This is a genomic window from Aureimonas ureilytica (assembly GCF_001475935.1).
GTDB lineage: Bacteria > Pseudomonadota > Alphaproteobacteria > Rhizobiales > Rhizobiaceae > Aureimonas > Aureimonas ureilytica_A.
The window spans coordinates 1-115,343 of sequence record NZ_LDQA01000001.1; the positions used below are offsets into that span (position 1 = coordinate 1).

At 61.6% G+C, this 115,343-nt stretch carries 98 protein-coding genes and 5 tRNA genes (1 of these 103 running past the window's edge); 73 read left to right on the forward strand and 30 right to left on the reverse strand.

Going from position 1 to position 115,343, the window contains the following annotated elements:
- Both NS365_RS00005 and NS365_RS00010 read right to left on the reverse strand, forming a co-directional pair.
- Nucleotides 1–876: cysteine synthase A (locus tag NS365_RS00005; RefSeq protein ID WP_058598230.1), on the reverse strand; the 876-nt coding region annotated here is incomplete at its 3' end.
- Nucleotides 877–1,158: 282 nt separating this feature from the next.
- Nucleotides 1,159–1,233: transfer RNA gene (locus NS365_RS00010), tRNA-Asn, on the reverse strand.
- A gap of 230 nt (nt 1,234–1,463) precedes the next feature.
- Between NS365_RS00010 and NS365_RS00015 the strand changes: the two genes are divergently transcribed.
- The 8 genes from NS365_RS00015 (at nt 1,464) to NS365_RS00050 (ending at nt 11,441) form a co-directional block, all read left to right on the forward strand.
- Nucleotides 1,464–1,814 (forward strand): hypothetical protein, encoded by a 351-nt coding sequence (locus tag NS365_RS00015; RefSeq protein ID WP_058598231.1) that lies wholly within the window; start codon nt 1,464–1,466, stop codon nt 1,812–1,814.
- 74 nt (nt 1,815–1,888) lie between these two features.
- Nucleotides 1,889–1,962 (forward strand) — tRNA-Cys (locus NS365_RS00020).
- 121 nt (nt 1,963–2,083) lie between these two features.
- Nucleotides 2,084–2,734, forward strand: coding sequence for a protein-L-isoaspartate O-methyltransferase family protein (locus tag NS365_RS00025; RefSeq protein WP_058598232.1), 651 nt, complete (start codon nt 2,084–2,086; stop codon nt 2,732–2,734).
- A 341-nt stretch (nt 2,735–3,075) separates the two neighbouring features.
- Nucleotides 3,076–4,536: a TolC family outer membrane protein gene (locus NS365_RS00030; RefSeq protein WP_058598233.1), complete on the forward strand. Its 1,461-nt coding sequence runs from the start codon at nt 3,076–3,078 to the stop codon at nt 4,534–4,536.
- A 142-nt stretch (nt 4,537–4,678) separates the two neighbouring features.
- On the forward strand, nt 4,679–5,521 hold the full coding sequence (locus NS365_RS00035) for a PopZ family protein (protein WP_058598234.1): 843 nt from the start codon (nt 4,679–4,681) through the stop codon (nt 5,519–5,521).
- 152 nt (nt 5,522–5,673) lie between these two features.
- Complete coding sequence (locus NS365_RS00040; RefSeq protein WP_058598235.1) at nt 5,674–8,451, forward strand: valine--tRNA ligase; 2,778 nt, start codon at nt 5,674–5,676, stop codon at nt 8,449–8,451.
- Nucleotides 8,452–8,772: 321 nt separating this feature from the next.
- A complete protein-coding gene (locus tag NS365_RS00045; RefSeq protein WP_058598236.1) occupies nt 8,773–10,122 on the forward strand; it encodes a long-chain fatty acid transporter in 1,350 nt (449 codons plus the stop codon).
- 497 nt (nt 10,123–10,619) lie between these two features.
- A complete protein-coding gene (locus NS365_RS00050; RefSeq protein ID WP_244498319.1) occupies nt 10,620–11,441 on the forward strand; it encodes a tetratricopeptide repeat protein in 822 nt (273 codons plus the stop codon).
- A 38-nt stretch (nt 11,442–11,479) separates the two neighbouring features.
- Here the strand turns inward: NS365_RS00050 and xth are convergent, their stop codons facing one another.
- Together xth and erpA are read right to left on the reverse strand one after the other, a co-directional pair.
- Nucleotides 11,480–12,262, reverse strand: a complete 783-nt coding sequence (xth, locus tag NS365_RS00055) for an exodeoxyribonuclease III (RefSeq protein ID WP_058598238.1) — start codon at nt 12,260–12,262, stop codon at nt 11,480–11,482.
- A gap of 134 nt (nt 12,263–12,396) precedes the next feature.
- Nucleotides 12,397–12,744: an iron-sulfur cluster insertion protein ErpA gene (erpA, locus tag NS365_RS00060; RefSeq protein ID WP_058598239.1), complete on the reverse strand. Its 348-nt coding sequence runs from the start codon at nt 12,742–12,744 to the stop codon at nt 12,397–12,399.
- Nucleotides 12,745–12,879: 135 nt separating this feature from the next.
- Here erpA and NS365_RS00065 point away from each other — a divergent pair, with 135 nt between their 5' ends.
- The 12 genes from NS365_RS00065 (at nt 12,880) to NS365_RS24850 (ending at nt 25,591) form a co-directional block, all read left to right on the forward strand.
- Complete coding sequence (locus NS365_RS00065; protein WP_058598240.1) at nt 12,880–14,097, forward strand: deoxyguanosinetriphosphate triphosphohydrolase; 1,218 nt, start codon at nt 12,880–12,882, stop codon at nt 14,095–14,097.
- A gap of 78 nt (nt 14,098–14,175) precedes the next feature.
- Nucleotides 14,176–15,927, forward strand: a complete 1,752-nt coding sequence (argS, locus tag NS365_RS00070; RefSeq protein ID WP_058598241.1) for an arginine--tRNA ligase — start codon at nt 14,176–14,178, stop codon at nt 15,925–15,927.
- A gap of 103 nt (nt 15,928–16,030) precedes the next feature.
- Complete coding sequence (locus tag NS365_RS00075; RefSeq protein WP_058598242.1) at nt 16,031–17,449, forward strand: SPOR domain-containing protein; 1,419 nt, start codon at nt 16,031–16,033, stop codon at nt 17,447–17,449.
- 95 nt (nt 17,450–17,544) lie between these two features.
- Nucleotides 17,545–18,570 (forward strand): glycoside hydrolase family 3 N-terminal domain-containing protein, encoded by a 1,026-nt coding sequence (locus tag NS365_RS00080; RefSeq protein WP_058598448.1) that lies wholly within the window; start codon nt 17,545–17,547, stop codon nt 18,568–18,570.
- Between the two features lie 79 nt (nt 18,571–18,649).
- Nucleotides 18,650–19,762 carry an ABC transporter ATP-binding protein gene (locus NS365_RS00085; protein WP_244498315.1) on the forward strand — a complete coding sequence of 371 codons (1,113 nt, stop codon included), beginning with the start codon at nt 18,650–18,652 and terminating at the stop codon, nt 19,760–19,762.
- A 38-nt stretch (nt 19,763–19,800) separates the two neighbouring features.
- Nucleotides 19,801–20,031, forward strand: coding sequence for a twin-arginine translocase TatA/TatE family subunit (locus NS365_RS00090; RefSeq protein ID WP_058598243.1), 231 nt, complete (start codon nt 19,801–19,803; stop codon nt 20,029–20,031).
- A 48-nt stretch (nt 20,032–20,079) separates the two neighbouring features.
- Nucleotides 20,080–20,583, forward strand: a complete 504-nt coding sequence (gene tatB / locus NS365_RS25255) for a Sec-independent protein translocase protein TatB (protein WP_082684322.1) — start codon at nt 20,080–20,082, stop codon at nt 20,581–20,583.
- A complete protein-coding gene (tatC, locus tag NS365_RS00100) occupies nt 20,580–21,395 on the forward strand; it encodes a twin-arginine translocase subunit TatC (protein ID WP_058598244.1) in 816 nt (271 codons plus the stop codon). The genes tatB and tatC overlap by 4 nt, the downstream gene beginning before the upstream one ends.
- 39 nt (nt 21,396–21,434) lie before the next feature.
- Nucleotides 21,435–22,718: a serine--tRNA ligase gene (serS, locus tag NS365_RS00105; protein WP_058598245.1), complete on the forward strand. Its 1,284-nt coding sequence runs from the start codon at nt 21,435–21,437 to the stop codon at nt 22,716–22,718.
- Nucleotides 22,719–22,722: 4 nt separating this feature from the next.
- Complete coding sequence (gene surE, locus NS365_RS00110; RefSeq protein WP_058598246.1) at nt 22,723–23,478, forward strand: 5'/3'-nucleotidase SurE; 756 nt, start codon at nt 22,723–22,725, stop codon at nt 23,476–23,478.
- A gap of 18 nt (nt 23,479–23,496) precedes the next feature.
- Complete coding sequence (locus NS365_RS00115; RefSeq protein ID WP_193753348.1) at nt 23,497–24,135, forward strand: methyltransferase domain-containing protein; 639 nt, start codon at nt 23,497–23,499, stop codon at nt 24,133–24,135.
- 106 nt (nt 24,136–24,241) lie between these two features.
- Nucleotides 24,242–25,591 (forward strand): M23 family metallopeptidase, encoded by a 1,350-nt coding sequence (locus NS365_RS24850; protein ID WP_193753349.1) that lies wholly within the window; start codon nt 24,242–24,244, stop codon nt 25,589–25,591.
- Nucleotides 25,592–25,657: 66 nt separating this feature from the next.
- Here the strand turns inward: NS365_RS24850 and NS365_RS00125 are convergent, their stop codons facing one another.
- The gene (locus tag NS365_RS00125; RefSeq protein WP_058598450.1) at nt 25,658–26,524 is read right to left on the reverse strand and encodes an ATP-binding protein; all 867 of its coding nucleotides are present in this window, start codon (nt 26,522–26,524) and stop codon (nt 25,658–25,660) included.
- A 135-nt stretch (nt 26,525–26,659) separates the two neighbouring features.
- Between NS365_RS00125 and yajC the strand changes: the two genes are divergently transcribed.
- From yajC to NS365_RS00150, 5 genes are all read left to right on the forward strand, one after another.
- Nucleotides 26,660–27,001, forward strand: a complete 342-nt coding sequence (gene yajC / locus NS365_RS00130; protein WP_058598249.1) for a preprotein translocase subunit YajC — start codon at nt 26,660–26,662, stop codon at nt 26,999–27,001.
- A 123-nt stretch (nt 27,002–27,124) separates the two neighbouring features.
- A complete protein-coding gene (secD, locus tag NS365_RS00135) occupies nt 27,125–29,710 on the forward strand; it encodes a protein translocase subunit SecD (RefSeq protein WP_058598250.1) in 2,586 nt (861 codons plus the stop codon).
- Between the two features lie 3 nt (nt 29,711–29,713).
- Nucleotides 29,714–30,109 carry an Mth938-like domain-containing protein gene (locus tag NS365_RS00140; protein ID WP_058598251.1) on the forward strand — a complete coding sequence of 132 codons (396 nt, stop codon included), beginning with the start codon at nt 29,714–29,716 and terminating at the stop codon, nt 30,107–30,109.
- Complete coding sequence (locus tag NS365_RS00145) at nt 30,102–30,935, forward strand: phytoene/squalene synthase family protein (protein ID WP_275477542.1); 834 nt, start codon at nt 30,102–30,104, stop codon at nt 30,933–30,935. The genes NS365_RS00140 and NS365_RS00145 overlap by 8 nt, the downstream gene beginning before the upstream one ends.
- Before the next feature lie 107 nt (nt 30,936–31,042).
- The gene (locus NS365_RS00150; protein WP_058598253.1) at nt 31,043–32,785 is read left to right on the forward strand and encodes a DUF4153 domain-containing protein; all 1,743 of its coding nucleotides are present in this window, start codon (nt 31,043–31,045) and stop codon (nt 32,783–32,785) included.
- 54 nt (nt 32,786–32,839) lie between these two features.
- Here NS365_RS00150 and trmFO read toward each other — a convergent pair whose 3' ends face one another.
- Nucleotides 32,840–34,264, reverse strand: a complete 1,425-nt coding sequence (gene trmFO, locus NS365_RS00155; protein WP_058598254.1) for a methylenetetrahydrofolate--tRNA-(uracil(54)-C(5))-methyltransferase (FADH(2)-oxidizing) TrmFO — start codon at nt 34,262–34,264, stop codon at nt 32,840–32,842.
- Between the two features lie 205 nt (nt 34,265–34,469).
- A complete protein-coding gene (locus tag NS365_RS23390) occupies nt 34,470–34,613 on the reverse strand; it encodes a DUF1127 domain-containing protein (RefSeq protein ID WP_082640465.1) in 144 nt (47 codons plus the stop codon).
- Between the two features lie 300 nt (nt 34,614–34,913).
- Between NS365_RS23390 and NS365_RS00160 the strand changes: the two genes are divergently transcribed.
- From NS365_RS00160 to NS365_RS00185, 6 genes are all read left to right on the forward strand, one after another.
- Nucleotides 34,914–34,997 (forward strand) — tRNA-Leu (locus NS365_RS00160).
- A 77-nt stretch (nt 34,998–35,074) separates the two neighbouring features.
- Nucleotides 35,075–36,430, forward strand: a complete 1,356-nt coding sequence (tig, locus tag NS365_RS00165; RefSeq protein ID WP_058598451.1) for a trigger factor — start codon at nt 35,075–35,077, stop codon at nt 36,428–36,430.
- A 193-nt stretch (nt 36,431–36,623) separates the two neighbouring features.
- Nucleotides 36,624–37,256, forward strand: coding sequence for an ATP-dependent Clp protease proteolytic subunit (locus NS365_RS00170; RefSeq protein WP_058598255.1), 633 nt, complete (start codon nt 36,624–36,626; stop codon nt 37,254–37,256).
- A gap of 242 nt (nt 37,257–37,498) precedes the next feature.
- On the forward strand, nt 37,499–38,767 hold the full coding sequence (gene clpX / locus NS365_RS00175) for an ATP-dependent Clp protease ATP-binding subunit ClpX (RefSeq protein WP_058598256.1): 1,269 nt from the start codon (nt 37,499–37,501) through the stop codon (nt 38,765–38,767).
- A gap of 239 nt (nt 38,768–39,006) precedes the next feature.
- The gene (lon, locus tag NS365_RS00180) at nt 39,007–41,433 is read left to right on the forward strand and encodes an endopeptidase La (RefSeq protein ID WP_058598257.1); all 2,427 of its coding nucleotides are present in this window, start codon (nt 39,007–39,009) and stop codon (nt 41,431–41,433) included.
- 165 nt (nt 41,434–41,598) lie between these two features.
- Complete coding sequence (locus NS365_RS00185) at nt 41,599–41,877, forward strand: HU family DNA-binding protein (RefSeq protein ID WP_058598258.1); 279 nt, start codon at nt 41,599–41,601, stop codon at nt 41,875–41,877.
- A gap of 297 nt (nt 41,878–42,174) precedes the next feature.
- Here the strand turns inward: NS365_RS00185 and NS365_RS00190 are convergent.
- Nucleotides 42,175–42,250 (reverse strand) — tRNA-Val (locus NS365_RS00190).
- Between the two features lie 260 nt (nt 42,251–42,510).
- Here NS365_RS00190 and NS365_RS00195 point away from each other — a divergent pair.
- The 25 genes from NS365_RS00195 to dnaE all read left to right on the forward strand — a co-directional run bounded on the left by NS365_RS00195 (nt 42,511) and on the right by dnaE (nt 71,320).
- Nucleotides 42,511–42,587 (forward strand) — tRNA-Asp (locus NS365_RS00195).
- Between the two features lie 263 nt (nt 42,588–42,850).
- Nucleotides 42,851–43,216 (forward strand): NADH-quinone oxidoreductase subunit A, encoded by a 366-nt coding sequence (locus NS365_RS00200; protein WP_058598259.1) that lies wholly within the window; start codon nt 42,851–42,853, stop codon nt 43,214–43,216.
- Nucleotides 43,207–43,764: a NuoB/complex I 20 kDa subunit family protein gene (locus tag NS365_RS00205; RefSeq protein WP_058598260.1), complete on the forward strand. Its 558-nt coding sequence runs from the start codon at nt 43,207–43,209 to the stop codon at nt 43,762–43,764. The genes NS365_RS00200 and NS365_RS00205 overlap by 10 nt, the downstream gene beginning before the upstream one ends.
- Before the next feature lies 1 nt (nt 43,765).
- Nucleotides 43,766–44,365 carry an NADH-quinone oxidoreductase subunit C gene (locus NS365_RS00210; RefSeq protein WP_058598261.1) on the forward strand — a complete coding sequence of 200 codons (600 nt, stop codon included), beginning with the start codon at nt 43,766–43,768 and terminating at the stop codon, nt 44,363–44,365.
- A 115-nt stretch (nt 44,366–44,480) separates the two neighbouring features.
- Entirely contained in the window at nt 44,481–44,801 is a 321-nt protein-coding gene (locus NS365_RS00215; RefSeq protein ID WP_058598262.1) for a hypothetical protein, read from the forward strand.
- Between the two features lie 2 nt (nt 44,802–44,803).
- A complete protein-coding gene (locus NS365_RS00220; protein WP_058598263.1) occupies nt 44,804–45,994 on the forward strand; it encodes an NADH-quinone oxidoreductase subunit D in 1,191 nt (396 codons plus the stop codon).
- Between the two features lie 151 nt (nt 45,995–46,145).
- Nucleotides 46,146–47,327, forward strand: a complete 1,182-nt coding sequence (gene nuoE, locus NS365_RS23395; protein ID WP_082684325.1) for an NADH-quinone oxidoreductase subunit NuoE — start codon at nt 46,146–46,148, stop codon at nt 47,325–47,327.
- Nucleotides 47,328–47,344: 17 nt separating this feature from the next.
- Nucleotides 47,345–48,652, forward strand: coding sequence for an NADH-quinone oxidoreductase subunit NuoF (gene nuoF / locus NS365_RS00230; protein WP_058598265.1), 1,308 nt, complete (start codon nt 47,345–47,347; stop codon nt 48,650–48,652).
- A 69-nt stretch (nt 48,653–48,721) separates the two neighbouring features.
- Entirely contained in the window at nt 48,722–50,797 is a 2,076-nt protein-coding gene (gene nuoG, locus NS365_RS00235) for an NADH-quinone oxidoreductase subunit NuoG (RefSeq protein WP_058598266.1), read from the forward strand.
- A gap of 14 nt (nt 50,798–50,811) precedes the next feature.
- Nucleotides 50,812–51,858 (forward strand): NADH-quinone oxidoreductase subunit NuoH, encoded by a 1,047-nt coding sequence (nuoH, locus tag NS365_RS00240; protein WP_058598267.1) that lies wholly within the window; start codon nt 50,812–50,814, stop codon nt 51,856–51,858.
- 109 nt (nt 51,859–51,967) lie between these two features.
- Entirely contained in the window at nt 51,968–52,459 is a 492-nt protein-coding gene (gene nuoI / locus NS365_RS00245; RefSeq protein WP_058598268.1) for an NADH-quinone oxidoreductase subunit NuoI, read from the forward strand.
- A 109-nt stretch (nt 52,460–52,568) separates the two neighbouring features.
- Nucleotides 52,569–53,183, forward strand: coding sequence for an NADH-quinone oxidoreductase subunit J (locus tag NS365_RS00250; protein ID WP_058598269.1), 615 nt, complete (start codon nt 52,569–52,571; stop codon nt 53,181–53,183).
- 23 nt (nt 53,184–53,206) lie between these two features.
- Nucleotides 53,207–53,515: an NADH-quinone oxidoreductase subunit NuoK gene (gene nuoK / locus NS365_RS00255; protein WP_058598270.1), complete on the forward strand. Its 309-nt coding sequence runs from the start codon at nt 53,207–53,209 to the stop codon at nt 53,513–53,515.
- A gap of 8 nt (nt 53,516–53,523) precedes the next feature.
- Complete coding sequence (gene nuoL / locus NS365_RS00260; RefSeq protein WP_058598271.1) at nt 53,524–55,500, forward strand: NADH-quinone oxidoreductase subunit L; 1,977 nt, start codon at nt 53,524–53,526, stop codon at nt 55,498–55,500.
- Nucleotides 55,500–57,008, forward strand: a complete 1,509-nt coding sequence (locus tag NS365_RS00265; RefSeq protein ID WP_058598272.1) for an NADH-quinone oxidoreductase subunit M — start codon at nt 55,500–55,502, stop codon at nt 57,006–57,008. Before nuoL ends, NS365_RS00265 begins: the two co-directional genes overlap by 1 nt.
- A gap of 21 nt (nt 57,009–57,029) precedes the next feature.
- Nucleotides 57,030–58,478, forward strand: coding sequence for an NADH-quinone oxidoreductase subunit NuoN (nuoN, locus tag NS365_RS00270; protein ID WP_058598273.1), 1,449 nt, complete (start codon nt 57,030–57,032; stop codon nt 58,476–58,478).
- 3 nt (nt 58,479–58,481) lie between these two features.
- Nucleotides 58,482–59,258: a biotin--[acetyl-CoA-carboxylase] ligase gene (locus NS365_RS00275; RefSeq protein WP_058598274.1), complete on the forward strand. Its 777-nt coding sequence runs from the start codon at nt 58,482–58,484 to the stop codon at nt 59,256–59,258.
- 117 nt (nt 59,259–59,375) lie between these two features.
- Nucleotides 59,376–60,986, forward strand: coding sequence for a ribonuclease J (locus NS365_RS00280; protein ID WP_244498320.1), 1,611 nt, complete (start codon nt 59,376–59,378; stop codon nt 60,984–60,986).
- 38 nt (nt 60,987–61,024) lie between these two features.
- A complete protein-coding gene (locus NS365_RS00285) occupies nt 61,025–61,291 on the forward strand; it encodes a DUF1467 family protein (RefSeq protein WP_058598276.1) in 267 nt (88 codons plus the stop codon).
- Between the two features lie 448 nt (nt 61,292–61,739).
- Nucleotides 61,740–63,062: a proline--tRNA ligase gene (gene proS, locus NS365_RS00290; RefSeq protein ID WP_058598277.1), complete on the forward strand. Its 1,323-nt coding sequence runs from the start codon at nt 61,740–61,742 to the stop codon at nt 63,060–63,062.
- A 55-nt stretch (nt 63,063–63,117) separates the two neighbouring features.
- Complete coding sequence (locus NS365_RS00295; protein ID WP_244498316.1) at nt 63,118–64,377, forward strand: lipoprotein-releasing ABC transporter permease subunit; 1,260 nt, start codon at nt 63,118–63,120, stop codon at nt 64,375–64,377.
- On the forward strand, nt 64,374–65,063 hold the full coding sequence (locus tag NS365_RS00300; protein ID WP_058598279.1) for an ABC transporter ATP-binding protein: 690 nt from the start codon (nt 64,374–64,376) through the stop codon (nt 65,061–65,063). The genes NS365_RS00295 and NS365_RS00300 overlap by 4 nt, the downstream gene beginning before the upstream one ends.
- Before the next feature lie 302 nt (nt 65,064–65,365).
- Nucleotides 65,366–65,884: a gluconate 2-dehydrogenase subunit 3 family protein gene (locus NS365_RS00305; protein ID WP_275477543.1), complete on the forward strand. Its 519-nt coding sequence runs from the start codon at nt 65,366–65,368 to the stop codon at nt 65,882–65,884.
- Nucleotides 65,881–67,434, forward strand: coding sequence for a GMC family oxidoreductase (locus tag NS365_RS00310; protein WP_058598281.1), 1,554 nt, complete (start codon nt 65,881–65,883; stop codon nt 67,432–67,434). Before NS365_RS00305 ends, NS365_RS00310 begins: the two co-directional genes overlap by 4 nt.
- Before the next feature lie 415 nt (nt 67,435–67,849).
- Complete coding sequence (gene dnaE / locus NS365_RS00315; RefSeq protein ID WP_058598452.1) at nt 67,850–71,320, forward strand: DNA polymerase III subunit alpha; 3,471 nt, start codon at nt 67,850–67,852, stop codon at nt 71,318–71,320.
- A gap of 57 nt (nt 71,321–71,377) precedes the next feature.
- Here the strand turns inward: dnaE and NS365_RS00320 are convergent, their stop codons facing one another.
- Together NS365_RS00320 and NS365_RS00325 are read right to left on the reverse strand one after the other, a co-directional pair.
- Entirely contained in the window at nt 71,378–72,022 is a 645-nt protein-coding gene (locus tag NS365_RS00320) for a hypothetical protein (RefSeq protein WP_058598282.1), read from the reverse strand.
- A complete protein-coding gene (locus tag NS365_RS00325; RefSeq protein WP_058598283.1) occupies nt 72,022–72,333 on the reverse strand; it encodes a DUF3572 domain-containing protein in 312 nt (103 codons plus the stop codon). Before NS365_RS00325 ends, NS365_RS00320 begins: the two co-directional genes overlap by 1 nt.
- A gap of 118 nt (nt 72,334–72,451) precedes the next feature.
- Between NS365_RS00325 and NS365_RS00330 the strand changes: the two genes are divergently transcribed.
- On the forward strand, nt 72,452–72,823 hold the full coding sequence (locus tag NS365_RS00330) for a response regulator (protein ID WP_058598284.1): 372 nt from the start codon (nt 72,452–72,454) through the stop codon (nt 72,821–72,823).
- 3 nt (nt 72,824–72,826) lie between these two features.
- The gene (locus NS365_RS00335; RefSeq protein WP_058598285.1) at nt 72,827–74,197 is read left to right on the forward strand and encodes a PleD family two-component system response regulator; all 1,371 of its coding nucleotides are present in this window, start codon (nt 72,827–72,829) and stop codon (nt 74,195–74,197) included.
- A 376-nt stretch (nt 74,198–74,573) separates the two neighbouring features.
- Here the strand turns inward: NS365_RS00335 and rpmG are convergent, their stop codons facing one another.
- From rpmG to NS365_RS00375, 8 genes are all read right to left on the reverse strand, one after another.
- Complete coding sequence (gene rpmG, locus NS365_RS00340) at nt 74,574–74,741, reverse strand: 50S ribosomal protein L33 (RefSeq protein ID WP_019995293.1); 168 nt, start codon at nt 74,739–74,741, stop codon at nt 74,574–74,576.
- A 211-nt stretch (nt 74,742–74,952) separates the two neighbouring features.
- Entirely contained in the window at nt 74,953–75,396 is a 444-nt protein-coding gene (locus NS365_RS00345) for a DUF983 domain-containing protein (protein ID WP_058598286.1), read from the reverse strand.
- Nucleotides 75,393–77,672, reverse strand: coding sequence for a ribonuclease R (gene rnr, locus NS365_RS00350; protein WP_058598287.1), 2,280 nt, complete (start codon nt 77,670–77,672; stop codon nt 75,393–75,395). The genes NS365_RS00345 and rnr overlap by 4 nt, the downstream gene beginning before the upstream one ends.
- 8 nt (nt 77,673–77,680) lie before the next feature.
- On the reverse strand, nt 77,681–80,413 hold the full coding sequence (gene topA, locus NS365_RS00355; protein ID WP_058598288.1) for a type I DNA topoisomerase: 2,733 nt from the start codon (nt 80,411–80,413) through the stop codon (nt 77,681–77,683).
- A gap of 127 nt (nt 80,414–80,540) precedes the next feature.
- On the reverse strand, nt 80,541–81,662 hold the full coding sequence (gene dprA, locus NS365_RS00360; protein WP_058598289.1) for a DNA-processing protein DprA: 1,122 nt from the start codon (nt 81,660–81,662) through the stop codon (nt 80,541–80,543).
- Complete coding sequence (plsY, locus tag NS365_RS00365) at nt 81,662–82,267, reverse strand: glycerol-3-phosphate 1-O-acyltransferase PlsY (protein ID WP_058598290.1); 606 nt, start codon at nt 82,265–82,267, stop codon at nt 81,662–81,664. The genes dprA and plsY overlap by 1 nt, the downstream gene beginning before the upstream one ends.
- An 8-nt stretch (nt 82,268–82,275) precedes the next feature.
- Nucleotides 82,276–83,592, reverse strand: a complete 1,317-nt coding sequence (locus NS365_RS00370; RefSeq protein WP_058598291.1) for a dihydroorotase — start codon at nt 83,590–83,592, stop codon at nt 82,276–82,278.
- A complete protein-coding gene (locus NS365_RS00375; protein WP_058598292.1) occupies nt 83,589–84,542 on the reverse strand; it encodes an aspartate carbamoyltransferase catalytic subunit in 954 nt (317 codons plus the stop codon). Before NS365_RS00375 ends, NS365_RS00370 begins: the two co-directional genes overlap by 4 nt.
- Nucleotides 84,543–84,696: 154 nt before the next feature.
- Here NS365_RS00375 and NS365_RS00380 point away from each other — a divergent pair, with 154 nt between their 5' ends.
- Together NS365_RS00380 and NS365_RS00385 are read left to right on the forward strand one after the other, a co-directional pair.
- Nucleotides 84,697–85,215: a hypothetical protein gene (locus NS365_RS00380; protein WP_058598293.1), complete on the forward strand. Its 519-nt coding sequence runs from the start codon at nt 84,697–84,699 to the stop codon at nt 85,213–85,215.
- The gene (locus NS365_RS00385; protein WP_058598294.1) at nt 85,215–85,547 is read left to right on the forward strand and encodes a DUF6105 family protein; all 333 of its coding nucleotides are present in this window, start codon (nt 85,215–85,217) and stop codon (nt 85,545–85,547) included. Before NS365_RS00380 ends, NS365_RS00385 begins: the two co-directional genes overlap by 1 nt.
- Here NS365_RS00385 and ruvX read toward each other — a convergent pair.
- A complete protein-coding gene (ruvX, locus tag NS365_RS00390) occupies nt 85,484–85,978 on the reverse strand; it encodes a Holliday junction resolvase RuvX (protein WP_058598295.1) in 495 nt (164 codons plus the stop codon). The two genes, NS365_RS00385 and ruvX, sit on opposite strands and share 64 nt — an antisense overlap.
- A 97-nt stretch (nt 85,979–86,075) precedes the next feature.
- Here ruvX and NS365_RS00395 point away from each other — a divergent pair, with 97 nt between their 5' ends.
- The 7 genes from NS365_RS00395 to NS365_RS00425 all read left to right on the forward strand — a co-directional run bounded on the left by NS365_RS00395 (nt 86,076) and on the right by NS365_RS00425 (nt 91,595).
- A complete protein-coding gene (locus tag NS365_RS00395; RefSeq protein WP_058598296.1) occupies nt 86,076–86,777 on the forward strand; it encodes a metal-dependent hydrolase in 702 nt (233 codons plus the stop codon).
- A 98-nt stretch (nt 86,778–86,875) separates the two neighbouring features.
- Entirely contained in the window at nt 86,876–87,163 is a 288-nt protein-coding gene (gene gatC / locus NS365_RS00400; RefSeq protein WP_058598297.1) for an Asp-tRNA(Asn)/Glu-tRNA(Gln) amidotransferase subunit GatC, read from the forward strand.
- A 2-nt stretch (nt 87,164–87,165) separates the two neighbouring features.
- On the forward strand, nt 87,166–87,645 hold the full coding sequence (locus NS365_RS00405) for a GNAT family N-acetyltransferase (RefSeq protein ID WP_058598298.1): 480 nt from the start codon (nt 87,166–87,168) through the stop codon (nt 87,643–87,645).
- Nucleotides 87,646–87,672: 27 nt separating this feature from the next.
- Nucleotides 87,673–89,154 carry an Asp-tRNA(Asn)/Glu-tRNA(Gln) amidotransferase subunit GatA gene (gene gatA / locus NS365_RS00410; RefSeq protein WP_058598299.1) on the forward strand — a complete coding sequence of 494 codons (1,482 nt, stop codon included), beginning with the start codon at nt 87,673–87,675 and terminating at the stop codon, nt 89,152–89,154.
- 55 nt (nt 89,155–89,209) lie between these two features.
- A complete protein-coding gene (gene gatB, locus NS365_RS00415) occupies nt 89,210–90,709 on the forward strand; it encodes an Asp-tRNA(Asn)/Glu-tRNA(Gln) amidotransferase subunit GatB (RefSeq protein ID WP_058598300.1) in 1,500 nt (499 codons plus the stop codon).
- A gap of 77 nt (nt 90,710–90,786) precedes the next feature.
- The gene (locus NS365_RS00420; RefSeq protein WP_244493523.1) at nt 90,787–91,167 is read left to right on the forward strand and encodes an NADH:ubiquinone oxidoreductase subunit NDUFA12; all 381 of its coding nucleotides are present in this window, start codon (nt 90,787–90,789) and stop codon (nt 91,165–91,167) included.
- 17 nt (nt 91,168–91,184) lie between these two features.
- A complete protein-coding gene (locus tag NS365_RS00425; RefSeq protein WP_058598453.1) occupies nt 91,185–91,595 on the forward strand; it encodes a DUF2155 domain-containing protein in 411 nt (136 codons plus the stop codon).
- Here NS365_RS00425 and aat read toward each other — a convergent pair.
- The 5 genes from aat to NS365_RS00450 all read right to left on the reverse strand — a co-directional run bounded on the left by aat (nt 91,535) and on the right by NS365_RS00450 (nt 96,504).
- On the reverse strand, nt 91,535–92,206 hold the full coding sequence (gene aat, locus NS365_RS00430) for a leucyl/phenylalanyl-tRNA--protein transferase (RefSeq protein ID WP_244498317.1): 672 nt from the start codon (nt 92,204–92,206) through the stop codon (nt 91,535–91,537). The two genes, NS365_RS00425 and aat, sit on opposite strands and share 61 nt — an antisense overlap.
- Before the next feature lie 7 nt (nt 92,207–92,213).
- The gene (gene accC, locus NS365_RS00435; RefSeq protein ID WP_058598302.1) at nt 92,214–93,566 is read right to left on the reverse strand and encodes an acetyl-CoA carboxylase biotin carboxylase subunit; all 1,353 of its coding nucleotides are present in this window, start codon (nt 93,564–93,566) and stop codon (nt 92,214–92,216) included.
- Between the two features lie 52 nt (nt 93,567–93,618).
- The gene (accB, locus tag NS365_RS00440; protein ID WP_058598303.1) at nt 93,619–94,098 is read right to left on the reverse strand and encodes an acetyl-CoA carboxylase biotin carboxyl carrier protein; all 480 of its coding nucleotides are present in this window, start codon (nt 94,096–94,098) and stop codon (nt 93,619–93,621) included.
- A gap of 238 nt (nt 94,099–94,336) precedes the next feature.
- Nucleotides 94,337–95,116, reverse strand: coding sequence for a DsbA family protein (locus tag NS365_RS00445; RefSeq protein ID WP_058598304.1), 780 nt, complete (start codon nt 95,114–95,116; stop codon nt 94,337–94,339).
- Entirely contained in the window at nt 95,113–96,504 is a 1,392-nt protein-coding gene (locus tag NS365_RS00450) for a M48 family metalloprotease (RefSeq protein ID WP_193753350.1), read from the reverse strand. The genes NS365_RS00445 and NS365_RS00450 overlap by 4 nt, the downstream gene beginning before the upstream one ends.
- A 102-nt stretch (nt 96,505–96,606) precedes the next feature.
- Between NS365_RS00450 and NS365_RS00455 the strand changes: the two genes are divergently transcribed.
- The gene (locus NS365_RS00455; RefSeq protein WP_058598306.1) at nt 96,607–97,776 is read left to right on the forward strand and encodes a pyridoxal phosphate-dependent aminotransferase; all 1,170 of its coding nucleotides are present in this window, start codon (nt 96,607–96,609) and stop codon (nt 97,774–97,776) included.
- A 59-nt stretch (nt 97,777–97,835) separates the two neighbouring features.
- On the opposite strand, the gene NS365_RS00460 is transcribed toward NS365_RS00455, so the two are convergent.
- Nucleotides 97,836–100,691, reverse strand: a complete 2,856-nt coding sequence (locus tag NS365_RS00460; protein ID WP_058598307.1) for an Rne/Rng family ribonuclease — start codon at nt 100,689–100,691, stop codon at nt 97,836–97,838.
- A 548-nt stretch (nt 100,692–101,239) separates the two neighbouring features.
- Here NS365_RS00460 and NS365_RS00465 point away from each other — a divergent pair.
- The 3 genes from NS365_RS00465 (at nt 101,240) to prfB (ending at nt 106,265) form a co-directional block, all read left to right on the forward strand.
- Nucleotides 101,240–102,421: an N-acetylmuramoyl-L-alanine amidase gene (locus NS365_RS00465; protein WP_058598308.1), complete on the forward strand. Its 1,182-nt coding sequence runs from the start codon at nt 101,240–101,242 to the stop codon at nt 102,419–102,421.
- A gap of 183 nt (nt 102,422–102,604) precedes the next feature.
- Complete coding sequence (locus NS365_RS00470) at nt 102,605–105,046, forward strand: penicillin-binding protein 1A (protein WP_058598309.1); 2,442 nt, start codon at nt 102,605–102,607, stop codon at nt 105,044–105,046.
- A 90-nt stretch (nt 105,047–105,136) separates the two neighbouring features.
- Nucleotides 105,137–106,265 (forward strand): peptide chain release factor 2 gene (gene prfB / locus NS365_RS00475; protein WP_153003587.1). Its coding sequence is split into 2 segments (ribosomal slippage): nt 105,137–105,205 and nt 105,207–106,265, totalling 1,128 coding nucleotides; the frame shifts between segments, so codons are not numbered across the junction.
- A gap of 93 nt (nt 106,266–106,358) precedes the next feature.
- Here prfB and NS365_RS00480 read toward each other — a convergent pair.
- The 3 genes from NS365_RS00480 to NS365_RS00490 all read right to left on the reverse strand — a co-directional run bounded on the left by NS365_RS00480 (nt 106,359) and on the right by NS365_RS00490 (nt 109,037).
- Complete coding sequence (locus NS365_RS00480) at nt 106,359–107,309, reverse strand: M23 family metallopeptidase (RefSeq protein ID WP_193753351.1); 951 nt, start codon at nt 107,307–107,309, stop codon at nt 106,359–106,361.
- Between the two features lie 397 nt (nt 107,310–107,706).
- Nucleotides 107,707–108,525, reverse strand: a complete 819-nt coding sequence (locus NS365_RS00485) for a ferritin-like domain-containing protein (RefSeq protein ID WP_058598312.1) — start codon at nt 108,523–108,525, stop codon at nt 107,707–107,709.
- The gene (locus NS365_RS00490) at nt 108,522–109,037 is read right to left on the reverse strand and encodes a peroxiredoxin family protein (protein WP_153003588.1); all 516 of its coding nucleotides are present in this window, start codon (nt 109,035–109,037) and stop codon (nt 108,522–108,524) included. The genes NS365_RS00485 and NS365_RS00490 overlap by 4 nt, the downstream gene beginning before the upstream one ends.
- Before the next feature lie 213 nt (nt 109,038–109,250).
- Here NS365_RS00490 and NS365_RS00495 point away from each other — a divergent pair, with 213 nt between their 5' ends.
- Nucleotides 109,251–112,610 carry a hypothetical protein gene (locus NS365_RS00495; RefSeq protein WP_058598313.1) on the forward strand — a complete coding sequence of 1,120 codons (3,360 nt, stop codon included), beginning with the start codon at nt 109,251–109,253 and terminating at the stop codon, nt 112,608–112,610.
- 55 nt (nt 112,611–112,665) lie between these two features.
- Here the strand turns inward: NS365_RS00495 and tyrS are convergent, their stop codons facing one another.
- Both tyrS and NS365_RS00505 read right to left on the reverse strand, forming a co-directional pair.
- Nucleotides 112,666–113,916 (reverse strand): tyrosine--tRNA ligase, encoded by a 1,251-nt coding sequence (gene tyrS, locus NS365_RS00500; RefSeq protein ID WP_058598314.1) that lies wholly within the window; start codon nt 113,914–113,916, stop codon nt 112,666–112,668.
- Nucleotides 113,917–113,968: 52 nt separating this feature from the next.
- Nucleotides 113,969–114,643 carry an alpha/beta hydrolase gene (locus NS365_RS00505; RefSeq protein WP_058598315.1) on the reverse strand — a complete coding sequence of 225 codons (675 nt, stop codon included), beginning with the start codon at nt 114,641–114,643 and terminating at the stop codon, nt 113,969–113,971.
- A 195-nt stretch (nt 114,644–114,838) separates the two neighbouring features.
- Here NS365_RS00505 and NS365_RS00510 point away from each other — a divergent pair, with 195 nt between their 5' ends.
- Nucleotides 114,839–115,343, forward strand: partial view of a cysteine desulfurase family protein gene (locus tag NS365_RS00510; protein ID WP_058598316.1) — the 5' end (the start) only. It continues 668 nt past the right edge of the window; the window shows 505 of its 1,173 coding nt (coding positions 1–505); the start codon lies at nt 114,839–114,841; its stop codon lies off the right edge, out of view.

The following is a 115,343-nucleotide window of genomic DNA, read 5'->3' on the forward strand; positions in this document are numbered from 1 at the left end:
CTGCGCCATCCGGATGGCGCCCGCGATGTTGATGCCCGATGAACCGCCGAGGCACAGGCCTTCGTCACCGATCAGATCGAACAGGATCGGCAAAGCCTCTTCATCGGGAATTTGATAGGCGAAGTCGGGCTCGAACCCGTCGAGATTGGCCGTGATACGACCTTGGCCGATGCCTTCGGTGATCGAGCTGCCTTCCGAATGGAATTCGCCCGTCGTGTAATAGCTGTAGAGCGCTGCGCCCAAGGGATCGGCAATGCCGATCTTGATATGGCTGGAATGGCGCTTCAGCCCCATGGCAGTGCCCGCCAGCGTGCCCCCGGTTCCCACGGCGCAGATGAAGCCATCGACCTCACCGCCGGTCTGGTGCCAGATTTCCTCGGCGGTGGTGACCACATGCCCCTCGCGATTGGCAAGGTTGTCGAACTGGTTGGCCCAGATCGCACCGTTCGGATGGGTCTTGGCCAGTTGCTCGGCCAAGCGGCCGGACAGCTTCACGTAGTTGTTGGGGTTCTTGTAGGGGACGGCCGGAACTTCGATCAGCTCCGCGCCCATCAGGCGGAGCGCGTCCTTCTTTTCCTGCGCCTGCGTCTCGGGAATGACGATGACGGTCTTGTAGCCGAGCGCGTCCGCTACGAGCGACAAGCCGATGCCCGTATTGCCCGCCGTCCCCTCGACGATAATGCCGCCCGGCTGAAGCAGGCCCCGCGCTTCGGCGTCGCGAATGATGAAGAGCCCGGCGCGATCCTTCACGGATTGACCGGGGTTCAGGAATTCCGCCTTCCCGTAAATCTCGCAGCCCGTGAGTTCGCTGGCTTTGGCGAGGCGGATCAACGGCGTGTTGCCGATGGCGTCGATCACGGAGTTGAATCTGGACATGGCGGCTCCGAATCGAGTGCGTTGATGAGCAGGAGCCTAGGGTGGCGGCAGGGGGGCGGCAAGGATGCGGCATCCCCCGAATGCCCAACCGTTGGAAGCTTGATCTCGTATCGGACCCATCGGCGCAACGCTGATTTCGTTGGAAGCACGCTCGGTGTGGCCTACTCAAGCGATGATCGTAAGCGGAAGAACGCTGTCTCCGCGGATGCACACGCAAGCATCCTTCGCGAAACGTCGCACGTCGCGAGCTGGCTATCATAAAGGATAGGGGAAAGTTTCTTGTGGCTCCCCGGGCCGGATTCGAACCAGCGACCGATCGATTAACAGTCGATTGCTCTACCACTGAGCTACCGGGGAATGGCTCGCATCTGCTGCGAACGAGGAGCCCTATACATCGAGTCGTTTTGATTTGGAAAGAGGGCGGGCACCTGTCGCGGCTGTTTTTTCGATCTGCCCTTCTTTCGGCACCGTCATGGTGAAGATGCTTTCTCCTACGCGTCAGCCCTTGTCTCGACCGCCTCTGGAGAAGCGGGGATCATGATCCTATGTCGATCAAGTCAGACGCTGTTTCGAGGGGCATCAGGTGCATGAGCGTTGATCCGCCGCGCAAGCGCGAATTCTTCAAGCTTCGCGGCAATCGAATCGAGATTTTCGGCCGCTCGATCCGCTTGCCGGCCAATCGGTTCGCACGCATGGGCCTGGGAATCGCCTTCATGATCGGCGGCGTCTTCAGCTTCCTTCCCATTCTGGGGCTCTGGATGCTACCGCTCGGGTTGGTGATTCTGTCGGTCGATATGCCCTTCGTGCGACGGTTTCGGCGTCGAAGCGAGATAAAATGGGGGCGTTATCGTCGGCCCAAATACGTGGCCGCTGCCACGGGTGAGAAGAGCAAAGGCTGGTATCGCTGGGTCCGGCTGCCGTCCTTTGGTCGGCGATAAGACGCATAGATGCGAATGTCGTATGACAGGGCTTGCGCAAGTGCGGATCGCCCGGTAGGTAGCCATCCCACAGGGGCCTCGTGGCGGAGTGGTTACGCAGAGGACTGCAAATCCTTGCACGCCGGTTCGATTCCGGCCGAGGCCTCCAATCCCAGAATACTGTGAGCTTGATCGAAACCGTGCTGCCCATTCGCGCAGGACCGGTTTCTCTTGCCAGTGTTTCGGCAGACGCCTATGGGTGGCGCGAAACCTCCAATCCGGGAACTGCCATGGATTTCGCGGCTGCTCGCACCAAAATGGTCGACAACCAGATTCGCACGACGGACGTCACCTCGCACGAGATTCTTCGCGCGTTCTTGACCGTGCCGCGCGAAATGTTCGTGCCCGCAGAGCGGCAGGCGCTGGCCTATATCGACGAGGATATTCCGCTGGGTGGCGGGCGCTATCTGATGGAGCCGTCGCCTATCGCCAAGCTCATCCAGCTGGCGCAGATCGGTCCGCAGGACGTGGTTCTGGATGTCGGATGCGCCACCGGTTACTCGTCGGCGATTCTGGCTCATCTGGCGGGCTCGGTTGTCGCGCTCGAAGAGAACGAAGCCTTGGCCGATCAGGCAAGTGACATTCTGGCGCGAATCGGTGGCCTGTCCTGCGCCGTTGCCAAAGGCCCCCTCAAGGCCGGCTATGCTGCCGATGCGCCCTATGACGTGATCATCTTTCAGGGTTCGGTCGAAGAAATCCCTTCGGCGTTTTTCGAACAACTGCGTGATCGCGGTCGTCTCGTGGTCGTGGAAGGCAAGGGTCTGTCGGCCGATGCCAAGCTTTACGTCAAGGAAGATGGAGTCGTTTCGGGCCGGTTCGCCTTCAATTGCGGTGTGAAGCCGCTGCCCGGCTTCGAGCGCGAGAAGACTTTCGTTTTCTAACTGTCCTCGATGCTGGCCGAGGACGTTGTGCGCCTCGGCCCTGTGGACAATTGAAATCGAATCCGAAAATCATCAGAGGCGCGCCGCGTTGCGGCGCGCCCTTTTTCTTAAGTGCTTGAAGCGTCGGGCAGGAACCAGACTGGTCAGTACGGAGCTTGCCTGAATCTCGGCGAAGGGCTCGGGTGTTTACGTGCTGTAAGTGTTTTAGCCCGGCCACACTCTTGAGCAAAATGGCGACTTTCGGCACGGGTGATCTGGTGTTCACGGGTTCGAAGGTTCATTCGAGTAGGTAAGGGAAGCCAAGGTTCGGGCTAGGCTTGTCTGATGTTGAAGATATCCTGATGCCATCAGGTTCGACGCCCGATATTCGGAGTGAGCCATTGCGGAAGAAGTCCTGGGTTCTGCTGTCCCTATCGGCGGCGCTTCTGCTGGGAAGCGGTAGCTTTGCCGGTGCCGAGACGCTTCGCGGTGCGCTGGCCAAAGCCTACGCCAACAATCATGATCTGAATGTCGCGCGCGCCCAGCTTCGCGCGACGGATGAAAACGTTCCGATCGCCAAGGGCGGACTTCGCCCGACCGTTTCGGCTGTTGGTCAGACGCAGGCGTCGCGGTCCAGCACGACCTTCGGCGACAATATCCGCTCGACCCGCTCCCGCACGGGCGCGCTGGTCGGCGGCATCGAGATCAACCAAACGATCTTCGACGGTTTCCAGACGCCGAACAATGTGAACGCCGCCGAGGCACAGGTCCGCGCGTCCCAGAAGAATCTGGAAAACACCGTTCAGAACACGCTTCTGAACACGGTGACCGCTTATATGAACGTTCGTCGCGACCGCGAGATCGCCGCGTTCCGGCGCCAGAGCCTCGCCTTCCTGAACGAACAGGTCCGGGCTGCGCGGGCACGTTTCGACGTGGGTGAGGGCACCCGTACCGACGTGGCGCAGGCCCAGTCGCAACAGGCGTTGGCGACGGCGCTTTTGAATAGCGCATTGGCTCAGGTCGCCAGCAGCGAAGCGCAGTATCTCGATATTGTCGGCGATCCGCCGGGCGAGCTCGACAATGGCAGCCTGCCGCCGCGCGCGACCTTGCCCCCGAGCGTGTCTCAGGCTTTGACGATCTCGCAGAACGAGCACCCCGCCATTCAGGCGACGCAATTCGCCGTGGATGCGGCGTCGTTCCAGGTGAAGGCGACCGAAGGCCAGCGCCTGCCCAATCTGGCCGTTACCGGTTCGGTCGAGAACACCTACTCGCTGAACGACACCGATCCCAACAGCGCCAGCCTGCCGGGCGTCGATGTGGTGACGCAGAATCAGGTGTCCGCCACGGTCGGCGCACGTCTGACCGTCCCGATCTATCAGGGCGGTATCGTCTCGGCCCGTGTTCGTCAGTCCAAGGAAGTCCTCGGTCAGCGCCGCATCGAAGTCGATTCGACGCGCGATCAGGTGCGCTCGGCCGTCGCAACCGCCTGGGCCCAGAAGCAGGCGGCGGAGGCCAATGTCACCGGCTACCGCGCGCAGGTTTCGGCCGCGCAGCTGGCTTTGAACGGCGTCATCGAAGAGCGCAATGTCGGACAGCGGACGACGCTCGACGTCTTGAACGCGCAGTCCGATGTCATCACCGCGCAGATTCTTCTGGCCGGCGCGCAGCGTGACGCCGTGGTTGCGGCCTATACGCTGGTGTCCTCCGTTGGGCATCTTTCGCCCCAGCGCTTGAGCCTGAACGTCGCGACTTACGAGCCTGAAGAGCATTATCAGGCCGTCAAGGACAAGTGGTACGGATTGCGCACGCCGGACGGTCGTTAAGAATAAGCCGCTAACCATTTATTAAAAAAGCGTTGCGAAGCGTCGTTAAGGCCCAGAAAAGGCTTCAACGGCGCTTTCTTTGTCTCTACCTATGTTTCATCGAGGTCGCGTCAGGCCGCGAGTCGAGATCGGGTGCGGAGTCATGAGCAAGGCGAACGTCGCGCAAGAACCGTCCATGGACGAAATTCTGGCGTCCATTCGGCGGATTATCGAGACAGGGGAGGATCGGACGTCGCCGTCCGGCATGCGACCGACGCCGGTTCGAGATGTCGCTCTCGACGCCATTCGCCGCGCGGCGGAGGATGTGGAAGCGGCCGACGAGATATCTCTCTCGCAAGCTCCTGTTCATCGAGCGGACGACCGCGCGACGGCGTCGGTTACGCCGCTTCGCGACACGGCGCCGGAAGCCTCGATCCATTCGCATGGTGTGGATGTCGATCATCTGACGGTTGAGCTGGAAAGTGAACTCGCCGCCTCCTGGGGCGATTTCGAGATACATCACCGCATGGATGGCGGGTCGCTGGCCGCCGTTCAGCCGGCAACAGCCTATGCGGCGCAAACGCATGTCGCGCCCATCCCAGTGCAGCCCCATTCGCAAGCCACGCCAGACCCGATGCCGACCGCCCCCAACAGGGAAGACACAGAGATGAGCGAAACCGCACGCCACCCGGCCCCCACCGACCGTTCGTCTTTCGAGCCCGCCAATACCGATCGCCGCGATCTCGAATCCCATGCCGATTATCAGACCTATTCCACGGCAGGACATGATCCGCTTCTGTCGGGGTCGTCCGGGCAGATGGTCGCGGCCTCCTTCGAGGAATTGGCCCAGGCCATTCGCAACGGCGAATTGAAATCGCTCGAAGCCATGGCGCAGGACATGCTGAAGCCGATGCTGGCCGAATGGCTGGACGACAATTTGCCCCGCATGGTGGAGCGTCTGGTGCGCGAAGAAATCGAGCGCCTGTCGCGCGGCGGCCGTCGCTGAGCCGCTAACCCGACGGGTTGCGAAAGGGGGCGGTCCGACCGCTCCTTTTTTGTTTTCGGGGGCGCGGCGCGCGCTTGAGCGTTGCCGCCGCGTTGACACCCGCAAAACTCTGCCTGTAACCGACAATCCTCCTTTGGAATGGTTGGACAATCATGATCGAGAAGACCTACGACGCGGCCGTCGTCGAGCCCCGAATCGCGGAGCGTTGGGAAAGCGCCGATGCCTTCGCCGCCGGTGCGGCTGCCAAGCCCGACGCCGAGCCCTTCTCGATCGTGATTCCCCCGCCCAACGTCACGGGCTCGCTCCATATCGGCCATGCGCTCAACAACACGCTTCAGGACATTCTGGTGCGAAGCGAGCGAATGCGCGGCAAGAACGTCTTGTGGCAGCCGGGTCTCGATCATGCCGGCATCGCCACGCAGATGGTGGTCGAACGTCAACTGGCCGAGCGGCAGGAGCCCTCGCGCCGTACCATGGGCCGCGAGGCCTTTATCGAGCGCGTGTGGAAATGGAAGGGCGAATCGGGCGGGACGATCCTCGGCCAGCTCCGTCGTCTCGGCGCGTCCTGCGACTGGTCGCGCGAGCGCTTCACGATGGACGAGGGTCTGTCGAAAGCAGTGCGGAAGGTCTTCGTCCAGCTGTATCGCGAGGGGCTGATCTATCGCGACAAGCGCCTGGTGAACTGGGACCCCAAACTGTTGACGGCAATTTCCGATCTGGAAGTCGAGCAGCAGGAGGTGAAGGGTTCGCTCTGGCACTTCCGCTATCCGGTGGAAGGTCGCAATTACGACCCGGAGAACCCGGAAACCTTCGTCACAGTCGCCACCACACGGCCGGAAACCATGTTGGGCGATACCGGCGTGGCCGTGAACCCCGACGACGAGCGCTATTCCGCGCTGGTCGGGAAGATGGTGCGCCTGCCCCTGATCGGCCGTCTCATTCCGGTGGTCGCCGACGATTACGCCGATCCGGAAGCCGGGTCCGGCGCCGTCAAGATCACGCCGGCGCATGACTTCAACGATTTCGAAGTGGGCAAGCGCAACGATCTGCGCCGCATCAACATCATGGCGGTGGATGGCACGATCGCGCTGCGCGACAATGCCGATTTCCTCGAAGGGCTTTATCCCGCCGATGGCGAGCGCGCGATCGGGCTGTTCGAGGGGCTCGACCGCTTTGCCGCGCGCAAGCTTCTGGTCGACTGGATGGAGTCGGAAGGCTATCTCGCCAAGATCGAGGACCACACGCATATGGTCCCCCATGGCGACCGCAGCGGCGTGCCGATCGAGCCGTACCTCACCGACCAATGGTATGTCGACGCCGCGACGCTCGCCAAGCCCGCAATCGCCAGCGTGCGCGAGGGACGCACCCAGTTCGTGCCGCGCAACTGGGAAAAGACCTATTTCGAGTGGATGGAGAACATCCAGCCCTGGTGCATTTCCCGCCAGCTTTGGTGGGGACACCGCATTCCGGCCTGGTATGGCCCGGACGGCACCATCTTCGTCGACGAGGACGAGGAGGCGGCGATCGCGGCCGCTCTGGCCCATTACGTCACCAACGGCACGATCACGGATGCGGAAGCCCGCGCCTACGCCGACGATCAGGAGCGGCTCGACGCGTTCTTGACGCGCGATGAGGACGTGCTCGACACTTGGTTCTCCTCAGCGCTCTGGCCCTTCTCCACGCTGGGTTGGCCCGACCAGACGCCGGAGCTGAAGACCTATTATCCGACGAGCGTGCTCGTCACCGGCTTCGACATCATCTTCTTCTGGGTCGCCCGGATGATGATGATGGGCCTTCACTTCATGGAGCAGGAGCCGTTTCACACGGTCTACGTCCACGCTCTGGTCCGCGACAAGAGCGGCGCGAAGATGTCGAAGTCGAAAGGCAACGTCATCGATCCGCTCGACATCGTGAACGAGTATGGCGCCGACGCCCTGCGCTTCACGCTGGCCATCATGGCTGCGCAGGGGCGGGACGTGAAGCTCGATCCGCAGCGTATCGCCGGGTATCGCAATTTCGGCACCAAGATCTGGAACGCCACGCGCTTCGCGGAGATGAACGGCGCGATCCATGGCCAAAGCGTACGCGGCGAGGAACTGACCCTTGCCGTCAACCGCTGGGTCGTGACGGAATTGTCCCGCGCCATCGCGGATGTCGATACGGCCTTGGCGTCCCATCGCTTTAACGATGCAGCTGCGACGCTCTATCGCTTCGCCTGGAACATCGTGTGCGATTGGTATCTCGAACTCGCCAAGCCGATCTTCCTGTCGGGCGACGAGGCGGCCAAGGCCGAGACGCGGGTCGTCACCGGCTTCGTGCTGGATCAGCTCTACGCGCTTCTGCATCCCTTCATGCCCTTCCTGACGGAGGAGCTGTGGGACGTGACGTCGCCGGAAGGGCGCTCGCGCGACACGCTCCTGTGTCATGCGCCTTGGCCCAGCATGTCCTTCCGCGACGAGACGGCCGCCAGTGATCTGAACTGGCTGGTCGATCTCGTCAGCGCCATTCGCTCGGTGCGAGCGGAGATGAACGTCCCGCCATCGGCGGAGGCGGCTCTGGTCGCCGTGGCGGCGGACGAGGCCGTGCGGGAGCGCCTGGCACGGCATGATGCGGCGCTGCGTCGTCTGGCCAGGCTTTCGGAAGTGTCCGTGGCTGCAACCGCGCCGGCGCAATCCGCGCAGCTCGTTCTGAGCAACGTCACCTACGCGCTGCCGCTGGCGGGAATGATCGACTTTGCCGCCGAGCGGACTCGCCTGCAGAAGGCCGAAGCCAAGCTCGTGGGCGAAGTGGAGCGAATCGACAAGAAGCTATCGAACGAGAAGTTCGTGGCGAATGCGCCCGAAGAGTTGGTCGAGCAAGAGCGTGAGAAGCGCGAAACGTTCTTGGGCGAGGCTCGCAAACTTCGCGCGGCGCTGGACATGCTGCAGTGACGAAAAAATTGGCGCACCGCATTATGTGACTTACGCGCAACGAATTTGAACTCTTCCGTAAAGGGAAGAGTTCCATATCGATCGGACGGCGGAAGGATCGCGCAGGCAGGTCCTCCGCCTTTTCTTTAAATAGACTGGAATCGCAAGATCTTGGCGCTTGCGCTTCGCATCACGCTTCAGGTGTTGAGGCGGGATCACAGCACTGCCACAATTCGCGAGATGGCCAGATCGTAAGGTTTCAACCAGAAGGCACTTATGACAGGCTCCCAGCAAGCCGAAGCGTCTAGACTTCGCGCGCAGACCGGTCTGGGGGAAATTTGTATGAAGTTCGCGCGTCAACTGATCATCGCTTCGACGGCGCTCGCGTCGACCATGGGAATGGCGCAGGCCGGCGGCTTCCAGCGTGGAACGGCAGATACCGACATTCTCTACGAACCGGGCACGTTCTCCAATCGACTGAGCTTTACCTATGTTTCGCCCCAGCGCGGCTTCGAGTCGATCAACGGGGTTCGCGGCGACTACGGGACCTATACCGGCAGTTATCAGATCCCCAGCGCGGCCATCAAATTCGGCGGCGAAGCGGCCGCCTGCGCTGGCAACTACGTGGAGTCCTTCGCAGGGGAAGGCGATTACCGATCGCTTCCCGGGGGCGCCCAGCCCGCGCAGTTTCCCGGCGGGGCGCGCGTGCGCGATCTGGAATTCAAATCCAACGAATGGAGCGCGACCTGCCGCGTGAGCTATACGCAGGATCGAATGCGCTTCAGCCTGCTTGGCGGATTGTTCGTCGAGGATTTCGAGTTCAACGGAACTTCGCTTGCCAACCGCAATATTTCGGCCAGCCTGCCGGCTTCCCTGAGCCGGACGTTGGGCGGTCTCGGGGCCAGCCTTCTGGTTCCGGTCGCACTGACGGCCGATACCGACGCAAGCAACAAGCCTGGCTATCGCATCGGCGCGGCCTTCGAGATCCCGGAGATCGCCCTGCGCGCTCAGGTGCTCTACCGCTCCGAAGTGAAGCATGACGACATCACAGGCACAGGCACTCTGGCCGCGACGGGAGACGCATTCGTCCAACTCGCGGATGGTCGTCGCCTTTCGATCCCAACCGCTGCGGCCTTCCTCGCCGGCAACGGTATTGCCGTTCCGTCGGCGCTGCTCTCGGCCCTTCCGACCACGGGAACGGTTCTGGCGAGCGGTCTTCCGGCCTATCAGAACACGGCCACGAGCCCGCAAAGCCTGAACGTCAATTTCCAGACCGGCATAGCAGAAGGCACGCTTCTGCTCGCTTCGTTCCGCTGGACGGACTGGAGCACCAACAAGGCCGTTGTGACGACGGTGGCGGGCATTTCCAATGTCAGCCCCTATAATTGGGATGATGGCTACACCGTGAGCCTCGGCGTCGGCCGGGCCTTCAACGAGAACGTCTCGGGCAGCATTTCGATTGGCTACGACAGCGGCGTCTCGCGCGGGTCCGAAACGACCTATACGGATATCTACACGCTGTCCGGCGGCGTCTCGCTCAAGAACAACAAGTGGGCGGAACTCCGCTTCGGTGGTCTCGTCGGCTACTGGACCGGCGGGAGCCAGAGCGTCAGTCGGGGTGCGCTTTTCAATGCGACGGTCGGCGACGACTGGGTCTATGCGGCAAATGCCTCGCTGAAGCTCAACTTCTGACCGTCGTACCTACCGATCAATGAGCGTCTGCGCCCGGCTTCGTCCGGGCGCTTTTTGTGTTGCCGGCTCGAAATCAACTCGTTCGCAAAGTTGCCGAGGGGCATTCTGTGGAGTGACGGCAACAGTATTGTGCGATCTCATCGGATAACATGAATCCGCGAGATGGTGCCCCGTTGCCGCCATAAAAGAACGGCAAGACCCGGCAAGCATCATCGCTGGAAAGACTCGATTTTCCCTTGGGATTGGTCGGGTCGTTGAGGTGTCATGACGTTCGACCAAATTCCCGTCAGTAAGGTCGCTCAGGCCCTCGTCAGGCAACCGAATCTTCCTGGGAGCCGCCGCGATGTTGCGTGTCAACAAACGTCCGTCTCTCAGATGTCCGCTCAAAGGCGGAAGACGTTTGGCGCGATCACGATCGGTTCGTCTTGGGAAACTCGCGTCGAAGGTTCGATGGGCTCCAGCATGATTGTCCTTCGGACTCGAGACGCTTGAGTTTCGTGCCGATGCGTCTGACCGGTGTTTCCGTCCTATGCCTGCCACTTGTGATCGTCTGCAGCTTGGTGGGGCAAGCGTGGGCGCTCGATCCCTTGTCTCTGGCGGCAGACCCGCACAGCAAATCGCCGCGCGAGTTTTTCTCGATGGGCTTTGCGGCCTATAAGCGCGGCCACAAGCTCGAAGCCTTACAGGCTTTGCAGCGTGCGGCCGATCTCGGTCATGCCGGCGCGCGTTGGAAGCTCGGTCAGATGTATGCCGAAGGCGATGGCGTCAAGGAAGACGATTTCGAAGCCTTCAAGATGTTCGAGGAAATCGTTCGGGATCAGGAAGACGATACGTCCTCCTCACCAAACGCGGCCTATGTCGCGAGCGCGGTGATCGCGCTGGCGGAGTATATGCGAAGCGGCATTCCCGGCACGCCCGTTTCGGCGGACCCGGCGCAGGCGCGCCAGCTTTACGCTCATGCGGCGACTTATTTTGGGGACGCGCAGGCGCAGTTCGAACTGGGTCGAATGCTGCTCGCGGGCGAGGGCGGGCGCCCCAATCCTCGCCAAGCCGCGCGCTGGCTGCAACTCGCCGCCAAGAAGGGCTATGCGAAGGCCGAGGCGCTGCTCGGCTATCTTCTGTTCGATGGGGAGACGATCTCACTGCAGGCCGAGCCGGCCAAGGGGCTCGCCATGCTGACGCGCGCGCTGAAGGCGGCGCCCGACAAGGACAAGGATTGGATTCGTCCGCTTCAGGAGGAGGCCTTCTCCCTGTCGAGCGAAACCGAACGACGCACAGCGCTGGCGTACGCGTCCCAGAGCGACTTGGACCCGCAATAAGCGGCCAGCCGAATCGGCCAGCTTTCAGTCGCGGGTTCTCAGTCTTCGATATTGAGCACGACCGGAACGTGGTCGGAGGGCTTTTCCCAAGCCCGGACATATTTGTCGATCCGCACGCCCTTCATGGCCGCCGATAGCTCGGGAGACAGGAGCATATGGTCGATGCGGATGCCGTTGTTCTTCGGCCAAGCGCCGGCCTGATAGTCCCAGAACGTGTAGGTCTGCGCGCGGTCCGTGGTGGCGCGAAGGGCATCGACCAGACCCAGATTCATCAGGCGACGATAAGCGGCGCGGCTTTCCGGCTGATACAGCGCGTCCCCCAGCCAATCGGCGGCATTCTTGGCGTCTTCCGGCTGCGGGATCACGTTGTAATCTCCCGCGAGAACGAACGGCGTCTCCTCAGCCAACCATTGCCGTGCAGTGCTCTCCAGACGCTCCATCCAGCGAAGCTTATAGGGGAATTTATCCGTGCCGACCGGGTTGCCGTTGGGAAGGTACAGGGAGGCGATGCGGATCGGACCTCGGCTCGTCGACCATAGCCCCGATAGGAAGCGCGCCTGCTCGTCCGTCTCGTCGCCAGCCAGCCCGCGCTCGATCGAGAGGGCTGGGGTCTTCGACACGAGCGCGACGCCGTTGAAGCCTTTCTGGCCATGTGTTTCGATCTGCCAGCCGCGCGCTTCGATCTCGGAGCGCGGGAAGGCCTCATCAACGCTCTTGATCTCCTGAAGGCAGGCCACGTCAGGCTGACACTCGTCCAGCCATTGAAGAAGAGCGTCGAGCCGCGCCTTGACGCCGTTGATGTTCCATGTGGCGACCAGCATCGAAACTCTCCGTGAAACCCGAGGCCGGCGAAGACCGTTTGGGACCACCACAATCCATCATAGCGGCCCCAAAAGACGCGGCTGGCGCTTTTGGGTCGCTGACCTGCCGGCCATGCCCTTGCGGGCGCGCCCTGTCAAATCGAGAAGGAGGTTCCGCATCCGCAGGAGGCGACGGCGTTCGGATTGCGGATCTGGAAGGACTGGCCCATGAGATCGTCCACGAAATCCACGACCGATCCGTCCAGATAGGCGAGGGAGGTCTGGTCGATAACCACCCGCGCGCCGTCCTTCTCGATCACCAGATCGTCGGCTTCGGAATCGTGCGTCAGGTTGAACTTGTAGGAAAAACCGGAGCATCCGCCCCCTTCCACCGAAATGCGCAAGGCGTTCTCGCTGGGCGTCTTTTGTAGGATGGACAGGATCCGCCGTGCGGCTGCGTCGGAAACCGTGACGGGCGTCGTCGTTGCGAGCACTTCGCTCATGTCGAATTCGGCCAGCGGAACGCGCTGTCCGACCTCTGCTTGTTGACCTCGTGCTCCTAACGTATGGATGCGCTCCCGGTGGGTCAACGCCGGGCCGGACCGATGTTTCGGCGCGCAGGCGAAGGGATAGGCTGCATGGCGGAGGACTCGAGCTTTATCCCGATCGGCTTCGGCCGCTGCGCTCTCGCGCCCTTTGCGAGCGATCCCGAGCGGTCGCGCGGCCGCCTCGTGGCGGAGTCGGACAGCCCGACGCGCACGCCGTTTCAGCGCGACCGGGATCGGATCATCCATTCCACAGCCTTTCGCCGGCTCAAGCACAAGACCCAGGTTTTCGTCGCCTATGAGGGCGATCACTTCCGCACGCGCCTGACCCATACGATCGAGGTTTCGCAGATCGCTCGCGCCTTCGCGCGTGCGCTTCGGCTGGACGAGGATCTGACCGAGGCGATCGCGCTGGTCCATGATTTCGGCCATACGCCCTTCGGCCACGCCGGAGAGCGAGCGCTCGACCGCTGCATGGCGCCCTATGGTGGCTTCGACCACAATGCGCAGTCGCTGCGGATCGTGACGGCGCTGGAACGGCGCTATGCGGAGTTCGACGGTCTGAACCTCAGCTTCGAAACGCTGGAGGGGCTGGTCAAACACAATGGACCCATGCTCGGTCCTCACTCGACCTGGCAGGGTGAGGTGCCCCGCCCGATCCTCGAATTCGACGCGCGCTATCCACTCGATCTCTCTCGGTTCGCGAGCCTGGAAGCCCAGGCGGCCGCAATTTCCGACGACATCGCCTATAACACTCACGATCTGGACGATGGGCTGCGAGCCGGGCTGATCCATTTGGATGATCTCGCCGAACTGGATCTAGCAGGTTCCATTCTGCGGAACGTTCGAGCCCAATATTCCAATCTCGACCCGGCCCGCATGGCGAACGAGATCATGCGCCGCCACATCACGCGCATGGTCGAAGACGTGATCACCGCGACCTTGCGACGGTTGCAGGAGGATCGCATCGAGACGGCGCAGGATGTGCGCGATGCTGGCCGCACCCTCCTATGCTTCTCGCCCGAGATGGAAGAACTGGCGCGCCGGACCAAGAGCTTCCTGTTTGCCCGAGTCTATCGCAGCCCAAGCGTCTCGCGTGTCATGACGCGGGCGGAGACCTTGGTCGAGGATCTGTACCATCGCTTTGTCGCCGCTCCTCGAGAAATGCACGGAGCCTGGAGCGAGGCGTTGGAAGGTCTGGACGAGGCGCGCCTCGCACGGCGCGTTTCGGACTATCTCTCCGGTATGACCGACAGCTACGCGGTATCGGAACATCGCCGCTTGTTTGACGATACGCCCGAATTGCGTTAGGCGCGCCGCTTCAACTCCCGTTCGGAAGAGCGGTGGGCGGCGTTTCGTTGTGCCGGTTTCTCCAATCTGGACCTGATCATGAATATCTTCACCGACTTCGAGCAGCGCGTTCGCAAAGCAGTGGAAGCTATTCTCTCCGCACGCGGAATTGAGGGAGCCGATCTCTCCCGCATTACCGTCGAGCCGCCACGCGACGCCAGCCATGGCGATCTGGCGACGAATGCCGCCATGGTTCTCGCCAAGCCGCTGGGACTGAAGCCGCGCGACCTGGCGGACGATATCGCTGCCAAGCTCGCGGACGACGCGGATGTCGCATCGGTCGAGATCGCCGGGCCGGGTTTCATCAATCTGCGTCTCCACCCGGCTTTTTGGACGAACCATCTCCACGCGCTTCTGATCCAGGGCTTGGATTACGGTCGTGGTGCGTCGACCGGGCACCGCGTGAACGTCGAATATGTATCGGCCAACCCTACCGGGCCCCTTCACGTCGGCCATTGCCGGGGCGCTGTCGTCGGTGATGCGATCGCCAATTTGATGGGCTTTGCCGGTCATGACGTGACCAAGGAATATTACATCAACGATGCGGGCGAGCAGGTGAACGTCCTCGCCCGCTCCGTTTTCCTGCGCTATCGCGAGGCGCTGGGGGAAACGATCGGCGAGATTCCGGCCGGGCTTTATCCCGGCGACTACCTGAAGACGGTCGGCTCGGCACTCGCCATCCGCTACGGCCGCGCGCTTCTGGAGCAGGATGAGGCCGAATGGCTTCCCGTCGTGAAGGCCTATGCCATCAGCGCCATGATGATGAGCATTCGGGACGACCTGAAGGCGCTCAACATCGCGCAGGACGTGTTCTTCTCCGAGAAGACGCTGCATGAGGGCGAGCCGAGCCGTATTGCCGCCAGCGTGGAGGCGCTGCGCGAGCGTGGTTTCGTGTATCAGGGCACATTGCCGCCACCCAAGGGCCAGCTCCCGGAGGATTGGGAAGACCGCGAGCAGACGCTGCTGCGCTCGACCGATGTCGGGGATGACGTCGACCGCCCGCTCGTCAAGTCGAATGGCGCCTACACATACTTCGCGGCCGACGTGGCCTATTTCGCGGACAAGTTCGCACGCGGCTTCGATGAGATGGTCTATGTGCTCGGCGCGGACCATGGTGGCTATGTGAAGCGTCTGGAAGCGGTGGCCAAGGCCGTGTCCGGCGGCAAGGCCGAGGTCGATGTCGTCCTGTGTCAGCTCGTGAAGCTGTTTCGCAACGGCGAGCCGGTTAAAATGTCCAAGCGCGCCGGCGAGTTCGTGACGTTGGCTGATGTGGTGGAAGAGGTCGGCCGCGACGCCGTTCGCTTCATGATGCTCTTCCGCAAGAGTGACGCGCCGCTGGACTTCGACTTTCAGAAAGTCACCGAACAGTCGAAAGACAATCCGGTTTTCTACGTTCAGTACGCACACGCCCGCGCTCGGTCGATCGTGCGTCAGGCGCAGGCCGAGGGCATCGACGTGTCGGCTCTGGACCGGGTCGATCGCGATGCGTTGGCGCGTCTGACGGACGAGGGGGAGGTCGCGCTGGTGCGCAAGCTGTCGGAATATCCACGTTTGATTCAAAGCGCGGCCCAGGCCAAGGAACCACACCGCCTTGCATTCTATCTCTACGACGTCGCGTCGGCCTTCCACGGGCAGTATAATCGCGGCAAGGATCAGCCTGAGTTACGCTTCGTTAAGCCTAACGATGTGACAATGACCGCAGCTCGATTGGGATTGGTTCAAGCCGTCGCCTTCGTCATCGCCTCGGGTCTCAGTCTGGTCGGCGTATCGGCCCCCGAGGAAATGCGTTGACGCTCCACGCTTTGACCATGTTCGACCCATAGGGCGGAAGGACGTTCAGGAAATGACGGGTCGCCTCGGTTCTAGGGGGTGATCCTTGCGTGAGGTCGGCGCGATGAAGGACTACAGGGACGCCCATTTCTCCGCGGCCGATCGCGATCCTTTTGCGGATCTCGTTCGCGCCGTCGAGGGCTCGTCGGGGCGTGGTTCTTCGCAGGCTGCCCGCCAGGATTGGGCGGGTTCGCATGGCTATGAACCCGTTCTCGGGCCGGAAGATCGCGTGGCCGCCCCCATGCCGCAGGGGCGCCCGTCGCGACCGGTGAACGCGGAGACCCAGGAAGCCCTGCGCAATCTTAGCCAACCTGCACGCCCCCGCGATCGTTATCCGACGGAAACACAATCGTTCGCGCCGGCTCGGGAAATCGAGCCCGAGCCCTATGTCGCGCCGCGTCAGCAATTGTCCGACACCCGCCAGACTTTGACGCTGGATGATTTCGACGATCTCATCGCCAGCGAATGGGCCGCGATGCAGCCCGCTCCACAAGCCTATGACGAAGACGAATACGGCTATCACGATGATCGGTATGGCGAAGAGGCCGCCGCCAACGTGCGTCGTCCGTCGCGCTTGCGCAAGTTCGCGATGGTCATGGGCGGCATGGCCGCGACCGTTGTGGTCGCCGTGGCTGGAACGATGGTTTACACCGGCGGCGGCTCGCTCGCGCCGGGCAATGACGGACCGATCCTGATCAAGGCCGACGCTCAGCCCTACAAGGTCGTTCCGGCGGAGACGGGCGGTCGAACGATCCCGAACCAGAACAAGGCGGTTTACGAGCACGTTGCGGCCGGAAACGCCAAGGTCGATGCGCCGACGCAGCGCAAGCTCGTGACCGCGATGGAAGAGCCGATCGACATTTCGGAGAACGACGACGCATCGTCCGCCGCTCTTCCTGGCGTCATGGTCGGAGAGAATGTCGCATTACCGAGCGAATCGGATGCCGAGCCCGAAGTGCCGCCGGCGCCCGGCGCGCAGGTCGCCTCGGCAGAAGGGACGCTCCAACCGCGCAAGGTTCGCACACTGACGGTGCGCCCGGACGGCTCGCTCGCGCCTGCAGCCGAAGAGGCGAGTATCGCCGGCCAGCCGGCCATGCTGCCGACGTCTTCGACGCCGATCGCCCATAAGCCGGCCGCGGCGGCCCCGGTTGCCGCAGTTGTTGCGCCGACCATGCCGGCCGCCGCTCCGCAGCCCGACCCCGTTCAGGTGGCGTCGGTTCAGCCAGCGCAGCCGAGCGACGATGCGTTCTTTGTGCAGATTTCCTCGCAGCCGAGCCAGGCGTTGGCCGAAGAATCGATGGCCAACCTGTCCAAGCGGTTTTCCAGCGTGATCGGCGGCCGCAATGTCGGCATCAAGTCGGCCGAGATCGCGGGCAAGGGAACGTTCTATCGCGTTCGCGTGGCAGCCAAGACCAAGGGCGAGGCGGCATCCCTGTGCGACAGCCTGAAATCTGCCGGCGGAAGCTGTTTCGTGACGCGCTGAGCCTCGCGGCGGGTCTCACGATCGGCGTTCACGCGCCTCGGAGTGGCGGGCCGACTGCGCCCGCTCCAGAGCAATTGCATCCTATGGACGTGTCGATGAGTGGAACCAAGGCTTGGATTTCCGGCTGCAGCGGACTTCGGCTGACCGCCGACGAGCGCAGTTTCTTTCAGGACGCGCGGCCCTGGGGCTATATCCTTTTCGGTCGAAATATTTCCGAAGCTGCGCAGGTTCGTGACCTCGTGGCGGAGTTGCAAAGCCTCGACGGCCGCGACACCGTGCCTGTCTTGATCGACCAGGAAGGCGGCCGCGTTCAGCGCCTCCGGCCTCCGCTTTCGCCGCGCTTTCCGCCTTCGGCGACGATCGGGCAGGTCTACGCTGCCGATCGCGACAAGGGCAGGCGGGCCGCATGGCTTCAAGGCCGCCTGCTGGCACACGACCTTCGACAGGGTTACGGCATCAATGTCGATTGCCTTCCCTGTCTCGACGTGCCGCAACCCGGCGCGCATTCGGTGATCGGGGACCGCGCCTATTCGGACGATCCGGGCAGCGTCGCCGAACTCGGCGGACTCGCCGCACGTGGCCTGATGGCGGGCGCGGTTCTTCCCGTCATGAAGCACATACCGGGGCATGGGCGTGGCAACGCCGATAGCCATTTGGAACTGCCGCGCGTAACGGCGGAGCGCGCCGATCTGGAAGGTTTCGATTTCCGGCCATTCCGCGATCTGCGCGATCTGCCAGCGGGAATGACCGCCCATCTCCTGTTTGAGGCGCTCGACCCGGCGCATCCCACGACGCTGTCTTCCATCGTCATCAACGAGATCATTCGCGGCCTGATCGGCTTCGACGGATTGTTGATGAGCGACGACATGTCGATGAAGGCGCTACAGGGCGAAATGGGCGAGCTGGCGAAAGGCGCGATTTCTGCGGGCTGCGATCTGGCGCTTCATTGCAACGGCGACATGACAGAGATGGTGCAAGTGGCCGCCGGCGTTCCCGAACTGGGCGGACGCGCCAGCGAGCGCGCGGAACGGGCGCTGGACGTAATTCGCGTCGCCCCGGAAGCTCTGGACGAGCCGATGCTTCGCGAAGAGTTCACCAGACTCACGGCGACTCTCGCTTGAGGGCAGTGGGCTTCGGCTTTAATTGACTGAGACGATCAAGTTCTGATCGGTCGATGAGCGAGGCTGAGGAGCGCGACACATGACACTTCACATGCGTCCGGTCGCTCCAGCGGACACCCCTGCTCCTGATATCCATGCGGGGCGATCCGCCCTTACGTTTCGCGATCTATCCTTCGAGGCCGGGGGACGTGAGATCCTGCGGGACGTATCGATCCAAGCGGAGGCTGGGAAGGTCTTATGCCTGCTGGGACCATCCGGCTCTGGCAAAACCAGCCTTCTGCGGATGGCGGCGGGTATCGAGCGGCAAACCCGAGGTGAAATCTGGATCGGGGATCGCCTGGTTGCCGGCCCCGAACGATACGAGCCACCTGAAGCAAGGGGCGTCGGGCTGGTCTTTCAAGACTTCGCCCTGTTTCCGCACAAGACACTTCGCGACAACGTACTCTACGGCCTTGCCGGTCTTCCGCGTCGGGAGGCCAAGGCCCGAGCGGAGGCTGCGCTCGACCATGTCCGGCTCGGGCCTCTCGCCGATTCGTTTCCGCATCATCTGTCGGGCGGGGAACAACAAAGGGCTGCCCTGGCCCGCGCTCTGGCGCCGCGTCCTCGCGTGATCTTGATGGATGAGCCCTTCTCCGGGCTCGATAGTCGCCTCAAGGATGAGGTGCGTGCCGAAACGCTGGCGATCCTCACGCAAACGCGATCGACGGCCGTGATCGTCACGCATGATCCGGAAGAGGCGATGCGCATGGGCGATCGGATCGCGCTTTTGCGGAACGGGCGCCTCGTCCAGACGGGAACGCCAAGACAGCTCTACCTCAATCCATCCAGCCTCTTTGCAGCCGGTTTCTTGGCCGAGATCAATGTCTTGGCAGGGAGCGTGCAGGCAGGAAAAGTGACGACGCCCCTGGGCATCGTCGCACACTCGCCACGATCGGATGGCACGAAAATGGACGTTGCAGTTCGTTTGACCGGTGTCAAACTGGCGACCTCGACGGGGGGAACGTCTGCTCGCGTTCTGGAGCGGCGTTTCCTGGGCGGAGAGGAACTGGTTCTTCTCGCGGTCGATGGGGTGTCCGCTCCCGTCAGGGCGAGGTTTCATCCTGGCGAACTCGCCGACAATGTGCACGATGTCTTTGTAGCCGTTGATCCGGTTGAGACTTTCGTGTTTGAAAGGACCGAGGGTTCGGTTTGAATTTGGTGCGCGGCCTGCCCGCGCCATGGAGGCGTATCATGGGTAGCTTCAGCATTTGGCACTGGCTCATCGTTCTGGCCGTCGTGCTGCTTCTCTTCGGGCGCGGAAAGATTCCCGAATTGATGGGCGATGTCGCCAAGGGCATCAAGAATTTCAAGAAGGGTATGGCCGACGACGAAACGCCGGTCACGCAGGAGCGTCGTTCTCTGGACGCTCGCGAGGGCGACGCCATGACCCACGACTCCGTCACGGAGAAGTCCCGCATCTAAGGGACGGGCGGCACGCATCGTGCCGCCGTTCGCCTTCCGGGGATCGTCATGTTCGACATCGGTGGACTTGAGCTTCTAGTAATTGCGGTCGTTCTGATCGTCGTCGTTGGTCCTAAGGATCTCCCCAAGATGCTGCGCACCTTCGGGCGCGTCAGCTCGCAAATGCGTCGTATGGCGGGGGATTTTCGCCGCCAGTTCGACGAGGCCTTGAAAGAGGCCGAGTTGGAGGAACTGCGCCAGACCGCCAAGGATGTGCGTGATCTCGATCCGCGCAACGACCTTCGCAAGGCGATGAATCCGATCCGCGCGGTTGGCGACGAAATTCGTTCGTCCATCAAGGCGGCGGCGGAGGCGCCGGAACCCAAGGTTCCGTCTCCGACGCAATCGCCTGTACCGATGGAGTCCGCGCCCGTTCTTCAACCCGATTCCGCTGTGAATGGGAGCGCCTATCCCCTAACGGATGCAAGCTCGACGCCGATTCAGGTTCGTCCCGAAACGTCGACGGCCAGCGAATCCTCGGCTTCGCGCACGCCCGTTGGAGGCATTCAGTGACCGAGCGTTCCGAGTCCGACATCGAGGCATCGTCCGCCCCGCTGATCGAACATTTGATCGAGTTGCGTCGTCGGTTGATCTGGTCGATCGCCGGCTTCTTCGTGATGTTCCTGATCTGCTTCTTCTTCGCGAAGGGCATCTTCAACGTTCTGGTGGTCCCGTACCAGATCGCCAGCGGTTGGGCTGGGCTCGACCCGTCCAATGTGGAGCTGATCTACACGGCCCCTCAGGAATATTTCTTCACGCAGGTGAAGGTCGCTGCTTTCGGCGGCGTCTTCCTCGCCTTTCCGGTGATCGCGATCCAGATCTACAAGTTCGTGGCACCCGGTCTTTATCGGGACGAACGCGCGGCTTTTATTCCCTTTCTTATCGCGACGCCGCTCCTGTTTCTGCTGGGAGCGCTGCTGGTCTATTTCTTCTTCACCCCGATGGTGATGTGGTTCTTCCTGTCCATGCAACAGCCAGGGCAGGGAAGCGATGCGGCGATCCTCTTGTTGCCGCGCGTATCCGAGTATTTGTCGCTGATCATGACCCTGATCATCGCTTTCGGTCTCGTGTTCCAGCTGCCAGTAATCTGCTCGCTTCTCGTCCGGGCGGGGATCGTGACGGCGGATGGTCTGCGCTCCAAGCGCAAATATGCGATCGTCTTGTCCTTCATCGTGGCGGCGGTGCTGACGCCGCCCGATCCCATGTCCCAGATCGGTCTTGCGATCCCGGCCATCATTCTCTACGAGATTTCCATCATCACGGCGCGGATGATCGAGAAGAAACGTGGCGTGCGTCTGGCGGCCAGAGAAGCCGGCACGGAGTAATCCGGACGGTTCCGGCCCGCCTGTAGCGGACTGGAAAAGATGCTGGATATCAAATGGATCCGCGAAAACGCGGAAGCTCTGGACGAAGCTCTGACACGTCGCGGCTCGTCCGCGACGGCCTCCGACATTCTTCGCCTGGACGAAAAGCGGCGCCAGCATCTCAAGGCTCTGCAAGATTGGCAGAGCCAGCGCAACGAAGCCTCCAAGCAGATCGGCAAGGCCAAGGCGTCCGGCGACGCGGCAGCTGTCGACGAGGTCATGCGCGCGGTCGCCGACCTGAAGACAAAAATTCAGGACGGCGAAAAGCTCGAGCGCGAGATCGATGCCGAGATCGACGCCGTGCTCGCCACGCTGCCCAATGTCCCGCTACCCGAGGTGCCATTCGGCACCGACGAAACAGGCAATGTCGAGGTTCGGCGCACAGGCGAAAAGCCGACCTTTGCCTTCAAGCCCAAGGAGCATTTCGAACTGGGCGAAGCGCTAGGTCTCATGGACTTCGAGCGCGCCGCCCGCATGTCCGGCTCCCGCTTCACGGTGCTTCGGGGGGATCTGGCGCGGATGGAACGCGCGCTCGGTCAGTTCATGGTCGACACTCACACGCATGAGTTCGGCTATGAAGAGGTGTCGCCGCCTTTGCTGGTGCGAGACGAGGCGCTGTTTGGAACCAGTCAGCTCCCGAAGTTTGCCGAGGACCTGTTCCAGACCACGGACGGGCGCTGGCTGATCCCGACGGCCGAAGTGTCGCTGACGAATCTCGTCCGGGAGGAGATCACCGACGAATCCGCGCTTCCGCTCCGTTTCACCGCCCTGACGCCCAGCTTCCGATCTGAAGCGGGGTCCGCCGGCCGCGACACGCGCGGAATGCTGCGTCAGCATCAGTTCTACAAGGCTGAACTGGTTTCCGTGACGACCCCGGAAACATCGTTGGAAGAGCATGAGCGCATGACGGCGGCCGCTGAAGCCGTGCTGAGCAAGCTCGGTCTGCATTTCCGCACGATGATGCTGTGCACAGGCGATATGGGTTTCTCCTCCCGTAAGACCTACGACATCGAGGTGTGGCTGCCGGGACAGGACGCTTACCGCGAGATCTCGTCCTGCTCCGTTTGTGGAGATTTCCAGGCGCGCCGAATGAACGCTCGCTATCGCCCGGCTGGGGAAAAGGCCGCGCCGCGCTTCGTTCATACGTTGAATGGGTCGGGAACGGCGGTTGGCCGGGCTTTGATCGCCGTGATGGAAAACTACCAGCAGGAAGATGGCACCATCCTCGTTCCCGAGGTACTGAAACCTTATCTCGGTGGTCTCGAGCGGATCGGGGCTCGCTGATCTCATGCGAATCCTCCTGACGAACGACGACGGCATTCATGCCGAAGGCTTGAGGATCGTCGAAGAGATCGCACGCCAGCTCTCTGATGATGTGTGGGTCGTGGCGCCGGAAACGGACCAAAGCGGCTTGTCGCATTCGCTGACGCTGTCATCGCCGCTTCGGCTCCGTCAGGAGGGGGAGCGTCGCTTCGCGCTTCGCGGTACGCCAACGGATTGCGTGATCATGGCGGTGAAGCATGTGATGCCCGAGCCGCCGGACCTCGTTCTATCCGGCGTCAATGCCGGGCAGAATATAGGCGACGACGTCTCCTATTCCGGGACCGTCGCCGGCGCGATCGAGGGCATGATGCTCGGCATTCGCTCGATTGCGCTCAGTCAGGCCTATCGCCCGAACTCGGGTCGCGATGTGGTTTGGGCCACGGCGCTCCAACACGGCGCTCGGATCGTACAACGCCTGCTTTCGGTGGATGCGCCGGCCGGCACGCTTTTCAACGTCAATTTTCCGGCTGTGGAACCCGACGCTGTGGAAGGCGTCGAGGTGACCCGGCAGGGAAAGCTGGATTATGCCTTGGGCGTTGAAGAGCGTCTCGACGGTCGTGGCTTCCCGTATTTCTGGCTGAAGTTCGGCCGCCAGGCGGGGGGCGAACTGGACGGGTCCGATATCGGTGCACTCAACGCCCACCGGATCTCTGTGACACCGCTTCATCTCGATCTGACGCATCACGCCCTGCGAGAGCAGATGCGCGATCTCTTCCGCTGATCCGCTATGTTGAACTCCATGCTTGATCGTGAGCAATTGGCCGCTTTCCTGATGACGGTGCGAACGGTGGACGGCATGACGCCTCGCGTTCTGACGGCCGTCGAGTCCGTGCCGCGACGCCTCTTTGTTCCGCAGGATGCGAAGGACGCGTACTGCGACAAGGTGTTTCCAATCGATTGCGGGCAATCCATGCCGGGCGCGCGCCACGCGGTACGCCTCGTTGCGGCGTTGAAGATCGCACCCGAGCACCGGGTTTTGGAGGTCGGGACCGGAAGCGGCTATATTACGGCACTTATGGCCAAGCTTTGCGTGCAGGTGTTGACGCTCGACCGCTACCAAACGCTCCTGACCAAGGCGCAGGATCGTTTGAAAAGCTGCGGCATCGGCAACGTGACCTATCTGAAAGAAGACGGGCGGACGGGCTATCCTGACCAGGCGCCGTTCGATCGCATCGTCGTTCATGGCTCGTTCGAGATGCTGCCTCGAAATTTCGTCGAGCAGACCTCCTCTCAGGGCATTCTTCTCTGCGCCTTGGGCGATCCGAGCCATGTTCAACGGGTCGTCCGTCATCAGCGCCTTGGCAGTCGCTTCGAAGAGGAGACGCTGTTCCACGCGCGTCTCCAGCCGCTTGAGACGGGTGTCGCCAGCTACCTCTAAAGAATTCGATCGCTGACCTGACGGCGTTTAACCCTCGGGTAACATTAACGCGCTCTAATGTTCCCAGGTTGGGCGAATGCTTTTGGGGACTGCAATGCGGACGGACGTGTTGAATCAGAGTCGGTTTCGGCTTGTGCGCTCGGCGGGGCTGATCGCGCTCGCCGCCTTGGCTGCTGGTTGCAGCGCGGACGCCACGCGCTTGCAGGATAGTTTCTATACCGGTGCCATACCGAAGGCGCCGATCCAATCGCAGCCCGCTATGGCCGAGGCGGCCCCGTCCTATGGGCAGGTTCAGCCCAACGCGTCCTACGGGGCAGGCACGACAGGTGCTCCGCGCACCTACGCCGCCGCGACGCCGCGCGTTTCGCGCTCGGCCCTGCCGCCTCCGCCGGCCGCGTCCTATAGCGGCGGCAACGAGACCTATGAGCCGATCCGCCCGGCGGCAGCGGCCGCCATGTCCCAGCCGGTTTCCTCGCCTGTCAATCGCGCCGAAGTCGCTCGTACGGAAGCGTCCCGCGCCATTTCGCCTACTTCGACTGGCTCGGCCGGCACCTATGTCGTGACATCAGGCGACTCGCTTCTGGGTATCGCGCGCCGCCACGGTGTACGGTCGAGTGACCTGCGGGCCGCGAACCGCATGAGCGACGACAATGTGAAGATTGGCCAGAAGCTGGTGATTCCGGCGGGCGGTAGCATGACGGCAGCCGCGCAGCCGGCCGCCAACACGCGCTATGCCGCGCTCGGAGCCCCGCCGACGACGCTTCAGGCACAGGCCGCCGCGATCGCCGTTCCGCGTTCCCCTCCGGCTCATTCGCGCCCGGCACCCGTCGCCGCGCCGCCCGTGGCGCACGAGGCGGCCTCGGCGAAGCCGGCGGCTGCTATGACTGCACCGGCTACGACTCCGCCGGTTGCGGCGGCAGCTCCGGTCGCGACGGCGCCCAAGCAGGTTGCGCATGAGGCCCCCGCGCAGCCTGCGGCGGCGCCCAGCGCTTCCAGCACGGCGCTTGCCACGGCGGCTCCGGCAGCACCCGCTTCGAAAGAAGACGAAGAGGAGACCGTGTCGATCCCGAGCGGTACGGGCATCGACCAGATGCGCTGGCCGGTTCAGGGTCGCGTCATCAAGAGCTTCGGGGACAAGGTCGGTTCGCGCCGCAACGACGGTCTCAACATCTCCGTGCCGCGCGGCACGCCGATCAAAGCGGCCGAAAACGGCGTGGTCATCTATGCCGGCGAAGGGCTCAAGGAGTTCGGCAAGACCGTTCTCGTGAAGCACGACAATGGTCTCGTAACGGTTTACGGACACGCTGACGACATCAAGGTGCAGCGCGGCGCAACCGTGAAGCGGGGGCAAGAGATCGCGACGGCTGGTATGACCGGGGACGCCGACGCCCCGATGCTCCACTTCGAAGTGCGCAAGGACTCCTCGCCGGTTAACCCGATGACCTACCTTCGCTGAGCGTCGGATCATCGATTGTCATCGAACGCCGCGCCGAGCTTATCGAAGCTCGGTGCGGCGTTCTTATTAACGCGTCAGGGACCGCCCGAGGCGTCCTGCGAGGTCCGTTACATATTGATAGGCGACGCGGCCCGATCGGCTGCCCCGGGTCGTGCTCCATTCCAGCGCATCCCGTCGCATCTCTGCAGGTTCCAGATCAATTCCCGCTGCGGCGAGGTAGCCATCGACCATCGCAAGATAGTCGTCCTGCGAGCATTTGTGGAAACCCAGCCAGAGACCGAATCGGTCGGAAAGAGAAACCTTCTCCTCCACGGCCTCGCTGGGGTTGATCGCCGTCGACTGCTCGTTCTCCATCATGTTTCGCGGCAAGAGGTGCCGCCGATTGGAGGTGGCGTAGAACAGGACGTTCTCGGGCCGACCTTCGACGCCACCATCGAGCGCCGCTTTCAGGGACTTGTAGGATGTGTCGTCGTGATCGAATGACAGATCGTCGCAAAACAGCAGGATGGGGAAGGGCAGATCGCGAAGCATCGTCATCAACTGCGGAAGATCATCGATGTCCTCGCGATGGACTTCGATCAATTTCAGCGCCGTACGTTCACCTCGCGACGAATTGACCTTCGCGTGCACGGCCTTCACCAGCGAGGATTTGCCCATGCCGCGCGCGCCCCAGAGAAGGGCATTGTTGGCGGGTAGCCCTGCTGCGAAGCGCTCCGTGTTGTCGAGCAGAATGTCACGGGAGCGATCGATCCCGCGAAGCAGTTCGAAATCCACGCGATTGACGCGGGGTACGGGCGTCAAACCAGAAGGCGGTGCGAAGACGAAACAATCGGCGGCTTCCAGGTCTAGGGGCGGTGCCGCGCACGGCGCGAGCCGTTCCAGCGCATCCGCCGCACGGCGCAGGAGAGAAAGAAGTTCCGTTTCGGACGTCACGGGCTGACCTCTGGAAAGACGGATACCGCCGGGCATCGCCGGTCGGCGCGTGTTGCAATCGGTTCGACCGATCGTATATTGCGCGCATCTTGTGAAGGGCCGGGCGCCCTGTTTTCCGTTTGTTGGGAGATCTTGATGTTCGTATCGCCGGCTTTCGCACAGACCGCCACCGCAGCGGGGGGGCCGGAGAGCATCCTCATCAGCATTCTGCCGTTCATTGCCGTTTTCGCGATCATGTATTTCCTGATCATTCGCCCGCAGCGCTCCGCGGCGAAGAAGCGAGACGAAATGCTGCGCAATATTCGTCGTGGTGACACGATCGTCACCGGTGGCGGCATCATCGCCAAGGTCACCAAGGTCCAGGAGAATGGCGAACTGGAAGTGCAGATCTCCGAGCAGACCAAGATTCGGGTGCTCCAGTCCATGGTCGCGGATGTGCGCGTGAAGGGCGAGCCCACGGCGGCGAATTCGAAGTAATCTGTCAGCGGATCGGGGTCGTCCCGATCCATTTTCGTATTCGGCAGATCACTCTGCCGTACCGCATTTTCGGAGCGCCGCAGGCCAGAAGGTCCGGTGCTCCGATTGTCGTTCGGGAACGCCATGCTCTATTTCTCGCGGTGGAAGACCACCTTCATCTGGCTCGCCGTTCTCTTGGGCGTGCTGTTCGCGCTCCCGAACCTTCTGACGGAACAGCAGAGGGCCAGTCTGCCCTCCTTCATGCCGAAACAGCCCATGACACTGGGGCTGGATCTCCAGGGAGGCTCCTATGTGCTTCTGGAGGTCGATCGCGCTTCGTTGATCAACGATCGGCTTCAGAGCCTGCGCGAGGACGTGCAGGTCAGCTTGCGCTCGGCCAATGTCGGCTTCACGAATCTGCGTGAGAACAATGGTGCGATCCAGTTCGCCCTGCGCGATCCCGCTCAGGCTCAGGCCGCGCGCACGGCCTTGCAGGGCCTGACCTCGCCAATTTCCAGCGGGCTTCTAGCCGGCGGATCGGTCACGGAAACCGACCTCACCGAGCCGCAGTCTGGCACGTACCGCTTGGCGCTGACGAATGCCGGCATCGATTATCGACTCTCGACCGCCGTGTCGCAGTCGATCGAAGTGGTGCGTCGTCGCGTTGACGAACTCGGCACAACCGAACCGGTGATTCAACGCCAAGGCCTCGACCGAATCATGGTTCAGGTTCCAGGCCTGCAAGACCCGGCTCGTCTGAAAAGCCTCCTCAACCAAACCGCGCGTCTGACCTTCCGCCTCGTGGACGTCAATAACTCGGCCGAAGCCGTGGCGAGTGGCGCGCAGCCTCTGCCGGCCGGTGACGAGTTGCTCGAAACGACGGATACCAAGCCGCATCCGATTTTGGTGCAGCGTCAGGTCATGATTTCGGGCGAGAACCTGACGGACGCACAGGCCGGTTTCGAGCAGCAGACCAACCAGCCGGTCGTCAATATTCGCTTCGACGCCCGGGGCGCGCAGCGTTTCGGTCAGGTGACGCAGGAAAATGTCGGGCGGCCGTTTGCCATCGTCCTCGACAACAAGGTTCTGTCCGCGCCCAATATCCGCGAGCCGATCCTCGGCGGGCAGGCGCAGATTTCCGGCAATTTCACCGTTCAATCCGCCAATGATCTAGCCGTCCTGCTGCGCGCCGGTGCGCTTCCGGCGACGCTCGACATCATCGAAGAGCGGACGGTCGGGCCTGGCCTCGGCGCCGATTCGATCGCGGCGGGCAAGGCCGCCGGTATCATCGGCGGCGCGCTGGTCGTGGTCTTCATGTTCGTGGCCTATGGGTTCCTGGGCGTGATTGCGAACATCGCGCTGCTGGTGAACGTCATCCTGCTCGTGGCGCTTCTGTCGGCGCTCGGCTCCACGCTCACCTTGCCTGGCATTGCCGGCATCGTGCTCACGATGGGCATGGCGGTCGACTCCAACGTTCTCATCTACGAGCGCTTGCTGGAGGAACGGCGAAACGGGCGATCCGTCGTCCAGTCGATCGATGCCGGGTTCCATAAGGCGCTCGGCACGATCATGGACGCGAACGTCACCTCGTTGATCGCTGCCGTCGTTCTGTTCTTCCTGGGATCCGGCCCGGTGCGTGGCTTCGCCATTACACTGGCGCTCGGCATCTTCACGACCGTTTTCACCGCACTCACGCTCACGCGCTGGATGGTGTCCTATTGGCTGCGTCATAGCCGCCCGAAGGAAGTGCCGAAGGGCTGGGTGTCGTTCGTTCCGCATGGAACGCGCATCCGCTTCATGAGCATTCGTCGCTGGGCCTTCGCGATCACGATCGGCCTGTCGCTGGCGTCGATCGGCAGTCTCTTCGTCGGCGGCCTGAATTTCGGCATCGATTTTACCGGTGGCACGGTCCTCGAACTGCGCGCCAAGAATGGAACGGCCGACGTCGGGGCGATTCGTCAGGATCTCTCCGGCATTGTCGAGGGGGACGTCCAGGTTCAGCAGTTCGGCGCCGCGAGTGACGTTCTCGTCCGCTTCGGAGTGCAGCCCCAGGACGCGCAAACACCGCAGGCCAGCGTCAACGCAGTACGCTCGGCTCTCGCCAACGACTATGATTTCCAGCGCGTCGAGGTGGTCGGTCCGACCGTGTCGGGCGAGCTGGCCTGGGCGGCAGTGTTCGGAGTCGGGGCCGCGCTTCTCGCGATTTCGATCTATGTCTGGCTGCGCTTCGAATGGCAGTTCGCCATCGGTGCTTTGCTCGCGACGGCCCATGACGTCGCGATGACGATCGGCTTCTTGGTCGTGTCGCAGTTGGAGTTCAATCTTTCCTCTATCGCAGCGATCTTGACGATTGTCGGCTACTCGCTGAACGACACGGTCGTCGTGTTCGACCGAATTCGCGAAAACCTACGCAAATACAAGAAGATGCCGATATCGGACATCATCGATCTTTCTCTGAACGAAACCCTATCGCGCACACTGCTCACGGCCGTGTCGCTCGTTCTCGCCCTCGTCGCCTTGTACGCCTTCGGTGGAGACGTCATTCGCGTCTTCGTCGCGCCGATGCTGGCGGGTGTGTTGGTCGGTGTTTATTCCTCGATCTTCATCGCGGCGCCGGTCCTGATCTACTTCAAGCTTCGCCCGGAAACGATCCGAGGCGGAGACAAGAGCGATGCGCTCGAGCCGAAATCCGTCGGCGGCTCGACGCCGTCGACCTCCGGCAAGGCCTGATCCATGGCCGAGCCAAGCGACCCCGAAATTCGCGACGCGCATTATCCGCGTCGCGCTCCGATCGACGCCTACGGGAACGGCGGCTTCCGGTTCGCCGACATGTCGCATCGCGGATCGATTCTCTGTCTCCCGTCCGGCATTTATGGCTGGTCCGCTGACGCGGACGAGCCCTTCGGCGGCGCGAGGCTGCTGAAGGCGTTCGAGGAAGCGGAGGATATCCGGTTTTTCCTGTACGGCACCGGCGGCGATATTCGCCGTGTTCCGCCGGCTTTGCTGGATCGGTTTCGAAAGGCCGGGATCTCCTGCGATCCCATGTCGACGGGCGCCGCCGTGCGAACCTACAATATCATGCTCGCGGAAGGACGCCCGGTCGCGGCGGCGCTGATCGCCGTTGACTGATTCAGCTCCTTCCGGCGGCCTACTGTCCGCTTACGCCGAATGTGAGCGAATCGTTCAGGACGGCGATCCCGATCGTGCTGTTGCGGTGGGGTTCGCCACGAAGCCGGCGCAGAAGCACCTGTTTGCGCTCTACGCCTTCCATCTCGAAACGCTGCGCATTCGCGACGTGGTATCGCAGTCATTGCCCGGCGAAATCCGCCTTCAATGGTGGCGCGACCGCTTGGCGAGTGAGGAACCCTTGGAGGACGCCGCTCAGGGCTCCCGGATCGCGACGGCTCTGATCTCGACGATTCGCGAACACGCCCTGCCGCTCGATGCGTTCGAGCGCTATCTCGAGGCTCGGGTTTTCGACCTCTACAACGACCCGATGCCGTCGCGCGCCGACTTCGAAGCCTATGCAGGAGAGACGTCTTCCGCCTTGATCATGATGGCGACGATGGTGCTCGATCGCTCGGCCGCGCCCCGTCTGGCGGACGCGTGCGGCCACGCCGGAGTGGGCCAAACCGCGATCTCCGTGCTGCGCTCGGAGGCGATTCATCGCAACCGTCACCAAGTCTACGTGCCCACCGATATTCTGGCCGCGACCGGCATCGATGCCTCGACTTGGTTGGCAGGTGGAGCCGGATCTGAGCGCGCCCGCGATGCCATGCGCGCGTTCGCGCGAGAGCATCTCGATCGCGTCCTGCATCAGTGGGCATCCATTCCCGTCTCCGTCCGCCCGGCACTTCTGCCTGCGCTCTGGGTCGGCAAGGCTCCGATCACGGCCGGTGCGAAACCGAGCGCTCTCCGACGGCTTTGGTTCTACTGGCGGCAGATGCGCTCTTGAGGTGATTACAAGGAACCGGTTCTGAAAGCGGAAGAGGGCATTGCATCAGTCCGCTTCGAACCGGGATGGCTACCCTGAATCGCTGGTTCCGAGTTTGAGGATCGATCATGCTGGGACGCATCGCAGGCATCGGTCGTAGTCTCGCCCATAACGCCGCGTCCGGTCTTCAGAGATTCCCCATTCCTGCCTTGTTGATCGTGGCCTTCTCGGTTGCGTCCAATCTCGAGGCCGGTTCAATCGATGGTTTCGACCGTTCGCTCCTATTTTTGACCGCACTGTCGCTCGCCGCAATGGCTGGGTTAATCGTCGCATTGGCGGCGGAAGGGCAGGGATGGGGGCGCCTGATCGGTCTGCTCTTGTCGATGCTGACGGCTGGATGTGTCGGAGCGATCGTCCTCTTCGTCGACGTCTCACCTTATCAACTAGCCGGCCTCTCGTCCGCCATGATGTTCGCCGTGCCACTTGCGCCTTTCGTCCGGCACGGCGGCTCGGACGAATTCTGGAGCTTCGGTCTTTGGGCGGCGGTCGGGCTCGTTATCGCGTTTCTGTCCGCCTGCGTTTTCCTCGTCGGGCTCTACGCTATCGTGGAAATGGTTCGAACCTTGTTCGAAACCGATCTTTTCGAGAACGCGGATCGCTACGTCCTCGTGACAGGGCTGACGCTCGTCGCACCGCTGATCGCGCTCGGTCGCGTGCCCGAAGTGTCTCCGTCCCCCGTCATCTCAGGTTCCGACGATCGACTGGCAAAGGCGATTCGGCCGTTGTTCGATTGGATTCTGGCGCCGCTCGTCTGGCTCGCAGCGTTGGTGCTTCACGCCTACATCATTCGCACGTTGCTCTTGGGCGGTTTGGAAGCGAGTGAAGCGCGGTGGCTTTTCTTCGTGTTCTGCAGCCTTGCGCTGATGCTGAGAATCGGCGCTGACCCATTCGCGCCGACCAGTGCGACGTCGACCCGGCTTTTCCATCGATACTGGGTTGGCGTGACGATCGCTCCCATTGCGACCCTGGCAGTCTCTCAATGGCGCGAGGTGGATGTTTGGGGCCTCACACCGTCGACCTACTACTCCGCCCTGTGGATCGCGACCTTCACTGGCATCATTCTCATCCAGATCGTCCCGCGCGCCCGAGGGGATATTCGTTGGATGGTCGCCATTCCCATGACGGCCATGATCGCCTCCAGCTTCGGCCCCTGGAGTATGATCGCCAGCGTCGAACGAAGCCAAACATCGGCTCTTCGTGCTTTGAGCGTGGATGTCTGGCGAACGGGCGATCCCGGTCGGCGCGCGGAGATCCGCGAGCGGCTTGCCATCCTGGAAGATGTGGGAGGTATGGACGCGGTTCGCTCAGCATTGCCCGCGCAGTTGGTCGCCGACAAACATCTGGACGGTTCGATGTCTTCGCTTCCCGTTTTGTTTCAGGCGCTGGGCTGGGACAGCCCAGCAGAGCAACCGACGCCGATCCGCTCCTTTCGCGCACCGCAAGGCCAAGCTGTTTCGCTGACGGGCTATGACCTCGCGCTGATCGATCTACAAACGGGGAGCGGCGAGGAGCAGACTGGACGAGGGCGTCTTGAGCTGGAGAGCGATGGCCGTCGTTTGGCGATCCATTTCGAGGGTCGCGCAGACCATGTCCAAACGGGCCTGTTGCTACGCAGGCTGATCGAACTGGGCGTGTCGGTGGCCGAGCCTCTGGTGCTCGACCTAGGTACTGAGAACGGGCGCGGGATCAGGCTTTATGTCACGCGCGCGAACTACGAGAGCCAGCCACCACGGCTCACAGCGCTGACCGCCACACTATTGATCCGCGCCGATCAGTGGCATGTGTCGCCCGGCGCTGAACCGGCGCGCTGAGGATTGGGCGGACGCCGGCGGCACTCGCGGAACCACCGATGCCGGATGGCCGAGCTATTCTGCAGCTTCGGAGAGGGATTCGGGTTCGGACGTGTTCGCCAGCCAAGCTGCGAAGTGCTCCAGGGCACGTGCGGACAAAGCCATTTTCTTGGCGATGGTCTTCTCCTTGCCGCGAAGCCGTTTTCCGTCTTCGCGAGGAATGGTGATCGGCGGAAACAAACCAAAATTGACGTTCATCGGCTGGAACGAACGTTTGCCGGGTTCCTCATCGGTCACGAGATGACCGCCCGTGATATGACCGAGCAGAGCGCCCATCGCGGACGTCGCGGGGGGCGGCGAGACGATCTCGCCGCGCGCTTCTGCCGCCGCGAAACGGCCCGCGAGAAGACCGATCGAGGCCGATTCCACATAGCCCTCGCAGCCTGTGATCTGCCCGGCGAATCGCAGGCGCGGCAGGCTTTTGAGCCTCAACGTCCCGTCCAAAAGCGTCGGCGAGTTCAGGTAGGTGTTGCGATGCAAGCCACCCAGCCGCGCGAACTCGGCATTCTCCAAGCCCGGAATGCTGCGAAAAATACGTACCTGATCGGCATATTTCAGCTTCGTCTGGAAGCCGACCATATTGTAGAGCGTGCCGAGCGCGTTGTCTTGCCGCAACTGGACGACCGCGTAGGGCTTGATGTCCCGCTGATGCGCGTTGGTGAGACCCATCGGCTTCATCGGGCCGTGTCGCAACGTCTCGACGCCGCGTTCCGCCATCACCTCAATGGGAAGACACCCATCGAAATAGGGTGTGCCTTCCCATTGTTTGAACTCGGTTTTGTCGCCGGCGATCAGCTGCGCGACGAAACTCTCATATTGATCACGATCAAGTGGGCAGTTCACATAGTCCTTGCCCGTCCCGCCGGGGCCGACCTTATCGTAGCGGGACTGAAACCACGCCTTCTCCAGATCGATCGACTCGAAATGAACGATAGGGGCGATCGCATCGAAGAAGGCGAGTGCATCCGCACCTGTCGTATCGCGAATAGCCTCTGCCAAGGCGGGCGCCGTCAGCGGCCCGGTCGCGACAATGGTCGAGCCCCAGTCTTCGGGCGGCAGGCCGGCGATTTCCTCGCGGCGGATTTCCACCAGCGGATGAGCGGATAAAATCTCGGTGACGGCCTCGGCGAAACCGTCCCGATCCACGGCCAACGCCCCGCCGGCGGGCACCTGATGCGCGTCGGCGCATCGCATGATCAGCGAGCCCGCAAGGCGCATTTCCGCATGGAGAACGCCCACTGCATTGGTCGAGGCATCGTCCGAGCGGAACGAGTTGGAGCAGACCAACTCCGCCAAGGCATCGGTCTTGTGCGCGTCCGTTTCGCGGACACCACGCATTTCATGAAGAATAACGGGCTGGCCCGCCTGCGCGATCTGCCAAGCGGCTTCCGAGCCGGCAAGGCCGCCGCCGATAATGTGAATGGGTGTGATCTTGGTCATACCCTTGTCTTACCGCATCGACTGCCCGATCGGAACGGGCTTCGACAACCAGTCGGGTGCGAAAGACATATCCCCGAAACGACAACACCCGCCGGGGGAGGACCGGCGGGTGTCGTTAGGAAGCCTGCGATGGGAGGAGGAGCCGCAGGCTTGCTGTCCACAAGGGCTCATGGGAGGAGGAGAGAGCCCGAGGGATAAAGGGAATTCAGCGAACGGCCTGACGGGCGACCGACGGGATGTCGGACCGGGCGATACCGAGATCCGACAATTCGCGCTGCGAAAGGCGGTTCAGCTCGGTGCAGGTTTCGCGGTAGCGGCGCCAAGTCGAATACGAGCGGATAATGTTCATCGGTCGGGTTCCGTGATCGGTTCTAATCGATTGAAGTCGAGATCGAGAGGCGATCCGCTTCCGTGGTCACAACATACGGGAGCCTACTCCCGACTGGTATGGCCGGGCTCGCATGGCAGGTCTGCGAATGATGCAATGCAACATGAACCGATTTAAACGATTGGGACGGCGTTTCGGCGCGGCAGCTCGGCGCAAGGCGCATACAACTGGCTTTGTCGCAAACCTGTTTTAAACTTTGACGCGGCAGGCACCGATGATATAGAGCGCGCGTCGTGCAAGCCGTATGGTTCACGACACCGGGCGGGTGTGGCGGAATTGGTAGACGCACCAGATTTAGGTTCTGGCGCCAAAAGCGTGGGGGTTCGAGTCCCTCCACCCGCACCATGTCTGAACCCAGGCAAACGAGATAGACGCGCGACGACGGACCAGGGGCCGCCGTCGCAGACCATAAAGGGTTGATGATGCAGGTTAAGGAAACCAAGGCCGAAGGCCTGTCGCGCGAGATCGAGATCGTCGTGCCGGCGTCGGACCTTGAGGCACGGCTGCAGACCCGCCTCTTCGAAATCAAGGATCAGGTGAAGATCAAGGGCTTCCGGCCCGGCAAGATCCCGATGAGCCATATGCGCAAGACATATGGTCGGTCGATCATGGCGGAGATCGTGAACCAGATCATCAACGAGACGCCGCGTTCGGTGATCGCGGAGCGCAACGAGCGCTCGGCCATGCGTCCCGAAATTCAGATGACGGAAGACGAGTCCGAGGCCGAGAAGGTTCTGCGCGGCGAGGGCGATTTCCGCTTCACCGTGGCTTACGAAACCCTGCCGACCTTCGAGCTCAAGGGCACGGACGGGATCAAGATCGAGCGTCCGGTCGTCGAGATCGACGAGACTGAAGTCGAGGATCAGGTCAAGCGCATCGCCGAGAGCGCGCGCACCTTCCAGCCGAAGGATGGCGCGGCCGAAACCGGTGATCGCGTCACGATGGATTTCGTCGGCAAGGTGGATGGCGAAGCCTTCCAGGGTGGTTCGGCGACCGACTCGAATCTCGTTTTGGGGTCTGGCCAGTTCATCCCCGGCTTCGAGGACCAGCTCGTCGGTTTGTCCGCTGGCGAGGACAAGACCCTCGAAGTGACGTTCCCCGAGGATTACGGTGCCGAGCACTTGGCCGGCAAGCCCGCGACCTTCGAAGTGAAGGTCAAGGCCGTCGCGAAGCCCGATGAGATGGAACTGAACGACGAGTTGGCCAAGAAACTCGGCCTCGAGTCGATCGATCGTCTGCGCGAGATCGTGCGCGGCCAGATTGAAAGCCAGTTCGGTCAGGCCACGCGCCAGAAAGTGAAGCGCCAGCTTCTGGACGCGCTGGATGCGGATTATTCGTTCGAACTGCCGTCAAAGCTCGTCGAAGCCGAGTTCCAGAACATCTGGGCGCAGGTGACGCGCGAGCTGGAGCAGAGCGGGAAGTCGTTCGAGGACGAAGACACGACCGAGGAAAAGGCTCGCGACGAGTATCGCAAGCTCGCCGAGCGTCGTGTTCGTCTCGGTCTCGTCCTCTCCGAGATCGGCGAAAAGGCCGGCGTCACGGTGTCCGACGAGGAACTTCAGCGCGCCGTGATCGAGCAGGTACGCCAGTATCCTGGTCAGGAGCAGCAGGTCTACGACTACTTCCGCAACACGCCGGACGCGGTCCAGAGCCTGCGCGCCCCGATCTTCGAAGAGAAGGTCGTGGACCATCTTCTGGCCACGGTGGATGTCACCGACAAGACCGTTTCCAAGGAAGAGCTCCTGAAGGACGACGAGGACGAGGCCGTCGCGGCCTGATCCTTGGACGTAATGACCATTTGAAGGCTGGCCCATGGGCCAGCCTTCTTCGTTTTCAGCGGACCGTAACGCTCCGGCGGCCAAGGTTGCGAAGCGGCCCGGCAAAGCCCTATCTAGGGGGCTCCGGACGAAAGCCCGATTCGACGCATTGCGGTGGCACCACCGACCCCTCCATCAACGGACGATTCCTCCTATGAAGCATCCCCTCGAAACCGCGATGAACCTCGTGCCCATGGTGGTGGAGCAGACCAATCGTGGAGAGCGCGCCTACGACATCTTCTCGCGGCTCCTCAAGGAGCGCGTGATTTTCATCACCGGGCCGATCGAGGATTCGATGGCCACGCTGGTCTGCGCTCAGCTCCTGTTCCTGGAAGCCGAGAACCCGAAGAAGGAAATCTCGCTCTACATCAACTCGCCGGGCGGTGTGGTGACGTCCGGAATGGCGATCTACGACACGATGCAGTTCATCAAGCCGGCCGTGTCGACGCTCTGCATCGGGCAGGCGGCCTCCATGGGGTCGCTTCTCCTGTGCGCGGGTCACAAGGATATGCGCTTTGCCACGCCCAACGCGCGCATCATGGTTCACCAGCCCTCGGGTGGCTTCTCCGGCCAGGCCTCGGACATCGAGCGCCATGCTCTGGACATCATCAAGCTCAAGCGTCGTTTGAACGAAGTCTATGTTCAGCATACGGGCCAGGACTACGAGACGATCGAACGCACGCTCGACCGCGACCATTTCATGACGGCCGACGAGTCCCGCGAGTTCGGCCTGATCGATAAGGTCTATTCCTCGCGCGAGGCGCTGGAAACTAACACCGCGAACTGATCGACGAAACGACCTTGATGTTGCCATCGCCGGTTTCTACCTTGAACAGTGGAAGCCGGCGTTGTCGTTAAGCGTCGATCAAGGATGATCCGGCTACCTTGTAGTGACGGAACTGCGACGAAGCCTTCTGCCGGTCGACTTGAACGATTGCTTTGTGAGCGTTGCAGCATAGGATGACGAAAAGGGTCTGACGACCCATCTCCGGACCTCCAAGTCCGAGGTGCGGAACGGAAGGAAGAACGATGAGCAAAGTGAGCGGCGGCGATAGCAAGAACACGCTCTATTGCTCTTTCTGCGGAAAGAGCCAGCACGAAGTCCGCAAGCTGATCGCCGGGCCCACGGTCTTCATCTGCGATGAGTGCGTCGAACTCTGTATGGACATCATCCGCGAGGAAAACAAATCCTCGATGGTGAAGTCACGCGAGGGTGTGCCGACTCCGCAGGAGATCATTGCGGTTCTCGATGATTACGTGATCGGCCAGTCCTTCGCCAAGAAGGTTCTGTCCGTTGCGGTGCATAACCACTACAAGCGATTGGCCCACGCGCAAAAGAACAACGACGTCGAACTGGCGAAGTCGAACATTCTGCTGATGGGTCCGACGGGCTGCGGCAAGACATTGCTGGCGCAGACGCTGGCGCGCATTCTCGACGTGCCGTTCACCATGGCGGATGCGACGACGCTGACCGAAGCCGGTTACGTCGGTGAGGATGTCGAGAACATCATTCTCAAGCTGCTGCAGTCGGCCGACTACAATGTCGAGCGCGCGCAGCGTGGCATCGTCTATATCGACGAGATCGACAAGATCAGCCGCAAGTCCGACAATCCTTCGATCACGCGCGACGTGTCGGGTGAGGGTGTTCAGCAGGCTCTGCTGAAGATCATGGAAGGCACCGTCGCGTCGGTTCCTCCTCAGGGTGGTCGCAAGCATCCCCAGCAGGAGTTCCTGCAGGTAGATACGGCCAATATCCTCTTCATCTGCGGCGGCGCTTTCGCCGGACTCGACAAGATCATCTCGGATCGCGGTCGCAAGACGTCGATCGGCTTCGCAGCCAACGTCGAGTCACCCGAGGATCGTCGCACAGGCGAACTGTTCCGCCGTGTGGAGCCTGAGGATCTTCTGAAGTTCGGTCTGATTCCCGAATTCGTTGGTCGTCTGCCGGTTCTCGCGACGCTGGAAGATCTGGATGAGCCCGCGCTGGTTCAGATCCTGGTGGAGCCGAAGAACGCGCTCGTGAAGCAGTATCAGCGCCTCTTCGAGATGGAGAATGTCGAGCTGACATTCCACGAGGACGCCCTGAAGGCGATCGCTCGCAAGGCCATCGAGCGCAAGACAGGTGCTCGCGGTCTTCGCTCGATCATGGAAGCCATGCTGCTCGACACGATGTTCGACCTGCCGACGCTCGAAGGCGTTCGGGAGGTGGTCATCTCGGAAGAGGTGATCGATGGAAACGCGCGTCCGCTCTATATCTATTCCGAGCGGAAGGACGAAAAGGAACCGGCGAGTGCCTGACCGTCTGAACACTCCGAAAGTTTGATCGTTGGATGGCCCGTTCCGGCAAGACACCGGAGCGGGCCATTCGCTTTTATATTCCGTTGAGCGACCGACCCGCTCGTTCTTTCGCGTCGCGCCAGACGCTTGAACGGGCCGGAAGAAATAGCCACATTGCAGTTCGATGACGGCTTTCGTCTCGGTGCCTGAACGGGCCGGGATGAGGGGCCTCCAGCGGCTCAGCCGCAGAAAGGAATTTCATGTCCATTCCGACATCCGCCAGCGGTCACGGCTCCGAGAACGCCCAGACCTATCCGGTTCTCCCGCTCCGCGACATCGTGGTGTTCCCGCACATGATCGTCCCACTTTTCGTGGGGCGGGAAAAATCGATCAAGGCTCTTGAAGAGGTCATGGGGTCGGACAAGCAGATCCTGCTTGCCACTCAGAAGAACGCCGGCGACGAAGATCCTGCGCCCGACGCGATCTATGATCTCGGCACGCTCGCCAATGTTCTGCAACTTCTGAAACTGCCCGATGGAACGGTAAAGGTTCTGGTCGAGGGGATCGCGCGCGCGTCGATCACGGATTTCACGGATCGCACCGAGTGGCACGAAGCCAATGCCTTCATCGTCGAAGACGAGGAAGACGATCAGGTCGAAGTCGAGGCCCTTGCCCGCTCTGTGATCTCGGAGTTCGAGAATTACGTCAAGCTGAACAAGAAGATCTCGCCCGAGGTTGTCGGCACGGCCGGTCAGATCGATGACTATTCCAAGCTCGCCGATACCGTGGCGTCTCATCTTGCGATCAAGATCCCCGAAAAGCAGGAGATGCTCGGGATCGTGAGCGTGCGCGAGCGTCTGGAGCGGGCCCTCGGCTTCATGGAGGCCGAAATCTCGGTACTCCAAGTCGAGAAGCGTATCCGATCGCGCGTCAAGCGTCAGATGGAGAAGACGCAGCGCGAGTATTATCTGAACGAGCAGATGAAGGCGATCCAGAAGGAACTCGGCGACGGCGAGGAAGGCCGCGACGAGTTGGCTGAGATCGAAGAGCGTATCAAGAAGACCAAGCTGTCGAAGGAAGGCAAGGAGAAGGCGTCCGCCGAGCTCAAAAAGCTCCGGCAGATGAGCCCCATGTCTGCCGAGGCGACGGTGGTCCGCAACTATCTCGACTGGCTGCTCGGGCTGCCTTGGGGGAAGTCGTCTAAGGTTCGGATTGATCTCAAGCGCGCGGAGGAGATTCTCGACGAAGAGCACTACGGTCTGGATAAGGTGAAGGAGCGGATCGTCGAATATCTGGCGGTTCAGGCTCGTCAGCCCAAAATCAAAGGTCCGATTCTCTGCCTGGTCGGCCCTCCGGGTGTTGGCAAGACGTCGCTTGCCAAGTCGATCGCCCGCGCGACGGGCCGTGAATATGTCCGTATGGCGCTGGGCGGCGTGCGAGACGAAGCGGAGATTCGTGGTCATCGTCGAACCTATATCGGCTCGATGCCCGGCAAGGTCATTCAGTCGCTCAAGAAGGCGAAGCGGAACAACCCGCTCTTCCTGCTCGATGAAATCGACAAGATGGGTCAGGACTTCCGCGGCGATCCGTCTTCGGCGATGCTGGAGGTGCTCGATCCCGAGCAGAACGCGAGCTTCATGGATCACTATCTGGAGGTCGAGTACGACCTCTCGTCGACGATGTTCGTGACGACGGCGAACACGCTGAACATTCCCGGTCCCCTCATGGATCGTATGGAGATCATTCGGATCGCCGGCTACACCGAAGACGAGAAGGTCGAGATCGCCAAAAGGCACCTTCTGCCTAAGGCCATTAAGGATCATGCGTTGCAGGACAGCGAGTTCTCGGTCTCCGAAGATGCGCTTCGAGAGATCGCCCGCCGTTACACGCGGGAAGCGGGTGTGCGTTCCTACGAGCGCGAGCTGATGAAGCTCGCACGTAAGGCGGTCACGCAAATCGTTCGCGGTGATGTCAAGTCCGTCGCCGTGACGGCCGCCAATCTCGCCGATTACCTGGGCGTACCACGTTATCGGTACGGCGAGGCGGAGTTGTCGGATCAGGTTGGTGTCGTCACGGGCTTGGCCTGGACGGAGGTGGGCGGCGAGTTGCTGACGATCGAAGGCGTCATGATGCCCGGCAAGGGCAAGATGACGGTGACGGGCAATCTTCGCGATGTGATGAAAGAGTCGATTTCCGCAGCTGCATCCTATGTCCGCTCACGGGCCATTGAGTTCGGAGTCGCGCCGCCACTATTCGACAAGCGCGACATCCACGTTCACGTTCCAGAGGGCGCGACACCGAAGGACGGACCGTCTGCGGGTACCGCGATGGCGACGGCGATCGTTTCGGTGATGACGGGCATTCCCGTGCGTCGTGACATAGCCATGACGGGGGAGGTCACGCTACGCGGCCGCGTCCTGCCCATCGGTGGCTTGAAGGAGAAGTTGCTCGCGGCTCTGCGCGGCGGCATCAAGACGGTTCTGATTCCTGAGGAGAACGCGAAGGATCTCGCGGAAATCCCGGACAATGTGAAGAACAGTCTCGAGATCATCCCGGTCTCGCACATGAACGAGGTTCTCGCTCACGCGCTAATACGCAAGCCCGAACCGATCGAGTGGACCGAGGTGAGCGAGCCGACGCCCACCCGTGATTCGGGAGAGGATGCCTCCCCCACGATTGCTCACTGAAAGCGATCGACCGCTAAAAATGGAGAGATGCCGCCCTCCGGGGCGGCATTTTGCTTGCAAAAGCCTTGTTTCGAGGGCTTTTGGTCCATCTCTCCTTGAACCTGGGCGGCATTTTCAGCATCGTCACCGCCTGAGTCGGGAAGACAGAACGTTTGGAGATTTGGCATGAACAAGAATGAGCTCGTATCCGTCGTTGCGGAGAAGGCAGGTCTTTCGAAGCAAGACGCAACGACGGCTGTCGATGCCGTCTTCGATGCGCTCCAGGCAACTATGGCCAAGGGCGACGACGTCCGCCTCGTCGGCTTCGGCACCTTCTCCGTTTCGCACCGCGCCGCCTCGAAGGGACGCAATCCGTCGACGGGTGCGGAAGTCGATATTCCCGCCCGCAACGTGCCGCGCTTCACGCCTGGCAAGGGGCTCAAGGACGCCGTCAACGCGAGCTGACCACCTTCATAGAATGCAGTTTGGAAAGCCGGCGCTCGACGTCGGCTTTTTTTGGGGGGTTGGGGCCTTCGGCAGATCCACGGCGCAGGGGACGATATGCAAACCATTGCGCGAGGAGCGGAGCCGTAGAGGCCAACGCTGCGATGCGTTTTCGGAGTCGGACGACGAGGTAGGACAAAAAAAGGCCGAGCGCCGTGTCTCGTACAACAACGGCGTACGAGACAGCTGAAGCGTCGCTTTCACAGCATGATGGAAATCGTGCTATAAGTATAAACCTGAACCGCAATCGATCGGGCATGGTGGGCGATGACAGGCTCGAACTGCCGACATCCTCGGTGTAAACGAGGCGCTCTACCAACTGAGCTAATCGCCCGACGCCGCATCGGATAAGCGGTCTGGACCGGAAATGCAAGGCGTCCCTGGTGCGATTCGAAGATCGCGTTCGCACCATGCTCCTCGTCCGCTCGATTCGTCATCAGCCTTTGGTGATTCCGTCGTACGACCGCCATGCAGCCTCGCGTCCGACCATTAAGTCGTTGATCTCGAAGGACCGATAGAATCACGTTGACACCCCCGGCGGCAGGCCTTAAACGACCGCTCATACCGCTGAAGGAGACGACAGCGATATGAGGAGCGGGTGTAGCTCAGTCGGTTAGAGTGCCGGCCTGTCACGCCGGAGGTCGCGGGTTCGAGCCCCGTCACTCGCGCCATTATTACAGCTACGCACTGCCTGACTGTTCGATTCCGATCCGTGACCGATGCTTTTCAAGCTTGCACGAAGTGGGTGCGCAGCGACGTTTGATGCCTTGCTTCTAGTTTGGGAAGAGTCTAATTCTCGCCTCGATTTGATGAGGCGGAAGCGGCTTCGAGATATTCGACGGCTTGAGCAACGTGGTTTTAACGCTGCTGAAAGTAGAGCTGCTTCAAGCTGTTATCTGGTCGCGACAGGGTCGCGATATGGAGAGTTAGGCTTGTGAACGAGCTCCTTGGTTCTTATCTCCCGATTGTGATTTTCGTTGGCGTCGCGCTGCTGATCGGTCTCGCCCTCCTGGTGTCGCCGTTCCTTCTTGCGTTCCGAGCGCCGGACGATGAGAAGCTCTCGGCGTACGAGTGCGGTTTCGATGCGTTCGATGATTCCCGAATGAAGTTCGACGTTCGATTCTATCTCGTGTCGATCCTGTTCATCATCTTCGACCTTGAGGTCGCGTTCCTGTTCCCATGGGCTGCGTCCTTTGGTGAACTCGGCTGGGCCGGTCTTTGGTCTATGATGGTGTTCCTCGGCGTGCTGACCGTCGGCTTCGTCTACGAATGGAAGAAAGGTGCTTTGGAATGGGATTGAATCCCTCTTCCTCTTCGCTGGGGTCTCGCTCGAATCTCCAGGTCAGCCCCGCTGCTGATCCGTTCGTTGCCGATGTCAGCAGCGAGCTTGCCGATAAGGGCTTCATCGTCACGTCGACCGAAGACCTCATCCAATGGGCCCGCACGGGTTCGCTGATGTGGATGACGTTTGGTCTCGCGTGCTGCGCCGTCGAGATGATGCAAATGTCGATGCCGCGCTATGATGGCGAGCGTTTTGGCTTTGCTCCTCGCGCGTCGCCTCGCCAGTCCGATTTGATGATCGTGGCGGGGACGCTGACCAATAAGATGGCGCCCGCGCTGCGCAAGGTTTACGATCAGATGCCGGAGCCTCGGTATGTGATTTCCATGGGTTCGTGCGCGAATGGCGGTGGCTACTACCACTATTCGTACTCCGTCGTGCGCGGTTGCGACCGCGTGGTGCCTGTGGACGTTTATGTTCCCGGTTGCCCGCCGACCGCCGAAGCGCTGCTTTACGGCATGTTGCTGCTTCAGAAGAAGATTCGCCGTCTTGGAACAATCGAGCGCTGATATGAGTACAAGCGAGCTCTCCGATTTTCTGGGCGAAACGTTGGGTGGGAAAATCGTCGACCGCAAACTCGCCTATGGTGAGTTGACGCTCGTAATTCGTCCCTCCGATGTTTTGGACGTTGTCACTTTTCTGCGCGACCATCCTCAATGTCAGTTCAAGAATTTCATTGATGTCGCAGGGGTCGATTACCCCAATCGGGTTGATCGGTTCGAAGTCGTTTATCACTTTCTCTCCCCGTATCTGAATCAGCGGATCCGTGTGAAGGTGACGACGAATGAGGATCGCCCTGTGCCGTCCATCACGGGAATCTTTCCGGGAGCAGATTGGTTCGAGCGGGAGGCCTACGACCTCTACGGGATCCTCTTCACCGGGCATCCGGATCTTCGTCGCATCCTGACGGATTATGGTTTTGAGGGGCATCCGCTTCGGAAGGATTTCCCTCTGACCGGCTTTGTCGAAGTGCATTACGACGAGGAGCGCAAGCAGGTGGTCTACGAGCCCGTCGAGCTGCGCCAGGAGTTCCGCAATTTCGATTTCCTGTCGCCTTGGGAGGGAACGGACTACGTTCTTCCAGGGGACGAGAAGGCAAAGGCGAACTGAGATGCCGTCGGGGCGAGAAGCTGAGGCGAGGGCGCTCCATGTTTTGCGCACTCCGCTTCGAAGCTCGCCCGACAAAACGCGCATTCGGCTTTCGTCATGGCGAGATGTGTCGCCGATGGGTGGTTTTGACTTTATGGTCACCCCCGGCGAAAACGCATTAAAGCTGACCCAATCGGAGATGGTCGGTATCTACCCGTCGTCGAACGACAGCGAGTGGCTGGTTTGCCGAGACGGCGGATCGAGCATCGCGTGGCGTCCTCATGACGGTTTCCAACTCGCCGAAGCCGTCCAGGCGTCGGATGATCTGAGCAGGATCGTGTTCGCGGAAGAAGTCTTCGAGGACGCGAAACCCGCGATGTATGACCCCGCCTATCATACGCAAGAGCTGACGGGCGCCACCGCTATGGCGCAATCTGCAAACGAACAAGGGGCCTGACCGTGGCCGAGATCGACGTCCGAAACTTCAACATCAATTTCGGTCCGCAGCACCCGGCTGCGCACGGTGTGCTTCGCCTCGTTCTGGAATTGGACGGCGAAAACGTCGAGCGGGTCGATCCCCATATCGGGCTTCTGCATCGGGGCACCGAGAAACTGATCGAACAGAAGACATACCTGCAGGCCATACCTTATTTCGATCGTCTCGATTATGTCGCGCCGATGAATCAGGAGCATGCCTTCTGTCTGGCCGTCGAGCGTCTGGCGGACGTCGAGGTCCCGATCCGGGGCCAGCTGATCCGTGTTCTGTACTGCGAAATCGGCCGTATCCTTTCGCATCTTCTCAACGTGACGACCCAGGCGATGGATGTCGGTGCGCTGACGCCTCCGCTCTGGGGTTTCGAAGAGCGCGAAAAGCTGATGGTCTTCTATGAGCGGGCAAGTGGTGCTCGTCTCCATGCGGCTTATTTCCGCCCGGGTGGCGTCCATCAGGATCTGGACGCACGATTGGTCGATGACATCGGCGCGTGGTGCGATCCTTTCCTCAAGGCTCTCGCCGATATCGATGAGCTGCTGACCGAAAACCGGATCTTCAAGCAGCGTAACGTTGATATCGGCGTCGTATCGCTGGAAGACGCATTCGCGCTCGGTTTCACCGGTGTCATGGTTCGCGGCTCCGGCGCTGCATGGGATTTGCGCAAGTCGCAGCCCTACGAATGCTACGATCAGATGCAGTTCGACATTCCGATCGGCAAGAATGGGGATTGCTACGACCGCTATCTGATCCGCATGGAAGAGATGCGTCAGTCCACCGCGATCATGAAGCAATGCATCGAGCGTCTGGCGGGCAGGGATCGTGTCGGCCCCGTCTCGTCGACGCAGGGCAAGGTCGTCCCGCCGAAACGTGGCGAGATGAAGCGTTCGATGGAAGCGCTTATCCATCATTTTAAGCTCTACACCGAAGGCTTCCACGTGCCGGAAGGCGAGGTTTATGCGGCGGTTGAAGCCCCCAAGGGTGAATTCGGCGTCTATCTCGTCTCCGATGGAACGAACAAGCCCTATCGCTGCAAAATTCGCGCTCCGGGCTTCGCCCATCTTCAGGCTCTGGATTTCCTCTGCCGCAATCATATGCTCGCAGACGTTTCCGCGATCCTGGGATCGTGCGACATCGTTTTCGGCGAAGTCGACCGCTGAAACGAAGCGAGGCTTTCCGCAGCCTCGCTTCGCCCTTGCCGTCTAGCGTTCCAGCGCTCGCGTCCACGTGAAGTCGCTGGCCTTTTATGCATTCTATGTTAGAACGCGCCGCAACATAAGCATGTTGGAACCGTTCTGAAGTCGAGGTCCAATGTCTGTCCGACGCCTTGCGGAAGATGCCGTTCAACCCCAGAGCTTTGCGTTCTCGGATGAAAACGAACGGTGGGCTCTCGCAACTATCCAGAAATATCCGGAAGGCCGCCAGCAATCAGCGGTCATCCCGCTGCTGATGCGCGCTCAGGATCAGGAAGGCTGGGTGACCAAGGCGACGATCGAGCATGTCGCTGATCGCCTGCGCATGCCGATGATCCGCGTATTGGAAGTCGCCACCTTCTACACCCAGTTTCAGCTGAAGCCCGTCGGCACGCGCGCGCATGTTCAGGTCTGTGGAACGACGCCCTGTATGCTGCGCGGCGCGGAAGATCTGAAAGCTGTTTGTCGTAAGCATATTCACCCGGAGCCGCTCCACACGAACGCGAGCGGTACGCTTTCGTGGGAAGAGGTGGAGTGCCTTGGCGCGTGCGTCAATGCGCCCATGGTGATGATTTTCAAAGATACATACGAGGATCTGACGCCCGAGCGGCTCGAGCAGATCATCGATGCGTTCGAGACCGGTCAGGGTGGTCAGGTGAAGGTCGGTCCGCAGATCGACCGCCATCTGTCCGTACCAGTCGGCGGATTGACCACTCTGAATTCGTTCGAAGACGAAACGGCGTCGGACTCAGTGGGTCCTGCGGACGATAACACTTCGTCGGAAGGTGTCGCGTCGCCGTCTCAATCCGGACGAGTCGATACGCATGCAGCCGAGACGGACCCGAGCCTTCAGACACCGGGAAAAGCGCCTGCTGCGGCGTCTTCCTCGCCTAGCCAAGAGCACGAGAGTGACGGCGCGGCCGAAATTCGAGAGGAGTCGGCTGACGGGTCGACTGGCGGCACGCAGCGAGGCCCGACGGGACAGAAAGAGCGGGATGAGGCGGAGTTCGGTTCAGCCTCTGGCTCGACGTCGGGAAAGCCTCGTAGCGACGGACCTTTGAGTTCCAAAGGTGTGGCGGCGGAGGACGCGGTCGTTTCCGACGCTCAACGCGTCCCTGGAGACGCTGCGATGCCTGGCGTGACCAAGGCCGATCTGTCCAATCGCGCTGCATCGCCCTCCAACCGTTTGGAAGGCGAGCGTACCGAAACATCCGATGTCGCGCCCAATCCGACGAGTGATCGTGGGGCATCGGGCAGCGAAAATCGCAGTGTCCCTGACACTGGCGAAAGCAAGCGCTGAGAGGCGGAGAGGCGAACATGCTGCAAGATCAGGATCGCATCTTCACCAATATCTACGGCCTTCGCGACAAGAGCTTGAAGGGCGCGATGCGACGCGGCCATTTCGATGGCACGGACGAAATCATCGCCAAGGGTCGCGACTGGATCATCAACGAGATGAAGGCTTCCGGCCTTCGCGGACGTGGTGGTGCTGGATTCCCGACCGGTCTCAAATGGTCCTTCATGCCGAAAGAGGTCGGTGATCGGCCGCATTATCTCGTCGTGAATGCCGACGAGTCTGAGCCCGGTACGTGCAAGGACCGCGAAATCCTTCGTAACGACCCATTCACGCTCATTGAGGGCTGCATCATCGCGAGCTTCGCGATGGGGGCTCACGCGGCTTACATCTATGTCCGTGGCGAGTACGTTCGTGAGCGCGAAGCCCTGCAGCGTGCGATCGATGAATGCTACGATGCTGGTCTGCTCGGTCGAGATAACAAGTGCGGCTGGGATATGGACGTGTTTGTCCATCACGGTGCCGGCGCTTATATCTGCGGCGAAGAGACAGCTCTGCTCGAAAGCCTCGAAGGCAAGAAGGGCCAGCCGCGGCTGAAGCCTCCGTTCCCCGCCAATATGGGTCTCTACGGATGCCCAACCACCGTCAACAACGTTGAGTCTATCGCTGTTGCTCCGACGATTCTGCGTCGGGGCGGTGCTTGGTTCGCGGGCTTCGGTCGCCCGAACAACACGGGCACTAAGCTGTTTTCCATTTCCGGCCACGTCAACCAGCCGTGCACGGTCGAAGAGACGATGGGCATCTCGTTCCGCGAACTGATCGACCGCCATTGTGGTGGCGTTCGTGGGGGGTATGACAATCTGCTCGCGGTCATTCCCGGCGGTTCGTCTTGCCCACTCGTGCCAGGCGAGCAGATGGTTGATGCGCTCATGGACTTCGACGGCATGCGCGAAGTCAAGTCGTCCTTCGGGACCGCCGCCGTGATCGTCATGGACAAGTCGACGGACATTGTCCGCGCGATCGCTCGTCTTGCTTACTTCTACAAGCACGAGAGCTGCGGTCAGTGCACGCCCTGCCGCGAAGGTACGGGCTGGATGTGGCGCGTTATGGAGCGCATGGTGGTCGGCAACGCCCATAAGCGCGAAATCGATATGCTTCTCGACGTCACCAAGCAGGTCGAAGGTCATACGATCTGTGCGCTCGGCGATGCCGCGGCATGGCCGATTCAGGGGCTCGTTCGGCATTTCCGCCCTGAAATCGAGCGGCGGATCGACGAATTTTCACGCAACGCCGATAAGGATCGGCCCGCAGTCCTGCAGGCTGCGGAATAATCGATCGACGCGAAGCGGGGCAGGGCGCCGGCAGAGCTGGAAACGGCCGCCGGAACTGAGAAAAGTCAGATGGCAAAGATCAAAGTCGACGGAAACGAGATCGAAGTCCCGGATCACTACACGCTGCTTCAGGCGGCGGAGGAGGCTGGCGCTGAGGTTCCCCGCTTCTGCTTCCACGAGCGACTGTCGGTCGCCGGCAATTGTCGCATGTGCCTCGTTGAGGTGAAGGGCGGCCCGCCGAAGCCGGCGGCGTCTTGCGCCATGGGCGTTCGTGATCTTCGTCCCGGACCTAACGGCGAGGCGCCCGAAATCTTCACCAACACGCCGATGGTGAAGAAGGCGCGCGAAGGGGTGATGGAGTTCCTCCTCATCAACCATCCGCTCGACTGCCCCATCTGTGATCAGGGCGGCGAATGCGATCTGCAAGACCAGGCCATGGCCTTCGGTGTGGATTCGTCCCGCTACACCGAAAACAAGCGCGCCGTCGAAGACAAATATATCGGCCCCCTCGTCAAGACGATCATGACGCGCTGCATCCACTGCACGCGCTGCGTTCGCTTCACGACGGAAGTGGCCGGCATCTCGGAGTTGGGCTTGATCGGGCGCGGCGAAGACGCCGAGATCACGACCTATCTCGAGCAGGCGATGACGTCCGAACTTCAGGGCAACGTGATCGATCTCTGCCCTGTCGGTGCGCTGACCTCTCGTCCCTACGCGTTCCAGGCCCGTCCTTGGGAACTGACCAAGACGGAAACCGTAGACGTCATGGACGCCGTCGGCTCGGCCATCCGCGTAGACACGCGGGGACGCGAAGTCATGCGTATCCTGCCGCGTACCAATGAGCTTGTGAACGAAGAATGGATCTCGGATAAGACCCGCTTCGTTTGGGACGGTCTACGTACGCAGCGGCTTGATCGCCCCTACATTCGCCGGGATGGTCGTCTGCAGCCGGCGAGCTGGTCGGAGGCATTCGACACGATCAAGGCTCGCTTGTCATCGGTCGACGGTTCCCGGATTGGGGCAATTGCCGGTGATCTGGCCAATGTCGAAGAGATGTGGGCGCTGAAGCGTCTGATGGGTCTCCTCCGCTCGAACAATCTCGATTGCCGCCAGGATGGGTCCAAGATCGATCCGGCGGACGGGCGTGCTTCCTACCTCTTCAACACGACGATCGCGGGCATCGAGAACGCGGACGCGCTTCTGATCATCGGGGCCAATCCGCGGTTCGAAGCGCCTGTTCTGAACGCCCGCATCCGAAAGCGCTGGCGGCGCGGTGGTTTCCCGGTCGGCGTGATCGGCGAGCCGGTCGACCTGCGCTATGCCGTAACGCATCTGGGCGCCGGGCCGCAGACGCTGGGCGAAATCGAGACCGTCAATCGGGACTTCTACGAGGCTCTCCGCAAGGCCGAGCGTCCCATGATCATACTGGGGCAGGGACCGCTTGCTGGGGCGAATGGCGCGGACGTTCTGAGTTCGGTCGCGGCGCTGGCTCGCGAGATCGGAGCGGTAACCGAGGGCTGGAACGGCTTCAACATCCTCCACACCGCAGCCTCGCGTGTCGGTGGTTTGGACATCGGCTTCGTCCCGCAAGAGGGCGGCCTCGATGCCTCGCGCATCGTTTCAGGCGGCGTCGAGGTCGTATTCAATCTTGGCGCGGACGAGATCGAAATCGCTCCGGGCGCTTTCGTGATCTATATCGGAACGCATGGTGATCATGGCGCACATCGTGCGGACGTAATCCTGCCAGGCGCGGCCTACACCGAGAAGGCCGGGACCTACGTCAACACGGAAGGCCGCGTGCAGTCTGGGAGCCGCGCTTCGTTCCCACCGGGAGATGCCAAGGAAGATTGGGCCATCCTGCGCGCCCTTTCGGCCGTGCTGAACAAGACGTTGCCGTTCGACTCGCTGGGTCAGCTCCGGGCAGACCTTTTCGCTCAGGTTCCCCACCTGTCGATCGAAGAACTGTCGAACGTCGATGCGGCGGCCATTACGACATTGGCAGATCGGGCAGGGCCGCTCAGCGGAGACGTTTTCCGTTCGCGGATTGGTGACTTCTATCTGACAAACCCCATCGCCCGAGCCTCGAAGGTGATGGCGGAGTGCTCTCGCCTCGCTCGCGGCGAGCAGCTTCAAGCGGCCGAGTAAGGAAGACGAGACACATGGACATCTTCACGTCCTATATCTGGCCGGCGCTGGTGATCCTGGGGCAGAGCCTTCTCTTCCTCGTGGTCCTTCTGGTTCTGATCGCGTACATTCTGCTGGCTGACCGGAAGATCTGGGCGGCTGTCCAGATGCGGCGCGGGCCGAATGTGGTTGGGCCTTTCGGTCTGTTTCAATCCTTTGCCGACCTGCTCAAATTCGTTCTGAAGGAGCCGGTCATCCCGGCTTCTTCCGATAAGGTGGTCTTCCTCGTCGCCCCCCTTGTGGCGGTCACCTTGGCTCTCGCGACATTCGCCGTTGTTCCCATCGCCGACGGTTGGGTCATCGCGAATATCAATCTCGGTATCCTCTACATCTTCGCCATCTCCTCGCTCGAGGTCTACGGCGTGATCATGGGTGGCTGGGCTTCCAATTCGAAATACGCATTCCTCGGCGCCCTCCGCTCGGCGGCGCAGATGGTTTCGTACGAAGTCTCGATCGGTTTCGTGATCGTGACGGTTTTGCTCTGCGTGGGTTCGCTGAACCTCACGGACATCGTGATCTCCCAGAACGATGGCTTGGGGACGATGTTGGGATTGCCTTCCAGCTTCTTGGACTGGCACTGGCTGTCGCTCTTCCCGATGTTCGTGATCTTTTTCATTTCGGCTCTTGCTGAAACCAACAGACCGCCGTTTGACCTTCCCGAGGCGGAGTCCGAACTCGTGGCCGGCTTCATGGTCGAGTATGGTTCGACACCTTACATGATGTTCATGCTCGGCGAGTATGCTGCCATCACCCTGATGTGCTCGCTCATGACGATCCTGTTCCTTGGGGGATGGCTGCCGCCATTGGCCTTCGCGCCTTTCACTTGGGTTCCGGGCGTCATTTGGTTCCTGATCAAGGTCACATTCTGCTTCTTCCTGTTCGCGATGGTGAAGGCTTTCGTTCCCCGCTACCGCTACGATCAGTTGATGCGACTGGGCTGGAAGGTCTTCCTTCCGATCTCGCTGGCCATGGTGGTGATCGTCGCCTTCGTTCTTCAGTTGACCGGTTGGGCTCAGGCCTGATCTTGCGCGGGCGGCGTCGTAGCCGCCTCGCCATCATGCGCAAGGCCCGCACGGCGCAGGGGTGAGGGCCGGCCCCATTTCTCTCCGAATCCCGGAGGCAAGGTTTAAGATGAGCGCTCTGACGCAGACTATCCGATCGCTGTTCCTGCTGGAGTTCCTGGCGGCTTTCCGTCTTTCGATGCGCTATTTTTTCGCGCCGAAATCGACCGTGAACTATCCTTTCGAGAAGGGGCCTGTGAGTCCGCGCTTCCGCGGTGAGCATGCGCTGCGTCGGTATCCGAATGGGCAGGAACGCTGCATCGCCTGCAAACTCTGCGAGGCGATCTGCCCTGCGCAGGCCATCACAATCGAAGCCGGACCGCGCCGAAACGACGGAACACGTCGAACGGTTCGATATGACATCGATATGGTGAAGTGCATCTACTGCGGCTTCTGCCAGGAAGCCTGCCCCGTCGACGCGATCGTTGAAGGTCCGAATTTCGAGTTTTCGACCGAGACACGTGAAGAGCTCTACTACGACAAGGAAAAGCTGCTCGCGAACGGCGATCGCTGGGAACGCGAGATCGCTCGCAATATCGCTCTCGATGCGCCGTACCGTTAATCGTTAGAGGTTGTCGCCCGCGACATCCGGGGATCCAACCGAGGCGGCGAGGGACGTTTACGATCCTCGTCCGCCGTTGAACCGCACCTTTTTGGGGGAGCCCGCCACGATGGGCCTACAGTCGTTTTTCTTCTATCTCTTCGCCATCGTCAGCGTCGGTTCGGCGCTCATGGTCGTTGTTTCCCGAAATCCGGTTCACTCGGTCCTGTTTCTCATTCTCACCTTCGTGGCCTCCGCTGGTCTGTTCCTTCTGACCGGGGCGGAGTTTCTCGCGCTGATCCTGATCGTCGTTTATGTCGGCGCCGTCGCGATCCTCTTCCTGTTCGTCGTGATGATGCTGGATTTGGACTTTGGGCGAATGAAGCAGGGCGCGCTGAAATACGCGCCGATTGGTGCGATCATCGGGCTTGTTCTACTGGCGCAGCTGATCATCGCAGTCTCGGGTGGTTACTTCCAGCCCACGCCAAGCGCCGGAACGGTGCTTCCGACGCCTCCGCTCGAGACCATGTCGAACATCGAAGCCATCGGGCAGGTGCTCTACACGCGCTACGTCTTCTTCTTCCAGATGGCCGGTCTGGTTCTGTTTGTGGCCATGGTCGGTGCGATCGTCCTGACGCTGCGCCATAAGCCTGGCCTTAAGCGCCAATCCATCCCTCAGCAGGTCGCTCGCAATCCGGCGACGTCCATCGAGGTCGTCAAGGTCGAAACCGGTCGCGGTATCTGAGCGGGCTCCAAGGAATAGACATCATGGCCGTTGGTCTAGGACATTACCTTACGGTTGCCGCCATCCTGTTTGTGATCGGCGTCTTCGGCATCTTCATGAACCGGAAGAATATCATCACGATCCTCATGTCGGTCGAGCTGATCCTCCTTTCGGTGAATCTTAACCTCGTCGCGTTCTCAGGTTTCCTGAACGACCTCGCAGGCCAGATTTTCGCTTTGTTCATTCTGACCGTCGCAGCTGCTGAAGCGGCGATCGGTCTCGCAATTCTGGTCGTCTTCTTCCGCAACCGCGGCTCCATCGCGGTCGAAGACGTCAATACGATGAAAGGCTGAAGGCGAGGATGTATACCCTCATCGTTCTACTCCCGCTAATCGGCTTTCTGGTCGCGGGCCTCGCCGGCCCGACGATCGGACACAAGGCGTCTGAGTACGCCACGACCGGCCTGCTTGTTCTGGCCGCAATCCTCTCCTGGATTGCGTTCATCTCGTTCGGATTCGGAAACGGCGAAACACTGCATGTTAACGTTCTGCACTGGATGCAGGCCGGTGCTCTGGATGTTTCCTGGGCTCTGCGCATCGATCGCCTGACCTTGGTCATGTTGGTCGTGGTGAACACGGTCTCCTCGCTCGTGCATATATACTCGATCGGGTACATGCATCACGACGAGTCGCGATCGCGGTTCTTCGCCTATCTGTCGCTCTTTACGTTCGCCATGTTGACGCTGGTGACGGCGGACAACCTCGTCCAGATGTTCTTCGGCTGGGAAGGCGTGGGTCTCGCCTCGTACTTGCTGATCGGCTTCTGGTACAAGAAGCCGTCCGCGAATGCGGCCGCGATGAAGGCGTTCGTCGTCAACCGCGTGGGCGATTTCGGCTTCCTGCTCGGCATTTTCGGTCTGTTCGTCGTGTTCGGCTCGGTCAGCTTCGAGACCATCTTCGCCGGCGCGCGACAGCTGGGCGAGAGCCTGGCCGGGGAGGCGGCAGGTAACGGAGAGGCCGTTCTGCACTTTGCCGGATATTCGCTCGGTGCCGCCGGCGCGATGACCGCCATTTGTTTGCTTCTCTTCATGGGCGCTATGGGTAAATCCGCCCAGATCGGCCTGCACACGTGGTTGCCCGATGCTATGGAAGGCCCGACCCCAGTGTCGGCTCTGATCCATGCGGCCACGATGGTGACGGCGGGCGTCTTCATGCTGGCACGCATGTCGCCCGTTTTCGAACTCAGCCACTCCGCGCTGACCTTCGTCACGTTCATTGGCGCGACGACGGCCTTTTTCGCGGCGACGATCGGTCTCGTTCAGAACGACATCAAGCGCGTCATCGCTTATTCGACCTGTTCGCAGCTCGGCTACATGTTCGTGGCACTGGGTGTCGGCGCTTATGGCGCGGCCGTCTTTCATCTCTTTACCCACGCGTTCTTCAAGGCGCTCCTGTTCCTCGGTGCCGGTTCGGTGATCCATGCCGTGTCGGACGAGCAGGATATGCGCCGTATGGGTGGCCTGCGTCGTCACATTCCCATGACATACTGGATGATGATCGTCGGAACGCTCGCGCTGACGGGCTTCCCGTTCACGGCTGGCTACTATTCGAAGGACGCGATCATCGAGAGCGCGTTCGTGGGTGAGAACGCCTTCGCCATGTACGGTTACATCATGACCGTCATCGCGGCGCTGCTGACGAGCTTCTATTCCTGGCGTCTCATCTTCATGACGTTCCACGGCAAGCCTCGCGCATCGCATGAGGTCATGCACCATATCCACGAGTCGCCCCCGGTCATGCTGGTGCCTCTCTATGTCCTGGCGGCTGGGGCGCTGCTGGCGGGTATCGTTTTCTACCCGTTCTTCCTTGGCGAAGGATACGAAAGCTTCTGGCATACGGCGATCTTCACGGGACCGGAGAACCACGTGCTTCACGAAGCACACCACGTCTCCGCTCTGGTGGCCTACTCGCCGACCATCGCCATGGTGATCGGGTTCGTGCTGGCCTACATCATGTATATCCGCTCTCCGGAGAAGGCGTCTCAACTCGCGGCCCGCAATCCGGGCCTCTACAAGTTCCTGCTCAACAAGTGGTATTTCGACGAGCTTTACGACTTCATCTTCGTTCAGAATGCAAAGCGCCTTGGGCGGTTCCTATGGAAGACCGGTGATACGAAGGTCATCGACGGTCTTGGCCCGAATGCCATTTCGGCCCGCGTCCTCGATGTGACCAGCCGCGTCGTCCAGATGCAGACGGGTTATCTTTATCACTACGCCTTCGCCATGTTGATCGGCGTCGCGGCGCTCGTCACCTTCATGATGTTCCGGGGAACCATCTGATGTCCGGTTGGCCGATCTTATCGACCGTCACGTTTCTCCCACTCGTCGGCGTTCTGATCATCCTCTTCACGCGCGACGACAGCGAGCTCGCGCGCCGAAACATCCGCAACGTCGCTCTCTTGGTGACGATCTTCAATTTCCTTCTATCGCTTCTCATCTGGGTCGGCTTCGACAAGAGCAGTGCCGGCTTCCAGATGGTGGAGCGCGTCGAGTGGCTGGAAGGCGGCATCTCCTATCATATGGGCGTGGACGGTATTTCCATGCTCTTCGTCATCCTGACGACCTTCCTGCTGCCGATCTGCATCCTGGCCAGCCGGGATTCCGTCACCGTCCGGGTGAAGGAATATATGATGGCCTTTCTGGTGCTGGAGACGCTGGTGATCGGCGTGTTCTGCGCGCTGGATATCGTTCTCTTCTACCTCTTCTTCGAAGGCTCCCTGATCCCGATGTTCCTCATCATCGGCGTGTGGGGTGGCAAGCGTCGCGTCTACGCGTCCTACAAGTTCTTCCTCTATACGTTCCTCGGCTCGGTCTTCATGCTCGTCGCCATCATGGCGATGTATTGGACGAGCGGTACGACATCCATCCCTGAACTTCTCGCCTATCAATTCCCAGCCGGGATGCAGAACTGGCTCTGGTTCGCCTTCTTCGCGTCCTTCGCTGTCAAGATGCCGATGTGGCCTGTTCACACTTGGCTTCCCGACGCTCACGTCGAGGCGCCGACGGCGGGTTCGGTGATCCTGGCCGGCATCCTTCTGAAACTCGGCGGCTACGGATTCCTGCGCTTCTCGCTGCCGATGTTTCCGCTGGCGTCGGCGGAATTCGCTCCGCTCGTCTACACACTCTCCGTCGTTGCCATCATCTACACCTCGCTGGTGGCGCTCATGCAGGACGACATCAAGAAGCTGATCGCTTACTCATCCGTCGCTCACATGGGCTTCGTCACCATGGGCATCTTCGCCGCGAACGAACAGGGTGTGCAGGGCGCGATCTTCCAGATGCTGTCGCACGGACTGATTTCCGGCGCTTTGTTCCTTTGCGTCGGCGTGGTTTACGACCGGATGCATACCCGCGATATCTCGGCCTATGGTGGCTTGGTCAACCGAATGCCAGCCTATGCCGCGATGATGCTTCTCTTCACGATGGGCAATGTCGGTCTTCCGGGCACCAGCGGCTTCGTGGGCGAGTTCCTGACCTTGATGGGCGTGTTTCGCGTCAACTCCTGGGTCTCGATCTTCGCGGCGACGGGCGTCATCTTGTCCGCAGCCTATGCATTGTGGCTCTACCGCCGCGTGATCCTCGGCAGCCTCGATAAGGAGAATCTGAAGGCGATCCTCGATCTGACGCCGCGAGAAAAGGTTCTTCTCTATCCGCTAGCTGTTCTGACGGTCTTCTTCGGCGTCTATCCGATGCCGGTCTTCAATGTGACCTCGGCGTCCGTCGAGCATCTCCTGGGCGGCTATACCGCTGCGCTGCAAGCTGCGGCCAGCGTCGCCTCCCTGCATTAACCGACTGGGGCTACACAGATCATGTTCTCCCAATTCGTGGCGCAAAGCCTCCCTATCGTCGGTCCTGAACTGATCCTGTCGGTCGGGGCGATGCTCCTTCTGATGATCGGCACGTTTCAAGGCGAGCGCAGCGGCGGTTTCGTCATGTCGCTGGCCGTCGGTCTGCTCGTCTTCGCGGCCGGATGGCTCTGTTTCGTCACGCCGAACGGCGTGGCGTTCGGCGGGTCCATGATTCTCGATCCGTTCGCTCGCTTCATGAAGGTGCTGGTGCTGATCGCATCCGCTGCCGCTCTTCTCATGTCGAACGCCTTCGCGAAGCGAGAGCGTTTCGACAAGTTCGAGTTTCCCGTCCTGATCGTGCTATGCACCGTCGGTATGCTGGTAATGGTATCGGCGGGAGATCTGATCGCGCTTTATATGGGCTTGGAGCTCCAGTCTCTGGCCATCTACGTCATTGCGGCGATCGCTCGTGACCACATCAAGTCGACGGAAGCCGGCCTGAAGTACTTCGTTCTCGGCGCACTTTCGTCGGGCATGCTGCTTTACGGCGCCTCGTTGGTCTATGGTTTCACAGGCCAGATTGGCTTTCACGAGATCGCGCTCGCCGTCGCGTCTCAAGAAACTCGTTCGACCGGTTTGCTGATTGGTCTGGTTTTCGTTCTGGCGGGCCTGGCATTCAAGATTTCGGCCGTACCGTTCCATATGTGGACGCCTGACGTGTATGAGGGCGCACCCACGCCGGTCACGGCTCTTTTGGCCGGCGCGCCGAAGGTCGCGGCAGTGGCCTTGCTGACCCGCCTCACGGTTCAAGGCTTCGGCCCTATGACGGCGGATTGGCAGCAGGTTATCATTTTTATCTCGATCGCTTCGATGCTGCTGGGCTCCTTCGCGGCGATCGGCCAGCGCAACATCAAGCGCCTGATGGCCTATTCCTCCATCGGCCACATGGGGTACGTTCTTGTCGGCCTTGCCGCAGGCAATGAGGCGGGCGTGCGCGGTGTCCTGATCTACATGGCGACTTATGTTGCTATGACGCTCGGTACGTTCGCTGTGATCCTGTCGATGCGTCGCCGCGACGAGATGATCGAAGACGTGTACGAGCTCGCCGGCTTGTCCCGCAGCAATCCGATCCTGGCTCTAGCTCTGACGACGCTGATGCTGTCGCTGGCAGGTCTGCCGCCGCTTCTCGGCTTCTGGGGCAAGTACTACGTCTTCGTCGCCGCTGTCGGCGCGGGACTGGTGCCCTTGGCAGTGATCGGCGTCGTCGCCTCGACGGTCGGCCTGTTCTACTACCTCCGCGTCGTGAAGGTCATGTGGTTCGACGAGCCTGTTGGTGGTTTCGAGCCCATGGGTACCGAACTGAAGATCGTTCTGGGTGCTGCAACCCTGTTTGTCTTCCCGGCTTACATTTTCGTGGCAGGGCCGATGTTCGCTGCCGCCGCCAACGCAGCGCGCGGCTTCTTCCTCTGATCAATGCTCCGAACCGGACCTTCGACGCGCCGCCATCTCGCTCTCGGGCAGGTCACTTCGACCAATACGATAGCGCTTGAGGCGGCGCGTTCAGGTGATCCCGGAGCGCTTTGGATCACGGCTGAAAGTCAGTCGGCGGGACGAGGGCGGCGTGGCCGCCCTTGGTCGTCTCAGCAGGGCAATCTCTACGCGAGTCTCTTGTTGGTGGACCCCGCGCCCGTGCATGCGATGGGTCAAATTCCTCTCGTTATTGCGGTCGGTTTGCGAGACGGGCTGCTTAAACTGCCAGGTGCCGATCCCGCTGCGATCCGGATCAAATGGCCCAACGATCTTCTCATAGGTGGTGCCAAATGCGTTGGCATCCTGGTCGAGAGCGAGCGGACGCCTGACGGACGTCAAGCCGTCGTCATTGGATTCGGCGTGAACGTCGCGTCTGCGCCCGAGGGTGCGCCCTACGCAGTGACGACGCTTTCCAAAGGCGGTATCATCGCTGGCGTGCGTGATGTGTTCCTGTCCGTTGCTACCGGAATCGAGGGCGCTCTGGACTTATGGCGCCAAGGCGCCCATTTTTCTGATATTCGCCTCCATTGGCTGTCGGGTGCGGCGGGGATCGGTGGTCCGTGCCGCGTCAATCTTCCCAATGAGACAATCGAAGGGCGTTTCGCCGATTTGGATTCCTCGGGTCGTCTGGTGCTGGATTTGCCGGACGGGACTCGACGCGAGGTGTCGGCTGGAGACGTCTTCTTACTGCCGCGCGATGATGCAGCGGCGGTGCTGTGAGTTTGCAGGTAACCCCTGCCTTTATGAAAGTCGGCGCCGCCTTGCGGCTTGTAGGAAAGTGATAGTGCATTGAACGAACTGGTATTCGTGCCGCTGGGCGGCATCGGCGAGATCGGTATGAATCTCGCCCTGTATGGCTATGGTCCCGCCGATAATCGCGAATGGATCGCGATCGATTGTGGCGTTTCCTTCGCCGGCCCTGAGATGCCGGGCGTAGATTTGATTCTGCCGGATACGACATTCCTGGAGTCCGAGCGCCATTCTCTGAAAGCTCTCATCATCACCCATGCGCACGAGGACCATTACGGGGCCGTTCTCGATCTCTGGCCTCGCTTGAAGGCTCCGGTTTACGCGACGCCTTTCACGGCAGCGCTTCTCGCCGCAAAGCGTGAGGGCGAGCCGGGCGCACCCAAAGTGCCGGTCACCATTTTCAAGGCGGGAGATCGGTTCGATGTCGGGCCGTTCTCGATCGAAGCGATCAACGTGACGCATTCGATCCCCGAGCCCGTAGCTCTTGCGATCCGAACGCCGCTGGGTACGGTACTGCATACGGGCGACTGGAAGATCGATCCGACACCCGGTTTGGGTCAGCCGACCGACGAGGCACGTCTGCGCGAGATCGGCGACGAGGGCGTGCTCGCTCTCGTCTGCGACTCGACCAACGCGATGCGCGAAGGCGAATCGCCCAGCGAGAAGCAGGTCTCGGCGTCCTTGTCCGAGATCATTCAGGCGGCCAAGGGCCGCGTGGCTGTCACAACCTTCTCGTCCAACGTCGGCCGCATTCGCTCGATCGCGCAGGCGGCCGAGATCGCCGGTCGTCAAGTTCTGCTGATGGGCCGATCCATGAAGCGCGTCGCCGATGTCGCGTCGGAACTCGGCTATCTCGAGTCGCTTGCGCCTTTCGTGAGTGAGCAGGACTTCGGCTATATCCCTCGGGAAAAGGCCGTCATCGTTCTGACCGGCAGTCAGGGCGAGCCGAGGGCCGCTCTGTCGAAGCTCGCAAAGGACGAGCATCCCGCCGTCGCGCTGTCTCGTGACGACACGGTGATCTTTTCGTCGCGCAGCATTCCTGGGAACGAGAAGGCGATCAACGACATCAAGAACGCGTTGATCGAACGCGGGATCGTCGTGATCGAGGATCACGACAAGCTGGTTCACGTGTCGGGCCACCCGAGGCGTTCCGAGCTGCGCCGCATGTATGAATGGACGCGTCCGAAGATCGCCGTACCCGCGCATGGCGAGCCAGCGCATCTTGTGGCACATGCCCAGCTCGCGAAGAACCTCGGCGTGCCAGACGTGGTTTCGCTGCGGAACGGGAAGATGGTGCGTCTTGCACCGGGGCCGGCCACCATTATCGATGAAGTGCCCGTCGGTCGGTTCTACAAGGACGGCTTCCTGATCGGCGGCACGAAGGAAATGGGCATCGACGAGCGCCGACGTCTGGCGTTCGCGGGACACGTTTCCGTTCTGGTCGAACTCAGCGCGAAGCTGGAACTGGACGTCGATCCCGAAATCGTTGCCATGGGCCTTCCCGAGCGCGATGAGAACGGCGACGAAATGGTCGAAATCCTGCTCGACGCCGCCGCTGGTGCGGTAGAGAGTATCCCTCGGGGCCGCCGCAAGGATGTCGAGCTCGTGCGCGAGGCCGTTCGTCGTGCTGTTCGCAGCGAGGCGCATGATGCCTGGGGCAAGAAGCCATCGGTGACGGTGTTCGTCGTCAAGGGCTGAAATCTTTCCGCCCTAGAATACGTTGAGGAATATAACAGATGAGCATCGTCACTTATGTTGCGATCTATTTCGTGATCTGGTGGACGGTGCTCTTCATCGTTCTGCCGATCGGCATGCGATCACAAATCGACGATGGCGATATCGTTCTCGGCACGGCCCACAGCGCGCCGAGCCGGTTCAAGGTTGGGCAAGCGGCGCTCCGCACGACGCTTCTCGCCTTCGCGGTCTTCGCAGTCTTTTATCTCGTCACGGAGGTCTGGGGATACAGCATCGACATGATCCCCCATATCGTGCCGGGAACCTGAGTGAGATTGCGGAGGGCCAAGCGGTATAAAGCTGCCTGGCGGGAATGCGCAGGCAAAAAAAATGCGAGGCCAAGCCTCGCATTTTAGATCACAAACCTGGACCTTGCATCGACCCTTGGGCCGAGGCTGCGCTTTAGCGCGCCGAAGGTCACGTCCTCCCAAACGCGGTCTGCGGAAGTATGCGTCGTTCGACGCTTTTTGATGGACCGAACTTAGACTCTAAATCATGGTGCTGTCGAGTGCGAATGGCAGAAATGTGACGATTTCTTTCTCATCGCGCCTAGGACTTGAGCATGGCATGCCTCGAGCAAGCTTCGTGCTCGCCGGATACGATGCGATCCGGATTGATGGACGGCCTGTATTAGCTTCGCTTTGCATTCGGTGTTCGAGCCGTTAAGAAGCCGGGGCAGGGTATCCCTCCTCCTTTCTCGCCGAGCTTCGAGTTCTCATGCGTCTGTCTCGCTACTTTCTGCCGATCCTCAAGGAAACCCCGAAGGAAGCGGAGATCGTCTCGCACCGTCTCATGCTGCGCGCGGGGATGATCCGCCAGCAGGCGGCCGGGCTTTATTCCTGGCTGCCGCTCGGTAAGCGTGTTCTGGACAAGGTCTCGCGTGTCATTCGCGAAGAGCAGGACCGCTCCGGCGCGATAGAGATGCTGATGCCGACGATTCAGTCGGCCGATCTCTGGCGCGAGAGCGGGCGCTACGACGATTACGGCAAGGAGATGCTGCGAATCGAGGACCGCCACGAGCGGGATCTTTTGTTCGGTCCGACGAACGAAGAGATGATCACGGACATTTTCCGCTCCTATGTCCGCTCCTACAAGGACCTGCCGCTCAACCTCTACCATATTCAGTGGAAGTTCCGGGACGAGGTACGTCCGCGCTTCGGCGTCATGCGCTCACGCGAATTTCTGATGAAGGACGCTTATTCGTTCGACATCGATTACGAGTCCTCGAAGACGGCCTATGACCGGATGTTCGTGGCCTATCTGCGCACCTTCGAGCGGATGGGCTTGAAGGCCATCCCCATGCGCGCCGATACGGGGCCGATCGGCGGCAAGCTCAGCCACGAATTCATCATATTGGCCTCGACGGGCGAGAGTGAAGTCTTCTGCCATCGCGATTATCTCGATATGGCCGCGCCTGGTGAGGGCGTCGATTTCACCGATGCGGCAGCTCTTGCCGATATCGTGAACACTTGGACGACGCCCTATGCGGCTACCGAAGAGATGCACGACGAAGCCGCTTGGAACGCGGTTCCCGAGGGCGAGAGGGTCGCAGCCCGAGGCATCGAAGTCGGGCACATCTTCCATTTCGGTACGAAATATTCCGAGCCGATGAAAGCCTATGTCACCGGGCCTGATGGGAAGGACGTGCCCGTTTTCATGGGTTCCTACGGTATCGGTCCGAGCCGGTTGATCGCTGCCATCATCGAAGCGTCTCACGACGAGAACGGTATCATCTGGCCGAAGGGCGTTGCGCCCTTCGATGTCGGTCTCATCAATATGAAGCCGGGCGACGCCGAATGCGACGTGGTCTGCGAGCGTCTTTATGCCGAGCTGCAGGCAGCGGGGCAGGACGTCCTTTACGACGACCAGGACACGCGAGCGGGCGCGAAATTCGCGACGATGGACCTGATCGGCCTGCCGGTGCAGATCATTGTCGGGCCGCGCGGTGCCAAAGCAGGCGAGGTCGAATTGAAGCTGCGCGCCGGTGGCGAGCGCGAGACGCTGCCCGTTGGCGACGTCCTGCGTCGTCTCTCGGCTTGACGATCGGCGCCCGATGACGGTCGGTCCCGCAGCCGGCATCGCTCCGGAGCCCCTCATGAAGACCAAGCCTTTCTCGCGCTTCGAATGGATGATCGCGGGCCGGTATCTCCGGTCACGTCGGCGAGATGCGGGTGTCTCCGTCATCGCCGGCTTCTCCTTCGTGGGCATCATGCTCGGCGTGGCGGCACTGATCATCGTCATGTCGGTGATGAATGGATTTCGAGGGGAGTTGCTGACGCGCATTCTGGGCGTCAACGGGCATGTCATCATGCAGCCCATGGATCAGCCTCTGACCGACTATGACGAGGTGGCCAAGCGCATTGCGGCGGTGCCCGGCGTCGCCTTCACCATGCCCCTGGTACAGGGACAGGTTCTGGCGACGGGCACAAACAATGCCAGCACCGGCGCTCTGGTGAAAGGCGTTCGAGGCGCCGATCTCCTGCGGCTGAAGCCCATCGCGTCGAATATCAAACTCGGGACAATCGAGAATTTCGACACCAGCCAGGGTGTCGCGATCGGAAGCCGTCTGGCGGACTCGCTCGGGCTGCGCCTCGGCGACTCCATCACGCTCGTTTCGCCTGAGGGTGACGTGACGCCGCTGGGTGTCACGCCACGCGTCAAAGCCTATCCGATCGTCGCGATCTTCGAGATTGGTTTGTCGGAGTATGATGCCGCTTATGTCTATATGCCGCTCAGTGAAGCGCAGCTCTTCTTCAATTCGGAAAACCAAGCGCAGTCGATCGAGATCTTCGTGAACGACCCCGACAAGGTGTCGGCCATGCAGGCGCAGATCGAGCAGGCCGCCGGACGGCCGAATTACACCATCACATGGCAGCGTCAGAACGAGAGCTTCTTTTCGGCTCTGGAGGTCGAGCGCAACGTCATGTTCATCATCCTGACCCTGATCGTTCTGGTCGCCGCGCTGAACATCATCTCCGGTCTCTTCATGCTGGTGAAGGACAAGGGCCGGGACATCGCGATCATGCGAACCATGGGGGCTACGCGTGGATCGATCATGCGCGTGTTTCTGATCACGGGCGCCTCGATCGGCATTTCGGGAACGCTGGCGGGCTTCGTTCTGGGTACGGTTTTCTGCCTGAATATCGAAAATCTCCGTCAGTTCTTTTCTTGGGTCTCGGGCACGACCTTGTTCAATCCCGAATTCTACTTCCTCAGCCGGCTGCCGGCCGAGATCGATGCCCGTGAGGTCGCGACAGTCGTGCTCATGGCGGTCGGTTTGTCCTTTCTCGCGACGATCTTCCCCTCGTGGCAGGCATCGAAGCTCGATCCCGTCGAGGCATTGCGTTACGAATGATGGATCAGGCTTCTCTTCGTCTTGAGCGCGTCGAACGTCATTTCGCGCAAGGGGACGCTCGTCTCACGATCCTGGATCAGGCGGACCTCGCGATCATGCCGGGCGAGATGGTGGCGCTTGTCGCACCGTCGGGCTCGGGTAAGTCCACACTTCTGCACATTGCCGGCTTGCTGGAACGGCCAGACGCCGGGGACGTGGTCGTCAACGGGCAATCCTGCGGCGCGCTGGACGACGCCGGGCGCACGACCATGCGGCGCTCCGCCATCGGGTTCGTCTATCAGTTCCACCATCTCCTGCCGGAATTCTCGGCCCTTGAGAACGTCATGCTGCCCCAGATGATCGGCGGTCTTCGCCGGGATCTGGCGGCGGATCGGGCACGGGAACTGCTCGATTATATGCGGCTGGGCCATCGCACCAAACATCGCCCCTCCGAACTCTCGGGCGGCGAGCAGCAGCGGGTCGCGATCGCTCGAGCGGTCGCCAACAATCCCTTTGTGCTTCTGGCGGACGAGCCGACCGGTAATCTCGATCCAACCACGTCGAACTATGTGTTCGACGCCATGACCGCGCTGGTGCGCCAGTCCGGTGTGGCAGCGCTGATCGCGACACACAATCACGATCTGGCTCGTCGAATGGACCGCGCCGTGACGCTGTCCGAAGGGAAGATTCGGGATCATCGTCTCTGAGACAACAGGTTCGTCGCCCTGCGAGGGGCGGCGGCTCCTGCATCATGCGGCAACTTGCCGAGCGATCCGATGCAGCGTTTTCGCATCCACGTAGTTAGACGGCCACATTCGAACCGTTCCAACTGCGTTAGGACCTGCCGTTGTCCACTGCGTCCCCAATCAAGACCTCGTCTCGACCTTTCCCTCTTTGTACGGATCTCGTCCCACCTAATCGCGTCAGCGATGCGCTGAAAGCCGAGCTGGCGCGGCGCGCTCTTCCGGACGATTCTGCGACGGCGCCTCGGTCGTTCGACCAACGACAGTTGGACACCTTACGAGCGATGGTTTCTCGTATTCTTCCGGATGCGGAAGCCTACGGCATCGACATCGCGCTGCGCCTCGACGCGATGATGGCAGATCAAGAGGGAAACGGCTGGCGCTACGAAGCTCTCCCGACCGATCCAGAAGCCTATCGCGCCGGCCTCGACACGTTGAACGCCTTGGCCGAGGCGAAGACCGGGCAGGGGTTCGATCTCCTGCCGGAGGCGGCGAGGGACGAATTGCTGGAAACGATCGGCCACGGCAATGCCGTCTCCCCGGTGCCGGGAGGGTGTTTCGATGCCGAGCAGATGAAGCTCTGGTTCGAAGAAGTCCGATCTGACGCGGTTCGTCATTATGTCGCGCATCCCGCCATTATGGCGCGGATTGGCTATTCCGGCTTTGCGAATGGCGGCGGCACCGGATTGGCGTTCCAAGGCTTCGAGAACGTCGGCATCGACGAACGCGAGGCTTGGGAGCCTGAGCCGGTCTCATCGTTCGACCAATCGGAGCACGCACGATGAAGCTCGACCGAATGGCACATTATGGGCTGAATGAGGTTGTGGACGCTGTGATCATCGGGACGGGTGCCGGTGGATCGCCCCTTCTGGCGCGGCTGGCCGCAGCGGGCCTGCGCGTCGTGGCGCTGGAAGCCGGATCGAACCGAGACCCCAGAGAATACGCGGCGGACGAGGCGATGTCGTCCGATCTGTATTGGATGGATGAGCGCGTCAGCGGTGGCTCGATGCCGGAAGCGTTTGGTGCCAACAATAGCGGCGTCGGTGTCGGCGGCTCGATGCTGCATTGGGGCGCCTTCGTGCCGCGCGCCGACGCGCGCGATCTGCGCTTGGCGAGCGAAACCGGGAAGGGGCGGGATTGGCCTTTGTCACTCGACGAGCTCATTCCCTACTATGAGGAAGTTGAGTCCTTCGTCGGCGTGTCAGGCCCGGCATCTTACCCTTGGGACTCGTCCCGTCGCTATGCGCTGCCGCCCGTTCTGCGGAACGCACCTGCGCAGGTTATGGCGAAAGGATGCGAGGCCGTTGGGGCGAAGGCGAGCGATGGTCCTGTCGCAGTCGTGTCACGCCGTTTCGAGCAACCGGATGCCCCAGTACGCGAGCCTTGCGTGAATTGCGGCTATTGCCATCAGGGCTGTCGCAATGGTGCCAAGACGTCGATGGACGTCACCTATCTTCCCCTCGCCGTCGCGCGCGGTGCGGAGATTCGACCGGAGAGCTTCGCCGATCATTTCGAGTTCGACAGCCAAGGGCGGATCGCGGCGGTCGTCTATTGGCAGGCCGGCGCCATGATGCGTCAAAAATGCGCGCAGGTGTTTCTTTGCGCGGGGGCGATCGAGACACCGCGCCTTCTCCTGCGGCAGGGGATCGCCAATTCAAGCGGTCAGGTGGGGCGCAATTACACGGCGCATGTCGCAACGCAGGTCTGGGGAACGTTCCCACACGAGATGCGGATGAACAAAGGCTATCCGTCTTCGCTGATCACCGAAGACATGCTGCGACCGGAAGGCGCCGATTTCGCCGGTGGCTATCTCGTTCAAAGCCTGGGCGTGGTGCTCCAGACATGGGCGGACCAAGTGGCTCGCGGGCGAGGTCTCTGGGGGCAGAAGCTCACCGACTATCTCGACCGCTACAACCACGTCGCCGGCATCGGCATCAATGGCGAATGCCTTCCGAGCGACCAGAACGTGATGACCCTATCGGACGAGCTGGATGGGAGGGGCATGCCCAAGCCGCTGATCCGCTTCGGGTACGGCGAGAATGAAAAGGCGCTCCGCGCCCACGCGGTTCGATTCATGACATCGGTCTGGGAAGCCGCCGGGGCGAGCGACGTCTGGGTGCTCGATCGTACCGCCCATACGATCGGAACCTGCCGGATGGGCGTCGATGCGGGAGATAGCGTGGTCGATCCCTATGGCCGCAGCTTCGATGTGCCCAACCTCTGGATTGCCGACAATTCGGTCTTCCCCTCGGCCCTCGCAGCAAATCCGGCGCTGACCATCATGGCGCTGAGCCTTCGGACGGCGGACCGCTTTCTCGGGCGTTTGAACGGCTGAAGAGCGTCCATCCCAACCGCAAGCCTTCAAAGCCCCGCCCTGAATGCGGGGCTTTGTCATTTCAGCAACCATAGTGGACTTGTTCTTACTTTGTTCTTGCGTATCGCAAGGGAATGGAACAAATTGGGAACACAGATCGACGGAGGTTGTCATGCTGGTTCTCAGAGAAATCGCTTCGCTCACGGCCGTAGCCGCTTTCATCGCGAGCTTTGCCTTGATCCTTCATCTGATCTGATCCCACGCTTGCGGGAATGGTGAACAAGTCCGGATCGGGTCTGGACTTCGGCTCATGAATTGGAACACTGACGAATTCCTGGCTGCGGACTTCGAAACCGAATCGATCCTCGATCCGGTCTTCGAGCTTCGGCCTGACGGACCCTTCGATGAGGTCCGTGCCGAGATCGGGAACATCGTCATGGCCGAAGAGAAAGGGGGCGCAGCGACGCCCCTGCGTTTCATTCATCTTCGGGTGCACAGCGCCTTTTCTTTGCTCGAAGGCGCGCTGCGCGTCGACCAGATCGTCAAATTCGCCAAGAGCGATGGAGCGCCTGCAATCGGGATTGCCGATACAGGCAATCTTTTCGGGGCGCTGGAGTTTTCGGAAAAAGCGGCGAAATCTGGCATCCAGCCCATCATCGGGTGTCAGATTGAGGTCGACTTCCGCGATGTGGAGGGCAATCCACGGGATCGCTCCGGCTTCGGATCGACAGGGTCGATCGTTCTCATCGCGGCGACGGAGCGTGGCTACGAGAACGTCGTGGAACTTGTGTCCCGCTCCTATCTGGAACATGATGGAAACACGCGTCCGCACGTTCTGGCGGAATGGCTGGCCGAGCATTCGGATGGCGTGATCGCTCTGACCGGAGGGCCGCTCGGGCCGATCGGGGCCGCCATCGCGTCGGGTCAAAGCACTGTTGCCCGCGCTCGGTTGGAAATGCTGGCGTCCGCCTTCGGCGATCGGCTCTATGTCGAATTGCAGCGTCACGAAGGCCGTGCCCGGCGTACGGAGCCCGAAACCTGCGCGCTGGCCTACGAGCTGAATCTCCCGCTTGTCGCAACCAACGAGCCGTTCTTCTTCTGCAACGAAGATTTCGACGCGCATGACGCGTTGATCGCGGTGGCTTCGAATCGGCTCGTCAGCCACGAGGATCGCCGCCGCCTGACGCGTGACCACTGCCTGAAATCGCAGGAGCAGATGGCACTTCTCTTCGCCGATCTGCCCGAGGCGATCGAGAACACGGTCGAAATCGCGCGACGTTGCTCGTATCGCGTCCGCACGCGCAAGCCCATCTTGCCCCGTTTCGCTGGCGCAGGTGCTGATGCGAGCGAGGCCGAGCTTGCCGAAGCGGCGGAACTGCGCGCCCAAGCTGAAGCCGGGCTCGAGGCGCGATTGGCAGCGCACGGTCCCGCACCGGGCCAGACCGTCGAGACCTACCGCGAGCGGCTTGAGTTCGAACTCTCGGTCATCGAGCGGATGAAGTTCCCTGGCTACTTCCTGATCGTGTCGGACTTCATCAAATGGGCGAAGGCGCAGGGCATCCCGGTCGGACCCGGCCGTGGTTCGGGCGCGGGCTCGCTCGTCGCCTATTCGCTGACCATCACCGATCTCGATCCTCTCCGTTTCGCGCTTCTGTTTGAGCGCTTCCTCAATCCCGACCGCGTCTCGATGCCCGATTTCGACATCGACTTCTGCCAAGATCGGCGCGAGGAGGTGATCCGCTACGTCCAGCAGAAATATGGGCGCGAGCAGGTGGCCCAGATCATCACCTTCGGTTCCATGCAGGCGCGCGCCGTGCTGCGCGACGTCGGGCGTGTTTTGGAGATGAGCTACGGCCACGTGGACAAGCTCTGCAAGCTCGTGCCTCAAAACCCGGCCAATCCGGTGACGCTCGCGCAGGCACTGGAGGACGAACCGCGCCTTCAGGAAGAGCGGCGAAAGGAGGAGGTGGTGGACCGCCTTCTCAGCATCGCGCTGAAACTCGAAGGTCTCTACCGCCACGCCTCGACCCACGCCGCCGGTATCGTGATCGGCGACCGGCCCCTGTCGAAGCTCGTGCCGATGTATCGAGATCCCAGATCCGATATGCCGGTCACCCAGTTCAACATGAAATGGGTGGAGCAGGCCGGGCTCGTGAAGTTCGACTTCCTCGGCCTGAAGACGCTGACGACGCTGAAGACCGCTGTTGACCTGATCGCCCGGCGCGGTGAAAGGATCGATCTCGGTGCTGTTCCGCTGGAGGACAAGCCGACCTACGAACTCTTGACGCGCGGCGAGACGGTCGGCGTGTTTCAGGTGGAATCGGTTGGCATGCGCAAGGCGCTGATCGGCATGAAACCCGATCGGTTCGAGGATATCGTCGCTCTCGTCGCGCTCTATCGCCCCGGCCCGATGGAGAATATCCCGGTCTACAACGCCCGCAAGCACAAGGAGGAAGAGGTCGAGATCATCCACCCGAAGATCGAACCGATCCTTCGGGAAACGCAGGGCGTCATCATCTACCAGGAACAGGTGATGCAGATCGCGCAGGTTCTGTCCGGCTATACGCTGGGCGAGGCCGATCTGCTGCGCCGCGCCATGGGCAAAAAGATCCGCGCCGAAATGGATATTCAGCGCGTGCGCTTCGTGGATGGCTGCGTGAAGAACGGCATTCCAAAGGCGCAGGCCAACACGATCTTCGATCTTCTGGCGAAGTTCGCCGACTATGGCTTCAACAAGAGCCATGCGGCGGCCTATGCGCTGGTCTCCTATCATACGGCCTATCTGAAGGCGAACTACCCGGTCGAGTTCCTGGCCGCGTCGATGACGCTCGATATGGGCAATACGGACAAGCTCAACGACTTCCGCCTTGATGCCAAGCGTCTGGGCATTCCCGTCGTGCCGCCTTCGGTGCAACTCTCGCACCGGCCTTTCGAGGTTCGGGACGGGAAGATCATCTACGCGCTGGCAGCCATCAAGGGCGTCGGCGAGCAGGCGGTGGATCATATCGTCGAAAAGCGCGAGGAAGGCGGGACATTCAAAAGCCTCGAGGATTTCTGCGCGCGGATCGATCCCAAGATCGTCAACAAACGCACGCTCGAACATCTGATCGCGGCGGGCGCGCTGGATTGTTTTGGCATCGACCGTGCTCGCTTGTGCGGTAATCTCGAAAAGCTCTCCGCCTATGCCGCGCTGGCGCAGGCGGGGCGCACGTCCGGCCAGCACGATATGTTCGGCGGTGGTGGGGAACCCGAACCCCTGCGGCTGGACGAAGTATCGGGATGGAGCACGGCTGAAAAGCTACTGCGGGAGTTCCAGTCGATCGGCTTCTATCTCTCGGCTCACCCGCTGGACGAATACAAGGACGCCATGAAGCGCCTGAAGGTTCAGACCTACGCGGAAGTCGTCGCTGGCGTCCGCAAGGGGCAGACGGCGGGTCGCCTGGCCGGAACGGTGACATCGAGGCAGGAGCGCAAGACGCGCACCGGCGGCAAGATCGGTATCGTCCAGTTGTCCGACCCGACGGGGCAATATGAGATCGTGCTCTTCACCGAAACGCTCATCACCTTCCGCGACAAGCTGGAGCCGGGCGCTTCGGTGATTGTCACGGTCTCGGCAGAAGATCGGCCGGAAGGTATCTCGCTGCGCGCGTCCGGTGTCCAGTCGCTGGAAGCCGAGGCGGAGAAGATGCAAAAAGCGCTGCGCATCTTCATGCGCGACGCCAAGCCGTTTTCGCTGTTCCAGAGTCAATTGCGCCAAGGCGGAGACAGCGACATCTCGCTGATCCTGTTGCGCGACGATGGCGAGCGCGAGGTGGAGATCACCCTGCCGGGCAAGTTCCGCGTTTCGCCGCAGATGGCAAGTGTGATCAAGGCGGCGCCCGGCGTCCTCGACGTCGAGCTGGCGTAAGGCGGGAGCGCCGTTCTGAGCCGTTACCAACGTGGCACCGGATCGGCCGGATAGAATTCAGCCTGCCAGAAGGCGCTGGATCAGCCCTGCGGCCTCTGACCAGTTGTCGGCCCTCGCGGTTCCCTTCGGCATTGATGGAAGGTGAGCGCGGAACTCACGGTTCGCCATGAGATGGACGAGATGAATATCCGGCGCGCTGCGCCGGGCTCCCTCCAGATTGGGCGGGAGATCATCCACAAACACGATCGGCCCCTTCCAGCGCTGGCGCATTTCGGCGAGAAGGCCACCTTTGGATCGCTCGGTGGCTATCATCGGATCGGTCAGCCCATGCTGGTCGAGGAGGGTACGGCGCTGCGCGTAATAGTGCGGCGTCATCGCCGTCAGGAACACGATGTCGGCGCTTTCGCGAAGCTCACTTAGCGCTTCGGCGACACCCGCCACCGGCCGCTGCCGCTCGACCTGCTCTGTGTAGAGAAGGTCGGTGATGCGATCGAGCTCATGACCGGAGACGGCCGCGCCCGTCGAAAGCGATCGAACATTGCCGGTCAGCCGAAAGCTTTCGAAATGCAGTTGCGCGCCATGCTCGGCCAAGAGTTCGCAGAAGGGCGCGATGAAATGCAGCACGACCTCATCGACATCCAGGACGAGCAAGGCGTCATGGCGCTTGGGCAGCGCATCGATCGAAGGGCCGATCGTCGTCATCAGGAGTAGGACTCCGCGTAGGGAAGCGCCAGGACACGGCGCGCGGCCGAGATCCGCACGGCTGGGATGTCGAGATGGGCGGCGAGGTCCGTAACGAGTTTTTCGTCTGAAAGAACGAAATCCAGAACGCCCGCAAGAAACGCCGGCTCGCCCGCCGCTTGCCGAAGATTCTCGAGTTCGAGCCCGGTGAGGCGCAGAAACCGATTGAACAGAAGTCGATCGGTTGAGATGAAGGTCAGGGCTTCGATCGCGAGACCGGCCGCCGTCTGTTCCAGATCGTCGCTTCCGCTGCGGTAGGTCTTGTTAATCATAACTGATTCCTTTCGCGGTCGAAGGACCGAATTGCCGAATTGTTAAATCAAATTACCCTAGCTTTGCCTATTGAAGGTCGGGAAACCGGACGAGTCACGTTCGGAAGAGGGTATTCGTATGACCAAGACCGTCATGATCGTCGAAGACAACGAGCTGAATATGAAGCTCTTTCGCGATCTGATCGAGGCTCACGGTTACCGCACGGTCCAAACCCGTTCGGGTTTGACGGCTGTCGATCTGGCGCGCGAGCATCGTCCCGACCTGATTCTGATGGATATCCAACTGCCTGAGGTCTCCGGGCTGGATGTCACGCGAGATTTGAAGGCCGATCCTGAACTGCGCTCGATTCCCGTTATTGCCGTCACGGCCTTCGCGATGAAGGGCGATGAAGAGCGCATTCGGAAGGGCGGTTGCGAAGCTTATATCTCCAAGCCCATCTCGGTTCTGAAATTCATCGAGACCATCAAGTCCTTCCTTGGCGATGCTTGACGCATGTCCGCCCGGATTCTGATCGTCGATGATATGCCCGTCAATTTGCGCCTGATGCAGGCGCAGTTGGCGGAAGAATATTACGACGTTCTCCTCGCGACGTCCGGGCAGGAGGCGCTGGATATATGCGGCCGCGAGATGATCGATCTCGTTCTGCTCGACGTGATGATGCCGGGCATGGATGGTTTCGAAGTTTGTCGGCGGCTCAAAAGCGATCCGCGCACCATGCATCTGCCTGTCGTGCTCGTGACGGCGCTGGACCAGCAGCAGGACCGTGTCCGAGGGCTGGAAGCTGGCGCCGACGATTTTCTGACCAAGCCGGTGCGCGGCCTGCCGCTTTTCTCCCGAATCAGAAGTCTCACCCGTCTCAAGATGTTGACGGACGAGCTGCGGATGCGTGCCGAGACGAGCACGAAGCTGACGGCGGCGCTCCAGCCCCCTCCCCCTCTCGATTCGGGGCTCAAGGGTCGGGTCTACGCCATTCTGGATGCGTCGGATCAGTCGCAGCGGCTGGCCCGCCTGATCGGCACCGAGCATAATTTGATCGCGATGAGCGAGCCGGACGCGGCGGTACAGACCACAGAGACGGTGGATCTTTTTATCATCGACCTGCGCTCGACCGGGTTCGACCCTCTGCGCCTGTGTTCGCGGCTGCGCTCTCAGGAAGCGACGCGGCAAATCCCCATTCTGTTGTTGGCCGCTCCGGAAGATGAGGCGCGGGTGGGGCGTGGTTTGGAACTTGGCGCCAATGACTACTGCCAGACGCCGCTCGACAAGAACGAGCTTCTGGCCCGTATTCGCACGCAGGTGCGTCGCCGGCGCTATGATGAAGGTCTGCGCCGCAGCTTTCAATCAACGCTCGAACTCGCGATCACCGACCCTTTGACGGGCTTGCACAACAGGCGCTTCTTCGACACCCATCTCAGGCCATTGATCGATCAATCCCGCCAGAGCGGACGGCCGCTCTGCGTCATGATGCTCGACATCGACCACTTCAAACACATCAATGACGCGTTCGGCCACGATGCCGGTGACGAGGTGCTGCGGCAGTTCGCCCATCACATCCTCGCCAATTCTCGGGGAAGCGACTTGGCCGCGCGGATGGGGGGCGAGGAGTTTGCGCTCCTCATGCCCGATCTTAGCGAGGATGAGGCGTTGCAGGCTGCCGACCGTCTGCGTGAGGTCATTGCGGCGAGCCCCTTTGGTGCGGGAGACAAGGAGCTCCCCGTGACGGCAAGTTTTGGGCTGGCCATGTGGGCGGGGGAAGAGCCGCGCGAGTTTCTCAAGCGGGCTGATCTGGCCCTTTACCAAGCCAAGCGGGAAGGCCGCAATCGCGTGGTCCGGTCCACGCTTACAAGTATGGTCCAGCTTTAACCATTCCTGAATAGATCAAGATCAATTTTCAGCTTCTGGATTGATTCCCTGCCGATTCTCGGCAAGTCTACGAAGCAGGGCGATATCAATAGACAGGCGAAAGCCTGATCTCTGGTTCCCCCATGGAATGCTCAGGTCCGCCGCATCTCCTGGGTCCCGTGGGGCGGTCGGTCGGCAGCTGGTCATATGCGGTATCCTCGTGCCGCGATCGGCAGTCGGCCGACCACTTTCGAGCCGCGCGCGCGTCCCATCCCCAACCCCTAATTGGAACGACTGCGACGCAAGCGTATCATGCGGTGTGTCGTCGTGCTGCAAGGCACAAACGAAAACGCCGCCCCGAAAGGGAGCGGCGCATCGTCAGTCTATGAGACAGATCTTACTTGATCTTGGTCTCGCGGAACTCGACATGCTTGCGAGCAACCGGATCGTACTTCGTCTTGACCATCTTGTCGGTCATCGTACGGCTGTTCTTCGTCGTGACGTAGAAGAAGCCCGTGTCAGCCGTGCTGAGCAGCTTGATCTTGATCGTTGTAGCCTTGGCCATTGTGCGTCCATCCTGGCGTATCGTGGCCCTGCGTCTGACGGCGGGCCGGGCAGGCGTCGCACGGGGCATGCAGGACATGAGAGATTGTGTCTGGTCCATACCGCCGAAGCGGACAGAACCGAACGGAAGCGTGAAACCACGTTTCCTTATCGTCGCGGACACTACGCATGGGAGCGGCGAAGTCAAGATGCAGGCCTCGTGGGCCGAGCTTTCAGGCGTCGCTTTCCTCCGATCGGCCTCCGAAACCATGCATTCGCATGGCCCATTGCAGACCGATCGTCGCGCCTTTTAACGGGCGCAGGAGCACCAGCGACAAGGCGATCGTTACGGGAATCCAGATCGCCAGATGCGCCCAGAGCGGCAGGTCGCTCACCTGTTCCACGCCCATGAAAAGGGCGACCACGAGATGGCCGACGATGAAGATCGTGAGATACGGCGGCAGATCGTCGGCACGGTGATGATGGAACACCTCGCCGCAGGCCTCACACTTGTCCACGCTTTTCAGGAAGCCGTGGAAGAGCGGCCCGCGTCCGCAGCGAGGGCAGCGCATCAGGAAGCCACGCGCCATGGCTTGGAGCGTATCCCGCGGCTCGCCCAGATCTGCGACAGCCTCAGCGAGATGAGGATCGTCCGCTGGATGATCCGAAACGTTCATCGCTTCTTCCTCCCGCCCTTGCCGGCGATCTTGGGCTGGCGGCCGGGCCTGTGCAAGCGATGAGAACGTCGGGCTGCTTTGTGGAAGGAGCCGGTCGTCGCTGGCAAGTCGCGGGCTTCGGACAGCATTTCGAAGCGCATGGAGCCTGCCAGGGGAATCGCCTCGACCAGTTTGACCTCGACCGTATCGCCCAGCCGGAAGCCGCGCTTGGTGCGTTCCCCGATCAGGGCATGTCCCACTTCGTCATAGTGGTAATAGTCGGTGCCGAGCGTCGAGATTGGAATGAAGCCGTCCGCGCCGAAGGTCGGCAACTGGACGAAAAGCCCCGACTTCGTGACACCCTGAATCTTGCCCGTGAACTGGTCGCCCAGCCGCTCGGCCAGATGATGCGCGATCAGACGGTCGATCGTGTCGCGCTCGGCGGCCATGGCCCGGCGCTCGGCCTGGCTGATGGCTTCGGCCGTTTCCTCCAGATGCTCTTCGTCCTCCTTGGACAGGCCGCCGTCTCCGAGGCCCAAGGCTTTCACCAGAGCGCGGTGCACGATCAGATCGGCGTAGCGTCGGATCGGCGAAGTGAAATGCGCGTAGCGCGCGAGGTTCAGCCCGAAATGCCCGAGATTGTCTTGCGCGTAGACGGCTTGGCTTTGTGAACGGAGGATCACCTCGTTCACAAGGCTCTCGTGCTCGGTCTCTTTCACGGCATGGAGAATGCCGTTGAAATGCGAGGGCCGCAGCGCGCCGGCCTTGGCCAAAGGCAGGTCCAGCGTCCGAAGGAAGTCCCGAAGCGTTTCCAGACGGGCGAGGGAGGGCGAGTCGTGCACGCGGTAGATCAACGCCTGTTTGCGTTGCTCCAGCACTTCGGCAGCCGCGACATTGGCCTGGATCATGAACTCTTCGATGAGCTTATGCGCATCGAGCCGCTCCGGTAGAATGACCCGATCAACCCGCCCGGCCGCGTTCAAAAGGATTTTGCGCTCCGGCAGGTCGAGGTCGAGCGGGCCACGCTGGTTTCGAGCCCGCTTCAAAGCCGCGTAGGCTGACCAGAGTGGGCGAAGAACAGTCTCGACAATGGTGGGGTCGACGAGATCCGGCGCTCCATCGATCGCCCCTTGAGCATCCTGATAGGCGATCTTGGCATGGCTTCGCATCATGATGCGGTGGAAGCGATGATCGCGCTTATGCCCGTCGCGATCGAAGATCATGCGGACGGCGAGGGCAGGGCGATCCACGCCGTCGCGCAGCGAGCAGAGATCGTTGGAGATTCGCTCCGGCAGCATCGGAACCACTCGGTCTGGAAAGTAGACCGAGTTGCCGCGCAGCTTGGCTTCGGCGTCGAGCTTGGAGCCGGGTCGGATATACCAGGAGACATCGGCGATCGCGACGGTCACGACGAAGCCGCCGGGATTGGACGGGTCGGTATCATCAGCCGCATGAACGGCGTCGTCGTGATCCTTCGCGTCCCGCGGATCGATGGTGATGAGCGGCAGCGCGCGCCAATCCTCCCGATCCTGCATACTGGCCGGTCCGGCCGCTTCGGCTTCCGCCAGCACGGATTTGGGAAACACGTGCGGGATCGAATGCGCGTGAAGCGCGATGGTGGAGATCGCCTTCTCCGTATGGAGGGAGCCGATGACCTCGGCAACGGAGCCGAGCGGCAGGCCCGATTTGACACGCGACGAGGGCTCCACCTCGACCAGATCGCCGTCCTTGGCGCCGCGCGTTTCTCCAGCCCCGATCAGATACTCGCTCTGCCGCCGCTCCACGGGCTCGACGCGGCCACCGCCGCCCGGCGCCGCGCGGAAGACGCCGAGCGCACGAGCGGTCTTTCGCTCCAAGAGCCGAATGACATGAGCGAGCGGACCGTCCGGCGCCTCGAAGTCGAGCTGCGCGAGGACGCGATCCCCGACGCCCGCAATGGCGGCTTGGTCGCGCTTCTGACGAATGGCGAAGCGAGGGCGCGGGCCGAGATCGTTCTCGTCCCATCCGACGGGATCGGCCAAGAGACCGCCTTCATCGTCCCGGTCTCGGATTTCCAGAACCGTCATGGACGGGAGGGCACCTGGCTGGGTGAACTGCTTGCGCGTTCCCGCCAGAAGACCTTCCGACTGAAGATCGGCGATGATGTCCTTCAACGTCACCCGCGCCGCGCCCTTGACCCCGAAGGCCTTGGCAAGATCGCGTTTCGTCGCCCGCTGCGGATTGTCCGCGATGAAACGCAGAACGGCTTCCCGGCTCAGCGAGCGCTCGTCGGTGGTCGGGATCGCTCGCTTGGCCATGGAACTCCTTACGTCGCCTTCTTGGCTTTGATCAGTTCGGTCTTGGGCGCAGCGGCTCTCGGTGCCGCCGCCTCTTTATCTGCAGTCTTGGGTGCGGCCTTGCGCGTGGTGGCGCGCTTGGGCTTCTCCGCGGCCTCGCCATCGGCAGCAGCCTTCTTCGTGCTCGCCTTCTTCGGAGCGGCTTTTTTCGGCGTCTTGCCCGACTTCTCAGCGCGCTCGTTCAGAAGCTGAATCGCCTCCTCCAGCGTGACGGACGCAGGGTCCTTCGATTTCGGAAGGGTCGCGTTCACCTTGCCGACATTCACGTAAGGACCGAAGCGCCCCTCGCGCACCGTGATCGTGCCGCCGAAATCGGGATGCTCGCCCAGCGTCGCCAAGGCGGCCGGAGTCGAGCGGCTACGTCCGCCCTTTTCCTTCTTCTCGGCGATTACGGTCACGGCGCGGTTGAGGCCGATCGTCAGAACGTCCTCGACGGTTTCTAGATTGGCATAGGCGCCATCGTGCTGGAGGAAGGGGCCGTAACGGCCAAGGCCGGCCAGGATCGGTTTGCCGGATTCGGGGTGCAAACCGACCTCACGCGGGAGCGAGAGAAGCTGGCGGGCCTTTTCGAAATCGATATCGGCGACCTGCCAGCCCTTGGGCAGCGAAGAGCGCTTGGCCTCCTTGCCGTCGCCGCGCTGGACATAGGGGCCGAAGCGCCCCGAGCGAAGCGTGACAGGTTCGCCGGATTCGGGATCGACACCCAGATCCTTCGGCTCGTTCAGTCCGCCATCGCCCTCTGCCGCCTCGGCCGAAAGATTGGAGCCGAGCTGACGCGTGAAGCCGCACTCAGGATAATTCGAGCACCCGACGAACGCACCGAACTTGCCGAGCTTGAGGCTCAACTTGCCGTTGCCGCATCGCGGACAGGCGCGCGGGTCGGTTCCGTCGCCGCGATCCGGGAAGACGAGCGGCGCGAGTTCCTCATTCAGCGCATCGAGAACATCGGTGACTCGGAGTTCCTTGGTCCCGTCTATCTGAGCCGAAAAGTCCTTCCAGAACTCGCGCAGGACCTCCTTCCAGGACAACTCGCCGGAGGAAATGCCGTCGAGCTTGCCTTCGAGGTCGGCCGTGAAATCGTACTCGACATACTTCTCGAAGAAATTGTGCAGGAAGGCGGTGACGAGCCGCCCCTTGGAATCGGGCAGAAGCTTGCGCTTGTCCTGCACGATATATTGACGGTCCTGCAGCGTCTGAAGCGTTGCGGCATAGGTCGACGGGCGACCGATCCCGAGTTCTTCCATCCGCTTGATAAGCGAGGCTTCGGAGAAGCGCGGCGGGGGTTCGGTGAAGTGCTGGCTCGGGTCGATCGAGAGCTTCTTCAGCGGGTCCTGCGCCGTGATTTCCGGCAGGCGAGCGGAATCATCGTCATCCGACTCTTGTTCGATCGTCGTCTTCGAGTCGTCGCGATGATCCTGATAGGCGCCGATGAAGCCTTCGAAGCGGATGACGGAGCCTGTGGCGCGCAGTTGCGCCTTCTGACCACCGTTCTCCGCCACGATCTCGGCCGTCGTGCGCTCGATCTCGGCGGACGCCATCTGGCTGGCGATGGCGCGCTTCCAGATCAGGTCATAGAGCCGTGCCTGATCACGATCGAGAAAGCGCTCCATGTCCTTGGGATGGCGCATAAAGCTGGTGGGGCGGATCGCTTCGTGTGCTTCCTGCGCGTTCTTGGCCTTGGTCGAATAAGCACGCGGCTTCTCCGGCACGTAGCGCGCGCCGAAGGTCTCCGCAATCGCAGAGCGGGCAGCATCGATGGCTTCAGGCGCCATCTGCACGCCGTCGGTTCGCATATAAGTGATGAGACCGACCGTCTCGCCGCCGATGTCCATGCCCTCGTACAGGCGCTGCGCAATCTGCATCGTGCGGGACGCGCCGAAGCCGAGCTTGGCCGAAGCCGCCTGCTGGAGGCTCGACGTGGTGAAGGGAGGCGAAGGGTTGCGCTTGGTCGGCTTGGCCTCGACGCTCACAGCCCGGAACGAGGCTCCGTTCAGCATGTCGCGAATGGCGAAAGCGCGCGCTTCGTTGTTGATCGAAAGGCGCTGGAGGCGCTCGCCCTCGAAGCCGGTCAGGCGGGCCTCGAAATCATCACCGCGCGGCGTCGCGAGCTTGGCAGCGATCTGCCAATATTCCTCGGAGTTGAAGCGCTCGATTTCACTTTCACGGTCGCAGACAAGACGTAGCGCGACGGACTGGACGCGGCCCGCCGAGCGCGCGCCCGGCAGCTTGCGCCAGAGAACGGGCGACAAGTTAAAGCCGACGAGATAGTCGAGCGCCCGGCGCGCCAGATAGGCGTCCACCAGTGGCGCGTCGATCTCGCGCGGATTGGCCATCGCGTCGAGCACCGCCTTCTTGGTGATGGCGTTGAAGACGACGCGGCTGACGGGCTTGTCCTTCAGAACCTTCTTCTGGCGCAGAACTTCGAGCACATGCCAGGAAATCGCTTCTCCTTCGCGATCCGGGTCGGTCGCGAGAATCAAGGCGTCGGCGTTTTTCACGGCCTGGGCGATCTCGGTAAGGCGCTTCTGCGAAGGCTTGTCGACCTCCCAGTCCATGGAGAAGTCTTCGTCCGGGCGCACGGAGCCGTCTTTCGCCGGGAGATCCCGAACGTGCCCGAAGGAGGCCAGCACCGTGTAGTTGCTGCCCAGATATTTATTGATCGTCTTCGCTTTTGCAGGCGATTCGACGATGACCACTTCCATGTGCACGTCCCGGAAAGGGCGGCCGGCCGGTGCCGACGCGCCGTAATATCGCTTTGTTCACATGGACAGCCGAGCCGCGTGGGTCAACCCATCGGCTGCAACAGGCGAGCTTCGTGTCAGGCCGGTGTCAAGGAAGAAGCGAGATTCGCCCGCCCGAATGACGCTCCAGGCGCCCGGCGAGTTCGAGTTCCAGAAGCGTCATATGGACCGTCGACGGCGATACGGAGCTGTGGAGGATCAGATCGTCGAGAGACACGGGAGCGACCCCGAGCGAGCGGAGAATACGTGCTCGCTCGTCTGCATTCGCCTCATCCGGGTCGCTCAGCTCGTCGGGATGGAGCGCCTCTCGAATAGATGAAGAGCAGCGCGCCATCGGCTCGAGCGCCTGAAGCAGGTCCGCCGTTTCCGTGGCGAGTTGCGCGCCGTCCTTCAAAAGCGCGTTGGTGCCGGCCGAACGCGGTTCGAGTGGTGAGCCGGGGACGGCGAAGACAAGGCGGCCCAGCTCGCCGCCGAGACGCGCGCTGATCAGCGAGCCCGACCGCAGAGACGCTTCCACCACCAGAACAGCCAGGGAGAGGCCTACGACGATGCGATTGCGCCGGGGAAAGTCTACGGCGCGTGGCTCCCAGCCGAACGGCATTTCCGTCGCAAGACAACCGCCCTCATCCACGATCCGGCGCATCAGAGGCTTGTTCTGCGGCGGATAGGGGCGGTCGAGTCCGCCCGCGAAAATGCCGACCGTGCCGCGGGCCAGAGCCGCCTCATGGGCGACCGTATCGATGCCGCGCGCAAGGCCGGAGGTCACGACGTAGCCGGCCTCGCCAAGTTCCGAGGCGAACATGCGCGTGAGCCGCGCCCCGGCGGCGGAGGCGTTGCGCGACCCAACGATTGCGACGCCAGGTTGGGTGAGGCGAGCGGCATCGCCCATCACGGAGATAAGTGGCGGCGAGCCTTCGGCGGCGCGCAGGGCCGGCGAGAAATCTGGCTCGTCGTGGCAGATCAGTCGCGCGCCGAAGCGGGCCAAACGCGCAAGTTCCGCTTCGGCGGTACCCGGGTCGCAAAGCTGGATGCGGCGCTTTCCCCCCTTCGCCGCGAGGGCGGGGATCTCCGGGAGGGCGGCTTGCGCCGTGCCGAAGCGGCGCAGGAGCCCATGATAGGTTACGGGCCCAATGTTTTCGCTGCGGATCAGCCGCAGACGGGCGAGGCGCTCGCTGTCGGAAATGCCCTCACGCCCGCCTGTGGGATTCATCAGCCTTTCGACCCGATCCGGCTTTCCGTGCCCGCGAGGAGCCGTCGGATATTCGGGATATGCTTGAGATAGACCAACACGGTGAGGACGGTCGTCAAGGCTGCGGCCATGCTGTTGCCGATGATGAGATAGACCATGGGTACCAGGAGCGTTGCGGTCAGCGCGGCGAGAGAGGAGTAGCGGAAGATCTTGGCCATGCCGAGCCAGGCGGCGGCAAAGACCAGAACGCCGATCGGCGCGAAGCCCAAGAGAACGCCGATATAGGTCGCTACACCCTTGCCGCCCTTGAAGCCGAGCCAGATCGGAAAGAGATGCCCCAGAAAGGCGCCGAAGCCTGCAGCGGCTGCGGCAGGCGCGCCCCATTTCCAGGCCACCCAGATCGGCACCGTGGCCTTCAGAAGGTCGCCGAGCAGCGTCATCGCCGCGACCTTCTTGTTGCCCGTGCGCAGGACATTGGTCGCGCCGATATTGCCCGAGCCGATGGAGCGCAGGTCCCCCAATCCGAAGAGCTTGGTGAGGATTAGCCCGAAGGCGATCGTTCCGCAGAGATAGCCGAGGATCAGAAAGACGATGACCGCCGTTGGATCGCTATGGTCCCAGGTCATATCGATCCTCACACCGTTCCGGCGGTTGCATCGAACACGGTTCGACCCGCGACGACCGTTCGCATCACTTCGCCTTGGAAGCGCGCATTCTCGAAGGCCGAGTTTTTCGAGCGCGAACGGATTCGCGACTTGTCAAAAATAAAGGGCGCATCGAGATCCACCAAGGTGAAATCCGCCGGCCGGCCGGGGAGCAACGTTCCACGATCGAGCTTCAGGAGTGCGGCGGGCGCCGAGGTAAGGCACTCTACCACGCGCGAGAGCGACACGCGGCCCGAATGATACAGGCGCAGCGCGGCCGGCAACAGCGTCTCGAGACCGACCGAGCCCGCCTCCGCTTCCGAGAACGGGCGACGTTTCCCGTCGGCGTCCTGCGGATCGTGGGAGGAAACGATAATGTCCAGGGCACCGTCCGCGATCCCTTCGATCATCGCCTGACGGTCGTCTTCGGAGCGCAGCGGCGGGGACAGGCGGAAGAAGGTTCGGTATTCGCCGATGTCGTTTTCGTTGAGCGACAGCGAATTGATCGAGACGCCCGCCGTCACGAGCGGGTTCTCGGCTTTGGCGCGGCGCAGAACGTCAAGGGACAAAGCGGTCGAGAGTTTGGCCGCGTGGTATCGGCAGCGCGTCAGGGCCGCCAGTCTCAAATCGCGCTCAAGCGGAATGATCTCCGCCTCGCGCGGAATACCGGGAAGGCCGAGCCAGGAGGCGAGGAGGCCTTCGTTCATGACACCGGAGCCGGTCAGGTCGGCATCCTGCGTCTCGTGCATGAAGAGAGCGTCGAAATCCCGGATATAGGTCATGATCCGGCGGATCAGCGCGGGATCGTGCAGGGTCTTGCGCCCTTCGGTGAAGGCGGGAACACCGGCCTGCGTCAGGACGCCGATCTCCGTCATCTCCTTGCCGAGCAGGCCCTTTGTGAGGGCGGCGGACGGAAAGACGTTGACGATGGCCGTTTCGCGCGCCGTGCGGCTGACGAATTGCGCCAGCGCCACGTCGTCGATCACCGGATCGGTGTCGGGCATGGTGAGAATGGACGTGACGCCCCCGGCGGCAGCCGCGCGCGAGACCGAGCGGATGGTCTCGCGGTGCTCTCCGCCGGGCTCGCCCATGAAGACGCGCGCGTCCACGACGCCGGGAATCAGCAGCAGGCCCTTGGCGTCGATGATCTGGGCGCCTTCGGGGCGGCCTTGCTGGCGTGCAGAAGCGCCGGCGGCGCGGATGACGCCGTCTTCGGCAATCAGTGTGCCGATCTCGTCAATCCCTCGGGAGGGGTCGAATATCCTAGCGTTTTCGACAACCAGGGGAGGATGAGTGTCCGCTTTCATGCGCGCATCTCCGCATGGTCTCCGACCAGCCATTCCATGACGGCCATGCGCACGGCGACGCCCATCTCGACCTGTTCCTCGATGACGCTCTGCGGACCGTCGGCAATATCGGAGGCGATCTCGACGCCGCGATTCATCGGGCCGGGATGCATGACGAGCGCGTCCGGCTTGGCGTACGAGAGCTTCTGCGCATCGAGGCCGAAAAAGCGAAAATATTCGCGCACCGAAGGCACGAAGGAACCTTCCATCCGCTCGCGCTGAAGCCGCAGCATCATCACGACATCGGCCCCCTTCAATCCGTCTTCCATGTTTCGGAAGACCGTGACGCCCATCTGCTCGATCCCGGCCGGCAGCAGCGTCGAGGGCGCGACGACCCGGACATCCGCCCCGAGGGCATTCAGGAGAAGGATGTTGGAGCGGGCCACTCGGCTGTGCAGAACATCGCCGCAGATCGCGACGACGAGCCGCGCCACCCGGCCTTTGCGGCGTCGAATGGTGAGGGCGTCGAGAAGGGCCTGAGTCGGATGCTCGTGCGCGCCGTCGCCGGCATTCACCACCGAGCAGCCGACCTTCTGCGCGAGAAGCGCTACAGCGCCGGCCGCGTGATGCCGGACGACAAGAAGGTCCGGACGCATGGCGTTCAGCGTCATCGCCGTGTCGATGAGTGTTTCGCCCTTCTTCACCGACGAGTTGGCGACCGCCATGTTCATGACATCGGCGCCGAGCCGCTTTCCGGCCAGCTCGAAGGACGCCTGAGTGCGCGTCGAGGCTTCGAAGAAGAGGTTGATCTGGGTCCGCCCGCGAAGGGCGGACTTTTTCTTGTCCCGGCCAAGGCTCACCGCGATCTCGCTTTCTGCAAGATCCATGAGCTGGTGAATATCGGGGAGCGACAACCCGGCAATGCCGAGAAGATGTCGACGGGCGAGCGGAGTGGGCGAGGGCGCTGACATGTCGAGATCCGCCTATAGGAGAAAGCCCTCGCGGCCACAAGCGAAAGCGGCTCGCAGGCGTGGCCGTTAACCCTAACAATGTCTTTCGTTTGCGTCCAACGAACGAGTGCGGGACTAACTTCGTTAAGAAAGCGCTAACGATAGGAGCCGCAGGATGACCAAGGTCGCTTCCAGTTTCGCATTGAGTCTGTGGCTGGGGTTCTACGCCGTCACCGGCCTGTCGGAGCTCGCCCATCTGGCCGGCATCGACCATATCGGCTCCCAACCGCTGGAGCCCGCGGCCGGCGCGACCGTGGCACAGTCCGCTTTCGTCGCCCTCGTGGCGTTGAGCGCGGCGGGCGTCATGGCCGCCACCTTGGCCTTCCTGCGCTCCAGCAACGTGCGTATTGCAAGGCGGGGCGAGGCGTTCGCCTTCGGTTCGATCGGTCTGGCGTCGGCGACCGTTGTCGCCGCCTATCTTTTCGGCGCACCCTTCTCCCATGTGTTCGATCGGGTGGACCTGGCCTTCTGGGCCCTCTTCCTCAGTGCCGTGGCCCTGGTGTTCGACCATGCCGTCGCGATCCGGGACGATGCGGATGACGATATGGCGTTCCGCAAGGCTCTCGCAGCCTTGGAGCGGCCATCGGATCATCGCTCGGCCATCGGCGGATCGCACGAGAAGGATCGCGGCTGATGCGCTGGCTTCTCAGCCTCTGGTTCACGCCGATCGCAATCCTTGTCACCTGGCTGGTGCTGGCCTCGCGCGATCTGAGCTTCGGCCTCTTTTTCCTGACGCGGGATTTCTACGATCTCGTTTTCTCGATCTACGCGCAGACGCTTGGGATTCCGGCCGAAGAGCTTCCTCCGCTGGTGGTTCGCGCGCTGATCGTGGATAGTGCGATCGTACTCGGCCTTTATGCTCTGCGTCGTCGCAAGCGCATCCAAGCCCTCGTCATGCAGGCCTATTCGAAACTCTCGTCTTCGGCCCGCGCGGCCAGTGCGGAGAGCCTGTCGAGCGCGCCCTGAAGAATGAACGACGCGGCGGCCGAGTCGATTCGCTCTGCCCGCTTCGCCCGCGACACATCCATTTCCAACATGCCGCGCTCCGCGGCGACCGTGGACAGACGCTCGTCCCAGAATGCAATGGGGCGGGCGTCGAGTTGTGTGTAGTTTCGCACGAAGGCGCGGGTCGATTGCGCACGCGGACCCTCGCTCCCATCCATGTTGAGGGGCAGGCCGATGATGACGCCGCCGCACTCGGCTTCGTCCAAAAGCTTGCGAAGGGCTGCGGCGTCGATCCCGAATTTGACGCGGCGGATGACCGGGCGGGGCGAGGCGAATCGCCAGCTGAGGTCGGAGACCGAAAGGCCGATGGTCTTGGTACCGAGATCCAGCCCGGCCAAGGTCCGGCCTTCACCGACCAGCGTATTCAGCTCTTCGATGCCTACCAATGCCACCGGCTTCTCCTTGACCTGATACCGAGCGCGCTACCTAATCGCCCGCGAACACGATCCCCGGCCGAGCGGCATCGGCGAGGCGACGGAGACCCATAACATGAAGATGACCTATTTCGGCCATTCGGCCTTTCGGATCGAAACCGGCGAGTCGGTGATTCTGATTGACCCGTTTCTGACCGGCAATCCGCATTTCAAAGGTGACGTCACTCACGCGACCGAAGGCGTGACGCATATCCTGCTCTCGCATGGTCATTCCGATCACGTGGGCGACACGATCGAGATTGCCAAGCGGACGGGAGCCAAAGTCGTCGGAACTTTCGAGCTGGTCCAGTGGCTGAAATCGAAGGGCGTCGAGACGATCGAGCCGGCCAATACGGGCGGCACCGTGAAGTTCGGCGATTTTTCGGTGACGCTGACCCAGGCGTTCCATTCGTCGGCTTCGATCGAAGAGAATGGACGCATCACCTATCTTGGGATGCCGAACGGGTTGGTGCTGCACTTCGCCGATGGTCAAAGCGTCTATCATATGGGCGACACCGACATCTTCGGCGACATGGCCCTGATCGAGGAACTGCACCATCCTCGGATCGGGCTGGTGCCGATCGGTGATCGTCTGACGATGGGCGCTGCGGTCGCAGCGCTCGCCTGCCGACGCTATTTCAACTTCGAGACGATCATCCCGCTGCATTGGGGCACGATGCCGATCCTCGACCCCAGCCCGGATGCGTTCATCGAAGCGATGGAAGACGAGGCGAGTCAGGTTCGTCTGCCGGAGATCGGCGTTCCCTTCGACATCTGACGCCACTGTGATCTAACACCCCTGGGTCGGCCGACATTGCGTCGCGCCGGCCCTCCCGATATAGCGTTGGACGCAAGCTCTCCGCTTCAAGAGGTCCAATGTCTGTCGATACCGCCACCGTTCGCCGTGTCGCGCGCCTCGCGCGCATTGCCGTCAGCGACGAAGACGTCGCGACGATGGAAGGCGAGCTGAACGCCATTCTCGGCTTCGTTGAGCAGCTGCGCGAGGTGGATGTCACGGGCATCGCGCCGATGACCTCCGTCATTCCCATGCAGATGAAGAAGCGGCAGGACGCGGTGACCGACGGTCGCAAGTCCGATGACATCGTGGCCAACGCGCCCGCGACCGAAGATCATTATTTCCTCGTTCCCAAAGTGGTCGAGTAGCCGTGTCTTTTGTTGAAATCCGCGAAGAGTCGCCGCTTCAGGATGATGTGCGCGCGCTGATCGCGGAACTCAACGAGGTGCTGCTGGCGCTGACTCCGCCTGAATTCTGTTTTCACATGACGGCCGACGAAATGGCCGAGAGGGCCACCACCGTTTGGATCGCACGTCGCGACGGCGAGGCCATCGGCTGCGGAGCGCTGAAGCGCCACGATGCCCATCTGGCCGAAGTGAAGCGGATGTATGTGCGCCCTGCCGAACAGGGACATGGCATTGGCGGCGCTCTTCTGAATGAGATCGTCTCGCGTGCGGCCCAGGAGGGAATCGCTGTTTTGAAACTCGAAACCGGCGATCGACACCCCGCCGCCTGGAGAGTTTACGAGCGCGCGGGTTTCCAGCGTTGCGGTGCTTTCGCCGATTACCCGGAAAGCACTTATTCCGTTTTTTATGAGAAGCCGCTCACCGCGCGCCCTGCCGCAGCCTGAGTCGCAGAACCGACCGAACAAGAGCTCATGACCGATCTCACCGCCCTTACGATCGCCGAAGCCCGAGACGCGCTGAAGGCCAAGCAGTTTTCCGCCGTCGAACTGACGGACGCTTATCTTTCTGCCATCGACGCCGCGAACGCGACGCTGAATGCCTATGTCGCGACAACGCCCGATCAGGCACGCGCGATGGCTGCGGCTGCCGACGAGCGGTTGGCCAAGGGCGAGGCGCGATCCCTCGAAGGTATCCCGCTCGGCGTGAAGGATCTGTTCGCCACCGAGGGCGTGCACACGCAAGCCTGTTCCCATATTCTGGATGGGTTCAAACCGCGCTACGAATCCACCGTCACGTCCAATCTCTGGGCGGAGGGCGCGGTGATGCTTGGCAAGCTCAATATGGACGAGTTCGCCATGGGCTCGTCCAACGAGAGCAGCTATTACGGTCCCGTCATCAATCCCTGGCGCCGCAACGGCTCCGATCTCGCGCTCGTTCCAGGTGGATCGTCGGGTGGCTCGTCGGCAGCCGTAGCCGCGCGGCTTTGCGCTGGAGCAACTGCGACCGATACGGGCGGCTCCATCCGTCAGCCTGCCGCCTTCACTGCGACGGTCGGGATCAAGCCGACCTATGGCCGTTGCTCGCGCTGGGGCGTCGTCGCCTATGCGTCGTCGCTGGATCAGGCCGGGCCGGTGGCGCGCGACGTGCGGGATGCCGCAATCCTTTTGAAATCGATGGCGTCGGTCGATGCGAAGGACACGACATCGGTCGATCTTCCTGTGCCGGATTACGAGGCGGCGGTCGGTCGCTCGCTCAAGGGCCTGCGCATCGGTATTCCCAAGGAATACCGCGTCGACGGAATGCCCGCCGAGATTGAGGCGCTCTGGGCTCAAGGTATTGCCTGGGCCAAGGAGGCCGGCGCCGAGATCGTGGAAGTCTCGCTGCCGCACACGAAATATGCTCTGCCGGCCTATTACATTGTTGCCATGGCGGAAGCGTCCTCGAACCTCGCGCGATATGACGGAGTTCGATACGGCCTCCGCGTGCCCGGCCGCGACATTGCTGATATGTATGAGCAGACTCGCGCTGCGGGTTTCGGCCGCGAGGTCAAGCGCCGCATCATGATCGGCACCTACGTTCTCTCTGCCGGCTATTACGATGCCTATTATCTGCAAGCGCAGAAGGTTCGCACGCTGATCAAGCGGGATTTCGAACTGGCGTTCGAGGCGGGTGTCGATGCCTTGCTCACGCCGGCAACGCCGTCCGCAGCCTTCGCCATCAACGACCAGACGCTCGCGGCCGATCCGGTCGCCATGTACCTGAACGACGTCTTCACGGTAACCGTCAACCTGGCGGGCCTTCCGGCGATTTCCGTTCCCGCCGGCCTGTCGAGCGAGGGAACGCCGCTGGGACTCCAACTGATTGGACGCCCCTTTGGCGAAGAAACGCTGTTCACCGCCGCGTCCGCCATCGAAAAGGCTGCTGGCCGCTTTGAGCCGAAGCGCTGGTGGTAAGCTCTCGCCCCCTCTCGTTCGCCGCTGCCGCTGATATTCTGATCCGAGTTCGCCCATGACCCTCGTCGATACCCGCACGCCCGATCCGCGAAAGTTCATCTCCGGCCTCACCGGAGACTGGGAAATCGTCATCGGCATGGAAGTTCATGCGCAGGTCCTGTCCGAAGCCAAGCTGTTTTCGGGCGCGAGCACCCAGTTCGGCTCCGAGCCCAACGACAACGTGTCGCTGGTCGATGCGGCGATGCCGGGCATGCTCCCGGTCATCAACGAGGAGTGCGTTCGCCAGGCCGTGCGCACGGGTCTCGGTCTGAAGGCGGCGATCAACAATCGCTCGGTCTTCGATCGCAAGAACTATTTCTACCCCGACCTGCCGCAGGGCTATCAGATCTCGCAGTTCAAGGATCCGATCGTCGGCGAGGGCAATGTCATCGTCTCGGTCGGGCCGGACTCCAAGGGCCAGTTCGAGGATCTCGAAGTCGGCGTCGAGCGCCTGCATCTGGAACAGGATGCCGGCAAGTCATTGCATGACCAGCATCCGACCATGTCTTTCGTGGACCTGAACCGGTCCGGCGTCGCGCTGATGGAGATCGTCTCCAAGCCGGACATGCGCTCGGCCGATGAGGCGAAGGCCTATCTGACCAAGCTGCGCACGATCCTGCGCTATCTCGGCACGTGCGACGGTAACATGGACGAAGGCTCGATGCGCGCCGACGTCAACGTGTCGGTTCGCCGGCCGGGCGGCGAATTCGGAACGCGCTGCGAAATCAAGAATGTGAACTCGATCCGTTTCGTGGGGCAGGCCATCGAGTCCGAAGCGCGTCGTCAGATCGCGCTGATCGAGGATGGCGGCACGGTCGATCAGGAAACACGGCTCTTCGACCCCGTGAAGGGCGAAACGCGGGCCATGCGCTCCAAGGAAGACGCGCATGACTATCGCTATTTTCCCGACCCGGACCTCCTGCCACTCGAGTTCGATGCTTCCTTCGTCGAGGCACTGAGGGCGGAGCTGCCGGAGCTTCCCGATGACAAGCGCCAGCGCTTGATGGACGTGGCGGGCCTGTCGGCCTACGACGCGTCGATCCTCGTTTCCGAAAAGGCGATCGCCGACTTCTTCGAAAAGACGGCGGCAGGCCGCGACGCGAAGCAGGCGGCTAACTGGGTTATCAACGATCTTCTGGGCGCGCTGAACAAGTCCGGTAAGACGATCGAGGACACGCCCGTTTCCGCCGAGCAACTCGGCGCCATTCTCGATCTCATCCGCGAGGAGGTCATCTCGGGCAAGATCGCCAAGGATCTCTTCGAAATCGTTTGGAACGAGGGCGGCGACCCGCGCGAGCTGGTGGAAAGCCGCGGCATGAAGCAGGTCACGGACACCGGCGCCATCGAGAAGGCCGTGGACGACATCATCGCTGCCAACCCGGACAAGGTGGCGCAGGCGCAGGCCAAGCCGACCCTCGCCGGCTGGTTCGTCGGGCAGGTGATGCGCGCCATGGGCGGCAAAGCCAATCCGCAGGCCGTCAACGATCTGGTCAAGGCCAAGCTCGGCCTGGAGTAAGCCCGGTTTGCGATGGACAATCCATTCGCACGCGATCATAACCCTTGCCGATGCGAGGAACGAGCCCGATGAGTAAAGTGAACCCTCTGCTCCTACAGATCTTCACCTGGTGGAACGGCCAGACGATCGGCACACGTTTCTATACGTGGCGCTTCGGCCAGCCGGTCGGCGAGGATGAACGGGGCAACCGCTTCTACCAGACGGCCGACGGCCAACGCCGCTGGGTGATCTACAAGGGAGCGGCTGAGCCGACGTCTATCGGGCCGGGTTGGCACGGTTGGATGCATCATCGCGTCGATACCCCGCCTTCCAAGGAAGATTACCGCGCGCATGGGTGGGAGCAGCCGCATCAGGAAAATCTGACAGGCACCGGCCGCGCCTATCGCCCCAAGGGCTCGCTTCTCAATACCGCCGAACGTCCGCGCGTGTCGGGCGATTACGATGCGTGGCAGCCCTGATTGGGCTGAAGGACCTCATGACATCGCGCATTCTGGGCCGGCTCCTATCGACTGGTCTCCTTACGTTGGCGCTGCTGCCCGCACCGGCATCGGCTGAACGCATCGCCAACAAAGTGGCGGTGTTTTCGGGGCTCGACAAGATCACCGGCCGTATCACGACCTTCGACGTCTATGTGAATGAGACGGTGCAGTTCGGCACGCTACAGGTGACGCCACGCGCCTGCTACACGCGCTCGCAGAACGAAGCGCCGAAAACCGACAGTTTCGTGGAAGTGGACGAGATCACGCTGGATCGACAGATCAGGCGGATCTTTTCCGGCTGGATGTTTGCGGACTCGCCCGGTCTCAACGCGGTCGAGCATCCTGTCTACGACGTCTGGCTCAAAGATTGCAAAACAGAGTCCATCGTTCCAGCGCCGGCCGGATAGAAGGTCGCGTTGCGTTCCAGCGCTTCGTCCAACATGAGACGATAATCCGCGCGCGGAATTTCGGTGGCCCCGAAGCGCGAGAGATGCGCGGTGATGAATTGCGTGTCGAGCAGCGTATAGCCGCCGCGCCTTAGACGATCCCAGAGATAGACGAGCGGGACTTTCGAAGCATCGGTGCAGCGGGAGAACATGCTCTCGCCGAAGAAGGCGCCGCCGAGGCTGACGCCGTAAAGCCCGCCCATCAGCTGGCCATCCATCCAAGCTTCGACGCAATGCGCATATCCCATTGCGTGTAGCGAGAGATAGAGGTCGCGAATCTGGGCGTTGATCCAGGTATGCTCGCGACCGGGCGCAGGCTCAGCGCACCCATCCACAACAGCCGCAAAAGCCGTGTCGACCCGAACATCGAACGGCTGTCGTTTGATCGTCTTGATCAAGCTGCGCGGGACGTGGAACCCATCCAAGGGCAGGATGCCGCGCATGGTGGGATCGACCCAATAGATCGAATCGTCGTTGGCATCTTCCGCCATGGGGAAGATGCCAGCTGCATAGGCTCTCAACAGGATTTCCGGCGTTAGCCGGAAATCATCGTCGCGCCGTCCGGAGACCAAATCCGCCTCAAGCCGCCGGAGCGGACCGAGCGAGATACTGTTCCAACCAGTGAATGTCGTACTGGCCGGCTTGGATGTCCGGGTTCTCCACGAGGTCCTGGAACAGGGGCAGGGTGGTCTTCACACCGTCGACGACGATCTCGTCCAAGGCGCGCCGAAGACGCATCAGGCACTCATTGCGCGTGCGGCCATGAACGATCAGCTTGCCGATCAAGCTGTCGTAGAAGGGCGGGATCGAGTAGCCCTGATAGACACCCGAATCGACGCGAATGCCAAGGCCACCCGGCGCGTGATAATAGGTGATCTGCCCGGGCGATGGCGCGAAGGTTCGTGGGTCTTCCGCATTAATGCGGCACTCGATCGCGTGGCCGAGAAAGTTGATATCGGACTGCTGCACGGACAAGCCGAGGCCGGCCGCCACTCGAATCTGTTCATGCACGAGATCGAGACCGGTGATCGCCTCCGTCACGGGATGCTCGACCTGAAGGCGGGTGTTCATTTCGATGAAATAGAACTCGCCATTCTCGTAAAGGAACTCGATCGTGCCGGCGCCTCGATAGCGCATTTCCGCCATGGCGTTGGCGCAGATCTCGCCGATCCGCTTGCGCTGCGCATCATCAAGCGCGGGGGAGCGCGCCTCTTCCCAGACCTTCTGATGGCGGCGCTGGAGCGAGCAGTCTCGCTCGCCCAAATGAATGGCCTTGCCCATTCCGTCGCCGAAAACCTGCACCTCGATATGGCGAGGCTTCTCCAGATATTTCTCGATGTAGACCGCGTCGTCACCGAAGGCCGCGCCCGCTTCGGAGCGGGCCGTGGCCAGAGCGACCGAGAGATCGGCCGCCGTCTTGGCCACCTTCATGCCGCGCCCACCGCCGCCAGCCGAGGCCTTGATGATGACGGGGAAGCCGATTTCCGTCGCGATCCGGGCTGCCTCGCCATCGTCCGTCACCGCGCCGGCCGAGCCGGGCACCACCGGAATGCCCAGCTTCTGGGCCGTCCGCTTGGCTTCGATCTTATCGCCCATCACGCGGATATGGTCGGCCGTCGGGCCAATGAAGGTAATGTTGTGGGCGTCGAGAATATCGGCGAAGCGCGCGTTTTCCGACAGGAAGCCATAACCTGGATGAACGGCGTCCGCCCCGGAGATTTCGCAGGCTGCAAGGATCTGCGGAATGTTCAGGTAGCTGTCGCGAGCGGGCGGGGGTCCGATGCAAACGCTTTCGTCCGCGAGGCGGACATGCATGGCGGCGTTGTCGGCGGTCGAGTGGACCGCGACGGTGGCGATGCCGAGCTCCTTGCAGGCGCGCAGAACGCGCAACGCGATCTCGCCACGGTTGGCGATCAGAACCTTGTTGAACATGACGGGCCTTTCATCGGTCGGCTGGGCACTGAGTGCGGAAGGCAGGATCGGCTCAGCCGATCACCACCAGCGCTTCGCCGTATTCGACGGGCTGTCCATTATCGACGCAGATGCGCTTGATTGTTCCCGAGCGCGGCGCCGGAATCTGATTCATCGTCTTCATGGCTTCGATGATCAGCAGCGTGTCCCCCTCGTTCACCGACTGGCCGATCTCGATGAAGGCTTTCGCGCCGGGCGCAGGCGAGAGATAGGCCGTACCAACCATGGGCGAGGGGACGGAGCCGACCTCAGGTCCAGCGGATGGTGCTGCCGTGCCGGGGGCAGCGGCGGGGGTTGCTGCGGGCATCATGGGCGCCGCGACCGGCATTGGGATGCTCGCGGCGTAGCCGCCTTGGATATATTCTTTCTTGCGAGAGACCCGAATGCGAAGCTCACCCTGTTCAATTTCGATCTCCGTCAGATCGGTGTCATTCAGGATGTCGGCGAGTTCGCGGACGAGAGACCGATCAACTTTCGTTTCCGGGTTCTGCATGGGGATCCTTCGAAATCAAATCATGGGAGATCGCGGCGACGTCGCCGCGCAACGGTTGCGGTGTCGCTCCCGTCGAGAAAGAAGTCCGTTGGCCTGGAACTCTTCTCGCGTGAACGTCTGTTCGTCTCGTTCGCAACCGCGCGCCATGCACTGTCGGGCCGCGATCCTGTCTCCCACGGCGTATAGACCGGGGCAGGTTGCGGGAAAAGCTCCCTTTTTACGCCTTTGGCAAGGAATCTTAGCAGGACGCCTTCCCGCATTGGCGCACGTTGGCGATTTTCTGAGCCAAGGCATCGGCTCCAACCGCGCCAGCGACCACTTCATCCCCGACGACGTAGCTGGGGGTTCCGTCGATGCCGAGGGCCATGGCCAAGGCGCCGGCCTGTTGCAGTTCCGTCTGAATGCTGGAGCTCTGGAGAAGCGGCTTCAAAGCGGATGCTTCGACGCCAAAGTCTTTGGCCACTTGTAGGGCACGCGCCTCGTCGACCTGCGCCTTGCTCGCCAGCAACTGGCGTTGGAACGCTCCATAGCTTTCGGGCTTCAGCGAACGAAACGCGAGGCTGACACGGCTCGCAGCCTCGGACGCAGGCCCGAGCACGGGAATTTCCTTCAGAACCACACGAAGCTTCTTGTCGCTGTCGAGCAGCACTTCCATATCGCTGGCCGCGCGTTTGCAGTAGCCACAATTGTAGTCGAAGAACTCCACCAGCGTGACGTCGCTGTCCTTCGCGCCGAGCGCTGTGCCAGCGGGCGTGGATTCCAGGGCGGCTCGGGACGTTTCGATCGTTTGGCGGCGGCTATGGGTTTCCTCGGCCGTACGTTTGGCCTCTAGAGCCTGCATCGATTCGATGAGGATCTCCGGGTGCGTCAGCAGATAGTTGCGCACGATCCCTTCGATGTCCTTGGTCTGGGCGTCATCGAACGCTTGGGCGGGGACCGCGCTTGCGACGAATGTCAGCGCCAGAAGAAGAGAGCCGGCTCGGCGAAGGCGAGTCGACGAGCGGCGTGGAGATGTCATGGACGCTTGACCTTTGTGACGAGGATATCTTGGGCCCTTCGCCATTGCGGCGAGTTCGGGCGGAATTTTTGCTGAGCGCGAGCCGCGAAGACCTTCGCGTCCTTGAAGTTGCCGGCCTCCCAATAGCCCTCGGCGGTCGCGAGTTCTGCGTCCCCGATCTGGCCGAGCTTGCCATAGGCCATGGCCAGGAAACGGTAGGCGGACGAGTTGCCGGGATCGGCTTCCAAGCCGCGCTGGATCTGGGCCACGGCGTCCTTCATCTTCTCGGGCCGGCCCCCGGTGACGATGGCTTGACCAATGGAGGCTTGAATGAGCCCGGACTTCCAAGGGTCGAGTTTGGCCGCCTTGCTGAAGGCAGCTTCGGCCTCGTTGGCGCGACCAGCGGTCATCAGAATCTCACCGCGAAATTCATGAAACCAAGGATTATTCGGCTGCTTGACGATGAGAGCGTCGATCTTGTCGAGCGCCGCTTTCGGCGAGCCCGCCAGATGCGTTGCGATCGCGTCGCCGTAGAGGGCGGGAAGTGAGTGAAGCTGCCGTCCGAAGCTGCGACGCACCTGCGCGGCACCACCATTATAGGCGGCGATCTTGGCGCGGGCGAAGTCGTGTCGCAACTGGAGGTCTGGCGAGTCTTTCTTGTCGAAGAAAGGGCTCTCGTGCGCAGCCGTCTGCAGGAAGCCGATCCGGTCCTGCGGGGCCGGATGCGAGGAAAGATAAGTGTCGCGCGAGATGCCAGCGAGCATGTTCTTGCGCATCAGCCCTTCGAAACTGTCGAGAAGACCTTTAGGAGACTGATTGGTCTTTTGGAGATATGTGAGGGCGGAGCGGTCGGCTGTGGTTTCTTCGGTGCGCTGATAGGAGAACAATCCGCGCTGCGCGATGCCGCTTCCGCTTGTCATCAGGCCGCTGCCTAGGCCTGCGACAGCGCCCGAACCCGACGCCGCGCCCGCCGCCGCGACACCCGCACCGATCAGACCTGCGACAACGGCGATGGTCTGCGCGCGTGCGATCTGATCTCGCAGTCGCTCTTGGTGGCCGCCGGCCAAATGGCCCACCTCGTGGGCAATCACGCCGATGGTTTCGTTGGGGGTTTCGGAATCGAGCAGCGTTCCCGTATTGATGAAGATACGGCGGCCCGCCACGAAGGCGTTGAAGTTGAGATCGTTGACGAGGACGATCTCGACCCGGCTCGGCGACAGCCCGGCAGCCTTCAGGATCGGCGACGCGTAGTCTCGAACGAGGCTTTCAATTTCCGCGTCGCGGACCACCGGCAGGCGACGCTGCCCGGCGGACTGAGCGAAGGATGGCGTAGCGGTCGGCATCACGCAGGAAAAGGCGAGCGCAACCGCGAGGCAGGCTGTCGACAATTGCCGGCGCCATTCTTTCATTGCGACCCTTCCCATGCTCCCCGACCGGCCCCTATGAACGGATTACAGACACCCTTTCCCTTGCCGGGAAAATAAGGCGCCTTGGCGATTGTGAGACCAGACATGTACACCAGCCGTCCCATCAAAGCATCCCGACGCTCCGAAATCGACCCATTCCGGGCGATGGACGTTCTGGCGGAAGCGAACCGGATGATGGCAGCGGGCGTCAATGTCATTTCTCTCGCTGTCGGCCAGCCCTCCGCGCCCATACCGCCCCATGCGGGCGAAGCGGCGGAGGCGTTTCTTCGCGCCGGCCGCATCGGCTACACGGACGCTCTGGGCCGGATCGGACTGAGACGGCGCATCGCGCGCCATTACGCCGAGACCTACGGCGTCGACGTGCCGCCCGAACGAATCATGGTCACGACCGGTTCGTCGGCGGGCTTCAATCTCGCGTTCTTGACGGCCTTCGATGTCGGGGACCGTGTTGCCATCGCCAATCCGGGTTACCCCGCCTATCGCAATATCCTGAAAGCTCTTGGACTGGTGCCCGTGGAGATCCCGGTCGGCGCGGACGAGGATTACATCCTGACGGCGGAACGGCTGCTCGAAGCGCATCGCCAGGAACCGATCCATGGCGTCCTCATTGCCAGCCCTGCCAATCCGACAGGGACGGTCACCCCACGCAGCGAGTTGAAGGCGCTGATCGAGCTTTGCGATAGGGAAGGGATCGCCTTCATCTCGGACGAAATCTACCACGGCTTGACCTATGGCGAGCGTGACACGTCCGCGCTGGAATTTTCCGACCGCGCCATCATCGTCAATTCGTTTTCGAAATATTACTGCATGACCGGCTGGCGCATCGGCTGGCTCGTCTTGCCCGGTTCGCTGGTGCGAGCCTCGGAGCGGATCGGACAAAGCCTCTATATCTCCGCGCCCGAACTCAGTCAGGTCGCGGCCGAAGCGGTATTCGAAACGCGCGATCAACTCGAAGAGATCAAGCAGACCTACATTCGCAATCGTGCGATCCTTGCGCAGCGTCTACCGTCGCTCGGATTTTCCGATATCGCTCCGATCGACGGCGCCTTCTACGCCTATGCGCGCCTTCCTGCTGGGATGGGGAGCGCGAGCGAGTTCTCGAGCCGCGTCCTCAAAAGCTGTCACGTCGCGCTGACGCCTGGGATCGACTTCGATCCGGTGGCGGGGGAGCATTTCGTGCGCTTGTCCTATGCCGGCTCCACATCCGAACTGGCTGAAGCGACCGAAAGGTTGGCGGGCTTTCTGAAGGCCTGAGAGGCGGCAAGACACTCGATGCAAAAAGGGCGGCTCGAGAGCCGCCCTTTTGGTTTCAATCAGAGGAAGCCGCGACGCGACCACCAGCCCGTGCGCTTGGGACGATCGTCCTGTTCGCTTTCTTGATCGACGCCGTTGGTCGTCAGTCGTGGACCGCGGGAGGACTCTTCAGCCGAGTTGTCTTCGGCTTCGGTCGAGGGCGTGCTGTCCGACGGGAAGACCTCATCCAGAGGCGGGTTTCCGTCGATCAATGCGCCTGCTTCGGCTGTGGCTGCCATGACTTCGTTTTCATCCGGCACATCGCTGTTCCGGTCCGCCTCGAGTTCACCGAGCGGGCGAGCATCGAGATCGGCTCCCGCCATGGCGTCGACGGCGTCCGTCATCTCCGGCTCGAACGAGCGTTCGGCCACGTCGCCAATCTCGACGGGAGCAGTCGCATCGACCTCCACCGGTTCCTCGGCAACATCGTCCGACACGACATCTGGCAAAGCTTCGTTCGAGCCAGCACCTTCGGCGACATCCATGACCGGCGCGTCATTGGCCTCGTCCTCACGGGTGCGACGGCCACCCCGCCGACCACGGCGACGACGCTTGCGGTTCTTGCCATCTTCATCGTGACCTGCCGACGCTTCGGACTCGGCATCCTCACCATCCACCTCTACGTCTGCTTCCGACGAGGTGGTTTCGTCATCGGCGGCGATGTCTTCCTCGTCGGAGGCGCTTTCGATGTCGTTGTCCTGACCAGCGGCATCGGACTTGCGTCCGTTGCGACGACGGCGACGACGGCGACGCGAACCGTCGCGGCGATCGTCATCGGAGCCTTCCGTCTCGGTCGCGGCCTCCGTGTCGTCCATCACCTCGGCAACGATCTCGTCTTCCTCCGGCATGACCTCGATCAGATCATCCGGGGCGAGGCTGATGGGGCGAACCGGCTGGGGGCGCGGACGCTGAACCGCCTCGGCGCCGTGTTCGATCGCGATATGCTGATGGCCGTGACCTTCCACGGCTTCCAGCATGATATGGAGCCCATAATGGGCCTCAAGTTCATCGATCGTGCGACGCTTCTCGTTCAAGATATAAAGCGCTGTCGCGGTCGGCACTCGGACGATGAGATCGTGCGTCCCGTGCTTCTGCAGATGCTCTTCAACCGTGCGCAGGACATGCAGCGCCAGCGAGGACGCCGAACGAATAAAGCCGTTGCCGTTGCAGACGGGGCAGGTCTGCATGGTGGATTCGAGCACACTCGCGCGGATGCGCTGGCGGCTCATTTCCAGAAGGCCGAAATGCGAGATGCGGCCCACCTGGATGCGAGCGCGATCGTCCTTCAGGCAATCCTTCAGGCGCTTCTCGACGTTCCGGTTGTTGCGCTTCTCCTCCATGTCGATGAAGTCGATAACGATCAGACCCGCGAGATCGCGCAGGCGAAGCTGGCGTGCGATCTCCTCGGAGGCCTCCAGATTGGTCTGGTAAGCCGTATCCTCGATGGAGTGCTCGCGGGTCGAGCGGCCCGAGTTGACGTCGATCGACACCAGCGCTTCCGTCTGGTTGATGATGATGTAGCCGCCGGACTTCAGCGTCACGTTCGGCTGCACCATCTTGTCGAGCTGCGCTTCGATGCCCTGGCGCGCGAAGATCGGCGTCGGGTCCCGGTAGGGCTGCACCACCTTGGCTTGGCTTGGCATCAGCATCCGCATGAAGTCCTTGGCTTCGCGGTAGCCGGCTTCACCCGCCACAAGAACCTGATCGATGTCCTTGTTGTAGAGATCGCGGATCGAGCGCTTGATCAGGCTGCCTTCCTCGTAGACGAGGGTCGGCGCCATCGATTGAAGCGTCAGAGTGCGCACCGTCTCCCAGAGACGCATCAGATATTCGTAGTCCCGCTTCACCTCGGCCTTGGTGCGATTGGCACCGGCCGTGCGCAGGATAATGCCCATGCCGCGCGGCACGTCGAGATCGCGCACGACATCCTTCAGCCGCTTGCGATCCGCAGCGTTGGTGATCTTGCGCGAAATTCCGCCGCCTCGCGCCGTGTTCGGCATGAGAACCGAATAGCGGCCCGCCAGCGAGAGATAGGTCGTCAGCGCGGCGCCCTTGGAGCCACGTTCCTCCTTGACCACCTGAACGAGCAGAATCTGCCGGCGACGGATAACTTCCTGAATCTTGTAGTTCTTGCGCGGAGCGCGGGTGCGAACCGGCACCTCTTCCATCGCGTCTTCGCTGCCGAGATCGTCGATCTGTTCCGCCTCGTCCTCGCCGGACGGCGCATCGTCGTCCGACCCACGCGTGCGACGGCGCGGCCGACGCCGACGATTACCATCCTTCTGCGCTTCGTCAGAGGCTACAGGCTCAGCGGGCTGCTCGCCCAAATCCTCTTCGTCGGACGTGTCGGCGCTCTCGGATGCGGAACTGTCCTCGCCATCCGTTTCGCCGTAATTGCCGACCTGGGCCGAGCCCACTTCGGAGATTTCCTCCTCGGTATCAGGGACGTCCTCGATGCCGGAGACGTTTTCCGAGACGCTGTCGTCACCCGCGTCAGCGGCTTTCGCCTCCGTTTCACGCGAGCGGCGCGAGCGCGCGCGATTGTCTCGGGCGGATTTGCGTTCGGTTTCTTCTTCTTCCTCGGCCGCGCGGGCGAGTTCGTCCTCGATCAGGGCCTGACGATCCGCCACAGGGATCTGGTAGTAGTCGGGATGGATTTCGCTGAAGGCGAGGAAGCCATGCCGGTTTCCGCCATATTCGACAAAGGCGGCCTGCAGCGACGGCTCGACCCGCGTTACCTTCGCGAGATAGATATTGCCCTTGATCTGCTTCTTGTGTTCGGACTCGAAATCGAATTCTTCGATCCGGTTACCCTTGACGACGACGACCCGGGTTTCTTCCGGATGCGACGCATCGATCAACATCTTGTTTGCCATGAAATCTCAACTCCGAGACCCGGAGCCTGCCGAACGATCCGGCGGATAACGCCGGTTGAAAGATCGGAAAGGGCGGGCCGGCAGGTGCCGAGCGGTTTGCAAACAGCATGGTCCCGGTCAAAGGATGCTTCGCCTGCCCAATCTGGCGGCGGTCTATCCGGGATGAAAACACTGCTGACGACACGCGCTCGCGACCTGCAATAAATGGGTGGCCGTTTCATCGGCCGATGAAAGACATGCAGCCAACCTGACGGCCGTCCCGCATGATGGAAGTCCGTCGAGACTGTCTCGAACGGAGAAAATTTGTCGAAGGCTCGTCACGATCGATCGCTGGTTCGGTCGGGCCTCGCGTCTCGGCTCGGAGACGAGATCTCGTCTTTCCGATCGGTCGCGAAGCCGTTCCGCAATCGACGCGGTAGCCTCACTTCTGCTTTTATGGCGTGGGACGCGCCTAAACAAGTGCCAGGCCTCTCCAGAGGGCAGTTCCCACCCATGTTCGTCGCCTAGAACCGGCTCAACTTGCCGCCAGACCCCCGGTTGCCAACTGCATGTCTCAAACTCTTCGTTGCCTTGCGGTGCTTTTTCTTCTGTTCGTCCACGGTTTGCTGCCAGCGCGCGCCGCCGACCCCTCCGTCATTACGGCGATTCGACTGACATCGGTGGATGAGGGCGACGACGTGGAGATCGAGTTGGACGGTGCGGCGCAACCCGATCTTCTGACGCTCAAGTCGCCCTATCGATTGGCGTTGGATTTCGACGCCACGCTCTCGGCGGCCGCAGCGCCGGTTACGAAAGGCGCGCATTGGGTGCGGGGGGTGAAGCAGGGGCTGGTCGCCGCCGATCGCTACCGATTGCTTCTCGAACTCAATAGTGCGGTCAAACCAAAGCTCACGTCTCGACAGGAGGATGGGCGAACGCTGATCCTCCTGACGCTGCGCAAAGGCCGGGAGGCGGATTTCGTGGTGCCGGCGAAAGCCCGCGAAGCGTCCGTCGCGGGTCACGTTGAGCCGCGCCGGGCGTCCGATCCTTTCGTCATCGTCATCGATCCGGGCCATGGGGGAATCGATCGCGGGGCTACCGGCGAGAAGGGGACGGAGGAGAAGGCCGTCAATCTCGCGTTCGGTCTTGCTCTTCGCGACGCGCTCTCGGCTTATCCGAATATTAAAGTGCTGATGACGCGCGAGGACGACACGTTCATTCCCTTGAACGAGCGGGCGGCTATTGCCCGCAGGGCGAAGGCGGGCCTTTTCGTCTCGCTCCATGCCGACTCGATCCGTTACAAGGATCTGCGGGGGGCGACCGTTTATACCCTTTCGGAGAAGGCGTCGGATGGCTTGGCGCGCGAACTGGCGGACAGCGAAAACTCCGCTGATCGTTTTGCCGGCGCCGAGTGGGATCAGGATGCGCCGGAAATCCATGACATCCTCGTGGACCTCGTTCGACAGGAGACCGAGGGCTTCTCGGAGCATTTCGCCCTTGGGCTGGTAGCGCAACTGAAGGACGGCGGCGTTCGCCTGATCAACAATCCCAAGCGGTCGGCCGGCTTTCGCGTTCTGCGAGCCCCCGATGTGCCCTCGGTCTTGGTCGAGATGGGATACCTTTCGAACGAACAGGAGGAGAAACTCCTGACCTCGCCCGACTGGCAGAAGAAGGTCGCGTCCATTCTAGCGCGGTCGATCGAGGCGTTTTCCCGGCATCGCTCGATCGTGGATCAACGCAGCGCGAATTGACGCGAGCGTTCCGCGTGGCGCAATTGCCACAGCAAACACGCATTGGCGCCTCGCAACATCGGGGCGCCTCATTTATGAAGGAAGTCCAAACTCCCGGCCATATCGCGCACTCGCGGGTTCGGGACCGCGCGACCCGGTCGCGTGCTGTTCGGGCGAATCCAGAATGCAGGCGATAGGGTCACGATGATCAAGCTGCTCGGCTATTTCTTCGGCATCGGGTCGGTGCTCGCGCTGATCGGGGCAGGTGGCGTCGGCGTCTATGTCGCCAAGATGAGCGAAGACCTGCCGGACTATCAGGTTCTGGAGAAATACGAGCCGCCGGTGATGACGCGCATCCACGCGTCCGATGGCGGGCTCATGGCCGAGTATGCCAAGCAGCGGCGTCTTTACCTGCCGATCCAGGCGATCCCTGATCGGCTGAAGAATGCGTTCTTATCGGCCGAAGACAAGAATTTTTACGAACATCACGGCGTCGATCCCGAGGGGATCGTGCGCGCCGCCGTCGTCTCCATCAAGGGCGGCCCGATGCAGGGCGGTTCGACCATCACGCAGCAGGTCGCCAAGAACTTTCTTCTGACCAACGAGCGCTCGATGGAGCGCAAGGTCAAGGAAGCCATCCTGTCGCTGCGCATCGAGCAGGCCTACTCCAAGGATCGGATCCTCGAACTCTATCTGAACGAAATCTATCTCGGGCTGGGTGCCTATGGCGTGGCAGCCGCGTCCTTGTCCTATTTCGACAAGTCCGTGAACGAGCTGGAAATCCAAGAGGTCGCCTACCTCGCGGCTCTGCCCAAGGCGCCTGAAAACTACAATCCATTCCGAAACCCGAACGAGGCGTTGGCGCGCCGCAATTGGGTCATCCAGCGCATGGCCGAGAACGGCTTCATCACGCAGGACGAAGCCAATAAGGCCATCGCGAAGCCGCTTGGGATCAAGACGCGCTCCAACAACGCCTACGTGCCGTCGGCGGAATATTTCACCGAAGAGGTTCGGCGCGACATCATCTCGCGCTATGGCGTGAACGCCCTCTACGAAGGTGGCCTCTCGGTGCGGACCACGATCGATCCGCATATGCAGGTCGAGGCGCGCAAAGCGTTGCAACATGCCCTCGTCCAATACGACCAGGCCAAGGGGTTCCGGGGGCCGGTCAAGACCATCGAACTCGGCAATGACTGGGGCACGCCGCTGGGTGAGATCGAAGGCCTGTCGGACGTTCCCGAATGGCAGCTCGCGGTGGTTCTGACCACGGACGCGAATTCGGTGAGCATCGGCCTCCAGCCTGACAAACTGCCCTCGGGCCGGCGCGGTCCGGAGCGCGAGATCGGCACGATCGCGCTATCGGACATGCGCTGGGCGCTCTCGATGGTCGAGGGCGGTCGGCGCGCCTCGGTGAAGACCGCCGATCGGGTGCTTCAACGCGGCGATGTCGTCTATGTCGAGAAGAAGGGCGATGGCAGCGAATACCGCCTGCGTCAGCCGCCTCGCGTGCAGGGCGCGCTGGTTGCGATGGACCCACATACGGGCCGCGTTCTCGCCATGGTCGGCGGATTCTCCTATGCCCAGTCCGAGTTCAACCGAGCAACGCAAGCCTATCGTCAACCTGGCTCGTCGTTCAAGCCGATCGTCTATGCGGCCGCGCTCGATAATGGCTACACGCCGGCGTCCGTCATTCTCGATGCGCCGATCTCGATCCCGAACGGAACGGGCGGTTTCTGGGAGCCAAAGAATTATGGCGGCGAGTTCGCCGGCCCTTCGACTCTGCGCACAGGCATCGAGAAAAGCCGCAATCTCATGACCGTTCGCCTCGCGCAGGACATGGGCATGAAACTCGTGGCCGAATATGCGGAGCGGTTCGGCATCTATGACAAGATGATGCCCTATCTCCCGATGGCGCTCGGTTCCGGCGAAACAACGGTCATGCGCATGGTCTCGGCTTATTCGGTGATGGCGAATGGCGGGCGGTCCATCGAGCCTTCCTTGATCGACCGGGTGCAGGACCGCTATGGGCGCACCGTCTACAAGCATGACAACCGCAAGTGCGATCAGTGCAATGACGCGGCCTGGTCCGATCAGCCCGAACCCGAACTCATCGATGATCGCCAGCAGGTTCTCGATCCCATGACCGCCTATCAGATCACCTCGATGATGGAAGGCGTGGTCCAGCGCGGCACGGCGACCGTCGTCAAGGAACTGGGCGTGCCTGCGGCCGGTAAGACGGGGACGACCAATGACGAGAAGGATGCCTGGTTCGTTGGTTTCACCCCGAATCTCGTGACGGGCGTCTATCTTGGCTACGACAACCCTCAGCCTCTGGGCCATGGCGGAACCGGTGGCGGTTTCGCGGCGCCGGTCTTTGTCGATTTCATGAAGGATGCGATCGCCGGCAAGCCCGTCGCCGATTTCCGTATTCCCGAGGGCATGACTCAGGTTGCCGTCGACAGGCGAACCGGTATGGCGGCCGACCCCAATTCCAAGGATGCGATCATCGAGGCGTTCAAGCCCGGCACGGGCCCGTCCAATGTCTATCAAGTGATCGGCGAAGGGGGCGGCGGCCCGGTCGCCTCGCAGCCGCTGCCGGCCGAGGCGCAGCAGGCGATCGTGTCGGGCGCGGGCGGTCTGTTCTAAACCGCTTTTGTGTCAGCTTTACAGGGCGTGACGTGGTGCCTATGGTCCGCGCCATTCCAACCCTTTTCATTGCAAACGAGGGAGAGCGGCGTGCGAGCCGAGATCCAATCCATTGTCGACGAAATCCAGCAGGCCGTAAGCCTGCTGAGGAGGCATCTTTGACTGGGATCAGTCCCTTCGAGAACTCGATCGGCTGAACGCGGCCGCCGAAGACCCGTCCATCTGGAACGATCCGCAGGAGGCTCAGCGCCTCATGAAGGAGCGCCAGCGTCTGGACTCGGGCATCAACGGCATTCTCGCGATCGAACGCGGTCTTCGCGACAACATCGAACTCATCGCCATGGGCGACGAGGAAGGTGACGAGTCGATCGTGACCGAGGCCGAGGCCGGTATTCGCGCGCTTCAGAAGGAAGTCGCCGAACGCCAGATCGAGACGCTTCTGTCCGGCGAAGTTGACGGCAACGACACCTATGTCGAAATCCATTCCGGCGCAGGTGGCACCGAAAGCCAGGACTGGGCCTCCATGCTCCTTCGCATGTATATGCGCTGGGGCGAGCGGGCGAAGCTGAAGGTCGAAGTGCTGGAACAGCATTCGGGAGAAGAAGCGGGCATCAAGTCCGCGACCATTCTTCTGAAGGGCCACAACGCCTATGGCCGCATGAAGGTCGAGTCCGGCGTGCATCGTCTCGTGCGCATCTCGCCGTACGACAGTCAGGCGCGGCGGCACACGTCCTTCGCTTCGGTCTGGGTTTATCCGGTCGTGGACGACTCGATCGAAATCGATGTCAGCGAAGCCGATGTTCGCATCGACACCTATCGCGCCTCGGGTGCGGGTGGTCAGCACGTCAACACGACCGACTCGGCGGTGCGTATCACGCATCTGGCGACCGGGATCGTGGTGCAGTGTCAGAGCGAGCGCTCGCAGCACAAGAACCGCGCCACGGCCTGGAACATGCTTCGTGCCCGCCTTTACGAGGAAGAGCTGCGAAAGCAGGAAGAAAAGGCGAACGCCGCCGCCGCCTCCAAGACCGACATCGGCTGGGGGCACCAGATCCGGTCCTACGTCCTCCAGCCCTATCAGCTGGTGAAGGATCTGCGAACCGGCAGGGAAAGCACGGCACCGCAACAGGTGCTGGACGGCAGTCTGGATGACTTCATCGAAGCCGCGCTCGCGCAACGTGTTTTCGGTGGTGACGTCGAAGTCGCCGACATCGACTAATATCACTTCGGGCGATGCGGTAACGCGTCGCTCATCTTTCTGAACCTCCGTTCGGCTGGGCCGGGCGGAGGTTTTTTTGCAACGTGCGGTGACTTAGAGTTTGGCGAGCTTGCGTCCGACGCGAATATATCGCTCTGGATCGACCGGCGTTTCATCCGTCCGCACTTCGTAATGAAGATGCGAGCCTGTGCTTCGGCCCGTGCTCCCGACGCGTCCGACGATTTGCCCGGCGTTGATTGCCGAACCACTGGCAACGTCGATTTCGGAGAGATGTGCGTAGCGCGTGCTGAACCCGTTGCCATGGTCGATCTCGACCATCATCCCATACCCGCCAGCCTCGCCGGCCGACACGACCTTGCCGCTCGCGGTGGCTCTGACCAGAGTGCCGGTGGGAGCTGCCAGATCAACTCCGCTGTGCAGCGCCGCGCGTCGGAAAAACGGATCGGGCCTCACGCCGAAGGTCGATGTGACCCGTGCGCCGGGCAGCGGGTCTGCCAGGGGCACGCGGGCCGATTTGGTTTTCAGTCGGCCATAGGTCTGCAAGGCCTGATCCAGAAGGTTGAGGCTGTTTGAGAAAGACAGCTCGCCGTCGGCCGGAATGTAGGGGCCGCCGATGGCGGGTTTCGTCTCCTCGACCCGGATGCCCACCGACCCCAGAACCTCTGCCAAGTGATCGGCGCGGGACCGCGTTGTCCGGGCCAGTTCGGCGATCGTCGATGTCTGCTCGTCGCTGACCATGTCTACCGATTTTCGAATCGTCGGCAGAACGAGGCCTGCGATCTCGCTGACATCCGCATGCCGCAGGGATAAAGCGCTAATGTCTTCGGGATGCCGTGTTGGGGTGGATGGGGATGAACTGTTTGACGCGGTGGGAAGGGCCGATGGCTCTCGGCCGGCTGCCGATGCGTCATCCGACGCGGCATTGGGGCTCGCCTTCGTCAGGACGCCCATGTCCCGCGCTTTCTCCAGCAAGGGCTGAAGCTGCTCGAACCGTCCAGTCAGTTCCGCCTGTTGGGTCAGAAGCGCCTTCACCTGCGCCGACACGGTTTCGCGAACCTTCGTCTGCCCAGTCTTCAGACGGTCGATCTCGGTGCGGAGTGTTGCCATGCGCTCTTCGTAAGCGTTCGTCATGCGCGTTTCGCGAGCGAGCAGAGCGCGAACGATATTGTCGTTGAAGAAGAAGAGGCCGCCGAACACGAGGCAGCCGATGAGGGCGCAAATGCCAAGCCCCGCAATCGATGCGGCAACCCAGGGGCGAACGGTCCAACGTCGACCGAGGCTGCCACGCGATATGATGATCGTCCGTGCGGCAGCTCCGCTGCCGAAAACGTTCCCCTGGCTTGAGGGTGCCATCCGCCTCGACTCCAAACCACACGGACTTCCGCCGTTCGGCGCGATTAGAGTTGATTAGGGTTAATGGAGCGTTGATACCTTGCTTCGCTCAGCTCGAAAGCGGCGAAAGCGAGCGATAGAAGGTCGGTGTCAGACCGGCTTCGGCCCGAGCGCGGTCATTGAAGGGCGGCTTCACCTCGCCGCGGAAACACTCCCGAACGATCTCCTGAAAGCGCCGGGCCGGGTCGATCCGGTGACGCGCGCATAGGAAGCGGAACCATTTCGCCCCGATCGCGACGTGCTTCTTCTCGTCATTGTAGATGATCTCGAGAATGGCTCCTGTTTGCGGATCGCCGACCTCCTTCAGCTTGGCCAGAAGGGAGGGCGTTACGTCCAAACCGCGCGCTTCGAGCACCAGAGGGACGATGGCGAGCCGAGAGGGCAGATCATGGGACGTGACTTCCACGGCCTGCCAGAGACCGTCATGGGCGGGCAGGGCGCCGTAGAATGAGCCGAGATCGACAAGGCGTGCCGAAAGGAGGCCGAAATGCTTCGCCTCCTCCATCGCGACTGTCATCCAGCCATCGAAAAAGGATCGCGGAACCGGCTGGCCACAAAACCGAGCGACAATGTCCAGCGCCAGGTCGATGGCGTTCAGTTCGATATGGGCGAGGGCATGAATCATGGCGATCCGACCCTCCAGCGTGTGGACCGAACGACGCGGCACGTCGCGCGGCGGCACGAGATCGGGCTTTAGAGGCCGGCCAGGCCGGGACGGAGAGGGCGGATCGGTCGGCGCGGAGAGGCCAAGCTTGCGGGCGAACCAGAACTCAGCCGTCGCCGTCGTGAGTCTCGCCTTTTCAGACAGATCGGCGGTCGAAAGTGCTTTAATCGCCGCAGCCCGAAGCGTGCCGGGAACGTCGGTCACGCCTGCGGGCTCTTGAAGCTCTGGGCGGCTTCTAGAACCTCGGCCGCGTGGCCACCCGCCTTAACCTTTTGCCACACGCGTACAACGCGGCCATCGGCATCGATCAAGGCCGTGGTACGCTCGACACCCCAATATTTGCGGCCATACATGCTTTTCTCGGCCCAGACACCGAAGGCCTGAAGCAGGTTCTTATCCTCATCGGCCAGAAGGTGAACCTTCAAATCGTGCTTGTCGCGAAAGCGGCAATGTTTCTGCACGCTATCGGGCGACACGCCGAAGACGGAAACGCCGAGAGCCTCGAACTGACGGATCAACGCCGTAAACTCGATCGCCTCGGTGGTGCAGCCAGATGTATCGTCCTTTGGGTAGAAATAAAGAACGAAGGCTCGACCCTTGAGCGAAGCTTTGGTGACGATTGAGCCGTCACTTTCCGGGAGAGCGAAATCAGGACATTCTTGTCCAGCATTCGGGATCGACACGGGAGCCTTCCTTTCGGCCAAATGGATCGGCATGACGAGCGAGGCGACGATAGAGTTCGCTAGTCATTCGTCGGCTATACCACCCGGCCGAGGCGATCGCAGCCCGGAGTCGGACGAAATCGCAGACCCACTTTGCCTAATCTCAGGCGTTCGAGACGTTAAGGACCGATGCTTCCCGACATCGCAAGCCGCCGCGACGCCCAATGGCCGATCTCACGCCCGTCTCTGGACGAGCAGGCCCGCTGAATGATGAGATTCGTTCGCCTGTTGGGCGGTCTCGTCAGCCTTGCGATCATTCTTCTTCTGGTCTTGGGTTCCGGCGTCTTCCTTCTGCTGGGAACGTCTACCGGCGAGGCGTTCGTCCAAGGGCAGACCAAGGCGGCTCTGTCCCGCCTTTTCGGCCCGGCCTACGAAGTGTCGTTGGGGGATCAGCGGTTCGAAGTTCGCAACGACGGTCTCCTCGCCCTCACATGGGACGACGTGTCTCTGCATCGAAAGGACCACCCCGACCTTAGTTCTGAAATCGGCCGCGTGTCCGTGGCGGTTCGACTTCTTCCCCTGGTGGGCGGTTCGCTGGAATTCGGCCGGCTGGAGATCGAACGGGCGCGGATTGATCTGGCGGCATTCGGAGAGACATCCGCCGTCCGGTCCCCGAGTTCGCAGCCCGTTAGCCTCCCGCAAGCGGCTGAGAGTGGAGCGGGGCGTTCGCCCATGTCTCGCGTGGCCGAACGCGCGATCCGAACGCTCGAGCGCCAACTTCAGGCGCTGCAGGCCTATCATTTCGATACGGTCGCTTTTGTCGACATCACGGTGGAAGGCTTTGCCGGCGCTTTTGCCGACATTCCCGACATCCATCTGGACCGCGCGGAACTCCACCGTGCGCTGGACGGATCGCTGTCCCTTTACTCGAAAGTGGATGTCGGAGCCGTTCCGATTTCGATCGGGGGTGCTGCGAATTTCGATAGCGAGACGGGGCGGCTCGTGTCCTTCTCGCTGCGGTCGAGCGAAATCGATCTGGGCTCCGTTCTTCCGCCGGCAGCGCTGGATAACTTGACCGACGATCGACCCTTCGGCAGCGACGCGTCTGTCTCGCTGGAAGCGGGGATGCATCGGCAGAGTGAGACCGGCATGGCCGTTCTCGGCTTGGCTCTCCACGCAAGCGGTGGCCATCTACAACTCGGGCTCAACCGGACGACTCTGGAGCCCTCCAGCGTCCGGGTGGAATATCGGGAAGGCGAGGACCGCTTCCAGATCTTGCCAAGCCCCGTACGCTTCGAAGATGTCGCCTTCGATCTCGAAGGTGTCCTGGAACCCGTCGCGATGGCTGGCTCCGAGGCTGATAGGGAGCGGTTGAAGTTCCGGATCGGGAGCCGGCAAATTCTCTCCCGTGTCGGCCGGCCCGAGGGAGAGCCTCCCATGGATGGGACGTTCTGGATCGATGGTTCGATCGATCCGTCCGCTCAGTCGCTCGAACTGACGCAACTCGAACTGGTAACGCCCAAAGGGCGGCTGACGGGCCATGCCATCTATCGCGGCCACGCGCCCTCGGATGTGACCTCCCTCATGGTCGAGGCAGATCAGCTTTCGGTACCATCGGTGAAGGCCTTCTGGCCCTTCATGATCTCCGGTAAGGCACGTCACTGGGTGCTAGCCCATGTCGGCGACGAAGGTGCCGTGCCGAGCGGTTCCATTCGGATCAATGTGCTGCGATCTCGGTTAGGCGAAGCCTTCAAGCCCACGCAGTCCCCCGCCGACAGCGAATTGCAGCTCGACCTCGATCTTCGCGACATGGACCTTTCGACGGCCGGTACGGTTCCACGCTTGATCGATGCCAATGGTCGCTTGGAAACCAGAGGTGGCAAGACGACGGTTTTCGTGGACCGTGCCGGCATGATGGATCATCCCGATCTTGTTTTGGGGCCGGCTTCCGTCACCCTTCAGAAGCCTGCGAGCGGAAACCCGCGCGACCTCGCATTGGGAATCGATCTGAAGGCAGAGGGCCCGCTGCGCGACGCCCTGGATGTGGCGAACTCGGAGCCGATTCGGGCGCTACGCTCGCTCGATCTGGATACTGCGAAGATCAAGGGAAATGCGACGGTTCACGTCGAGGCGAGCCTGCGCTTCGGCGAGCATATCGCCGCCGATCGTCAGGTGGAAAGCTGGGCTGTCGAAGCCAATCTGGAAAAGGTTGATCCCGGCCAATCCATCCAGGGCCGCAGACTCACCAATCTGGACGGTTTGATCCATGTGATCCCGGGACAGGCGAGCGGCTCGCTCGATGCAGACATCGAAAGCATTCCGGCCGATATCAGCTTCATCCTCCCTTTCGGTGAGAGGCCCGTCGGCGAAAGACGGATCGACCTTTCCGCAACCGTGGGCGGCAAGAAACTGGTCGAACTCGTTCCCAGTCTGAAGGGTGTCGTTGGCGGCAACACGAAGGCTTCCGTGACCCAAGGTGCCTCCGGCTTCGACGTCGAACTCGACCTACGCGACGCGACGCTCGATCTGCCCTTCATTGCCTGGAAAAAGGGGGCTGGCGTACCGGCGCGACTGTCCTTCGATCTCGATCAGGACGGCGGCAGCACGACGCTCAAAGACGTCGCGCTGAAGGGCGAGGGTTTTGCGGCAAGCGGTACGGTCCTTCTCACCAATGACGGGCTCTCAACTGCCAAGCTGACGCATGTTGCACTCAATCCGGGAGATGAGGTTGAGGTCGCGGTGACGCGCCATCGGAACGGTTATGGCGTGGAACTCAAGGGATCGCAGTTCGATGCTCGGCCGATCCTGGCCGAATTGAAGGCAAGCGTCGGAAAGAAAGATCGCAAGCTCGGCGGCGGCACGTTCGACATCAATGCCGACATCGACCGATTGAACGGTTTCAACGGCCAGACCATTCAAGGGTTCGAGATGAATTATGCCAGCGCGGGCGGGAAACTTGCCGCGCTCAATCTTGGCGGAACGCTCAGTGGCGGCTCGCTGTCCGGCGATCTTTCGCCGCGCGGCGTTGTTCAAGCCATACGACTTCGTAGCGGCGACCTCGGGGCGCTTCTCGCTTTTGCGGGTCTTTATCAGCATATGGAGGGGGGGCAAGCTTCGCTCGATCTCCTGGGAACGGCGGATACGTCTTATGTCGGCGCGCTGCAGGTCGCCAATTTCACCTTGGTGGACGAGCCACGTCTGTCGCGCATTGTCGGGTCCTCAGGCGGACAAAACGGGCAGACCCTGTCCCAGGCCGTCGGGCAAAATCTCCAGGCGGAGCGTGCCTTCTTCGATCAAGCGTCAGCCAAGCTGAGCTATTCCGGCACCGCCTTGAAAGTGTCGGACGGCATCCTGCGAGGCCCCGTCTTCGGGTCCAGCTTCAACGGAACGCTCTATGACGGCCGAGGACAGATCGACGTTTCCGGCTCCTTCATGCCGGCCTACGGGATCAACCGGATGTTCGGTGCGATCCCCGTCCTCGGCCAGATTCTCGGCAATGGCAATGAGGGCGGGCTGATCGGCATCACCTATCGATTGGACGGGCCTTTCGCGTCTCCAACCCTCGTGGTGAATCCGATCTCCGTCATCGCGCCCGGCATCTTCCGGCAGATCTTCTCCTACAAATGAAAAAGGCGGCCCGAGGGACCGCCTTCCGGAAGAACTGTTCTTCGGTTCGTGCTGGTCAGTCCGCCACACGCACCAGCACATGGCGCTTCCTGCCCAGCGAGAGCTTGACGACGCCATCCTGAATTTCCGCCTCGCCCACGATTTTGCGGTCATCGGCGATGGCTTGGTCCGCAAGGCGGACGGCTCCACCCGACACATGCCGCCGAGCCTCGCCGTTCGACGCGGCCAAGCCGGCCTTGACAAGCAGGGACAGGATGCCGATGCCGCTGGCAAGCTCATCCTTCGTGACTTCCACCGTCGGAAGATTATCCGCCAGAGCGCCTTCCTCGAAGGTCGTGCGCGCCGTCTCGGCGGCTTGGCTCGCCGCGTCGCGGCCATGCACAATCGCCGTGGCTTCCGTCGCCAGAATCTTCTTCGCCTCGTTGATCTCCGAGCCGCCGAGGTTGGCCAGACGAGCGATCTCGTCCAAGGGAAGGCGCGTGAAAATCTTCAGGAAGCGACCGACATCGGCATCTTCCGTGTTGCGCCAATATTGCCAGAAATCATAGGGGCTGAAGAGATCTCCGTTGAGCCAGACCGCGCCCGAGGCCGACTTGCCCATCTTCTCGCCGCTGGATTTGGTGAGAAGCGGCGTCGTCAGCGCGTAGAGCTGAGGGCCGCCCATACGGTGCGACAGGTCGACGCCATTGATGATGTTGCCCCACTGGTCCGACCCGCCCATCTGCAGAACCGCGCCATACTGGCGGTTCAACTCGGTGAAGTCGTAGCCCTGCATGATCATGTAATTGAATTCGAGGAAGCTGAGCGACTGCTCCCGGTCGAGCCGCAGCTTCACCGAATCGAAGGACAGCATGCGATTGACGGAGAAATGCCGGCCGACATCCCGCAGGAACTCGACATAATTGAGCTTCAGAAGCCAATCGGCGTTGTTGACCATGATGGCAGGGTTGGAGCCGTCATATCGGAGGATATTGCCGAACACCCTCTGAATGCCATCGATATTGGTCTGAATCTGCTCGGTCGTCAGCAGGCGGCGCTGGTCGTCGCGGAACGAGGGGTCGCCGACCATGGAGGTGCCGCCGCCCATCAGGCTGATCGCCTTATGCCCGGTCTCCTGCATCCAGTAGAGCATCGTGACGGTGATCAGGTTGCCGATATGGATCGACGTCGCCGTTGCGTCGTAGCCAACATATCCGGTGATCGGCCCTTTCAGGGCAAGCGCGTCCAGACCCTCGGGATCGGAGATCTGATGGATGAAGCCGCGCTCGTCGAGGACGCGCAGAAAATCGGACTTGAACTTCGGCATGGTCTTTCTTTCCCATCGGGGTAGCGTCGGCCCGCCACCCACGAAAACGATCTTACTTTAGGCGCTTGGGTCGAATGTCGGAGAGTTCGCCAGCCAAACGGCGATCGAGATACTCCGTGCACTCGGCCATCAGCTCGGGCGTATGGTCGGTGAAGAAATGGTTCGCCCCCTCGATCGTCTTCTGTGTGATGAGGATGCCCTTCTGCGTCTTCAGCTTGTCGACGAGACCCTGCACATCCTTGGGCGGCGCGACCTTGTCCTTGTCGCCATGGATGATGAGGCCGGACGAGGGGCAAGGTGCCAGGAACGAGAAATCGTAGGAATTGGGCTGCGGCGCGATCGACATGAAGCCCTCGATCTCCGGCCGGCGCATCAGGAGCTGCATCCCGATCCAGGAGCCGAAGGAGTAGCCCGCCACCCAGCAATTCTTGGAATCGGGGTGGATGGCCTGAATCCAGTCGAGTGCGGCGGCTGCGTCCGACAACTCGCCCGAGCCATGGTCGAACTCGCCCTGGCTGCGGCCGATGCCGCGGAAGTTGAAGCGCAGCGTGGTGAAGCCGCGTTCCACGAACATATAGAAGAGCTGGTAGACGATCTGATTGTTCATCGTCCCGCCGAAGCGGGGATGCGGATGAAGGACGAGCGCAATCGGCGCGTTCTTTTCCTTCGCCGCCTGATAGCGGCCTTCCAAACGTCCGGCAGGACCGTTGAAGATGACTTCGGGCATCTCTCGCAAACCTCAAGGAAGCGGCGCCGGAGAAGGCCGGCACCTTGACGGAGGATAGGCAGCCTCGTAGGTTCTAGGCTTAGAACGATTCAAAACTACACGCTTCCCTCAAGGGGGCTATGTAGTCTGCGGACTGGATCGAATACAACGATTTTCGCGTACCCCTTTCAGTTCCATCCATAACGAAGGTTTGGGATGACGGCTTTCGGGCGACGCATCTATCTAGATTACAACGCGAGTGCACCGCTTCTGCCGGAGGTTCGAGAGGCCCTGGTGGTTGCGCTCGACCTCGTGGGCAATCCGTCCTCCGTTCACTTCGAGGGACGCTCGGCGCGCGCGGCGCTGTCGCGTGCTCGTGGCCAGATCGCCGAGCTTGTCGGTTCATCGCCAGAAAATGTCGTCTTCACGAGCGGCGCTAGCGAAGCCGCCGCTACCTGTCTCACGCCGAATTGGCTGACGGCTGGTGAGGATGTGGTTTTGCCTCGTCTGGCTGTTCTCGACACCGATCATCCGTGCATCCGGGATGGGGGACGCTTTCCTGCGGCTACACTTATTCGCTTGCCGGTCACAGCGGACGGGATCGTTGATCCTCAAGCCCTTGAAGACTGGGCCCACCTTGGACCGGGCCTTCTGGCCATAACGCTCGCGAATAGCGAAACCGGTGTGATCCAGCCCCTCGGTCCGATCGCCGAAATTTGCC

Excerpts from the sequence above, each read along its gene's own strand:
- NS365_RS00015 (WP_058598231.1), top strand. The coding sequence starts at position 1,464 with ATGAGCGTTGATCCGCCGCGCAAGCGCGAATTCTTCAAGCTTCGCGGC.
- NS365_RS00025 (WP_058598232.1), top strand. The coding sequence starts at position 2,084 with ATGGATTTCGCGGCTGCTCGCACCAAAATGGTCGACAACCAGATTCGC.
- NS365_RS00030 (WP_058598233.1), top strand. The coding sequence starts at position 3,076 with ATGCCATCAGGTTCGACGCCCGATATTCGGAGTGAGCCATTGCGGAAG.
- NS365_RS00035 (WP_058598234.1), top strand. The coding sequence starts at position 4,679 with ATGAGCAAGGCGAACGTCGCGCAAGAACCGTCCATGGACGAAATTCTG.
- NS365_RS00040 (WP_058598235.1), top strand. The coding sequence starts at position 5,674 with ATGATCGAGAAGACCTACGACGCGGCCGTCGTCGAGCCCCGAATCGCG.
- NS365_RS00045 (WP_058598236.1), top strand. The coding sequence starts at position 8,773 with ATGAAGTTCGCGCGTCAACTGATCATCGCTTCGACGGCGCTCGCGTCG.
- xth (WP_058598238.1), bottom strand. The coding sequence starts at position 12,262 with ATGCTGGTCGCCACATGGAACATCAACGGCGTCAAGGCGCGGCTCGAC.
- erpA (WP_058598239.1), bottom strand. The coding sequence starts at position 12,744 with ATGAGCGAAGTGCTCGCAACGACGACGCCCGTCACGGTTTCCGACGCA.
- NS365_RS00065 (WP_058598240.1), top strand. The coding sequence starts at position 12,880 with ATGGCGGAGGACTCGAGCTTTATCCCGATCGGCTTCGGCCGCTGCGCT.
- argS (WP_058598241.1), top strand. The coding sequence starts at position 14,176 with ATGAATATCTTCACCGACTTCGAGCAGCGCGTTCGCAAAGCAGTGGAA.
- NS365_RS00075 (WP_058598242.1), top strand. The coding sequence starts at position 16,031 with ATGAAGGACTACAGGGACGCCCATTTCTCCGCGGCCGATCGCGATCCT.
- NS365_RS00080 (WP_058598448.1), top strand. The coding sequence starts at position 17,545 with ATGAGTGGAACCAAGGCTTGGATTTCCGGCTGCAGCGGACTTCGGCTG.
- NS365_RS00085 (WP_244498315.1), top strand. The coding sequence starts at position 18,650 with ATGACACTTCACATGCGTCCGGTCGCTCCAGCGGACACCCCTGCTCCT.
- NS365_RS00090 (WP_058598243.1), top strand. The coding sequence starts at position 19,801 with ATGGGTAGCTTCAGCATTTGGCACTGGCTCATCGTTCTGGCCGTCGTG.
- tatB (WP_082684322.1), top strand. The coding sequence starts at position 20,080 with ATGTTCGACATCGGTGGACTTGAGCTTCTAGTAATTGCGGTCGTTCTG.
- serS (WP_058598245.1), top strand. The coding sequence starts at position 21,435 with ATGCTGGATATCAAATGGATCCGCGAAAACGCGGAAGCTCTGGACGAA.
- surE (WP_058598246.1), top strand. The coding sequence starts at position 22,723 with ATGCGAATCCTCCTGACGAACGACGACGGCATTCATGCCGAAGGCTTG.
- NS365_RS00115 (WP_193753348.1), top strand. The coding sequence starts at position 23,497 with ATGCTTGATCGTGAGCAATTGGCCGCTTTCCTGATGACGGTGCGAACG.
- yajC (WP_058598249.1), top strand. The coding sequence starts at position 26,660 with ATGTTCGTATCGCCGGCTTTCGCACAGACCGCCACCGCAGCGGGGGGG.
- secD (WP_058598250.1), top strand. The coding sequence starts at position 27,125 with ATGCTCTATTTCTCGCGGTGGAAGACCACCTTCATCTGGCTCGCCGTT.
- NS365_RS00140 (WP_058598251.1), top strand. The coding sequence starts at position 29,714 with ATGGCCGAGCCAAGCGACCCCGAAATTCGCGACGCGCATTATCCGCGT.
- NS365_RS00150 (WP_058598253.1), top strand. The coding sequence starts at position 31,043 with ATGCTGGGACGCATCGCAGGCATCGGTCGTAGTCTCGCCCATAACGCC.
- trmFO (WP_058598254.1), bottom strand. The coding sequence starts at position 34,264 with ATGACCAAGATCACACCCATTCACATTATCGGCGGCGGCCTTGCCGGC.
- NS365_RS23390 (WP_082640465.1), bottom strand. The coding sequence starts at position 34,613 with ATGAACATTATCCGCTCGTATTCGACTTGGCGCCGCTACCGCGAAACC.
- tig (WP_058598451.1), top strand. The coding sequence starts at position 35,075 with ATGCAGGTTAAGGAAACCAAGGCCGAAGGCCTGTCGCGCGAGATCGAG.
- NS365_RS00170 (WP_058598255.1), top strand. The coding sequence starts at position 36,624 with ATGAAGCATCCCCTCGAAACCGCGATGAACCTCGTGCCCATGGTGGTG.
- clpX (WP_058598256.1), top strand. The coding sequence starts at position 37,499 with ATGAGCAAAGTGAGCGGCGGCGATAGCAAGAACACGCTCTATTGCTCT.
- lon (WP_058598257.1), top strand. The coding sequence starts at position 39,007 with ATGTCCATTCCGACATCCGCCAGCGGTCACGGCTCCGAGAACGCCCAG.
- NS365_RS00185 (WP_058598258.1), top strand. The coding sequence starts at position 41,599 with ATGAACAAGAATGAGCTCGTATCCGTCGTTGCGGAGAAGGCAGGTCTT.
- NS365_RS00205 (WP_058598260.1), top strand. The coding sequence starts at position 43,207 with ATGGGATTGAATCCCTCTTCCTCTTCGCTGGGGTCTCGCTCGAATCTC.
- NS365_RS00210 (WP_058598261.1), top strand. The coding sequence starts at position 43,766 with ATGAGTACAAGCGAGCTCTCCGATTTTCTGGGCGAAACGTTGGGTGGG.
- NS365_RS00215 (WP_058598262.1), top strand. The coding sequence starts at position 44,481 with ATGGGTGGTTTTGACTTTATGGTCACCCCCGGCGAAAACGCATTAAAG.
- nuoE (WP_082684325.1), top strand. The coding sequence starts at position 46,146 with ATGTCTGTCCGACGCCTTGCGGAAGATGCCGTTCAACCCCAGAGCTTT.
- nuoF (WP_058598265.1), top strand. The coding sequence starts at position 47,345 with ATGCTGCAAGATCAGGATCGCATCTTCACCAATATCTACGGCCTTCGC.
- nuoG (WP_058598266.1), top strand. The coding sequence starts at position 48,722 with ATGGCAAAGATCAAAGTCGACGGAAACGAGATCGAAGTCCCGGATCAC.
- nuoH (WP_058598267.1), top strand. The coding sequence starts at position 50,812 with ATGGACATCTTCACGTCCTATATCTGGCCGGCGCTGGTGATCCTGGGG.
- nuoI (WP_058598268.1), top strand. The coding sequence starts at position 51,968 with ATGAGCGCTCTGACGCAGACTATCCGATCGCTGTTCCTGCTGGAGTTC.
- NS365_RS00250 (WP_058598269.1), top strand. The coding sequence starts at position 52,569 with ATGGGCCTACAGTCGTTTTTCTTCTATCTCTTCGCCATCGTCAGCGTC.
- nuoK (WP_058598270.1), top strand. The coding sequence starts at position 53,207 with ATGGCCGTTGGTCTAGGACATTACCTTACGGTTGCCGCCATCCTGTTT.
- nuoL (WP_058598271.1), top strand. The coding sequence starts at position 53,524 with ATGTATACCCTCATCGTTCTACTCCCGCTAATCGGCTTTCTGGTCGCG.
- NS365_RS00265 (WP_058598272.1), top strand. The coding sequence starts at position 55,500 with ATGTCCGGTTGGCCGATCTTATCGACCGTCACGTTTCTCCCACTCGTC.
- nuoN (WP_058598273.1), top strand. The coding sequence starts at position 57,030 with ATGTTCTCCCAATTCGTGGCGCAAAGCCTCCCTATCGTCGGTCCTGAA.
- NS365_RS00275 (WP_058598274.1), top strand. The coding sequence starts at position 58,482 with ATGCTCCGAACCGGACCTTCGACGCGCCGCCATCTCGCTCTCGGGCAG.
- NS365_RS00280 (WP_244498320.1), top strand. The coding sequence starts at position 59,376 with ATGAATCTCGCCCTGTATGGCTATGGTCCCGCCGATAATCGCGAATGG.
- NS365_RS00285 (WP_058598276.1), top strand. The coding sequence starts at position 61,025 with ATGAGCATCGTCACTTATGTTGCGATCTATTTCGTGATCTGGTGGACG.
- proS (WP_058598277.1), top strand. The coding sequence starts at position 61,740 with ATGCGTCTGTCTCGCTACTTTCTGCCGATCCTCAAGGAAACCCCGAAG.
- NS365_RS00295 (WP_244498316.1), top strand. The coding sequence starts at position 63,118 with ATGAAGACCAAGCCTTTCTCGCGCTTCGAATGGATGATCGCGGGCCGG.
- NS365_RS00300 (WP_058598279.1), top strand. The coding sequence starts at position 64,374 with ATGATGGATCAGGCTTCTCTTCGTCTTGAGCGCGTCGAACGTCATTTC.
- NS365_RS00310 (WP_058598281.1), top strand. The coding sequence starts at position 65,881 with ATGAAGCTCGACCGAATGGCACATTATGGGCTGAATGAGGTTGTGGAC.
- dnaE (WP_058598452.1), top strand. The coding sequence starts at position 67,850 with ATGGCCGAAGAGAAAGGGGGCGCAGCGACGCCCCTGCGTTTCATTCAT.
- NS365_RS00320 (WP_058598282.1), bottom strand. The coding sequence starts at position 72,022 with ATGACGACGATCGGCCCTTCGATCGATGCGCTGCCCAAGCGCCATGAC.
- NS365_RS00325 (WP_058598283.1), bottom strand. The coding sequence starts at position 72,333 with ATGATTAACAAGACCTACCGCAGCGGAAGCGACGATCTGGAACAGACG.
- NS365_RS00330 (WP_058598284.1), top strand. The coding sequence starts at position 72,452 with ATGACCAAGACCGTCATGATCGTCGAAGACAACGAGCTGAATATGAAG.
- NS365_RS00335 (WP_058598285.1), top strand. The coding sequence starts at position 72,827 with ATGTCCGCCCGGATTCTGATCGTCGATGATATGCCCGTCAATTTGCGC.
- rpmG (WP_019995293.1), bottom strand. The coding sequence starts at position 74,741 with ATGGCCAAGGCTACAACGATCAAGATCAAGCTGCTCAGCACGGCTGAC.
- NS365_RS00345 (WP_058598286.1), bottom strand. The coding sequence starts at position 75,396 with ATGAACGTTTCGGATCATCCAGCGGACGATCCTCATCTCGCTGAGGCT.
- rnr (WP_058598287.1), bottom strand. The coding sequence starts at position 77,672 with ATGGCCAAGCGAGCGATCCCGACCACCGACGAGCGCTCGCTGAGCCGG.
- topA (WP_058598288.1), bottom strand. The coding sequence starts at position 80,413 with ATGGAAGTGGTCATCGTCGAATCGCCTGCAAAAGCGAAGACGATCAAT.
- dprA (WP_058598289.1), bottom strand. The coding sequence starts at position 81,662 with ATGAATCCCACAGGCGGGCGTGAGGGCATTTCCGACAGCGAGCGCCTC.
- plsY (WP_058598290.1), bottom strand. The coding sequence starts at position 82,267 with ATGACCTGGGACCATAGCGATCCAACGGCGGTCATCGTCTTTCTGATC.
- NS365_RS00370 (WP_058598291.1), bottom strand. The coding sequence starts at position 83,592 with ATGAAAGCGGACACTCATCCTCCCCTGGTTGTCGAAAACGCTAGGATA.
- NS365_RS00375 (WP_058598292.1), bottom strand. The coding sequence starts at position 84,542 with ATGTCAGCGCCCTCGCCCACTCCGCTCGCCCGTCGACATCTTCTCGGC.
- NS365_RS00380 (WP_058598293.1), top strand. The coding sequence starts at position 84,697 with ATGACCAAGGTCGCTTCCAGTTTCGCATTGAGTCTGTGGCTGGGGTTC.
- NS365_RS00385 (WP_058598294.1), top strand. The coding sequence starts at position 85,215 with ATGCGCTGGCTTCTCAGCCTCTGGTTCACGCCGATCGCAATCCTTGTC.
- NS365_RS00395 (WP_058598296.1), top strand. The coding sequence starts at position 86,076 with ATGAAGATGACCTATTTCGGCCATTCGGCCTTTCGGATCGAAACCGGC.
- gatC (WP_058598297.1), top strand. The coding sequence starts at position 86,876 with ATGTCTGTCGATACCGCCACCGTTCGCCGTGTCGCGCGCCTCGCGCGC.
- gatA (WP_058598299.1), top strand. The coding sequence starts at position 87,673 with ATGACCGATCTCACCGCCCTTACGATCGCCGAAGCCCGAGACGCGCTG.
- gatB (WP_058598300.1), top strand. The coding sequence starts at position 89,210 with ATGACCCTCGTCGATACCCGCACGCCCGATCCGCGAAAGTTCATCTCC.
- NS365_RS00425 (WP_058598453.1), top strand. The coding sequence starts at position 91,185 with ATGACATCGCGCATTCTGGGCCGGCTCCTATCGACTGGTCTCCTTACG.
- accC (WP_058598302.1), bottom strand. The coding sequence starts at position 93,566 with ATGTTCAACAAGGTTCTGATCGCCAACCGTGGCGAGATCGCGTTGCGC.
- accB (WP_058598303.1), bottom strand. The coding sequence starts at position 94,098 with ATGCAGAACCCGGAAACGAAAGTTGATCGGTCTCTCGTCCGCGAACTC.
- NS365_RS00445 (WP_058598304.1), bottom strand. The coding sequence starts at position 95,116 with ATGACATCTCCACGCCGCTCGTCGACTCGCCTTCGCCGAGCCGGCTCT.
- NS365_RS00450 (WP_193753350.1), bottom strand. The coding sequence starts at position 96,504 with ATGAAAGAATGGCGCCGGCAATTGTCGACAGCCTGCCTCGCGGTTGCG.
- NS365_RS00455 (WP_058598306.1), top strand. The coding sequence starts at position 96,607 with ATGTACACCAGCCGTCCCATCAAAGCATCCCGACGCTCCGAAATCGAC.
- NS365_RS00460 (WP_058598307.1), bottom strand. The coding sequence starts at position 100,691 with ATGGCAAACAAGATGTTGATCGATGCGTCGCATCCGGAAGAAACCCGG.
- NS365_RS00465 (WP_058598308.1), top strand. The coding sequence starts at position 101,240 with ATGTCTCAAACTCTTCGTTGCCTTGCGGTGCTTTTTCTTCTGTTCGTC.
- NS365_RS00470 (WP_058598309.1), top strand. The coding sequence starts at position 102,605 with ATGATCAAGCTGCTCGGCTATTTCTTCGGCATCGGGTCGGTGCTCGCG.
- NS365_RS00490 (WP_153003588.1), bottom strand. The coding sequence starts at position 109,037 with ATGCCGATCCATTTGGCCGAAAGGAAGGCTCCCGTGTCGATCCCGAAT.
- NS365_RS00495 (WP_058598313.1), top strand. The coding sequence starts at position 109,251 with ATGATGAGATTCGTTCGCCTGTTGGGCGGTCTCGTCAGCCTTGCGATC.
- tyrS (WP_058598314.1), bottom strand. The coding sequence starts at position 113,916 with ATGCCGAAGTTCAAGTCCGATTTTCTGCGCGTCCTCGACGAGCGCGGC.
- NS365_RS00505 (WP_058598315.1), bottom strand. The coding sequence starts at position 114,643 with ATGCCCGAAGTCATCTTCAACGGTCCTGCCGGACGTTTGGAAGGCCGC.